This is a genomic window from Paludibacterium purpuratum, from assembly GCF_004363805.1.
Classification (GTDB): domain Bacteria; phylum Pseudomonadota; class Gammaproteobacteria; order Burkholderiales; family Chromobacteriaceae; genus Paludibacterium; species Paludibacterium purpuratum.
Window position 1 is genome coordinate 56,082 of the sequence record NZ_SNZP01000012.1, and the last position, 98,277, is coordinate 154,358.

At 60.5% G+C, this 98,277-nt stretch carries 85 protein-coding genes (1 of these 85 cut by a window edge); 46 read left to right on the top strand and 39 right to left on the bottom strand.

Annotation, left to right across the window (positions count from 1 at the left end; genetic code table 11):
* The 4 genes in view from DFP86_RS14500 to DFP86_RS14515 are tightly spaced (at most 4 nt apart) and all read right to left on the bottom strand, a layout consistent with a single transcriptional unit that may run on beyond the window.
* Positions 1-814 carry the 5' portion of a DUF2827 family protein gene (locus tag DFP86_RS14500; RefSeq protein ID WP_133682485.1) on the bottom strand. The gene continues 341 nt to the left of window position 1, outside the view, so the window shows 814 of its 1,155 coding nt (coding positions 1-814); it begins with the start codon at positions 812-814; its stop codon lies off the left edge, out of view.
* A 3-nt stretch (positions 815-817) separates the two neighbouring features.
* Positions 818-1,081 (bottom strand): hypothetical protein, encoded by a 264-nt coding sequence (locus tag DFP86_RS14505; RefSeq protein ID WP_133682487.1) that lies wholly within the window; start codon positions 1,079-1,081, stop codon positions 818-820.
* A 2-nt stretch (positions 1,082-1,083) separates the two neighbouring features.
* Complete coding sequence (locus tag DFP86_RS14510) at positions 1,084-1,473, bottom strand: phage holin family protein (RefSeq protein WP_133682489.1); 390 nt, start codon at positions 1,471-1,473, stop codon at positions 1,084-1,086.
* Between the two features lie 4 nt (positions 1,474-1,477).
* The gene (locus tag DFP86_RS14515) at positions 1,478-1,792 is read right to left on the bottom strand and encodes an ElaB/YgaM/YqjD family protein (RefSeq protein ID WP_133682492.1); all 315 of its coding nucleotides are present in this window, start codon (positions 1,790-1,792) and stop codon (positions 1,478-1,480) included.
* 300 nt (positions 1,793-2,092) lie between these two features.
* Between DFP86_RS14515 and cysK the strand changes: the two genes are divergently transcribed.
* On the top strand, positions 2,093-3,079 hold the full coding sequence (gene cysK, locus DFP86_RS14520) for a cysteine synthase A (RefSeq protein WP_133682494.1): 987 nt from the start codon (positions 2,093-2,095) through the stop codon (positions 3,077-3,079).
* Between the two features lie 74 nt (positions 3,080-3,153).
* Here the strand turns inward: cysK and DFP86_RS14525 are convergent, their stop codons facing one another.
* Positions 3,154-3,603 (bottom strand): universal stress protein, encoded by a 450-nt coding sequence (locus DFP86_RS14525; RefSeq protein WP_133682496.1) that lies wholly within the window; start codon positions 3,601-3,603, stop codon positions 3,154-3,156.
* 89 nt (positions 3,604-3,692) lie between these two features.
* Positions 3,693-4,037 (bottom strand): ArsR/SmtB family transcription factor, encoded by a 345-nt coding sequence (locus tag DFP86_RS14530; RefSeq protein WP_133682498.1) that lies wholly within the window; start codon positions 4,035-4,037, stop codon positions 3,693-3,695.
* Between the two features lie 155 nt (positions 4,038-4,192).
* Here DFP86_RS14530 and DFP86_RS14535 point away from each other — a divergent pair, with 155 nt between their 5' ends.
* The gene (locus DFP86_RS14535) at positions 4,193-4,987 is read left to right on the top strand and encodes a GGDEF domain-containing protein (RefSeq protein ID WP_133682500.1); all 795 of its coding nucleotides are present in this window, start codon (positions 4,193-4,195) and stop codon (positions 4,985-4,987) included.
* Here DFP86_RS14535 and moaA read toward each other — a convergent pair.
* Positions 4,984-5,958 (bottom strand): GTP 3',8-cyclase MoaA, encoded by a 975-nt coding sequence (gene moaA, locus DFP86_RS14540; protein WP_133682502.1) that lies wholly within the window; start codon positions 5,956-5,958, stop codon positions 4,984-4,986. The two genes, DFP86_RS14535 and moaA, sit on opposite strands and share 4 nt — an antisense overlap.
* Positions 5,959-6,062: 104 nt before the next feature.
* Between moaA and mscL the strand changes: the two genes are divergently transcribed.
* Both mscL and DFP86_RS14550 read left to right on the top strand, forming a co-directional pair.
* Entirely contained in the window at positions 6,063-6,524 is a 462-nt protein-coding gene (mscL, locus tag DFP86_RS14545; protein ID WP_133682505.1) for a large-conductance mechanosensitive channel protein MscL, read from the top strand.
* A gap of 36 nt (positions 6,525-6,560) precedes the next feature.
* Entirely contained in the window at positions 6,561-8,000 is a 1,440-nt protein-coding gene (locus tag DFP86_RS14550; RefSeq protein WP_133682507.1) for a CoA transferase, read from the top strand.
* Here the strand turns inward: DFP86_RS14550 and DFP86_RS14555 are convergent.
* On the bottom strand, positions 7,949-8,848 hold the full coding sequence (locus DFP86_RS14555; protein WP_133682509.1) for a LysR family transcriptional regulator: 900 nt from the start codon (positions 8,846-8,848) through the stop codon (positions 7,949-7,951). The genes DFP86_RS14550 and DFP86_RS14555 overlap by 52 nt on opposite strands.
* A 139-nt stretch (positions 8,849-8,987) precedes the next feature.
* Between DFP86_RS14555 and DFP86_RS14560 the strand changes: the two genes are divergently transcribed.
* Positions 8,988-9,590: a TMEM175 family protein gene (locus DFP86_RS14560; protein ID WP_133682511.1), complete on the top strand. Its 603-nt coding sequence runs from the start codon at positions 8,988-8,990 to the stop codon at positions 9,588-9,590.
* On the opposite strand, the gene DFP86_RS14565 is transcribed toward DFP86_RS14560, so the two are convergent.
* Complete coding sequence (locus tag DFP86_RS14565; protein WP_133682513.1) at positions 9,591-10,109, bottom strand: cysteine hydrolase family protein; 519 nt, start codon at positions 10,107-10,109, stop codon at positions 9,591-9,593.
* 118 nt (positions 10,110-10,227) lie between these two features.
* Here DFP86_RS14565 and DFP86_RS14570 point away from each other — a divergent pair, with 118 nt between their 5' ends.
* The 3 genes from DFP86_RS14570 to DFP86_RS14580 are packed head-to-tail and all read left to right on the top strand — an operon-like array spanning position 10,228 to position 11,897.
* Positions 10,228-11,223, top strand: coding sequence for a helix-turn-helix domain-containing protein (locus tag DFP86_RS14570; RefSeq protein ID WP_133682515.1), 996 nt, complete (start codon positions 10,228-10,230; stop codon positions 11,221-11,223).
* A 33-nt stretch (positions 11,224-11,256) separates the two neighbouring features.
* The gene (locus DFP86_RS14575) at positions 11,257-11,580 is read left to right on the top strand and encodes a DUF190 domain-containing protein (RefSeq protein WP_133682517.1); all 324 of its coding nucleotides are present in this window, start codon (positions 11,257-11,259) and stop codon (positions 11,578-11,580) included.
* The gene (locus tag DFP86_RS14580) at positions 11,550-11,897 is read left to right on the top strand and encodes a hypothetical protein (protein ID WP_208108350.1); all 348 of its coding nucleotides are present in this window, start codon (positions 11,550-11,552) and stop codon (positions 11,895-11,897) included. The genes DFP86_RS14575 and DFP86_RS14580 overlap by 31 nt, the downstream gene beginning before the upstream one ends.
* A 22-nt stretch (positions 11,898-11,919) precedes the next feature.
* On the opposite strand, the gene nrdG is transcribed toward DFP86_RS14580, so the two are convergent.
* Both nrdG and nrdD read right to left on the bottom strand, forming a co-directional pair.
* On the bottom strand, positions 11,920-12,381 hold the full coding sequence (gene nrdG / locus DFP86_RS14585; RefSeq protein ID WP_133682519.1) for an anaerobic ribonucleoside-triphosphate reductase activating protein: 462 nt from the start codon (positions 12,379-12,381) through the stop codon (positions 11,920-11,922).
* Entirely contained in the window at positions 12,378-14,516 is a 2,139-nt protein-coding gene (gene nrdD, locus DFP86_RS14590) for an anaerobic ribonucleoside-triphosphate reductase (RefSeq protein ID WP_133682521.1), read from the bottom strand. The genes nrdG and nrdD overlap by 4 nt, the downstream gene beginning before the upstream one ends.
* Before the next feature lie 274 nt (positions 14,517-14,790).
* Between nrdD and DFP86_RS14595 the strand changes: the two genes are divergently transcribed.
* From DFP86_RS14595 to DFP86_RS14625, 7 genes are all read left to right on the top strand, one after another.
* Positions 14,791-15,405: a riboflavin synthase subunit alpha gene (locus DFP86_RS14595; RefSeq protein WP_133682523.1), complete on the top strand. Its 615-nt coding sequence runs from the start codon at positions 14,791-14,793 to the stop codon at positions 15,403-15,405.
* Between the two features lie 24 nt (positions 15,406-15,429).
* Entirely contained in the window at positions 15,430-16,539 is a 1,110-nt protein-coding gene (gene ribBA, locus DFP86_RS14600) for a bifunctional 3,4-dihydroxy-2-butanone-4-phosphate synthase/GTP cyclohydrolase II (protein ID WP_133682524.1), read from the top strand.
* Between the two features lie 36 nt (positions 16,540-16,575).
* A complete protein-coding gene (gene ribH / locus DFP86_RS14605; RefSeq protein ID WP_133682526.1) occupies positions 16,576-17,040 on the top strand; it encodes a 6,7-dimethyl-8-ribityllumazine synthase in 465 nt (154 codons plus the stop codon).
* 70 nt (positions 17,041-17,110) lie between these two features.
* Positions 17,111-17,545, top strand: coding sequence for a transcription antitermination factor NusB (gene nusB, locus DFP86_RS14610; protein ID WP_133682528.1), 435 nt, complete (start codon positions 17,111-17,113; stop codon positions 17,543-17,545).
* A gap of 62 nt (positions 17,546-17,607) precedes the next feature.
* Positions 17,608-18,570, top strand: coding sequence for a thiamine-phosphate kinase (thiL, locus tag DFP86_RS14615; RefSeq protein WP_133682530.1), 963 nt, complete (start codon positions 17,608-17,610; stop codon positions 18,568-18,570).
* A complete protein-coding gene (locus tag DFP86_RS14620; RefSeq protein ID WP_133682532.1) occupies positions 18,545-19,045 on the top strand; it encodes a phosphatidylglycerophosphatase A family protein in 501 nt (166 codons plus the stop codon). Before thiL ends, DFP86_RS14620 begins: the two co-directional genes overlap by 26 nt.
* A gap of 114 nt (positions 19,046-19,159) precedes the next feature.
* The gene (locus tag DFP86_RS14625; RefSeq protein ID WP_166642282.1) at positions 19,160-20,929 is read left to right on the top strand and encodes a diguanylate cyclase domain-containing protein; all 1,770 of its coding nucleotides are present in this window, start codon (positions 19,160-19,162) and stop codon (positions 20,927-20,929) included.
* Here the strand turns inward: DFP86_RS14625 and DFP86_RS14630 are convergent.
* Both DFP86_RS14630 and DFP86_RS14635 read right to left on the bottom strand, forming a co-directional pair.
* Entirely contained in the window at positions 20,926-22,164 is a 1,239-nt protein-coding gene (locus DFP86_RS14630) for a hypothetical protein (protein ID WP_133682536.1), read from the bottom strand. The two genes, DFP86_RS14625 and DFP86_RS14630, sit on opposite strands and share 4 nt — an antisense overlap.
* Before the next feature lie 108 nt (positions 22,165-22,272).
* The gene (locus DFP86_RS14635) at positions 22,273-23,517 is read right to left on the bottom strand and encodes a DUF1615 domain-containing protein (RefSeq protein WP_133682538.1); all 1,245 of its coding nucleotides are present in this window, start codon (positions 23,515-23,517) and stop codon (positions 22,273-22,275) included.
* Between the two features lie 231 nt (positions 23,518-23,748).
* On the opposite strand from DFP86_RS14635, the gene DFP86_RS14640 reads away from it, so the two are divergent.
* The 8 genes from DFP86_RS14640 to DFP86_RS14675 all read left to right on the top strand — a co-directional run bounded on the left by DFP86_RS14640 (position 23,749) and on the right by DFP86_RS14675 (position 31,784).
* Positions 23,749-24,681 carry an alpha/beta hydrolase gene (locus DFP86_RS14640; protein ID WP_133682540.1) on the top strand — a complete coding sequence of 311 codons (933 nt, stop codon included), beginning with the start codon at positions 23,749-23,751 and terminating at the stop codon, positions 24,679-24,681.
* 139 nt (positions 24,682-24,820) lie between these two features.
* Positions 24,821-25,750, top strand: coding sequence for a protoglobin domain-containing protein (locus DFP86_RS14645; protein ID WP_133682542.1), 930 nt, complete (start codon positions 24,821-24,823; stop codon positions 25,748-25,750).
* Between the two features lie 9 nt (positions 25,751-25,759).
* A complete protein-coding gene (locus tag DFP86_RS14650; protein WP_133682544.1) occupies positions 25,760-26,131 on the top strand; it encodes an STAS domain-containing protein in 372 nt (123 codons plus the stop codon).
* The gene (locus DFP86_RS14655; protein ID WP_243729410.1) at positions 26,118-26,531 is read left to right on the top strand and encodes an anti-sigma regulatory factor; all 414 of its coding nucleotides are present in this window, start codon (positions 26,118-26,120) and stop codon (positions 26,529-26,531) included. Before DFP86_RS14650 ends, DFP86_RS14655 begins: the two co-directional genes overlap by 14 nt.
* Positions 26,528-27,139, top strand: a complete 612-nt coding sequence (locus tag DFP86_RS14660) for a SpoIIE family protein phosphatase (RefSeq protein WP_133682546.1) — start codon at positions 26,528-26,530, stop codon at positions 27,137-27,139. The genes DFP86_RS14655 and DFP86_RS14660 overlap by 4 nt, the downstream gene beginning before the upstream one ends.
* Positions 27,136-29,754: a hybrid sensor histidine kinase/response regulator gene (locus tag DFP86_RS14665; protein WP_133682548.1), complete on the top strand. Its 2,619-nt coding sequence runs from the start codon at positions 27,136-27,138 to the stop codon at positions 29,752-29,754. The genes DFP86_RS14660 and DFP86_RS14665 overlap by 4 nt, the downstream gene beginning before the upstream one ends.
* Entirely contained in the window at positions 29,726-30,703 is a 978-nt protein-coding gene (locus DFP86_RS14670) for an HD domain-containing phosphohydrolase (RefSeq protein WP_133682550.1), read from the top strand. Before DFP86_RS14665 ends, DFP86_RS14670 begins: the two co-directional genes overlap by 29 nt.
* A 130-nt stretch (positions 30,704-30,833) precedes the next feature.
* Positions 30,834-31,784, top strand: coding sequence for an alpha/beta hydrolase (locus DFP86_RS14675; protein ID WP_166642283.1), 951 nt, complete (start codon positions 30,834-30,836; stop codon positions 31,782-31,784).
* Between the two features lie 12 nt (positions 31,785-31,796).
* Here the strand turns inward: DFP86_RS14675 and DFP86_RS14680 are convergent, their stop codons facing one another.
* Positions 31,797-34,103 (bottom strand): FdhF/YdeP family oxidoreductase, encoded by a 2,307-nt coding sequence (locus tag DFP86_RS14680; RefSeq protein WP_133682554.1) that lies wholly within the window; start codon positions 34,101-34,103, stop codon positions 31,797-31,799.
* Between the two features lie 139 nt (positions 34,104-34,242).
* Between DFP86_RS14680 and DFP86_RS14685 the strand changes: the two genes are divergently transcribed.
* Both DFP86_RS14685 and DFP86_RS14690 read left to right on the top strand, forming a co-directional pair.
* Positions 34,243-34,455 (top strand): FitA-like ribbon-helix-helix domain-containing protein, encoded by a 213-nt coding sequence (locus tag DFP86_RS14685; RefSeq protein ID WP_133682556.1) that lies wholly within the window; start codon positions 34,243-34,245, stop codon positions 34,453-34,455.
* Positions 34,456-34,466: 11 nt separating this feature from the next.
* Positions 34,467-34,868 (top strand): type II toxin-antitoxin system VapC family toxin, encoded by a 402-nt coding sequence (locus DFP86_RS14690; RefSeq protein WP_243729415.1) that lies wholly within the window; start codon positions 34,467-34,469, stop codon positions 34,866-34,868.
* Here the strand turns inward: DFP86_RS14690 and DFP86_RS19480 are convergent.
* The gene (locus DFP86_RS19480; RefSeq protein ID WP_133682560.1) at positions 34,845-35,060 is read right to left on the bottom strand and encodes a DUF7230 family protein; all 216 of its coding nucleotides are present in this window, start codon (positions 35,058-35,060) and stop codon (positions 34,845-34,847) included. The two genes, DFP86_RS14690 and DFP86_RS19480, sit on opposite strands and share 24 nt — an antisense overlap.
* 291 nt (positions 35,061-35,351) lie before the next feature.
* On the opposite strand from DFP86_RS19480, the gene DFP86_RS14700 reads away from it, so the two are divergent.
* Positions 35,352-36,797: an FAD/NAD(P)-binding protein gene (locus DFP86_RS14700; RefSeq protein ID WP_133682562.1), complete on the top strand. Its 1,446-nt coding sequence runs from the start codon at positions 35,352-35,354 to the stop codon at positions 36,795-36,797.
* A gap of 1 nt (position 36,798) precedes the next feature.
* Entirely contained in the window at positions 36,799-37,677 is an 879-nt protein-coding gene (locus DFP86_RS14705) for an AEC family transporter (RefSeq protein ID WP_133682564.1), read from the top strand.
* Positions 37,678-37,764: 87 nt separating this feature from the next.
* On the opposite strand, the gene DFP86_RS14710 is transcribed toward DFP86_RS14705, so the two are convergent.
* Genes DFP86_RS14710 through DFP86_RS14740 form a run of 7 tightly spaced genes read right to left on the bottom strand, consistent with a single transcriptional unit; the run spans position 37,765 to position 43,734 of the window.
* Positions 37,765-38,832 (bottom strand): glycosyltransferase family 4 protein, encoded by a 1,068-nt coding sequence (locus tag DFP86_RS14710; RefSeq protein ID WP_133682566.1) that lies wholly within the window; start codon positions 38,830-38,832, stop codon positions 37,765-37,767.
* Entirely contained in the window at positions 38,829-39,770 is a 942-nt protein-coding gene (locus DFP86_RS14715) for a capsular polysaccharide export protein, LipB/KpsS family (RefSeq protein WP_133682569.1), read from the bottom strand. The genes DFP86_RS14710 and DFP86_RS14715 overlap by 4 nt, the downstream gene beginning before the upstream one ends.
* The gene (locus tag DFP86_RS14720) at positions 39,757-40,521 is read right to left on the bottom strand and encodes a glycosyltransferase family A protein (protein ID WP_166642284.1); all 765 of its coding nucleotides are present in this window, start codon (positions 40,519-40,521) and stop codon (positions 39,757-39,759) included. The genes DFP86_RS14715 and DFP86_RS14720 overlap by 14 nt, the downstream gene beginning before the upstream one ends.
* Complete coding sequence (locus DFP86_RS14725) at positions 40,488-41,147, bottom strand: HAD family hydrolase (RefSeq protein ID WP_133682572.1); 660 nt, start codon at positions 41,145-41,147, stop codon at positions 40,488-40,490. Before DFP86_RS14725 ends, DFP86_RS14720 begins: the two co-directional genes overlap by 34 nt.
* Before the next feature lie 3 nt (positions 41,148-41,150).
* The gene (locus DFP86_RS14730; RefSeq protein ID WP_133682574.1) at positions 41,151-41,930 is read right to left on the bottom strand and encodes a PIG-L deacetylase family protein; all 780 of its coding nucleotides are present in this window, start codon (positions 41,928-41,930) and stop codon (positions 41,151-41,153) included.
* Positions 41,927-42,865, bottom strand: coding sequence for a glycosyltransferase family 4 protein (locus DFP86_RS14735; RefSeq protein ID WP_166642285.1), 939 nt, complete (start codon positions 42,863-42,865; stop codon positions 41,927-41,929). Before DFP86_RS14735 ends, DFP86_RS14730 begins: the two co-directional genes overlap by 4 nt.
* Positions 42,859-43,734 (bottom strand): glucosamine inositolphosphorylceramide transferase family protein, encoded by an 876-nt coding sequence (locus DFP86_RS14740; RefSeq protein ID WP_133682578.1) that lies wholly within the window; start codon positions 43,732-43,734, stop codon positions 42,859-42,861. The genes DFP86_RS14735 and DFP86_RS14740 overlap by 7 nt, the downstream gene beginning before the upstream one ends.
* Before the next feature lie 301 nt (positions 43,735-44,035).
* Here DFP86_RS14740 and DFP86_RS14745 point away from each other — a divergent pair, with 301 nt between their 5' ends.
* Positions 44,036-44,857 (top strand): substrate-binding periplasmic protein, encoded by an 822-nt coding sequence (locus DFP86_RS14745; RefSeq protein WP_133682580.1) that lies wholly within the window; start codon positions 44,036-44,038, stop codon positions 44,855-44,857.
* Positions 44,858-44,925: 68 nt separating this feature from the next.
* Here DFP86_RS14745 and DFP86_RS14750 read toward each other — a convergent pair whose 3' ends face one another.
* From DFP86_RS14750 to DFP86_RS14790, 9 genes are all read right to left on the bottom strand, one after another.
* Complete coding sequence (locus DFP86_RS14750) at positions 44,926-45,801, bottom strand: hypothetical protein (RefSeq protein WP_133682582.1); 876 nt, start codon at positions 45,799-45,801, stop codon at positions 44,926-44,928.
* Between the two features lie 83 nt (positions 45,802-45,884).
* Positions 45,885-48,029, bottom strand: a complete 2,145-nt coding sequence (locus tag DFP86_RS14755; protein WP_133682584.1) for a hypothetical protein — start codon at positions 48,027-48,029, stop codon at positions 45,885-45,887.
* An 88-nt stretch (positions 48,030-48,117) separates the two neighbouring features.
* The gene (locus tag DFP86_RS14760; protein WP_133682587.1) at positions 48,118-49,203 is read right to left on the bottom strand and encodes a hypothetical protein; all 1,086 of its coding nucleotides are present in this window, start codon (positions 49,201-49,203) and stop codon (positions 48,118-48,120) included.
* Positions 49,204-49,279: 76 nt separating this feature from the next.
* On the bottom strand, positions 49,280-50,356 hold the full coding sequence (locus DFP86_RS14765) for a hypothetical protein (protein WP_133682589.1): 1,077 nt from the start codon (positions 50,354-50,356) through the stop codon (positions 49,280-49,282).
* Positions 50,357-50,442: 86 nt separating this feature from the next.
* A complete protein-coding gene (locus DFP86_RS14770) occupies positions 50,443-52,599 on the bottom strand; it encodes an NHL repeat-containing protein (RefSeq protein WP_133682591.1) in 2,157 nt (718 codons plus the stop codon).
* Between the two features lie 73 nt (positions 52,600-52,672).
* The gene (locus tag DFP86_RS14775) at positions 52,673-55,285 is read right to left on the bottom strand and encodes an autotransporter outer membrane beta-barrel domain-containing protein (RefSeq protein WP_133682593.1); all 2,613 of its coding nucleotides are present in this window, start codon (positions 55,283-55,285) and stop codon (positions 52,673-52,675) included.
* A gap of 106 nt (positions 55,286-55,391) precedes the next feature.
* The gene (locus tag DFP86_RS14780) at positions 55,392-58,070 is read right to left on the bottom strand and encodes a hypothetical protein (protein ID WP_133682595.1); all 2,679 of its coding nucleotides are present in this window, start codon (positions 58,068-58,070) and stop codon (positions 55,392-55,394) included.
* A gap of 103 nt (positions 58,071-58,173) precedes the next feature.
* Entirely contained in the window at positions 58,174-60,837 is a 2,664-nt protein-coding gene (locus DFP86_RS14785; RefSeq protein WP_133682597.1) for a single stranded DNA-binding domain-containing protein, read from the bottom strand.
* A gap of 90 nt (positions 60,838-60,927) precedes the next feature.
* The gene (locus DFP86_RS14790) at positions 60,928-61,545 is read right to left on the bottom strand and encodes a hypothetical protein (RefSeq protein ID WP_133682599.1); all 618 of its coding nucleotides are present in this window, start codon (positions 61,543-61,545) and stop codon (positions 60,928-60,930) included.
* Between the two features lie 527 nt (positions 61,546-62,072).
* Between DFP86_RS14790 and DFP86_RS14795 the strand changes: the two genes are divergently transcribed.
* The 6 genes from DFP86_RS14795 to murJ all read left to right on the top strand — a co-directional run bounded on the left by DFP86_RS14795 (position 62,073) and on the right by murJ (position 72,683).
* Positions 62,073-63,557: an efflux transporter outer membrane subunit gene (locus DFP86_RS14795; protein WP_166642286.1), complete on the top strand. Its 1,485-nt coding sequence runs from the start codon at positions 62,073-62,075 to the stop codon at positions 63,555-63,557.
* Positions 63,554-64,648, top strand: coding sequence for an efflux RND transporter periplasmic adaptor subunit (locus tag DFP86_RS14800; protein WP_133682603.1), 1,095 nt, complete (start codon positions 63,554-63,556; stop codon positions 64,646-64,648). Before DFP86_RS14795 ends, DFP86_RS14800 begins: the two co-directional genes overlap by 4 nt.
* Before the next feature lie 27 nt (positions 64,649-64,675).
* Positions 64,676-67,807 carry an efflux RND transporter permease subunit gene (locus DFP86_RS14805; protein WP_133682604.1) on the top strand — a complete coding sequence of 1,044 codons (3,132 nt, stop codon included), beginning with the start codon at positions 64,676-64,678 and terminating at the stop codon, positions 67,805-67,807.
* Positions 67,808-67,830: 23 nt separating this feature from the next.
* A complete protein-coding gene (locus DFP86_RS14810) occupies positions 67,831-68,967 on the top strand; it encodes a YncE family protein (RefSeq protein ID WP_133682606.1) in 1,137 nt (378 codons plus the stop codon).
* Positions 68,968-69,130: 163 nt separating this feature from the next.
* Positions 69,131-71,023, top strand: coding sequence for a collagenase (locus DFP86_RS14815; protein ID WP_243729411.1), 1,893 nt, complete (start codon positions 69,131-69,133; stop codon positions 71,021-71,023).
* Between the two features lie 82 nt (positions 71,024-71,105).
* Entirely contained in the window at positions 71,106-72,683 is a 1,578-nt protein-coding gene (gene murJ / locus DFP86_RS14820) for a murein biosynthesis integral membrane protein MurJ (protein ID WP_166642287.1), read from the top strand.
* 19 nt (positions 72,684-72,702) lie between these two features.
* On the opposite strand, the gene DFP86_RS14825 is transcribed toward murJ, so the two are convergent.
* Positions 72,703-73,683 carry a hypothetical protein gene (locus tag DFP86_RS14825; protein WP_133682608.1) on the bottom strand — a complete coding sequence of 327 codons (981 nt, stop codon included), beginning with the start codon at positions 73,681-73,683 and terminating at the stop codon, positions 72,703-72,705.
* 212 nt (positions 73,684-73,895) lie between these two features.
* Between DFP86_RS14825 and DFP86_RS14830 the strand changes: the two genes are divergently transcribed.
* From DFP86_RS14830 to DFP86_RS14840, 3 genes are all read left to right on the top strand, one after another.
* Positions 73,896-74,144: a helix-turn-helix domain-containing protein gene (locus DFP86_RS14830; protein ID WP_133682610.1), complete on the top strand. Its 249-nt coding sequence runs from the start codon at positions 73,896-73,898 to the stop codon at positions 74,142-74,144.
* 37 nt (positions 74,145-74,181) lie between these two features.
* Entirely contained in the window at positions 74,182-75,477 is a 1,296-nt protein-coding gene (locus tag DFP86_RS14835; RefSeq protein ID WP_208108351.1) for a HipA domain-containing protein, read from the top strand.
* Between the two features lie 141 nt (positions 75,478-75,618).
* On the top strand, positions 75,619-78,090 hold the full coding sequence (locus tag DFP86_RS14840) for an EAL domain-containing protein (protein ID WP_133682614.1): 2,472 nt from the start codon (positions 75,619-75,621) through the stop codon (positions 78,088-78,090).
* Here the strand turns inward: DFP86_RS14840 and DFP86_RS14845 are convergent, their stop codons facing one another.
* Positions 78,091-78,816 carry a pyridoxine 5'-phosphate synthase gene (locus DFP86_RS14845; protein ID WP_133682616.1) on the bottom strand — a complete coding sequence of 242 codons (726 nt, stop codon included), beginning with the start codon at positions 78,814-78,816 and terminating at the stop codon, positions 78,091-78,093.
* 94 nt (positions 78,817-78,910) lie between these two features.
* Positions 78,911-79,420 carry a hypothetical protein gene (locus DFP86_RS14850; protein WP_166642288.1) on the bottom strand — a complete coding sequence of 170 codons (510 nt, stop codon included), beginning with the start codon at positions 79,418-79,420 and terminating at the stop codon, positions 78,911-78,913.
* A 174-nt stretch (positions 79,421-79,594) separates the two neighbouring features.
* Here DFP86_RS14850 and DFP86_RS14855 point away from each other — a divergent pair, with 174 nt between their 5' ends.
* Both DFP86_RS14855 and DFP86_RS14860 read left to right on the top strand, forming a co-directional pair.
* Positions 79,595-80,305, top strand: coding sequence for a response regulator (locus tag DFP86_RS14855; RefSeq protein ID WP_133682620.1), 711 nt, complete (start codon positions 79,595-79,597; stop codon positions 80,303-80,305).
* A complete protein-coding gene (locus DFP86_RS14860; RefSeq protein ID WP_133682622.1) occupies positions 80,302-81,657 on the top strand; it encodes an ATP-binding protein in 1,356 nt (451 codons plus the stop codon). Before DFP86_RS14855 ends, DFP86_RS14860 begins: the two co-directional genes overlap by 4 nt.
* A 12-nt stretch (positions 81,658-81,669) precedes the next feature.
* Here DFP86_RS14860 and DFP86_RS14865 read toward each other — a convergent pair whose 3' ends face one another.
* Genes DFP86_RS14865 through DFP86_RS14875 form a run of 3 tightly spaced genes read right to left on the bottom strand, consistent with a single transcriptional unit; the run spans position 81,670 to position 85,747 of the window.
* Positions 81,670-83,025 carry a DNA recombination protein RmuC gene (locus tag DFP86_RS14865; protein WP_133682624.1) on the bottom strand — a complete coding sequence of 452 codons (1,356 nt, stop codon included), beginning with the start codon at positions 83,023-83,025 and terminating at the stop codon, positions 81,670-81,672.
* Positions 83,026-84,735 (bottom strand): single-stranded-DNA-specific exonuclease RecJ, encoded by a 1,710-nt coding sequence (gene recJ / locus DFP86_RS14870; protein WP_133682626.1) that lies wholly within the window; start codon positions 84,733-84,735, stop codon positions 83,026-83,028.
* Positions 84,728-85,747 carry a hypothetical protein gene (locus tag DFP86_RS14875; protein WP_133682628.1) on the bottom strand — a complete coding sequence of 340 codons (1,020 nt, stop codon included), beginning with the start codon at positions 85,745-85,747 and terminating at the stop codon, positions 84,728-84,730. The genes recJ and DFP86_RS14875 overlap by 8 nt, the downstream gene beginning before the upstream one ends.
* Positions 85,748-85,906: 159 nt before the next feature.
* Between DFP86_RS14875 and DFP86_RS14880 the strand changes: the two genes are divergently transcribed.
* The 5 genes from DFP86_RS14880 (at position 85,907) to hemH (ending at position 93,286) form a co-directional block, all read left to right on the top strand.
* Positions 85,907-87,007: an anhydro-N-acetylmuramic acid kinase gene (locus tag DFP86_RS14880; protein WP_133682630.1), complete on the top strand. Its 1,101-nt coding sequence runs from the start codon at positions 85,907-85,909 to the stop codon at positions 87,005-87,007.
* Between the two features lie 447 nt (positions 87,008-87,454).
* Positions 87,455-88,531 carry a porin gene (locus tag DFP86_RS14885; protein WP_133682632.1) on the top strand — a complete coding sequence of 359 codons (1,077 nt, stop codon included), beginning with the start codon at positions 87,455-87,457 and terminating at the stop codon, positions 88,529-88,531.
* A gap of 313 nt (positions 88,532-88,844) precedes the next feature.
* Positions 88,845-89,723, top strand: a complete 879-nt coding sequence (locus DFP86_RS14890) for a bifunctional methylenetetrahydrofolate dehydrogenase/methenyltetrahydrofolate cyclohydrolase (protein WP_133682634.1) — start codon at positions 88,845-88,847, stop codon at positions 89,721-89,723.
* Between the two features lie 169 nt (positions 89,724-89,892).
* Positions 89,893-92,190: a DNA translocase FtsK gene (locus DFP86_RS14895; protein WP_133682636.1), complete on the top strand. Its 2,298-nt coding sequence runs from the start codon at positions 89,893-89,895 to the stop codon at positions 92,188-92,190.
* Positions 92,191-92,212: 22 nt separating this feature from the next.
* Positions 92,213-93,286, top strand: a complete 1,074-nt coding sequence (gene hemH / locus DFP86_RS14900) for a ferrochelatase (RefSeq protein WP_133682638.1) — start codon at positions 92,213-92,215, stop codon at positions 93,284-93,286.
* 6 nt (positions 93,287-93,292) lie between these two features.
* Here hemH and DFP86_RS14905 read toward each other — a convergent pair whose 3' ends face one another.
* Positions 93,293-94,150 (bottom strand): phytanoyl-CoA dioxygenase family protein, encoded by an 858-nt coding sequence (locus DFP86_RS14905; RefSeq protein WP_133682640.1) that lies wholly within the window; start codon positions 94,148-94,150, stop codon positions 93,293-93,295.
* Between the two features lie 152 nt (positions 94,151-94,302).
* Entirely contained in the window at positions 94,303-95,064 is a 762-nt protein-coding gene (gene ddaH, locus DFP86_RS14910; protein WP_133682642.1) for a dimethylargininase, read from the bottom strand.
* Between the two features lie 221 nt (positions 95,065-95,285).
* On the opposite strand from ddaH, the gene DFP86_RS14915 reads away from it, so the two are divergent.
* Together DFP86_RS14915 and DFP86_RS14920 are read left to right on the top strand one after the other, a co-directional pair.
* Entirely contained in the window at positions 95,286-96,656 is a 1,371-nt protein-coding gene (locus DFP86_RS14915; protein ID WP_243729412.1) for a sigma-54 interaction domain-containing protein, read from the top strand.
* Positions 96,657-96,932: 276 nt separating this feature from the next.
* Positions 96,933-98,144: a branched-chain amino acid ABC transporter substrate-binding protein gene (locus DFP86_RS14920; RefSeq protein WP_133682643.1), complete on the top strand. Its 1,212-nt coding sequence runs from the start codon at positions 96,933-96,935 to the stop codon at positions 98,142-98,144.
* Positions 98,145-98,277 lie beyond the last annotated feature (133 nt).

Genomic DNA, 98,277 nt, shown 5'->3' on the forward strand with positions numbered 1-98,277 from the left:
GTATGCGGTAACGCGCTTCGAACGACACTACATTGTCGCGATAGAGGTCGGTGGCTTCGGTGAATTCTCGGAAACTGGGGTGGGCGGTCAACCCGCTGGTATTGGTGATATAGACTTCTTTCAGAGCGCCACGGTCCTGCCGATAGGCGTCTTCGCAAATCAATAGCGGCGTCAGGAAGGTCTTGACCACATTGAGGTTGGGCTCGAATACGCCGATCCGCTTGGGGCCGGGGCCGGGGCGGTAGCCGAAGGTCAAGTCGGGTTCCGTGCGCGCCAGATTGGCCAACTCCTGCTGAATGAAGCGCGGGCTCCAGATATGCGGCATGACCCGCACCTGGGCGCGCAGCGCCAGCTCCCAGAAACTGCGGCACATCTTCTCGTGCTGCGGCTGCGTCCAGATTTCGTCGAAAACCGTGCCGTTGAAAGCCGAACCGGCAGGCAGATCGAAGCAGATACGCTCGGCATCCATAATGTAGTCGTTGCCGCAACGATAGGCGAGTACGACGCCGTGCCGGCGGTGGACGGCTTCGGCCTGTTCCGGCAGAACCTGCGCGCCGCCCTCGATCAGCACGTCCAGTCGATCGGCCACCTCGGAGAAACGCACCAGTGGCACATCCGGCTCCGCCAGGCGTAGCGCCGGCGGCAGCGTATCGGCATCGCCGCCGTTGATCAGCCAGATTTCGCCGGCACCGGCCGACTTCAACAAGTGGTAGAGCAGCAGCACATTCTGCTGCGTGCCGTTGGACCAGATCGAACAGCCTGGTTGGTGGGTGGCGTACCAAGTGATGCCGATGTTCGGCCGGATCTTCGTCATGAGTCAGTCGCGCTTGAACCAGGTCGATAGGGCACGCCACACGCCTAGACTGCCCAAAGCGAACCGCAACAGGCGCCACAGCCCGCGCGGACGGCGCCCTGTCGCGCCGAACAGGCCCGCGACAGCCTGCGGCAGCACCCGGCCCAATAGGCCCGAGAGCGACAGCGTGTCGCGCAACATGTCGATTTCCAACCCAAGTTGCAGCCGTAGGGCGTCGCCTTTGATCAGTAGCAACGTTTTCCGCAGTTCGCGTTCCTTAGCGGTCATCTTCAACCCCGCTGATTGAAAACCGACTGGCAATCCTTGCGGATCTCAGTTAGCGTCGTGGCAAAGGCGGGCGGTTGACGTTGCAGGCGCACGGCAAGTCGCCAGAGCAACAACAGGCAGCCGAGCAGACCGGACAGCGCCAGCCCGCCCAGTACCCAGGGGCGCGCCGACGCCGGCGTCACCGCGACGACGAATAGCAGTCCGGCCATCATGGCGAACAGCAGCGCACAAAAAGCCAGGAAGCCCAGCATCAGTTGCCCGAGCAAGGCTTCCTTCTGTTCTTGCGCCTCGATGGAAAACAATTCGGCGCGCACCAGCGCCAACGAAACGAAACGGCCCAGCAACGAACGAATCGTCCCGGGCCGGGGAGGGGTGGATGCTTGTTCCGTCATGAGTTCAGCGGCGCGAAATCAACATGCCGAGCAACAAGCCGACGCCGGCGGCAATGCCGATCGATTTCCACGGGTTTTCATGCACATATTGGTCGGTTGCCTTGGCGGCAGCTTTCGCCTTGCCAGCGATCGCATGCTCGGCCTCGATCAGGCGGGTCTTGGCTTGCGCGAGGTTGGCGCCGATGCGTTGGCGTAATTCGCGAACCTTCTCGCCGCCCTCGTCTCCGGCTGCGTGCAGCAAATCCTCCGTGTTGGACAGCACTTGCCGGACATCGTCGAGCAATTGTGCGTTTTCCGGAGCCATGCTTTGGTGTGACATCGCTATCTCCTTATATCGGACGAAAAAAGGCGCGTCGTCGCCATATCGCTACGCCCACCTTATCAGGCAGGTCGGCGTAGCGTCAAACCTGTGCCAAGCGGGCGGACGACACCGTGTGTTATGCGAAGTGAGTTTAATATAGTACGCCAGCCAGGCGCCGGATGTGATTGGAGTCAAACCGGTTGACGATTCTCTCTTATGCTCCACTTCTAAAAGAATAGTATTTTTTATTCTTTTGTAGAATAAGAATAAGCGACTAAAGTAGAGTCCCTGATGCCCTTTCCAACAGGAGAAACCGACATGGCCAAGTGGTTCGCAGACAATTCCCAATCGATCGGCAACACCCCGCTCGTTCGGCTCAATCGCATTACCGATGGCGCACCGGCAACCATCCTGGCGAAAATCGAAGGGCGCAACCCCGCCTACTCGGTCAAGTGCCGCATTGGCGCGGCGATGATCTGGGATGCCGAGAAGCGTGGCCTGTTAGGCCCGGGCAAGGAACTGATCGAGCCGACCAGCGGCAACACCGGCATTGCCTTGGCCTTCGTGGCCGCGGCGCGCGGCATTCCGTTGACCTTGACCATGCCGGAAACCATGAGCATCGAGCGGCGCAAACTACTCCTGTCGCTCGGTGCCAAATTGATCCTGACCGAAGGCGCCCGCGGCATGAGCGGTGCGATCGCCCGAGCGGAGGAAATTGTCGCCGCAGAGCCCGAACGCTACGTTTTGCTGCAGCAGTTCAAAAATCCCGCCAACCCGGCGATTCACGAAGCGACCACAGGCCCGGAGATTTGGGATGCCACCGGCGGCGAGGTGGACGTGTTCGTTTCCGGCGTGGGTACCGGCGGAACCATTACCGGCGTCTCGCGCTACCTGAAGCATACCCGCGGCAAAGCGATCCGCTCGGTGGCCGTGGAGCCGGAAGCCAGCCCGGTGTTGACCCAGGCGCGCGCCGGCGAGCCGATCAAGCCCGGCCCTCACAAGATTCAGGGCATCGGTGCGGGCTTTGTGCCGGACGTGCTGGATCTATCGTTGGTCGACGAGATTCAGCAGGTCAGTAACGACGAGGCGATTGCCTATGCCCGCCGTCTGGCGCGCGAAGAGGGGGTGTTATCCGGGATTTCCAGTGGTGCGGCGGTGGCGGTGGCCGTTCGTCTGGCCCAAAAGCCGGAAAACGCAGGCAAGACGATCGTGGTGGTATTGCCCGATTCGGGAGAACGCTACTTGAGTTCGGTGCTGTTCGAAGGTGTGTTCGATGCAGCAGGCATGCCGATCGAAACGATCTGACTGTGGCGCGGCAAATACCCTCGAAAGGGACGCCTGGGCGTCCCTTTGTTCATTGAGACAATGACCAAACGTGCTCAGCGATCGTCGGTAGCGCGGATCAGCAGCGTCGGGATGGTGACGGCGCGCAGCAGCCCTTCGGCCACACTGCCCAGCAATAGGCGTTTCAAACCGCTCCAGCCGTGCGTATTCATCACAATCAGATCCGCCTGCCATGCCTTGGCGTCTTCGGCCAAGGCGAGGGGGATCTTGTCGACCCAGTTCTTGATGACCTTGCATTCCGACTCGACGTCGAAGGACTGCGCCAGTTGCTTGGCCTGTAGCAGTATTTCGCTTTGCTCGTCGGCGACCTGCTGCATGTCCGTGTCGGGCACGAAGTCGGTATTACCCCAGCCGGGTTGATTCATATTGGCGACGTGCACGATACGCAACTGGCCGCCGCTTACCTTGGCCAGCTTGCAGGCCTCGGTCAGAGCGAGAAACGAGGCTTCGCTATTGTCTACAGGAACAAAAATGCGTTGATACATTTGTCTCTCCCGAGAAAAGCGCATTCCGACGCGCTTTGGACGCCGGATGCCGTACGACTACCATATCACTGCGCGCAGTCCGGGACAAATCACGGCTCGTTCGCCTGGCGAATCAACTCGGCGAATTGGCTTTGTTTGTCTAGCTGTCGCAGGATGTTGCCGCAAACCAGATCGCACAGCGCGTAGATGTTCGGGTCGCTGATGCGATAGTAGACGCTGGTGCCGCGCGCCTCGCGCATCACCAACCCGTGCTTGGCGAGCACGGACAAATGTTTAGAAACATTGGCCAAGGTGCAGGCGCAGGCTTGCGCCAACTCACCGACATTACGTTCCCCCGCACGCAGCTCGTTGAGGATTTTCAGTCTGGTGGGCTCGGCCAGTGCTTGAAAATACTGAGCAACCTGTTCTAGCGCTTGGTCGGGTAATTGGGCCATCGGGCGATTCCTTGCATGCCGGTGTCGGCGTAAAGCTTCGTTGATCAAGTTATTGGTTAAATAATAAATCATGGCAAGCCGCCTCACAATCTACTGGCGTGCCACGGCATGGCAGGGCATTGCATGCATTTTTGTACAAATTGGCATACAAAGAAATGAATCAGGGCCGCCGCATCGGCGGCCTCGGCGTTGAGGTGCTCATGCGCTACCCGTTACCGCTGGCCATGCTGTATGCCGTCATGACGACGCTACTTGTCCTGAGCCTCGGCCTGGACTGGGGTGCGCACACCCGCCCCGGCGTGTTGATGCTGGGCGGCGGCTATGTGGTTTTGTCGACAGGCTTATGGTGGTGGCTATTGCAAAGCGAGTACCGCCGATTCGAGCAACGCCAGGCGCAACTGATCAACGACGCCGTTCACGACGCGCTGACCCAACTGACAAACCGTCGTGCATTTCTCGACAATTTGGACACCGCGATCTATCGCTCGCGCCGCAATAACACCCGCTTGGGACTGGCCTTCATCGATCTGGACGGTTTCAAGATGGTTAACGACATCTACGGTCACGGCGCTGGCGATTTGTTGTTGATTGCCGTGGCACAACGCCTAACCGAAACGGTGCGCAAAGGCGACATGGTGGCACGTGTCGGGGGCGACGAGTTTGTCGTGCTGGTGGAACCGGACAAAGGGGAAAGTTGCGAGATTCTGGCCCAGCGCCTGATCCAAGCCTTTCAGGCGCCTTTCGATTTGGATGGCCATAAGGTGAATATCTCGCTCAGTATCGGGGTGGCATTCTGCCCGGAGCATGCCGACGAAGCCGGGCAACTACTGACCGCGGCCGATCTCGCCATGTATCGGGTCAAGAAGAACGGACGCAACGGCTACGCCGTTGCCAACAAAGAAGAATCTCACCGGTCGACCGGCGCCATGCCATTGCAGGCCGCGCGTTAGCCGCCGGTTTTGGCCATGATGCGCACGATTTTTTGCGGCGACTCGACGAACTCGTGCTTTTCCGGTTTTAACTCAATGGCCGTTCGGATCGCCTGTTCAAGTTCGTCATCGCTCACTCCCGCGCGCAACAACGGGCGCAATTCGAAGCGCGCCTCCTGTCCCAGGCAAAGATACAACGTACCATCCACCGATAGCCGTACGCGATTGCAAGTGGCGCAGAAGTGCTGCGATAGCGGAGTGATCAGTCCGAGGGTAAAACGGCCATCCGCGGAGCGCCAATAGCGCGCCGGCCCGGCACCGAGCGTGATGGCCGAGGGCGTTAGATCGAAGCGTTGACCAAGTCGTGCCAGAATCGGTGCCAAATCCGGCGAGCGGGTCGCCTGGCCGGTATTGCCCATCGGCATCGCCTCGATCAAGCGCAGTACAAATCCCTGTTCGATACAGAATGCCACCATGGCTTCGATGTCGCCGTCATTGACGCCGGCGATCGGCACCATATTGATCTTGATGTCGGCAAAACCCGCCGCCTTGGCGGCGGCCAGTCCGTCCAGTACCGCCGTCATGCTGTCCGCACCGCTGATTTCACGCGCGCAGTCCGCGCGCAGCGAGTCGAGGCTGACGTTCAAGCGCCGTACCCCTGCCTGGCGCAATGCGGCGGCTTGGTGACGTAGTTGCGTACCGTTGGTACTGAGCGACAGATCCTCCAATCCGGGCAAGGCCGCGAGACGTGCCGCCAATTCCGGCAGATTGCGCCGCAACAACGGTTCGCCGCCCGTCAGACGCATATGACGTGTTCCCAGGCGGGCGAATAGGGCGGCGACCCGTGTCAATTCATCGAACGTCAACCAATGCTCGGGGGTCTCGAAATCTTTAAAGCCTTTCGGGATGCAATATTGGCAGCGCAGATCGCAGCGATCGGTCACCGAAATGCGCAAATAATCGATACTGCGGCCGAAACGATCGCTAAGCATGGTAGGCGCTTCAGTAGTGTGCATTGTCATATTTTAGATGATTGGCATTTTCAGTTGTACACCGCTGCGGCACAATGACGAATAATTAAACCAAAGGTCCGTCGATGAAACTATTAGAAGAATTCAAGGCTTTCGCTATCAGAGGTAATGTAATCGATCTGGCGGTCGGCGTGGTGATCGGCGGCGCATTCGGCACCATCGTCAAGTCGCTGGTCGACGATGTGATCATGCCACCCATCGGCCTATTGATCGGCAATGTCGACTTCACCAATCTGTTTTTCGTGCTCAAGCCGGGTATCAAGCAGGCCGGCCCTTACGTTTCGCTGGCGGCGGCCAAACAGGCCGGCGCCGTGACCCTCAATATCGGCTTGTTCGTCAATGCCATGGTGAGCTTCACCATCGTGGCTTTTTCCATCTTCATGCTGCTCAAGCTGGTCAACCGAATGCAACGCGAGCAGACGACCGAACAGCCTGCAACGCAGACAACCAAAATCTGCACGCATTGCAAGTCGGAAGTGCACATCGAGGCCACCCGCTGCGCCCACTGCACCTCGGCATTGGATTAATTCAGTCGACCAGAGAGTCGATCAAGGAGATCTAGTATGAATGCTTCGCTTTTTCCCCGTTCGGAATGGTTTTTGCGCCAACTCTGGTCCGCGGCACAGGGCGCGCCCGATTGTTGCGATGCCGTCGACTTTTCCGGTTCGGGAGACCTGCCGTCGGTGTACGCGGTCAGCGACCTCGCTGCCGGTAGCGTTGCCGCCGCCATGCTGGCTTTGTCCGAATGGCGCGCGCCGTCTCATGGCAGCCTGGGTCGGGTCGAAGTCGATCGTCGCTTGGCGTCGATGTGGTTCGCCAGCTCGTTGCGCCCAATGGGCTGGGCGCTGCCGCCTGTTTGGGATGCCATCGCCGGCGATTATCGCGCCAGCGACGGCTGGATCCGCCTGCATACCAACGCCCCGCATCACCGCCAGGCGGCCCTGGCGGTGCTTGGCGTGCCGGCGGAGCGCGATGCGGTGGCAAACGCCGTGGCCACTTGGTCGGCCGAGGCGCTCGAGCGGGCGGTGGTGGCGGCCAATGGCTGTGCCGCCGTCATGCGCAGCCACCAGGCCTGGCACGAACACCCGCACGGCCACACCCTTGACCAGGCGCCGCTGTTGGCGTGCCGGCAATTTGCCAACTCGCTGTCGAGTCGGGCTCAGTGCGACGACAAGCGTCCGCTAACAGGCATCCGCGTACTCGACCTGACGCGCATCATCGCCGGGCCGGTGGCGACCCGCTTCCTGGCGGCGGCCGGCGCCGACGTGCTGCGTATCGACCCGCCTAACTGGCACGAGCCGGGCGCAGAAGAAGAGCTGACATGGGGTAAACGCACTGCGCGGTTGGATTTGAAAACACCGGCGGGTCTGGCGACGTTGACCGATTTGATGGCCGAGGCCGATGTCCTGGTGCACGGCTATCGCAGCGATGCACTTGACGGACTCGGCCTGGGCGAAGCCCGGCGCCGCGCAGTCAATCCCGGGTTAGTCGAAGTGGCGCTCGATGCCTACGGCTGGGACGGCCCCTGGGCCACGCGACGCGGCTTCGACAGCCTGGTGCAGATGAGTTGCGGCATCGCCGAGGCCGGCATGCGTTTGATGGAACGCGAGCGTCCCACCCCCTTGCCGGTGCAGGCATTGGATCATGCCGCCGGTTATCTGCTGGCCTGCGCCGCGCTACGCGGCTTGAGCGAACGTAGGCAAAGCGGGCAGGGCTGGCAGGCGCGCACCTCGCTCGCCAGCGTGGCCGAGCTGTTAAAAGCCGCCGGACCCTGCGATCCGACCCTACCTGGCTTCGGCGCCGAGACCGAGGTGGACTTGGCCGAGGGTATCGAACACACGGGGTGGGGTCCGGCACGTCGCTTGCGGCCACCCGCGGCGCTGACGGGGGTGGATTGGTACGGAGCGCTTCCGGCTCGGCCGCTGGGGAGCGACCAGCCCTATTGGCTTTCTCAAACAACCGCGCCGGCAAGCAATGTCTGCAGCCAGTCGATAAATAACTGAACCCGGCGCGGCACATGGCGCCGGTGCGGGTAGACCGCCCACACCGGCATCGGTGCGGCTCGCCACTCGGGCATGACTTCCACCAGGCGACCGCCGGCGATCAGGTCTGCGACATCGTGTTGCGGCACCTGGATCAGACCCATGCCCGCCAAGGCGCAGGCGACATAAGTCTCGGCGTTGTCGACCGTCACGCGGCCGCGCACCGCGAGGCCTTGTTCGTGGCCATCCTGCAGCCAGCTCCATGCGGCGACTTGGCCCGCCGCCGAGACGGCATAGTTGACGGCCCAATGGTCGACCAGGTCGTCCGGATGCGTCGGTATGCCGTGCCGGGCCAGATAATCGGGGCTGGCGCAGTTGATCAGCGGCATCTCGCCAAGCGGACGCGCCACCAGCGAACTATCGCTGAGCGACCCGACACGCAACACGCAGTCCACGCCTTCTCGCACCAGATCCACTTGCCGGTCGCTACTGCCTAGCTCCAGCGTCAATCCGGGATGTAACGCCAGAAAATGCGGCAGCGACGGCGCCAACACTCGGCGCGCAAAGCGGCTAGGCATGTCCACCTTCAGGCGCCCGGCCAACGGTGCGGCACCCCCGGCGAAATACCCTTGCAACTCATCGAGTTCGAATAGCAATTGACGGCAGCGCTCCAGCGCGGCCTCGCCATCGCGCGATAACTGCACCCTGCGCGTGGTGCGATGAAATAGCCGGGTCGTCCACTCGGCTTCCAATTGCTGAATGGCCGCGGAGACCGTGGCTCGAGGCAGCGTCAGCCCCTCGGCCGCGCGCGTAAAGTTGCCGGTTTCCGCTACGCGCACGAAAACGCGCATGGCATCGAGACGATCCATTGTGATCCACCCTTTATGCAGACTGCCTGTTTCGTAGTTTGAGATTATTTATGTACATTATGAATAGCTCAAAAGAGTATTGTTCCCGCCCGTCGTCAATATTCGGCGTGAACCGACTCATTACACGGGGAGATAGGGTATGGGACGCGGCCGTCTCGAGGCATTCAGCGATGGCGTGTTGGCCATCATTATTACGATCATGGTGCTGGAGTTGAAGACGCCCGCCCAACATAGCCTGGCGGCGCTGCATGCCTTGTGGCCGACCTTCGTCGGCTATGCGTTGAGCTTTGTTTACGTCGGTATTTACTGGAACAACCATCATCATCTGGTTCATGCTTTGCGCCGGATAAACGGCCAAATCATGTGGGCCAATCTGCACTTGTTGTTCTGGCTTTCGCTGTTTCCCTTCATGACCGCCTGGGCCGGGCAAAGCGGCTTCGCCGCCGGGCCGATGGCGCTGTATGGCGCGGTGCTGTTTTTGGCCGGCATGGCGTACCAGCTGCTGCAGCGCTGCATTCTCGCCAGCGAGGGCTGCGATTCGGTGCTGGCGCGCGCGGTCGGCCGCGACGGCAAGGGCGTCGTTTCGCAAATACTCTACCTGCTGGGTATCTGTCTCGCCTGGTACTGGCCCTGGGCCAGCGGCCTGCTATACAGCGTGGTGGCGCTGATCTGGCTGGTGCCGGATCGGCGCATCGCACGGGCACTGGCCAGGGCGGATCTCTCCGATCAGGCCGGCAAGTAATCAAGCCAACGCTTCTGCCGCGGTGGCTAGCCGGACGCGGTGTTCGACCGCTCGCAATGCGATGATGTGCAGCATTTGGCTGACCGTGGTGCAGCAGTCAGGCAGGATCGAAATCCGGTAGGGCGTCGCTTCGGTCGAGATCGCCGTATGCGTCACGCAGTTTTGCGTCATCATGCCGCAGACCAGCAGCTCTTCGATGCCCTGTTGTTGCAATACTTCGGCCAGCTCGGTTCTCAGGAAACTATCGGCGTGATGCTTGACGATCACCGGCGCATCCGGCACCGCCGCCAGTACGCGCGGGTGGATGGCCACGCCTTCGCTATCCGCATTGAAGAATGACGAGGGACCTTCCGCCACGTGCTGAACCAGAATGATCGGCATGCCTTGCCGTTTGGCTTGTTCCATCGCCTGCAGCACGCGATCGAGGGTTGCGTCGGCATCGTGCAGCGGGAAAGCGCCGCCGGGGAAGTAGTCGTTTTGCAAGTCGATGACCAGTAAGGCGCTGTGACGATGATTCATGATTGTTGCCTCGTTGTTTGCGTTGAAGATGGCTCATTATCGCTAGCGGTCATTTGGCTCGATAGTGGCTCGAATGACAATTAACGATACAATCGGGCCATTCATTCAGGAGACGGCCATGACGCTTCGTGTCGCGGTATTGGCATTCGATCGCATCAGCCCCTTCCATTTATCGGTGCCATGCGTGGTATTCGGCGAAGCTCGGCCGGAGCTGGCCGATATCGTGTTCCACGTCTGTGCCGAGCACCCCGGCATGCTGACAAGCTCGGTCGGCGTCGGCCTATCGGTGGCGCATGGCCTTGATGTGCTCAGTGCCGCCGATATGGTGATCGTGCCAAGCTGGGCGGATCTCGACAATCCGCCATCACCCGCGTTGAGCCAGGCTTTGCGGGCGGCGCATGCGCGCGGCGCCCGTCTAGTCGGATTGTGTCTCGGCGCCTATGCGCTGGCCTGGACGGGGCTGCTCGATGGTCGACGTGCCACCACCCACTGGGCCTATGCCGACGACTTCGCCACGCGCTTCCCGCGGGTCGGGTTATCGCCCGATGTGTTGTACCTCGATGAAGGCGATATCGTCACTTCGGCGGGCACCGCGGCTGGACTGGATTGCTGCCTGCACCTGCTGCGCCAACACATCGGTATGGCGCGCGCCAATCAAGTGGCGCGCCGGTTGGTGGTGGCGCCGCAACGGCAGGGCGGGCAGGCGCAATTCATCGAACAACCGCTGCCGCAGCCGGGCGGCGATGCGCGGCTGGGCGGTTTGATCGATTGGGTGCGTGCCCACCTCGATCAACCGCACTCGCTCGACAGTCTGGCCGAACGCGCGTTGATGGGGCGACGTACCTTGACGCGCCGATTTCATCGGTTAACCGGCATGACGGTGGGCGAGTGGCTGCTCTCGGAACGCCTGTCGCAAGCGCAACATCTGCTAGAGTCCAGCGATCGCACCGTCGAGGCGGTTGCGGCATTGGTCGGTTTCGCGACGGGGGCTTCTTTACGGCAGCACTTCCGTCAACGCTTCGGCGTATCGCCGCAGCAGTGGCGCCAGACCTTTCGCGTCTGCGACGACTCGGGCGCGGCTCAGCAGCCGCCGCAACGGCTTGTTTGGGACTAGAATGGCAATATATTTCGTCGAGAGTGAGCGAACATGCAGGGCTTTCAACTGACTTTTTTTAGTCCGGACGACCGCTTGGTGCACGGCCAGCCGCTGGCGCAGTGGCTGCTGGAGCAGGTGCGCCGTATCGGAATACGCGGCGCGACGCTGATTGCGGCCGAAGAAGGTTTCGGCCGCAACGGACGCATCCATGCCAGCCATTTTTTCGAGCTATCCGGTCGGCCGCAGGAAGTGACCATGGCGCTGTCGCAACAAGAAGTCGACAAGGTCTTCGCCACTTTGGCGGAGCACGGCATCGATGTGTTCTATGTGCTGACGCCGATAGAATGCGGCATGTCGTCGCAGCGCACGGCGTGACCGACATGCACTTGGCCCATTACGTGAAAGCGATTGTCGAGGATGGCATCGAACACAGCTGGCAGCAGGTCGAACGTTGGCAAGATCAGGGGTTCGAGGTCGAGCGCGCGGTCGCCGAATATCGCTTTGCCGATGGCGCGACCATTCGTCGTACGGTAGAACGCGATCAGTTTCCCAGTGAATTGGCCTGCGCCGAGTGTTGGATCAGTTACGAGGTGCTGACGCACGGCGCCGCTCAAGTGGCGCCGGCGCACAAAACCTTCGGCAATACCTGTCGCGAAGCGTTTTGGCTGCGTTACCACTTGGCCGACGGCTAATGCGTCGAATCCGAATCTTCAACTATCTTGCGGCGCACTCATGTCGCAGGCGTATCAACCGCTGATTCGCCGATCCGCGCCAGGGCAGCGTGGTCGGCAGGTCTTGGCGGTAGCGTCCATCGATCAACACATCCACCCACGCCAATAGCGGCAGGTCGCGCACTTCGGCATGTTCATAGCCGGTCCACAGCCAAATATCCTTGTCCGGATAGCGTGCTTTGAAGCGCTGGCATAAATCGAGGATGGCGGGGCGGTTGTGCGGGTGCAGCGGGTCGCCGCCACTCAGGCTCAGGCCGTCGTGGCGGGCGCACAGATCGAGAACCCGGTCGCGTACCGTCTCGCTGAATGGTTGACCTGCCTTGCGATCCCAGGTCGAGCGGTTATAGCACCCGGGGCAGGCATGCTGGCAGCCGGTCACGAATAACGTGAGCCGGATGCCTTCACCGTTGACTAGGTCATCGGTGTAGTAGCGGTCATAGTTCATGCCTCTTGCTGTGCCAGGTGTTTGACGCGGCGCATGACCTCTTTCTGTTTGCCGGCATTGAACGGACGGGCATTCGGGCTCCCCAGGTAACCGCACACGCGCCGGGTGACCGACAGCGAAGCGCTATCGCGATTGCCGCATTGCGGGCAAGTAAAGCCCTCGGCCGTCGCCTGCGCCTCGCCCATGAAACCGCAGGCCCCGCAAGAGTCGACCGGCGTGTTGGTGCCGAAATAGGGCACATGCTCGATGGCCTGATCCCAGATTCGCTCCAATGCCTTGAGGTTGTGCTGCATATTCGGCAGTTCGACATAGCTGATGTGGCCGCCGCTCGCGAGCTCGGCGTAGCCGCTTTCGAAGGCGATCTTCTCGAATGGATTGACCTTGCGCTGCACATCCAGATGGAAGGAGTTGGTGTAATAGCCCTTGTCGGTAATTTCCGGCAGGGTGCCGAAGCGCGCCTGATCGAGCTTGCAGAAGCGGTGGCACAGCGATTCGCTCGGCGTCGAATAGAGCGAGAAGCCGAAACCGGTCTGTTCGCGCCAGTTCTTGGTCGCTTGGCTCATGTGCCGCACGATGCCATGCAGAAAATCCTGCGCCTCCGAGTTGTCGGCGGGATGTCCGCCAAATAGCAGCACGCCGACCTCATGCAGCCCGATATAACCGAGCGAAATCGAAGCGCGACCGTTACGGAACAGGCTCATGATCTCCTCGTCCGGCGCGAGGCGAATACCGAAGGCGCCCTCGGTATACAGAATGGGGGCGATGTTGGCTTTGACGCCCTCCAGCCGGGTGATGCGCGTCATGAGTGCGCGCAGGCACAGCGCCAAACGTTCGTCGAGCAGGCTCATGAAGCGCGCTCGGTCGCCCTGGGCCTCCAGAGCGATGCGCGGCAGGTTAAGGCTGACCACCCCCAGATTGTTGCGACCATCCAATACTTCCCGCCCTTGCTCGTCGTGCCAGACCGACAGGAAGCTACGGCAGCCCATTGGCGACACGGGGATGCTCGAGCCGGTGATTTGGCGGTTGAGTTTAGCCGAAATGATATCCGGGTACATGCGTTTGGACGCGCATTCGAGCGCCAACTGCTTCAGGTCGTAATTCGGATCTTGCGGACGCAGGTTGATGCCTTCGTCCAGGAACATGACAAGCTTCGGGAAGACCGGCGTGACGCCTTCTTTGCCCAGCCCACGAATACGAACCTTGAGAATGGCCGACTGGATGGCGCGGGCCTGCCAACCGGTGCCCATGCCAAACGAGAAGGTGACGAACGGTTGCTGGCCGTTGGAGCTAAACAGCGTGTTGATCTCGTACTCGCAAGCCTGGATACCGTCATAGGTTTCCTTTTCCGTGCGCTCGCGGGCATAACGTTCCGGTTCCGGAATGCGGTATTGTCGGGCGATCTCCAGGTTCTTCTCGTAGCTCTTCTCGACGTAAGGCTCCAGCGTTTGATCGATATTCGGAATCGTCGTGCCGCCGTATTGGTGGCTGGCGACTTGGGCGATGATCTGTGCCGTCACGGCGCAGGCCACGCCGATCGATTTCGGACTTTCGATTTTGGCATTGCCCAGGCGGAAGCCGTTTTGCAGCATGCCTTGCAGGTCGACCAGGCAGCAGTTGGTAAACGGCAGGAACGGCGAATAGTCCAGGTCGTGGTAGTGGATATCGCCTTGCTGGTGTGCGGTGAGAATGTCCTTGGGCAGGAAGGTGCTGGCGAATTGACGCGAGACGATGCCGGCCATCAGATCGCGCATCACCGGGAAGACATTGGCGTCCTTGTTGGCATTTTCGGTGGTGGCGTCGAGGTCGGTCTTGTGTACCAGCCCCATCAACTTGGCATGCAGCGCCGAACCCTGGGCGCGTATCGTATCGCGCTCATGACGATATTCGATATAGACCCGGGCGACATCGGGATAGTGATGCATCAGCGCATCTTCGACGCTTTGTTGCAGGGTCGGGATGTCGATCAGGTGGCCCGGCTCGGCGCGGCAGGCCTGCTCGATCTCGTCGGCAATGCGGCCAGCTAGCTCGCGCGGCGCAGGGTAGCCCGCCGCCTTGGCTGCGCGCAGGCAGGCATCGGCAATTTTACTGGCATCGTAGGGAACAATCGCGCCATCGCGCTTTTTGACCTGAAGCATGGACAGATTCTCTCGTTCACTGAAGTCTTGTGGGGGTTAACCCCGGGGTGCAGGCGGTACTGTAGGACAAATCCATTCTCGACGGGTGACAAAATTTGCAAAATGTAGAGTCCCCATTTGAGTTCCATCAAGATATTGTGTTTTTTTGCCCTGCGATCCCCCTGGCTCGTTTAATGAAAAGGAAGATGTGCCGCCGGTCGGCGTGCGTTTTCGGTATGATGTCAGCCTAGATTGCCCGTCCAGTTTGACGGCGCGTAGCGATAGGAAAAGACAAATGTTCACCGGGATTGTGCAGGGCATGGGCGAACTGGTTGCCCTGGAAGAAAAACAGGATTTTCGCCGTCATGTGATCCGCATGCCGGCAGACATGTTGAACGACTTGGCACTGGGCGCCTCGGTGGCGCATAACGGTTGCTGCCTGACCGTCTCGGCGATCGATGCCAACCAGGTTGCTTTCGATTTGATGCAGGAAACATTGCGAGTCACCAATCTGGGCGCCTTGCGCCTTGGCGACCGCATCAACCTCGAACGCGCGGCGCGCTTTGGCGACGAGATCGGCGGACACGCCATGTCCGGCCACATCTACTGCCAAGCGACCGTCACCGAAGTCATTCGCACGCCGGATAACCGCACCTTGTGGTTCGAGCTGCCGGCCAACGCCATGAAATATGTGCTGACCAAGGGCTATATCGGCGTGGACGGCGCCAGCCTGACCATCGGCGCCGTGCGCGAACGACAGTTCTGCGTTCATTTGATTCCGGAAACCCTGCAGCGCACCACGTTGGGCGCGCGCACAGTCGGAGAGCGCGTGAATATCGAAATCGACCCCCAGACCCAGGCGATCGTCGACACGGTCGAGCGGGTGCTCGCGGCTCAGCAATCAGCCTAAGATACCAAATAAAAGGATACAAACATGGCAATCTCTCGGGTAGAGGATATCGTGGCCGACATCAAGGCCGGCAAGATGGTGATTCTGGTCGATGCCGAAGATCGCGAGAACGAGGGCGACCTGGTGATGGCGGCCGAATTCGCCACGCCGGAGGCCATCAATTTCATGGCCAAATTCGGTCGCGGCCTGATTTGTCTGACACTCAGCGCAGAACGCTGTCACCAGTTGAACCTGCCGCTGATGGTCAGCCGTAACGGCACACCGCACGGCACTAACTTCACAGTATCCATCGAAGCGGCCAGCGGCGTGACCACCGGCATTTCCGCCGCCGATCGCGCCCGTACCGTGCTGGCGGCCGTGGCGCCGAACGCGCGACCCGAGGATCTGGTTCAGCCTGGACACATCTTCCCGCTGATGGCGCAGCCGGGCGGCGTATTGGTGCGCGCCGGGCACACCGAGGCAGGCTGCGACCTGGCGCAACTTGCCGGGCTGACGCCGGCATCGGTGATCTGCGAAATCATGAACGACGACGGCACCATGGCGCGCCTGCCCGAACTCATGACCTTTGCCGCAGAGCACGACATCCGCATCGGCACCATCGCCGACCTGATTCACTACCGCAGCCGCACCGAGAGCGTGGTCGAGCGCGTCGGCCAACGTTCGATCGATACCCCGTTCGGCAGCTTCGATCTGCATGTCTTCCGCGACGTCCTGACGCGCGCCACTCACCTGGCATTGGTCAAGGGTACGCCGGTCTGCGCCCACGAAACGCCGGTGCGCGTCCACGAGCCGTTGTCGGTGATGGATATGCTCGACCCGATTGCCCGGCCGCACTCCTGGACCGTGCCCAATGCCCTGGAGTACATCGAAGAGCAGGGTTGCGGCGTGGTGATTCTGTTGCATCGCGCCGAAAGCGGAGAGGATCTGCTGGCGCGCGCGTTGCCGCCGTCCGAGCCCGTGCCGCAGACATGGGATAATAAGACCTTCGGCATCGGCGCACAGATTCTCAAGACGATCGGCGTCGGCAAGATGCGCCTGATGTCCTCTCCGCGCGATTTGCCCAGCATGGCCGGCTTCGACCTGGAAGTCACCGGGTTCTGCCAGCCGCAACACGGCATCGCCGAAATGGATTAAAATGAACAGTTCTGCGCACAAAACAAGAGGTTGAACATGCTGGAAAGCATCCATCGCATCGCCCCGGATTTGACCGGCAAAGGCCTGAAGATCGGCATTGCCATGAGCCGTTTTAACGAAAACGTCTGCTGCGGGCTGCGCGATGCCTGTCTGCACGAACTGGCTCGCCTGGGCGTCGTCGCCTCGGATATCACGCTCGCCACCGTGCCGGGCGCGCTGGAAATTCCATTGACGCTGCAGACCATGGCCAAAAGCGGCCGTTTCGACGCACTCGTGGCACTCGGCGCCGTGATTCGCGGCGAGACCTACCATTTCGAGTTGGTGTCCAACGAGTCCGGTAGCGGTCTGACCCGCATCGGTTTGGATGGCGACATCCCGGTGGCCAATGCGGTGCTGACGACCGAGAACGACGAGCAGGCCGAAGTCCGCATGGAAGAAAAGGGCCGCGACGCCGCGCGCGTGGCGGTTGAAATGGCTCGGCTACAGCAGGCGCTGCGCTGAGTTCGAAGCGAATAAACAGGCCGCCGGCGCGTCACGCTGGCGGCTTCGTTCTTTACAAGGAATTGCATCGATGAAAACTGCCCGCCGCCGTGCGCGCGAATTTGTGGTTCAGGGTCTGTATGAATGGACGATGAACCCCGACCGTTCCGCCACCACAATTGAAAAGCATCTGCGCGAAAACGAGTACTTCGCAAAGGCGGACGAGACGCTGTTCCGCACCTTGCTGTACGGTGTACTGAAGGACGCCGCGCAATTGTCGGCCATGGTGGCCCGCTACTACGAGCGCTCGCCCGACGACGTCAACCCGATCGAACGCGCCGTTCTGCTGATGGCGGCGCTGGAGCTGACCCAGCACTTGGAAACGCCGTATCCGGTGATCATCAACGAGGCCATCGAAATCACTAAAACCTTCGGCGGCACCGACGGACACAAATTCGTCAACGGTGTACTGGACAAGCTGGCTGCCCAAGTCCGCGAAGAGGAAGTGGCGCGCCGCCCGCAGTAATCCCGGTTCGTTACCCACTGCACCCGTCCGTTTTTCGGGCGGGTGTTTTTACATCTGGCATCATGAACGAATTCGAATTGATCCGACGCTACTTCGCCGAGGCGGAAGCCGCCGAGCAGACGGTGCTCGGCATCGGCGATGACGCGGCCATCGTGCGGCCGAGCCCTGGCTGCGACTTGCATGTTTCAGTGGATACGCTGGTCAGCGGACGGCACTTCTTCGCCGACGTCGATCCAGCGGCGCTTGGCCACAAAACGCTGGCCGTCAATCTGTCAGACATGGCCGCCATGGGCGCCCGACCGCGCTGGGCATTGCTGGCGCTGACGCTGCCGCATGTCGATGCCGACTGGCTAAAGGCCTTCGCCGACGGCTTATTTGCCCTGGCGCGCACTCATGGCGTGGCATTGATCGGCGGCGATACCACCCGCGGTCCGCTGACGCTCTCGATCACCGTCATGGGCGAGACGGCGCGCGGCGCGGCACTATGCCGTCACACGGCACGCCCCGGCGACGACGTCTGGGTCAGCGGCCAACTGGGCTTGGCGGCATTGGCGCTGCGACATCTCCAGCCCGACTCGCCGGCCCTGCCAACCGATGTTTTGACGCAATGCCGGCAACAGTTGGAAAGACCTCAGCCGCGTGTGGCATTGGGGCAGGCTCTGCTGCCACTGGCACACGCATGCATCGACGTTTCGGATGGTTTGCTGGCCGACCTCGGCCATATCCTGCAGCGTTCGCAACTTGGCGCCGAGCTCTGGCTCGATGCGCTGCCGACACACCCATGGCTGGCCGAACGCCGGGCGCAGATGGTCGAGCTATTGGTGGCGGGTGGCGACGACTACGAGCTGTGCTTCACCGCGCCGGTGGCGGCGCGGGACGCCATTACGGCGCTATCGAACATCTGCCCGGTGACGCGCATCGGCCGCACAACGAACGAGGCGGGGCCAGCCGATCTGCTGGATGCCGCCGGCAATAAAATCCAAGTAGGGAGAAGCGGATTTGACCACTTTCAAAATCAAGCCTGACCTGAAGTTCATCACCAGTCATCCTGCGTACTTCATTGCCTTCGGCTTCGGCAGCGGATTGGCCCCCTGGGCCCCCGGCACCTTCGGCACGCTGGCGGCCTTTCCTTGCTATTGGCTGTTGCGCCTCGCGGGCATCGACGGATTAAAGCTGGCATTGCTGTGTCTGCCGCTTTTTCTGCTTGGCGTTTACGTCAGCGAGAAAGCCGATCAAGCCCTGGGGGTGCACGATCACGGCGGCGCCAATTTCGACGAAGTGGTGGCGATGCTACTGATCCTGGCGGTGACGCCATCGAGCTGGCTGGCCTGGGGGGTCGCTTTCGCGCTGTTCCGCCTATTCGACATTCTCAAGCCCTGGCCGATCCGTTGGTTCGACGAACACGTGCACGGCGGTTTTGGCGTGATGCTGGATGATGTGGTTGCTGCCGTGCCCTGTATGTTATTGATTATCCTACTGCAGCATTTTCACCTGCTTTAAAATATGGAAAGTGACAAAAAAATCGGCTTGAATTAAAACGGATAGATGCAACGCGTCCCGCTCGGCATGGCAGGCGGGAATCGACCCCGACACGGAAGCTCCCAAGAGGCTGTCGTGAAAAAAACAGACTACAGCAGCATTCCAGATTGGACGCTTCACTTTGGCAACGCCGGCGATGCCTGGGTAACGGTATCGAACGACGGGCAGGTACAGCAGCTCAACGAGCAAGTGGCCGAGGTGCTGGGCATGTCGCCGGCCGAGCTGACCGGCAAGCGTCTCTCCGCCATCCTCAAGCGCGCCGACGCGATGGTGCCGCGCGGCAACGCGATTGTCCGCGGCACCTTGTTCGCGCTACACAACGGTCGGCGAGCCGACGCGCTGATCGCAGTGGAAGAAGTGCCATGCCCTTTGCCTGATTGGCAAGGCCGACTGCTGCGGCTGACCGATGTCACCGAGCTCATCGAAGCCGAGAACAACCGTATCCGCAAGCTGGACCGCCTGACTGCGCTGGCGGACATCATGACCCTGGCCGAGTCGGATCGACAGCGCTGGCTGGACGAGGCGATGGAGCTGGGCGCCCGTACGCTCGGGTTGGAACTGGGGCTGACCAGCCACATCCACGACGGTGTTTTTGTCCTGCTGGCGCACAACGCCCCCGGCATCTTGGAGTACGGCCAGACTTGGCCGCTCGACGAGACTTACTGCAGCATCACGGTCGAATCCAGCGACGTGCTGGCCTTGTCGCCATTCTTGTCGTCCGAGTGGGCCAAGCACCCCTGTTACAGCCACTTCGGTTATCAGTCCTATATCGGCGCACCGTTGTGGGTGCACGGCAAGCTATACGGCACCGTCTCGTTCTGTTCGAAGGTGTTGCGGCCGGACAGCTTCGACCACCACGACAAAGTATTCGTCAAACTCTTGGCACGCTGGGTCGGCGGTGTGATCGAGCGCATGAATGTCGAGGGGCGGCTGCGCGAATCGCACGACGAATTGGAAGAGCAGGTCGAACTGTTGGCCATGGCCGAAAAAGTGGCTCGTCTCGGCCATTGGCGCCTGGACATGCAGCTGCGAACGGTACTGCTATCCGATGAGGCTCAAAGTTTCCTGGGCTTGCCGTCGCGCTCCGACTGGGGGTTGGGCGAATTCGAGGCACTGATTGCCGCCGACGACCGCGACGCATGGCGCGATCAACTCAATGCCTGCGTGCACGACGGGAGTCAGATCGGGCTCGAACTGCGCATGATCACCGCGGATGGCTACACCCGCTGGCTATCGCTGCGCGGGATGCGACTTGAACAGCACGAGCAGCACCAATTGTTCGGCGTCATGCTCGATATTACCGACAGCAAGCAGGCACAGGAGACCATCCTCTTCCAGGCAAGTCACGATTCGCTGACCGGCCTGATCAACCGTGTGCTGCTGTTCGACCGTCTTGGACATGAAATTCGCCGCTGCCAGCGCATCGACGGTCAATTTGCCGTGCTGTTCATCGATCTCGACTATTTCAAACAGATCAACGACCGCTATGGGCATGAGGCCGGCGATCGGGTGCTGGTCCAGGTCGGCAAGCGCTTGGCATCGGCGCTGCGCAAATCGGACACGGTCGGCCGCTTCGGCGGCGACGAGTTCATCGCCATCATTCCGGGCCTCAATAACCGCGATACCGCGGCCTCGCTATTGCGAAAAATCCTGCGCCGTCTGGAAGCGCCGATTCTCTTTGGCCGAGACGAGCTGTTCATCTCCGCCAGCATCGGCATCAGCTTCTATCCAAGTGATGCCACCTTGCCGCAAGACCTGGTGCGGAAAGCCGACAATGACATGTACCAGGTCAAGGAGGCACGCCGCAGTCTGCCCAATCCGCTACGCGACGCCAACCGACGCTAAGCCGAACCCAGGTAGCGCTGAATCAGCGCATCCACCGCCGGCCCTGCCATCTCTCGCCACTGCCGGCGCAACGCCATAGGTAGCGGCGAGGCCTCGGCGGTCGCCGTGCCGAGCAAAGCGGGCAAATCCTGATCGAGGCCATACCTGCCCGAGGACGCCAGTCGTAACAGCGCATCGAGCTGATGCCAGAACGTGGCGCCTTGTGTGTGGAACTGTGGGTAGGCTGCGGCGTCTCCCGCTTCGTAGCGCCGTTGCCAATCGAGCAGGCCAGCCTCCAGCGGTCGGGCGGCATCGATAAACCGGCGATGCAAGGCTTGCACCTCGCGCGGGTGGCTCCCCAGTCGCATCATTGCTCGCAGGGCATAGAACTGGGCCAAGCTTTCGCCATACCAAGCGGGATGCGAGGCCTGATAATCCAGCGCCGCCAATTGGTGGAACTGTTCGTGGGCCAGCATCATCAGGCTGACAGTGCTGCCGCGGGCATCGCCGGGCCGATAGCAAGAAATGAAGCTGCGATCGCCCGACGCGTCGGATATCTTGCCAACCGTTCGATCCATGCCCAGCCAGACGACTAGCAAGCGCTCCTGGCTCTTGACCCGCATGACCTCGGCCAGCCAGGCGATCGCCCGGCGTTGCAGGGCGATCAACCCCATGCGCCACACCGTTGCAGGACTATCCGCGACATGCGTCACTCGTACTCGTTGTACGCCCACCGTCGTACCCGCGGCATTGCCGATGGCGAAAAAGGCCGGCGCCGCGCCGCTATCCGGTAGGGGCCATGCACCCTCCACCGGCTCGCCGCCCCCAAGAACCGATGCATTCACCGCCAGGTGTGCCTGACCGTCGTCAGGAGGGCGCAGCAGCGACGTCGCCGCCGACAGGAGCCACCACGACCGATCCGGGAAATACAGGCTACGATGTCGTGCGGGGTCTTCGCGGCCGAACTGCGCCACATCGAAACGAATCTGCCAGTCGACACGCCGGCAACCGGCCGGCTTCAACCATCTCGCCTCTTGCTCAAGCAGCGCGTGTTCGTCGCAATGCGGCCGGACAATCTGAGGTGCCAGCCCCTGCGCGGCGCCTTGTGCGTGCAACCACATTTCACCGTCCCGACCTTGCGGCAAAATCAGGCTCGCCTCGGCCAGTTGAGGCGTGTCCGGTTTAATTTCCAATCGGTAGAGCGAAGAGCAGGGGGCGGTTGCAGACGGGGCGCACAGGGCAATGGCGGGGCGCATAAGGCAGGCTTTCTAAAAAGGGTATTGGACAACGCCAGCTCCGATGCGGTTGCCTGTCGTCGCATCGGAGCTCTCCGAAAACCCCTTGTGCCACCTCAAGAAGAGGGCTTACTCCGCCTTAAACCCACCTCGAGCCATACATTGACGATAACGGCCGTTTACGCGTGTAGCAAACCATTCGGTAGTCAGTTTGTGGGTGAATTTGGGGCTGATCAGCACAATCTGCGGCATCGTCTCTCGCGCCACTCGACGGCCTGCCTGACGGTCGGCTGCGGCGAATACGCGCTGATACAGCGTCGTCTGTTCGAAGCTGGACAGCTTTTCCTGCTTCAAATCCCGCAGAATGTCGGCGCTACTCATTTGCAGGCGCCCGCTTTGCGTCATCAGTGCTTGCTGCGTCTCGCTGGCCTGGCCGGAGAACACCCGGTTCATCTTGTTGCTGTAGAGCATCAAATCGCCGTCGAGCGATAGTTTGCGGCCAGTCAGCCGGGCTACCGCGGCCTGAAAGGCGGCGTTGCGGCTACTGTAGCGCCCGGCGTTGTAATCGGCGAAACGATAAATCATCTGATCATAGGGCGCGGCGTACTGGAGCAAGATGGCGGTGCCGAAATAGACGCTGCCGCGCAGGCTAAACACCTCGTCGCGCAGATTGGTGTAACTGTACGGATAAGGCCATGCCTTGATTTGCGTTTGAGCGAACGCCACGCTGACTTGCATCGGCCCGCCGTCGCGGATCGGATTCTTGGACAGCATCAGATCCTGACCGTAGGGCAACTCACGCACCATATCCTCGTAAAGCTGATTCATCTGGCGTTTGGTGCGCAGCGCGTTAACCCGTTCCTTGTAGCTGCGCCCATCCGGCGACTTTTTGAGCATGGCCGCGTCGATGACGAACTGCGGAATCATGTATTTCTTGCGATGTTCGTCAATCTGCTGCCAGACAATCGCCGAAAGATTCGGCACCTCCGGATCGGGATTGAAGCCGGACTCTTGTTCCGCCACCGCCAACACCGCACAGAAATACTGCGGTGCGTAGGGAATCTTCAACTGTGAAAACGAGGCGAGAATGTTGTCCGCCCAGGCCTTACGCGCCGAAATGCCGCGCGGCAGCAAAGTGTCGAGCAGAGCACGTCCGGCTTGCGGATTGCTGTAATTCGGTTGGCTCGGCACCGGAGTCGGCTTGACGGGCGAGGGCATAGGTGTCGGCGGCGCAGGGGGTTCGGGCGGGGTTTCCGGCGCAGGCTCCGCGACAGGCGCCGAGGCGGCGGGGACGATAGGTGCGGGTATCGGCGCTGTGGCGCAGGCGGCCAGCATCAAAGGAAGAACCAGGGGGGAAAGGCTTCGACGCGACATGATGATCCGGTTGGGCACAAAAGGCCATTTTACGTCGAAGCGCGTGGCAATGCAGCGCCAGAGCCAGCTGCAATTGAGAAAAAACAAGTGCCGCCCTGGTAATGACGGATGCATTAAGGCATCATTTAGCCGCGTTAATGTACTGTAAATTTGTGTAAAGAACCTATTGACGTGTGAAAATTTCCCACGTATAGTCTCGATAACATACACCAATTCTTGGTCAGAATTCAGATGAAGAGCGCAGAAGTTACTTCGGAAACCGTCGACAGCCTGTTGCAGGCCGAAGACCACATCCACTTGGAGGGCGGTCGCCACGCCGTGCTATTACTGCACGGGCTGTCCGGCTCCGCCACCGAAGTGATGTATGTTGCCAAGCAACTGAATCGCCGCGGTTTCACCGTGCGTATCCCGATTCTGCCTGGCCATCAGACTTCGGTGCACGACTTGGCCAATACCGCCTGGCACGACTGGTACGCAACGGCGGAAGCGCATTTCGAGCAGCTCTCGGCAAATTATGCACGCGTCTCGGTCTCCGGCCTGTGCATGGGCTCGGTACTCTCGCTGTATCTGGCCTCGCAGAAACGAGAACGCGTCACCTCGGTCATCGCCATGTCAACGACACTGGCCTACGACGGTTACTCGGTTCCTTGGTACAGTTTCTTATTGCCGCTAGTCCTGTACACCCCGCTCAAACACTTCTGGTCGTACAAGGAAGGCGGCAATTACGGTGTCAAGAACCCGGCCATTCGCAAGCGCGTAGCCAATTCCATGGGGAAAAAGTCGACGGCCTTCTACGACCGGACGCCCGCTACCAGCGTGTTGGAGATGCGCCGCCTGATCCGTGCCACCAAGAAACAGTTGGCGCAGGTCGTCGCACCGGCATTGATCCTGCACGCGCAGGAAGATGAAGTGGCCAGCGTGAGTAACGCCGACTACCTGGAGCGGCATCTTGGCTCGCTCTATACCCGCAAGATCATCCTCGACGACTGTTATCACTTGATTACCGTCGACAACCAGCGTGCCCAGGTCGCCGACGAAGCCGTCAAATTCCTGTCCCAGCAAGACGAACGCGCCCGCTGCGAATCGCTGATCTCGCGCGCGCGCGACGCCATTACGCTCGACACTCAACTCGCGACCCGCCGCGGCTACACTCTGGCCGCCTAAGCCTCACACCCATAGCCGGACCGCCTCTCAGGCGTCCGGCCCCCACTGCCACAAAGTCATTCCCTGACCTTTGGTACAGGATAGCGCCATCGCCGTTTAACCTATTTTTACAGCCACAACCTAAGCTGGGAGCCCATCGATGGCAACGCCCCCGATCGCCCTACAATTAAGCGTGCAGGAGATTGAGCAACGCAAGCGGCTGGTCGGATGGGATGCCGACGACGTGCAGCACATAGCACGCATCAATGCGCTATTTATCCAGAATGTCGCCGACTTCAGCGCGGCTTTTTTTGATTTTTTGCGCTCAATCGACGAACACTGCCCGTTATTTCGCCAACCCGCCTTATTGCAAGAAGCGATCCGCATGAAGGAGGCGCATTTGTTGGCGATGGCGGGCGGGGACTATGGGCAACGTTATGTCGAAGAGCGCGTGGCGCTCGGCTTACTGTATAGCCAGGTGGGCATCGACGTTCGGGTATTCATGGGCGCATTCCACCACCTACAGCGGACGATCGGCAGCGCCATCATGGCGCATTTCCCGGATGACCCCCAGGGCGCATTTCTCTGCGTCAATGCGCTGCAGAAAATTGGCGACTTCGACCTTGGGCTAATCGTGGATGTATTGATCGGCGAACGCGAGCGCACGATCAGCAAGCAGCAGGAGGCGATTCGCGAGCTGTCGACACCGGTCTTGCAAGTGCGGGATCGCCTGCTGATTCTGCCGATAATCGGCGTGATCGACACCTTGCGCGCCAAGCAACTGACCGATGGCTTGCTGCTGGCCATCCGCGCCAACCGGGCCAAAATCGTGGTCATGGATGTCACCGGCGTCGCGGCGGTGGACTCGAAGGTCGCCAATCATTTGTTGCAAACGGTGGCGGCGGCAAGATTGATGGGCGCACGCGTGATTGTCACCGGGTTGAGTTCCGATGTCGCACAAGCCATGGTCGCCCTCGGCGTCGACCTGGGATCGCTCACCACGCTAGGTGACTTGCAAGGCGGCGTCGAAGCCGCCGAGCGGCTGCTCGGGTTTCAGCTCGTGCCGCTCAAAGATGTACCACCAATCTAGGAACGCCAGGTGCAAATCCCGATCTTGAAGCAAGGCCACGTACTGGTGGTCTGCATACATGCTGCCCTGACAGACCGCGATCTTCTGCAGTTACGCGATGAACTGGCACTGGAAATCGGGCAACGCCGCTCTCACGGGGTGGTGATCGACGTTTCCGCGCTCGATGTGCTCGACTCCTTTGCCAGCAGAACGCTACGGGGCATCGCGCAGACCACTTGGCTGCGCGGCGCGAAAACGATTGTGGTCGGCATTCAAGCTGAAGTGGCATTTGCCATGGTTCAGTTGGGCTTGGTCATGGAAGGCGTCGAGACCGCGCTCGATCTGGAGGAAGGCCTGGCGCTGCTCGCAACCAGCGAGGGGGCGAGCGGTGGGCGCGATTGATGCCGAGGAAAGTATCGCCATTCAGCATGACGTGGATGTGGTGACGGCTCGCCAACGCGGGCGCGAAATCGCCGCGCGGATTGGCTTTTCCGGCAGCGACCTGACTTTGATCGCCACCGCCGTTTCCGAGATCGCACGCAATATCGTGGTCTATGCGCAGGTTGGCGAATTGTTGTTTAGCGCGGTAGAGGAAGCCGGGCGACAAGGGATCGTCATCGTCGCGCGCGACCAAGGCCCGGGCATTGCCGACGTGTCGCTCGCCATGCAAGACGGATATTCGACCGGTAAAAGCCTTGGCCTCGGGTTGCCGGGGGCGCGGCGCATGATGGACGACTTCGAAATCGATTCCACCCCGGGCGTGGGCACCATCGTCACCATGCGCAAATGGGTTCGGCAATGAGTGCGCCGGCAAGCCTGGAGGTGCTCGACTGTGGCGTGGCGTTCAGCGCTTTGGATGGCGCGGCGGATTGTGGCGATCACTACCTCCTAGCGCCTTTTACGCAAGGCATGCTCATCGCCGCCGTGGATGGGTTGGGACACGGGCCGGAGGCCAGCCTGGCCGCCCAGATCGCGGTCGCCACCTTGGCGCGACACGCCGGCTCCCCCTTGGCGGCGCAAATCGCCTATTGCCACGAGGCATTGAGAAAAACCCGCGGCGTCGCCATGAGCGCCGCCAATCTGGATACCCAGGCAGGCCTGTTGGAATGGATCGGCGTAGGCAATGTCGACGGCGTAGTGCTACGCGCCAGGAAGGAAACCGGTAGTGCTTCCTTGCTGCCGCGCGGGGGTGTCGTCGGCTATCGCCTGCCGCCGCTGCGAGTCTGCCGGCTTGAAGTATTTCCCGGCGACGTGCTGATTTTCACCACCGACGGCGTGGCCAGCAGCTTTCAGCAAGACCTGAGCCGCGACGAAGCGGCGCAAACCCTGGCCGATCGCATTCTAGCCCGACACGGCAAGCAAACCGACGATGCGCTGGTGCTGGTCACACGCTACAGGGGGGCGCCATGAGCGAAGTCTTCCTGGAGGTTTCGCGCCGCTATATTGCCGCGATGGCGCAGCACGCGGAGTCGCCAAGCGAAGCCACGCTAGCCGAAGCCTATGAAATCGGCCGCCTGGCCCTGGGCGCGGAAGTCAATGTGCTCGACATGGCGATCATGCACCATCAAGCCTTGTGCAGCGCACTGTCCCAGGAGCGAGCGACCGGCATTCCCGCCCAGGTGGCCCGCAGCGCCGGCGAGTTTTTCGTCGAAAGCCTGTCCGCCTTTGAAATCATGGTGCGAGGCTATCGCGAGAGCAATCGCCACCTCATTGCAGCCAACCAAGCACTGCATCTCAGCGAAGAACGGCTCTCGGCGGAAAAACTCCAATTGGCGGCAGCGCGCGATCAGGCGGAGTCCGCCACCCGCAGCAAGAGCCAATTTCTGGCCAATATGAGCCATGAAGTACGCACACCGATGAATGCCATTCTAGGGTTTGCCTATCTGCTCGAGCAGAACGCCTTGGATGCGGACTCCGCGGAATGGGTAAAAAAAATCCGTACCGCCGGCCAGGCGCTACAAATCATCATCAACGACATCCTCGATCTATCCAAAATCGAGGCCGGGCAACTGGAGATCGAGTCGGCGCCGTTTCGCCTGGCCGATGTGCTCGACAACCTGGCAAGCATCATGGGCGGCTATGCGGGCGACAAAGATATCGAAATGGTGGTCACCCCGCCGCCTGCCGGCCTCGACAACCTGCAAGGCGATGCCCTGCGCATTCAGCAGGTCCTGATCAATCTGACCGGAAATGCGATCAAATTCACCGAGCATGGCTTAGTGGCGATCTCCGTGTCGGTGCTGGCGCAAGATGCGCATCACGTCACCTTGCGCTTCTCGGTGAAAGATACCGGCATGGGCATTCCCATCGAGAAACAGGCGCAAATATTTTCCGCTTTTACCCAAGCGGACGCCTCGACGACGCGCCGTTTCGGCGGAACGGGCCTTGGGTTGACCATCAGCCGGCATCTAGTCACCAAAATGGGCGGGGAAATCGGCGTAAACAGCACGCCAGGGGAGGGGAGCGAGTTCTGGTTCACGATACCACTGGCATGGCAGCCGATTGAGCATTTGGCTGCGCCGCAAATGGCGCGTCTCGACATTTTGGTGGTCGACGATAGCGAAATCGCACGCGAAAGCTTGCTGGCAACGGCCAAGTCGTTGGGCTGGCAAGCCACTGCGGTCGCGTCCGGCGAAATGGCCATCGAACACCTGCTGTCAAAGCATGAAGCCCATGACGTATTGCTCATCGACTGGAAAATGCCGGACATGGATGGGTTGGCCACCGTGCAATATCTTCGGCAAGCCATGGGCGGGCGAGCACCGCCGATTGTCATGATGGCGACCGCCTATTCCCGCCAAGCCCTGCTTCAACACCCGGAAGCCCAGTTGGCCGATGCGGTGCTGAGCAAACCGGTGACCGGTTCTTGCCTTTATAACGCAGTGGCCAAGGCCCAGGGCAATCGTCGCCGCGACAGCGGCACGCCGCTCGCGAAGAGGCATTTCGGCCGACGCTGCCCAGGCGTACGCATCCTGGTGGTCGACGATAGCGACATCAATCGCGAGGTGGCTCAACGGATATTGGCCGCCGAAGGCGCCGAGGTGAGTTTGGCCATCAACGGGCAAGAGGCAATCGACTGGCTTTGCACCCAGCCGAACACGGTGGACATCGTGCTGATGGATGTGCAGATGCCCAAGATGGACGGCTATGAAGCCACTAAACGTATTCGACTGATGCCGGAGCTGGCGCTTTTGCCGGTGGTGGCATTGACCGCCGGCGCCTTCAAGAGTCAGCAAGATGCCGCCGCCAAGGCGGGAATGAATGCCTTCGTCGCCAAACCCTTCGATGTCGATGAGCTGGTCGAGGCCATTCAAACGCTGACCGGTTGCCAACCCGAATCGATCGAGTCGGCGACCGCGGCCGCGGCCGCCGACACTCGGGTCGAGGCGCCGCTCAACCCGCTGGCACAAAAGTGGCCGGGCATCGATCTAGAAAAAGGCCTGGGTATTTGGCGCGATATCGCGGTTTTTCACCACTTCCTGCTTAAATTCGCCACGGACTATGCCAACAGTCCCCAGCAATTAGCCCTTCATTATAAAAATAAGGATCTCGCCGCCGCCCAGGCATTGATCCACAAAATGAAAGGCGCCGCCGGCAACTTGGCTTTAACCGGCATCGCGCGCATTGCCGGCGAACTAGAAATAGCCATGACGCGTTATCCCGAAAAAAAACCCAACTTCACACCGCTGCAGCGCGCGTTCGATGTGGCGTTGGCGAGTATTGCGCTGCTGGCATCGAAGCTCCCCATCCCCGACCTGCAACAATCCGCGCCGCCGGATCGCGAAAGCGTCATGCCGCAGCTGACGCAATTACTGGCGTATTGTGCCGCGGACGATTACGACGCTGCGCGCACGACCTTATCCGCCCTCGTTGGGCTGTTGCCGGAAAGCCGCTACGCGGAAATTCAATCGAGTATCGACGAGTTCGATTTCCGCACGGCAACGACGCGAGTACAACGCTTGGTAGAGGAATTCGATGTCCTCAAGGATGGAAATCATGAGCACCGGCCCGATTCTGTTGGTTGACGATGAGCCCAGCAATTTGGCGGCATTGCATCAAGTACTGAGTCCGACATACCGATTGGTCTATGCGCGCACCGCGGCGGAGGCGCTGGCGCAGGCAATCCAACATCAACCGCTACTGATCCTGCTGGATATCCGCTTACCCGATATGGACGGGTATACCGTTTGCCGTCAGCTCAAAGCCAACCCCTCGACCGAGGCGATTCCAGTGATTTTCGTCACCGCCTTGGCCGACATCGGCGATGAGGCCGCCGGCTTCGATGCCGGTGCGGTCGATTACATCATCAAACCGATCATGCCGGCGATTGTGCAAGCACGCGTGCGCACCCATCTCTCTTTGGTGCGCGCCACGACCTTGGAGCGCAGTTATCGCGACGCCATCAGCATGCTGGGCGAGGCGGGGCATTATAACGATACCGATACCGGCGATCATATTTGGCGCATGGCCGCCTATGCGCGCGCCTTGGCCGAAGCCTGCGGCTGGGACGCGGCAGCGTGTGGGTTGATCGAGCTTGCCTCGCCGATGCACGACATGGGCAAGATCGGCATTCCCAACGCGATTTTGCGTAAGCCCGGGCCGCTGACCCCTGAGGAATGGGAGGTCATGAAAACCCATGCCCAAATGGGCCACGACATCCTGATCCGCAGCCCGGCGCCGGTCTTTCAGATGGCGGCCGAAATCGCGCTTTGTCACCATGAACGCTGGGATGGTGGCGGCTATCCCGGGGGCTTGGTCGGCGAGGCCATCCCGACATCGGCACGCATTGTGGCCTTGGCCGATGTATTCGATGCGCTGAGCATGAAGCGGCCCTATAAAGCAGCTTGGCCGCTGGAGCAGACCATGCAGATGATTCAGCAGGGCGATCCCGGACATTTCGACCCGAACATGGTCGCCACCTTTGTGTCGATATTGCCGAAAATACTGGAAATCAAAGCCATGTGGCAGTCATGAACCGGAATAGTCGTTCGACATACATCCATTGATGTAAGTCAAACTTGATGCACCGTCGATGCCGTCTCGATTGACGTGTGAAATTTTCCCACGTACCATCGCGCCATCATCTTCCAAAGATACGCGCGCCATGGACACTCGCCAGCCTCTGCATATCGATACCGAGCAACTGGGCACAACCGTCGATTTTATTCAGTTGGATGGCGGGCCGCATGCCGTACTACTGCTGCACGGCCTGGCCGGATCGGCCTTCGAGGTCATGCACGTCGCCAAATCGCTGAACCAGCAAGGTTACACCGTGCGCATTCCGATTCTGCCCGGCCATCGGCGCACCGTGGCGGACTTGGCCGCGACAACCTGGCATGACTGGTACGCCGCAGCGGAAAAGCATTTTGAGACGCTAAGCGCCAGCCATCAGCGGGTTTCCGTATCCGGACTCTGCATGGGCTCGCTGCTGTCCTTGCAACTCGCGGCACGCAAGCGGCATCGCGTGGCTTCGGTTGTGGCCATGTCGACCACGTTGGCGTATGACGGCTCGTCGATTCCCTGGTATAGCTTTTTGCTGCCGCTGGTGCTTTACACGCCGCTGAAGCACCTCTGGTCCTACAAGGAAGGCGGCAATTTCGGCATCAAGCACAAGGGCATGCGCAAGCGCATGTCTGCCAAGATGGGCGAAAAATCGCGCGTAGCCTACAACCGGACGCCGGCCGACAGTATTCGCGAAATGCGTGGTTTGATGCGCTCGACGCGGAATTGTCTTGGTCAGATCACCGCGCCGACCTTGATCCTGCATGCCCGCGAAGACAATGTCGCCAGCCCCCGCAACGCCGACTATCTGGAAAGACATCTCGGTTCGACTCATATCGAGAAAATCATCCTCGACGATTGCTATCATGTCATTACGGTCGACAAGCAGAAAAGCTTGGTCGCCTGCGAAGCGGGGCGGTTTATCGCCGAGCGTGCTCAAGCCGCGACAAGCCCATCCATCGAGGTCGCTCTGCCTATCGGCGTTCCCAAACCTGCCGAACACAGCATTCCCGGTTTCTTTCCCGCTGTCGCGCCGCGCATGCGCATGGCCTGAAGGGGCAGGTCGCTAGTCGAGATGCGGCAACATGCGCACCGGAATCGACTTGGCCGTGGGCGTATTACTTTCGTCGCCGACGCTATCGAGCGGCACCAACGGGTTAGCCTCGGGAAAGTAGGCGGCCAGGCAGCCAAGCGGTATATCGTACTCGACCAACAATAGACCGTTGAGACGACGTTCGATGCCGTCATCCCATATCGTGGATAAATCGACTCGATCTCCCGGACGGCATCCCAGCCGATCGATATCCCGCCGATTGGCGAACACAACGTCACGCTGGCCATATACCCCGCGGTAGCGATCGTCTAGCGCATAGATCGTCGTGTTGTACTGATCGTGCGAGCGAGTGGTCATCAGCACCATCGCCTGGTCGCCATATTGCCGGCGTGCACGGTGAATCGGCGTATCCAAGTCGAGTGGATGAACCACAAACTGCGCCTTACCCGAGGCGGTCTTCCAAACCCGATCGCGCGAAGCCACCCCCAAATGAAAACCGCCCGGCGCCGCCACACGCCGGTTGTAGTCGGTAAACGCTTCGAAGACCTGAGCGATGTGATTGCGAATCAAACTGTTATCGGTAGCGAGCGCGCGCCAATCGACTAGGCGGTTCCCCACGACAGCCTCGGCCAGCCGCGCGATGATCGCCACCTCCGACAGCAACTGGTCGGAGGCGGGCGGCTTGAAGCCGCGCGACAAGTGCACCATGCTCATCGAATCCTCCACCGTGACGCTCTGCTCGATGCCTTCTTGCAGGTCGATCTCGCTACGGCCGAGCGTCGGCAACAGCAGTGCCTGTTGTCCGTGCACCAAGTGGCTGCGGTTGAGCTTGGTCGCGACCTGCACCGTCAATGCGCAACGACGCATGGCCTCGAAAGTGCGTGGGGTATCCGGCGCGGCCATGACAAAGTTACCGCCCAACCCGAAGAACACCTTGACGCTACCCGCCAGCATCGCCTGAATGGTGGCGACCACATCCAAGCCGTGCTCGCGCGGCGGCTCGAACCCGTACACCGCGGCGAGACGATCCAGAAAAGCCGCCGTCGGGCGCTCCTCGATCCCGACGGTGCGATTTCCCTGCACATTGGAGTGGCCGCGCACCGGACACAGCCCGGCGCCTGGCCGGCCGATCTGGCCGCGCAGCATCATCAGGTTCGACAGCAGCTGAATGGTCGGTACCGAGCGCCGATGCTGAGTGATGCCCATACCCCATGTGGCAATGACCGAGCGGGCCCGCACGAACAGCTGCGTCAACCGTTCGATCTCCTCGCGCGGCACGCCGGACTCCTCGATCAACAGCGACCAACTTTCTTGGCGCAGATCGGCCAGGAATTCATCGATGCCGACGGTGTGCGTCTCGATAAACGCCACATCCAATACCCGTTCGCCGCCGGTGGCACACGCGGCGTCATCCAGCTCCACCACGCGTTTGGCCATGGCTTTGATCAAGGCGAAGTCGCCACCCAGACTCGGACGAATAAAGAGAGAACACAGCTCGGTACTACCACCGGCCAGCACCTCGGCGGCATGCTGCGGGCTGGAAAAGCGCTCCAGCCCCCGTTCGCGCAAGGGATTGATCGAAACGATCGTGGCGCCGCGCCGAGCGGCGTCGCGCAATTCGCCCAGCATACGCGGGTGATTAGTGCCGGGATTTTGACCGAAGATCAGAATGGCATCGGCAAGTTCGAAATCCTCCAGCGTTACCGTACCCTTGCCAATGCCAACCGTTCCGGGAAGCCCGCGGCTAGTGGCTTCGTGGCACATATTCGAGCAATCGGGAAAGTTGTTGGTGCCGTAAAGGCGCGCGAACAGTTGAAACAGATAGGCCGCCTCGTTGCTGGTACGGCCGGAAGCATAAAAAGAGGCTTGATTAGGACTGTCCAGCGCATGCAGTTGCTCGGCGATCAAGGCGAATGCTTGGTCCCACTCGATGGGACGATAGGTGTCGCTGGTCGGATCGTAGCGTAGGGGGACGGCGAGGCGGCCATGTTGCTCCAGCTCGAGATCGGACTGCCGCATCAATTCGGTCACGGTATGGCGGGCGAAGAAATTAGCCGTAACCAATTTGCTGGTGATCTCCGCCGCCACCGCCTTGACGCCGTTCTCGCAGAATTCTAGCCGATTGGTGTGTCGACGTTCAGGCCAGGCGCAGCCAGGGCAATCGAATCCATGGGGTTGATTTTGCTTGAGAAATGCCTTGAGGTTGCCGAGCACAACTTTTTCTTGGCGCAAGCTGGCGGCAGAAAATTTGATCGCATCCCAGCCGCCGGCGGGGCGAGGATAGGGCGCAATACGCCCTGGTTTATCGTGTTCGCTCACGCAGCGGCTCCATCATGCTTATTAGATATTGATATAGGGAATATATCGTCGAAACAGCCGTCTGCCTAGTTGAAAAAGATTCTCAACACCATCCAAAGGGGGGATGGACCCTTGATGCTTGCATTGAAGGATAGGCAATATGGCAACTAACTTGGTGGTTAGGAATGTGGATGAAGAGGTGGCTGCCGCCTTAAAGTTACAGGCCGCTGAGCATGGACGCAGTATGGAGGCAGAGCATCGTGCCATCTTGAAGGAAGTGCTGGCACGGCCAAAGCGAAGATCCTTTTCGGAGGTTTTGGCACAGATGCCCAATGTTGGCGAAGACGCCGATTTTGAACGAAGCCGGAGTTGACCTTGTATCTCGTGGACACAAATGTCATCAGCGAAGCGCGCAAAGGGGTGAAAGCTAATTTCGGCGTACGGAAATTCTGGCAGACCGCCCGCGAGGAAGACATCTATTTGTCGGCCATCTCGATTGGCGAACTGCGAAGAGGAATCGAAAATCTGAAATATCGCGGCGATTTACTTCAGGCCACAAAACTCGAAGCCTGGCTCTTGATAGTATGTGGAGAGTACGCGAAACGCATTCTGGATTTTGACGCGGATTGCGCTCAAGTGTGGGGAAAACTGATGTCGCCGCACAATCATAACGCGGTAGATAAGCAAATCGCGGCGACTGCGCTTATTCACGATCTTACCGTAGTGACGCGCAATATTGACGACTTTCAAGGAACAGGCGTTCTACTGACCAACCCCTTTGAGTAAGCTGCCGCAAGTCTGTGCTCGGAGGACTCTAACCGTGGACAAAATAAAAGGCGGAAGTATAAAAACTTCCGCCTTCTTGTGCTTGCTGTAGCCTTGCCGCTGTCGTTTCTTTCGATCGGCGAAGGCACTGCAGCGCTGGAACTGCTGGGCAAACTTGGCAACCGGGTTGGTGCGTTGCTGTTTTTTACTCATGGCACATCCTGTGGGTGGAAAACGATCCGCATCCTATGTCAGTTGATCGATCCTGTCCAGAGCAGCCCAAAGGATGGCGGGACGGCAGAAGCCATCGGAAGCACCGAGATGGAGGCGCATACCGTATTTGACATAATATGCATTATACGAACCAAATAACCATCGCTGCCGGCCACGACTTCTTGTCATATTCACCCGCTATCCTGCCTGTACTAAAGGCACGCTGTCATTATTGACAACGTCATTTTGTGAAAATATAATTCACCGCCATTTAATGCCAAAGGGGTAAAATTGTTTGACCTTGCCATTGTCGGGTTTGGGGCGACTGGAGTCAGCCTGCTCAAACAAATTCAGGATGAAGTTTACGCATCGGGAGCAAAAACCCCGCGGATTGCTCTGTTTAGTCCCTGTGCAGACTTTGCCCGTGGGCAAGCGTTCGGCGATGCCGACGCCGTCCACAAAGTCAATACGCCTCCCAGCATGCTCTCCATTTCCAACAGCGAGCCAGCCGGCTTCGCACACTGGATGAATGCCAAGGGCAATGCCAACGAGCTCTACCCCAACCGATTGATGTATTCCGATTTTTTGCAAGAGACTTATCGGGACATCATCAGCTCGGGATGGTTGGAAATCGAAGAGTTTCGCGAAACCGTTCAAGCCGTCAAGGCTGATACGCTGGGCTACCAAGTACACTGCGAGAGCGGCCAAACCGTTAGCGCGCACAAGGTCATGCTCTGTCTAGGATCTCTGCACGGCACCCCCTTCAAGCAACTGTCGGCGTTGCCGGGCTTCATCGATCACCACAGCGAATTTGCCAAGGCCAAGGGTGAACCGGTTTTGGTGGCAGGCTCGGGGCTGACGGCTGTCGATGCATTCCGCTCCTTGAATCATGAAAAGAACAACGAGATCCATCTTTTCTCGAGACAAGGTTTTGCCCCCACCTGTTTGACCAAGGAAAACCGTTACACACCGAAAGTTTTGAACTGGGGCACATTACTGAAAGAACAGCATGGCTCCGTGCGATTGCAGCACTTTTTGGAAACGCTCAAACAAGAGTGCGAGCTATTGTCGGACGGTGGGGAGCGAGTACCGGCAATGCAGATTTTGCGAGGGCTCGGCCCAGCACGATACTTCGAATACCTGATGGAGAGATCCCAGGCAGCGGATCTGCCTTATCAAGATATTCTGGTCTCCACCAGACCGTACATGCATAAACTCTGGCGCTCGATGCCGATTGCAGACCGCATTTCCTTCAATATCAATTATGGCGCTGGTTGGGCGGCTTGGCGGCATCCCATTCCTTACGAGGTCATCGCAGAATTGGCCGAAGCTGCCAGAGAGCAGCGTCTGCACATCCATCGTGGTCACAAACCGCCGTATTGGGAAAATGGGCAGTTCGTCTTGGAGAGCACTTCCGGAAAAACTATCCGTGCCCGGTATTTGGTCGATGGCACAGGGGGCAGTAATCGGCTGGATGCGATCGACTCGCCTTTATTGCGCAATCTAAATGCACAAAAGCTCATTGAAGCCCACCCCTGCGGAGGCATCGATATTCATCCGCTGACCTTCCAATGCCAGGTGGATGGCAAGCCTGTGCCAGGACTATATAGTTTGGGGCCTTTGAACAAGGGTAGTTTATTCTCGACAAATGCATTTTGGTTCAATGCACGCTGCGCAGGACACTGGGCAAGGCAATGGGCCATTGAAATGACCAAAAAAAACTCCGTAGGTATTTAACATGTCCGTTTCACTTTTTACTCCCCTTTTATACCTCTTGGTTGGGCTTGGGCTGGGCCGAGCGCCTTTTGAGATCAAGGGTCGCGCTTCGGCTCTGTTGACAAAATGGGTCATTCCGTCGGTCATTATCTACAACATTGCCACGCACCGATCCGGCGTCTTTGCCATCATGCTCGGCATGATGGTCATGATGGGGCTGATGTTACTTCTGAGCCGGATATTTACGCGTGACCCCGTGCAAAATCTGTGCTTCTGCTACCTGAACATCGGCTGGCTCGGCCTCCCCATCGCCAGCACCTTGTTTGGCGATGGCGCAGCGATGGTCATCATCGCCGCTTATGTAGGCAGCTCTCTATTCGGCAACTCGGTGGGCGTCGGCCTCATGGCCCATGGCCAAGATCTGAGGACCCGACTGCGCCAAACCATCCAAGCGCCACCGGTATGGGCGTTGTTGCTAGGCCTCGCCTGCATCCCCTTCGGCACGGAGATCGAGCACTACGCGAAGCCGGCATACGACTTCCTGAAGTTCCTGATGGGCTTTCTCGGCATGGCGATACTCGGCATCTGGTTATCCGCGACACCGCTGCAATCGTCCGATTTCAAAAAAGCATTGCGGCCATTTGCGGCACGGCTATTGACCGTGTCCTTACTGACCAGTTTGTTCATCTGGATCTGTCAGCGCACAGGCATCACGCTGGTCACCGAAAACAAACCGGCACTCTATCTGATCGGTCTTTTGCCCCCGGCCGCCAATATCATCGTACTTGAGACGCATTACTTGAAGAGCGGCCGCTCCGCCAGCATGATCGCCTGCGGCACATGCCTCAGCATTATGGCGATTGGGGTTTACGTAGGGGTGGTGTTGTGGCTGCATAGCTGAGTCTGCCGCACTAAGAAGGGCTTCAAGGACTTATCGGCAAGCTGTTTCTGTCAACATGTCCTCGCGTCGCCACTGCTGGCCGTCAGCTCAAGCGGCCAGCGTTCTACGATAAAGATCGAGCATGCCGGGAACCACCGACGCTGCCGTGCATTGCTCGGCCACGACAGCGCGCCGCGCCGCGGCATGGTTCGCCAGCGAGGCGAAGCTGTCGTAAAGCCCTCGCACGGCGTCGACCAATTGGCGCTGGTCGCCGGGATCGACGAAACGGCACAGCAGCCCCTCGGCCACCAAGTCCGGCGCGCCGCTGACCCGTGTCACGATAGCCGGCATGCCGCACCAGAGCGCCTCAAGGAACGCATACGGCAGTCCTTCGAAAAAGCTGGGCGTCAAGGCGATGTCGTAATTGTGCTGATCCAAGCAGAAGGGATTGGGATAGGCACCCATGAGGCGGACATGCTCGCGCTCGCCGCAACTGACCACCAGATCGCGCAATACCGGCATCAACGGGCCGTCTCCCCACAAATCGAGCGTCAGCGGACCGCATTCCCGGCGTATCGCAGCGAGCGATTCGATCAGGAAGGTCCAGCCCTTCTCGGTCGACAGCCGCCCCCAACCCACCAGTCTGCGGGCTGGTTCGCGCCGCTGCCACAAAGGCGTTTCAACCGGGAAAGCACATAAAGGCGGCAGTTGCTTGGATTGCCCGTCAAAGCCGAACCAGCGTCGCAGGTTTTCCGCCGCGCGCGAACTGAAGCAGTGAATCCCAGCAAAATGCGGCAACGCTGCCGCCATCGCCGGGCCATAAACCGATGTCCAATGGCAGCGATCGCTACCGTCGCTAGGCTCGGTGCCGATCAACGGCGGCCGGTCGGTCAACGCCGCGAAACGGAACGCGGTCTGTTCCAACGGGATGGCGTGCACCAGGTCGGGTTTCAGATGGCGGATATGCACCCGCAGGGCATCGAGCGTATCCGCGCCCTCTTCCGCCGCCACGCAGCGCTCGCCCAGTGCCTCACGCCAGCGCGCGTGCACCGGCGGCGCGACGACAAACACCGAGGCATCGATGCCCGCCTCGACCAATCCTTGGCACACGGCGGCGATGAAGGTCTCGCAACCGCCCACGTGATGCAGCCACTCGGCCAATAGCAATACTTTCATGAATAACGCTGCCTCAGATCGCGCAAAACCGGGTTGAATGGCCGATGATCCGGCATGTCCGCGCTGAGCGGGATTTGACGCCGGGCCAGCTCCCACAGAAAGGCATCCAGCCGTTCTCTGTCGGGGCGAAAATCCAGGCAGGTGTGCAAGTGGGCCAGATCGCCGTCCCATTCCCAGCAAACCCCCTTGTTGGAAAACACGCCCCGCCCCAATGCCGCCGCCGGCACGCCGAGCGCCATGGCCTCCAGTAATGTCGTGGAATTGCACGCCAACACCAGACGCGCCTGAACGATCCATTCCGCCACGGTGCCGTCGCGCCGCAGATCGGCCCGGCGTGTGCGATATGCGCTCGGGTCGCCCGGATGAGGTCGAACCACGATCGCCAGTTCGGGAAAGGCGCTTTCGACCACGTCGATCAACGCCTGCATGTCCTGAAAGGGCGAGGCACGGACAATGACGGTATCGCGGGGCATCTGCAGGCAAAGCAGCAAAAAACCGCCGCGCCGGGGTACGGCGCCGGCCGGCAATGCCCGATGGCGGTAGGCCGCCAAGGTGTCGTCCAGGCGACGACGGTCGGTCGGCGGCAGTTGCGCCGCCGTGATCCGCGCCACGCTGCTTTGGTCCGCCACCCCCTGCGCATCGAGATACAGGTAATCTTTTTGCGGCAGCCAGGCATTTTCGGCGAACCAGGTCGGCGCCAGGCGCGGCGCCACCCGGTAGCGTTCATTGAGCGTCGCCATGGGTTCGTCGGTGGTCTCCGAGCCATACTGCAGCACGATATCTGGTGCGAAAGCCATCAGGTTTTCGTGGTAATCATCCGCGCGCAGGTCGAACGTCCGCATTAGGCTGAAGTCCAACGTGTCCGCCAGCGCCTGCTCCAGGCGCGCAGCCTGAAAATCGTAACCGACGCATGCCACCCGGCACTCAGTTCTGCGCACCGGAATAGCCCCCGAGGAAATAATTCAAGGTGACGCGCTCGGAGCACTCGAAGCGGATGCCCATTTCCCAGGCTTCCCGGCAAAACAAATAGTCTTCCGAGAATTGGTAGATCATCTCGCGCGGCGTGACCTGCTCGCGAAAGCGCACCCGATCGAACACGCTGCGCCGCATCAGCCATTCGCTCGAATCGATGTGGCACAGATCGCCATGTGCATCGGGAATCCGGTCGCGGATCACCGCGCTGCCGTCGGTGAAAAAGCCCTCCTCGGCCAACATGAGAAAGACTTCTCGCGCAATTTCAGGGCGATGATTGAGCACCCACGGATAGCTGCTGAGCGGCGCTTCGCGCCCATCCTGGTGGCGCATGCGCCGCCAGCAGTAGGCGATATCGGATTCGGGGTGCGCCTGAAGCAGCGCGGTCAGCGTGCTCACATGTTCGGGCTCGAAGGTATTGTCATCGTCCAAATGCGCCACCAACGGGGCTTGACTGAGTTCGATACCCAAATTGCGCAGGCGGCCGGTGCGCACCGGCTGGTACCGGGTCTGGATCGGGCGATTGTCGTTGACGAATCGCGCACCGAACTGACGGCAAATTTCGTCGGTCGACGCGGCAATGGCCGGCGGCAAATGGTCGCCGACCACCACATGCTCGATTTCTCCCTGATATTGCTGCGCCGACACCGAAGCCAGGCAGCGTTGAAGTAATGGCAGTCGACCTACGGTCGGTGTGATGACAGCGACAGATTCCACGTTCCCTCCAGTGATGTCTCAAGCAGCGATTCGAAATTGGTCAAAACACGGGCCGCCAGCGGCACCAGTGCCGTGTTGCGCGGATTGTGCATCAAGGCGAAGCGCGCTCCGATGCTGGCGGCCGCCTCGGCGTCGCCTTGCTGATCGCCCAAAAACCAGCAGCAGGCCTTGGCAAAGCTGCCGCGATACGGTGCCAAGGCCGCCACCTTGTCCAGGTTGCTCGCCGCCGGCGCACCCATGACATGCTCAAAATAACGATCGAGGCCATGCCACTTCAAACCGGCCCGCACGGCCGACTCGGGCGAAGCGGAAACCACCCATTTGCGCAGATGGGGCGTCGAGGCCAGCCAGCGCTCGGCACCGGCCATGGGTTGCGACCGGGCATACCGGCTTTGCGCATGCAACTTGCGGAAGAAAGCCGTCGCGTGAGCCAACTGATCGGCCGGCATCCCGTGATGGCGCAACCGTGTTTCCGTAGGTTGCCCCATCAAGGACTCGACCTCATGCGACGCCGCGGACAAGCCCCAGTGGGACAAGGTCTCCAGGGTCATGCCGACTAAATCGCCCATCGAATCCATCAGTGTGCCGTCAAAGTCCAGCAAAGCAATGGCGTGATTGAAGTTCATGTTTCATCCTGGGAAATCGAGCATGGCCAGCGCGCTGTCCGTGCCCCACAACACCTCCACGGCGGAGGGATAAGCGTCGCCGACATCCGGTTGCCGGCGCCACGCGTGCATCGCTGCGGGACGCCGAGAGCGAGAGTAGGCGGTGACTTTCGCTAGATCGTTTTCGACCACCTGCGAGGCATAGCCCAGCAAACCGGTCGCTTTGGCGTCCAGCGCCGACGCGACATCGATGCATCGGCACCGGGCATTCGGCAAACGACTCGCGGCGAAGCGATCCAATGCCTGGTTGGAGAAATCCCCCGCATAGGGCAGGTCTTCGTAATACAAGGCGTTCGGGCAGGCACGCCGACACGCCTCGCGGACCATGACATGCTCGATATGCCCGCCGATGCCCATTGGCGCCAGCACCAGGTCGAAGCCCGCCGCAGCTTGCGCGACCGCCACGCAGGCCAATTCGAACAAGGCATCCTCCTCGGGCTCGCGTAGAACGAAGATCGACGCGATGGAGGGATAGCCCCGCAGCAAGGTCTCGGCGAAATCGAGCCGCCGCAACGCGATGTCATGGCGTGCACAGAACACCTCGTCCTCCCGACAGCGCGCGGCGGTAATGGCATCGGCGCCGTGTAACTCGGGGGCGTAAGGCGCATGACAACTGCGCACAAACAACGTTAATTGGTGCTTTTGCCAGCCGCGTAAGGTCGATCCCTTAGCCAGCAAACCGCCTAGAGAGAAGGCGGTATCATCGGAATGCGGCGACAAAATCAAGACACGCCGCGTCGTCATTGCGCGCCCTCGGGCAGCGCAACGGCCAGTTGAAGCAAACTGCCGACCCATTCTTCCAACACCCAGGGACTCACCAGTTCGGCCATGGCCTGGCGCCGGGCGAACAAATCGTCGCGCCGGCGCCGCACCGCCGCCAACGCGGCCACCATCTCGCCCTCGCCTTCCGCAATCCGGACAAAATCCGGCGCGGTGTCGGCAAGCGCCGGCGCCCAGCCCACCGCGGAGGAAATCACCGGTACCCCGGATGCCAACGCTTCGAACAGCACCATGGGCTGCCCTTCGGAAGCGCTGGTCACCAGTAGCACATCCATCTGCCGATACAGTGCCGGGCAGGCTTCGATCGGAACCGCGCGGCGATCGTGATGCCGCACCGCGAACCCCAACGCCGCCACTTGCTCCGCAATCGGTGCCAGATCCTCCCCCACCAGGCTCACCTCGAACTCGGACCGGTCCGGCGCCGCTTGCGCCAAGACCGCCAGTAGGATCGGCAACCGTTTGATCGGGTCATTTCGACCGATCCAGCCGACCGTGAAGCGTGGCGGCAACGTCTGGCGCGGGCTGAACGCTTTCAGCGCGCCGATCGGGCTCGCCAACAAACGGCATCGGCCGAGATCGACGTCATCGCGCATCAGCAAGGCACCAATCGCCGGATGACACAGCCACAAGGCACCGGCCTCGCGAACCCCGCGACGCCCCCCTGCCCGGCTATACAAACCGGGGTCGTCGAAAAAGTCGTGGATACAAACCACCGTCCGCGCCGGATCGGGCGTGTGGTGGGCTTCTGCGGTGCGCAGGGCGATCCAACGGTCGGCGGCTATCTGCGGCGAGGAGGAAATCGTGACACGCACCGTATCGCTACTGGCGGCGGCAAAATGGCGTTTGAGGTCCTCGAACAGCCAGCCATAGTCTTCGGCATAGACGTTGATGTTCAGCATTCGCAGCCATCCGGCTGAGCCTCGACATAAAAACCATCGACGGCGGCCCCCCATCCCGCGCGATCGTCGTCGGGCAAACGATGCGCGTCGATGTGATGCATGCCGCCGTGGCGCCAACTGTCCCCGCCTGCGACCAACACCGGGCTCTCCGGCAGCTCCCGCTCGCGGTATCGCTCTGGGTTCAGTTCGAGAATCTCGAAGGCCCGCACCGCCGTGCCGTATTGCGGATAGCAGTCCTGCGCCCAGCGCAGCAGTCGCCCCTCATCGTTAAGCAACCGCCCGGCCGGTCGAGAACCCCTGACATCCGCCGTGCGGAGCAGTCCGGCTGGGTGGGGCCGCCAACCGCCGTCGAGTTGCGCGGAGGTAAACAGCGTCAAGTCATCGTGTTTCTCGAAGCTCGGGCAGGCAAACAAATACCAGTTACCCTGCCAGAAAAGCGGGGAAGGATCCGCCAATGCGCCAGGCACCAGCACCCCCTCGTCATGCCAACGATGCGGAAAGGACGCTGCCCGGTAGAGGTGAACGCCGCCCGCATCGGTGGACTCCGGTGTCATCCATATCTCGCCGCCGTGCTCGAAAACGTGGGGGTACGAGAGATGCCAAGGCTCGCGCAACACAATGCCGTCGTATGTCCAGTGCCGAAGGTCCGCGCTTTGCGCATGGCCGATCTCGCCTTTGTCGGCGTTCCGGTTCCAAATCTCGAAAAACAGGTGCCAACTCTGGTTAAGACGAATCAGGAAAGGGTCGGCGACGAAATCCGCCGCCACATCGGTGATATCGGCTTTGGTCAAGATAGGCGAGTCGGGCACCCGTAGCGCCAAGGGCGAGGCGCCAAAAGCCAAACCGATGGACCAGATCTGCCCACTCATCGGGGCGATGCATCCGCCAGAGACCGTCGGCCGGCAGTGGGACAGCGGCCGTCCATACGCATCAAGCATTCCATGGGCACAGTCCTTTCGCGCAACACCTTCAAAACAAATGACTGCCGATTATTTTCTAATATGCTAATTGCATGCTAGCACGCAATAAATGTTATTGGAATAACGTATTTGCTTTGATTGATTACACTGAATAACAGTGCCGAGAACCTGGCGGGAGCGCGCTTTGACTTCGTTTCAACATCAATCTATATCTTCGATCACCAACAGGGCCATCGGGGGGCTCAAGACCATGGGGCAATTCCGGCTTGGCGTCGTGGTCACGGCGAGCGCGCTGGCATCGGTTTTCGGCACCACGGCGGCTTTGGCGCAAACCACGGTCACCATTTTGACCGACGATGCCTACCCGCCGTATTCCTACATGGATAAGCAACAGGCCATAGGCATCTATCCCGATATTCTTCGAGCGGCCGCGAAGCACATCGCCGGTTACCGGATCGAGCTCAAGCCGACCCCTTGGCGCCGGGCGATGGCACAACTCCAGGCCGGCACCGAATTGGCTGCCGCACCGCCCTACTATCGCCCCTTGGAACGCCCTTACATCGGCTCCTACTCGGCACCGATGCTCGATGAACACGTCGTGGTGTTTTGCGGCAAACAGATCTTCTCCGATACGCCACGTCAGCGCTGGCCGGACGACTTCCTTGGGCTATTGTTCGGCAATAATTTCGGTTTCCTGCTGGGGGGCGACAACTTCTGGCGCGCGGCACGGAGCGGAAAGATCCATATCGAAGAGGCGCCGGGCAGTCGCGCGAATCTATTGAAGCTGGTCGACAAACGCATCGATTGTTATCTGAACGACCAATTGGCGGTGCGGATCGAGCTGGGCCGCATGCAGAGCCTGGGACTATTAAGCGCAGCACAACGCCAACAAATCCAGGAAGGGCCGACCGTCTCCACGGAGCAAAGTTATGTCGGCTTTACCAATCGAGACAACGGCAAGTTTCCATTCAAGGACGATTTCATCAAAAAGCTCAATGCTGCCCTGACGACGCTGCATCAATCCGGCGAAATCACCCGCATTGTCGGGCGCTACCTCAACGGTAAAAATTAAAGCCGCGCTTGCCATGCAACAAGCGCGGCCCTGCCAAGCATCGAATCGCGCCAGGTCAGACGAACGGACTACCCAGGGCATTGCCCGCTTGGGTATTGCTGATCGGACGGGTTATAGGAAAAGGTGAAACTCGAGCGGACATCCAGCCGAATGACCGGCAGAAAGATTCCCGCCACTTGGCAAAGATCCATCTGATCGTACTTGGCGTTTGCCAAGCCTGGATTGGTGCGTTCGGAATCGTAAAAAAAGGCTTCCAGGGGCAGGCGGCTCGGCTGCCCCTGCGGCCATGACGCCGCAATCAATTCATCCCATTTTGACCAATGCCCAATAGACCCAGAATCCACGGTCGCTTTCAAAGACTGTAAAAATAGATTGGGATTAATCACGGAAAAAGTGCAATTCCGACTCGTACTACTTTGATAGGCGGCAACCCATTGTGCCGAAGTGCTGATGCCCGCATTTGGACAGGAGGCATAATCCGGCCCTGGGACCCCCGACGAGCCCCCGCAACGGTAATTTGCCGTAGAGCCAGAGGTGCCCGCATCTCGCGGATAAATGCAGTTATAGCGAATGTCGTAAAAATTATCGACAACAAAGCTTGTTGGCTTAAAGATAAATCCATTCGCATGATACAACGTATTACTCCCCTGCCATCGTTCCGGATGCATGTCGGCGCGCCAATAGGAGAACGACACGGCATTGTTGCTAGGCGGAGGATCCCATGCGTGATAGTTGCCATGTTCGGTGGTGCGCATGATGATCCCCGAGCAGTAGTGCGCCGGCACTCGGACGCCGTCACTATCGGTGCAATCGTCCACGATGGTGTTGAACCGGGTGTTGAGCTGGGCAGCCACTTCGCTGCCCGTGGGCCCAGCCCAAGCCGCCATGCTGCCACCGACCAACCATTGCGCCAGGCAAAACACCAACAGAAATAGAGTTCTCATCGCTTACTCCTTGGTGAAGCGGCCTCCAAAGTGCGATACGAATGCCAAATGGCACGTCCGCATCGCACCTTGGATCGCCAAGCCTATTTCTTCTTCGACACCAGTTGGAACACGTGGGCATCGGATAGCTGCGAACCGCGTACCGTGGCGGTTACCCTGAAATTGCCAACATTGGCGCCGACAAAGATACCCGGACATGGCGCAAGGCCGTCGGCACCAACGTTCGCCTCGGCTTCCATATCGCTCGTGCCGGCTATGCCGTGCAAAAAACGGGTGCCGGTTGCCGTTGCATTCGAGTCAATATCGCCATCTGCGTCGACTTTGTCGTTGATCCGGAAATTCACCGTGCCATGTTCTACCGGATTGCCCGAGATATCCGTCACCCTGACTCGTGTCCAGCCATCATCGAACGTCTCGCCCAACACACCTTCCAAATTGGGGAAAGGCCTGCGGAATTCGACATGGGCAGGCTGGGATGCCTCGTGAACGCTGATGTTTTTGCGCGTTGAGCAAGACGGCAAGCCCGTATTGGAGATGTTAAGTCGGAATAATCCGGGGACATCGTTGATGTTCATATCTGGAACAACGGCCTTACCCTCGTCATCGGTGGAGATAAGTATGCTTGGGCCCATATTTTGCACGAAGCGTCCGCCCGCACCGTTCGAAGTAATAATGTGGAACTGCACGTGCGCATTGGGCATGAGCGCCCCGCGCTCGTCCTTGGCCACCACCCACCAGCGATTGCGAACGGTTTCAGCGCGCGAGGCGCTCACCTGCTCGTTGATCGGCTCGAACGAGTTGATCACCTTGACTGTCAGATCCAGCGTCGCACGCACTGTGGGGAAATCGTCCCACGTGGCCACCAATTGATATTCGCCGCCGGTTTGGCCGGCATACAGCTCCGGCGTACTGGTCATGCCATCCCGGTCGGTGGGCGGGCACTGCACGATCTGTAGCGAACCGCTAAAATACGGCACAGGGGCTTCGCTGTCCTCCGGATCGACATCGGACCCGTCTCGGTTTTTGATTGCCACCGTGACGGTGGCACCGATGACGGGATCGCCTATACCGGTATACAGCAGGAATTCCACCGGGCCGCACGCGTCGTCGACAGTGGCTGTGATCGGATCGGTTTCCGGATCCAATGTCGAGCCCTGGGGCGGGCGCCCTTCCTTGATGTGGACAGATAGCGGCTGACTCAAACCCTCGTCGCCATCGCAGGTCAATCCAATGGCGATATTACCGACGCGCGGACCGGCAATGATCGTCCCTGCGGGCAAGGTCACGATGCCGTCGCGATCGCACTGCGCAGAGAAACTGGGCTCTCCCGTGTTGAAGTGGGTGCCGGTGGTATCCGCCGGATCGAGCGTAAACACCGCCAAGGCGTTAGGCAGCACCGGCGTTCCCGGGCCATCTTCCCGCAATTGGAAACGCAGGGCGGGGAAAGGCCTGTTAGTCGCCACATCGGCCACCGGACCATCCATCAGCGTCGCCGTAAAACCATATCGGTACTGTAGGGAGATACCGGTCACCACACAGGCACAGCCATTGCAAATTTTGTCGGCGCCGCCGTTGGGCCAGGCCGCCGACGGGCCAAAAGTCAGGTTGTAGGTTCCCGGGTTGACATGTCCTTGTTGAGCGCCATCTTGTCCAATCGCAAAGGGGTGTTGAATCCATTGCACATTGGGGGCGCTACTGCTGGTCACGTCCAGGAAATCCTGGGAGTAAGTATTCGAGCCGTTGCCAAATGTCACACGGTACTGGTGCGTGTTATTGGCTCCCGGGCTACTCAGGCAGTTGTAGCCGCTATTGAAGGGGTTACGAATGCTGTAGAAGGAAAGCACCATCTGCCCACCCCGTTGCACGACGATATCGCGCTGCATCATACTGCCGAGCGCGGTGTTTGCCGCTGTATTGGCCATGCCGGGCTGGGTTCCGGCCAAGACAACCATACCGTAGGTCTGGCCGGTGATCGCGGCGGGCAACTGCGACTGGTACTGCGTCATTAAGGCGTAGTCGCGGTCTTCGATGCGCAAGTAACCGCTAACCAGCTCCCACTCGGTCGGCATGAACCGACTGGGACTGGTAATGGAGCTGCACTGATTGTGGTCCGGCGCCCCAATTTCATCATGCACTAGCAAGCCATTGCGCAGTAAATTCCTTGGCTGTAGTGTGCCTCGCTCGGTAGAATCGGCATATCCGATGACCTCATTGTCCAAGTCCAACATACTGTTTCTCCTCTTCGCTCAACCCACACCAGCAGGATTGCTGGTGGAACCACAGAACGGCGCGCATTCCCCTACCCCGCTTGCTTCTTCATCGATGGGGAAGCCACGTAAGTGCATAGGCTTTGGCTATTTCGGGATGGCCTTCCATCATCAGCCTCAACGAGCCGGTATCGGGAACGACCACATTCGTATCGACCGCGTACAAGGGCACCGAGTAGGGAAAGAGAGGGGTGTCTGCAGGATGTAAAATTATCGACCGGCTCTGATTGGCCGCATCCTGCAGATAGAAAGTATCCGGGAAGCCTTCATCCACCACCGCCCTGACGGGAATATAGGGCCAAGCGCTATCGCCGCTCCCGATCAAACGAATCGTGTCCGTAAGGCACGTGCCGCGGGTGATGGTGAACGGCGGTTTGTTCTCAAACGCGAACGTGTCCGCAGCGGGCGCCAGGGCCAGATCGAGGCGAGCCGGCGAACATTGCGAATTAGTCGTGCGGCAGGTCGCCACGATGGCAAACATGCCGGGGCGTTTACCCGGCACCAGCCGGGCCGCAGGCGTAATGCCGTCGGTGTAAGTGGTCAATGTCACCCGCGCCGAGGCGTTGGACTCGAAAGTGGTATCGGTGTCGCCTTGAATTTCCAGGTCGATCAGCGCTTGGTCGATGGCGGTGCCAGACGCATTCGATGCCTTGATGCGCACGGCTTTAGGGAAAAACTCGTCATCGACAAAGCCGGTTTGTTGGTCGCCTTCGATCACCGTCAGGTGATCGACATTCGGTAAGGGGTTTCCTTGCACGACGAGCGGCGCACTCGGCGTATTTTCCGCAGCGCTATTTCTCGCCAGAACGGAAAAATTGCCTGCAATGGGGCCCGCCCGCACCTGCACGGCCGCCAGACCGCCGTTGTCGGTCACGACCGAAACGGAGCGCCGCCATGTTTGGCTGCCGGTTGCATCCTGCGGGTTGCGTACCTGGGGCGCATTGGGATTGTCCGAATCCACGACAAAGGAAATGGTCTGCCCATCGACGCCTGGGTATGGCGTGACGGCCTCGACCAGCCGGGCGGTCAGTAGGTGCGAAAACGTCTCGCCGGGCGCCGCGGTCATCGGCCAAGGCAATGTATTGCGCACAAACGACAAGCTATAAAGCGTACTGCGTGGCTTTGCATTAGACATCGTCATTCCCTCGGGTAGGATTGATCAGAGCGGCGAATTCAGATGGATACGGATAGGCGCCGCCAGGTCTACAGGATCAATGTCGCGACGTGACGAATTGCAGCCGATAGCTTTTCCAAGCGTCCACATGCCCGTGGATGGAAAGCCTCAGCGCCCCGTCGGGCGACTCGGGAGCAAGTTGATCCACCGCCGTCACCGGGATCCGGTATTGCCCCGGGGACGCTTCCTCGGGGTAGACCAATATACTGGGGTGCTTATCGGTCGGCGTGCCGAAAAAGAACGTACTGGGATAACCTGTTTCGATCACGGCATCCACGGGAATGTAGGGCCAGGAACCCCCATTGTTGTCCTGTAAGCAGAACGGTTCCGACCATATGCTGCCATGGGGGATAGGCACGGGTTCGCTAACCGCGCAAAAGTGGAAATCCCCCACTGGCGGCGCCAGGGCCAGGTCGAACTGAACGGGTGGGCATTGCGGGCTATCCGGGCAGCTCGCGCTGATGGAAAGCCGGCCGGGACGGCTGCCTGGAATCAGCGGCAGCGCGATGGTTCGGCCATTGACGGTCGTCAGGACGCGGATCTCCGCCGTGTCGCTATCTTCGAATTTCGTGCCGGTGTTGCCGCCGATGGTGAAGAGAACCGATGCATTCTCCACACCTTGTCCGGCCCAGTTTTTCGCTTGCACCTGCACAGCCGCCGAGAAGCTCTGATCGTCCTTGAACCCCGTCTGCCGGTCGCCTTGCGTGATGGTCAAGGTGGAAACCTGGGGCGGAGGCGTGACCGCCCCCGAGACACGTAGCGCTTGGTAGACCGGCGTGTTATACGCCAGGGCATGCTGCACCTTGAGCTGAAAAGCCCCGACATCGCTGCCCGCGCGCGCATCCACCGAGGCATTGCCCCTAGCGTCCGTCGTGACGGCGGCGAACACGTCCCATGCCTCCTCCCCGCCATGTCGCCGGATCTTCGGCCGATCAAGGCTACCCGAGGACATGACGACGAAGGTAATGGATTCGCCTTCGACCGGAGCGCTGTTATTCCTATACATCAGGTGCGCTTCGACAGGCCTGGCAAAGAGCGCCAGGGGCTCGGCATCCATCGGCTCGCCGCCGACGACGGAGATCGAATAGGGCTGGTCGCCTTGTTGCGGTTTCATGGTGTCTGCTCCCGTGTAGCCCCCCACCGCCCGCAAGCGGCGGGGGGGGCTACTGTGAGGACTTCAGTGGCGGTGGCCGACCGGACTCAACGCGTTACCCCTGGCAGGACCCTCACCGTGCCGGACAGAGGCGTACCGTTGACGATAAAGGACACATTTTGTTCCGCCGCGCGTTGACTGAGCTGGTAGATGCAGTACTTCGCTTTCGCCTGATCGTTCAGCAGCACCGCTTCCCCCTCCCCGTTGGTGACCAACGTAATGCTGTACTGGTTATCCTTGTCTTCACCGCTGGGAGGTACAGTCACAAACGCGAAATTGCCATTATCGTCATCCATGAAGCATTGCACCGCGACGCCTTCGCAAACCTCGTCGCCAGCTCCCGTTACCTTGATGGCGAACGAGTCGGAGTTGAAGTCGTTACCACTGGGCATCTGCCAATGATCCGGGTCGGCCAACGCGTGGGCGGGCGTCGGAGTTACAGTCAAGGTGAATGAAACCGGTCCGGCGCTCGGGTTTGTTTCCAATGCCGCCGTCAGTGTGACGGCTGCGCCGGGCGCAGCCGTGCGGGAGGCATACACATCCACCTGCGCCGTGGCATCGGGGGCGCTCACACCCTCCGTCAAGGTTTGTTGCGTACCGTCATCGTGGAAGCCCGCCGGTCCGGTGAGGGTGAATTGGATTTTGTCCGGGTAGCTCGGATCCGGATTGCCGTCCTTCATCAGTCGGATGGTCGGGGTGCCGATGCCAAACTGCTTGCCGGCCCACGCGAAGAACTTGTTGTTGCCCTTGTAGATCTCTATGATCGGGAGCAGGCTATCCGGGTCGCCGATGGTACCCTGGTACACCGCGCTGTCGACGACTCTGCCGGCGTAGAGCAACTGAATTTGGAAGCGGTCGTAGTCCATGCCATTGCTGCCTGCCTGCAGGGTCGACACAGTAAACTGGCCTTGGGCATCGGTGACTGCCGCCAAGTGGGTTTGCCCTATGCCATCGCCATCGGTAAATAGCGCGACGCCCTGTTTGCCATTAGGGACAATGATGTTGAGATCGAAGGTCTTGCCCTCATCGGCCTGGCTACTATCACCCTTCAGGACAGATACGGTAAATTCGGGGAACATACTCCCAGGCAGTTGTACCCCGCTCGGCGGCTCGGCGCTGGCTGTATAGCCGCTGACATCCGGATCCACCGGGCTGCTGCTTGGCTGGGCCTGAAGCAGCTTTTTTGACCCGGACTTCTGGTCGACGACAATGACTTGATCCAGGTTGCCCCCCGACACATAGCCCATCAAGTAAAGATCCGCATCTTGTGCTGCGCTCGTTTCGGTGATGCCCTGGCCGTTCGGCGGCAGGCGGTAGAGCCTGCCGGTCCTTCTGCCTGCGACGGACAGCCAGATATAATCTGCCCGGTCGCGCTGCATGCCGTAGATCCCTATATCGTCCGAATCGGGTAGACGCTGCACGGACTCAATTTGGCGGGGCGACTTGCCCAGGTCGATAGAAAAAAGCGTCCCGGTTTGAGTTGAACCGACAAACAAAATATCCTGTGCGTTATTGAAAAGCGCCGAACGAAACCCCTGGTGACCAATGATATTCGGGGCGAGGGGAATAGTGGTGAGTTGCCCAATGTTTGGATTCTCGGTCTTGACCTGATACACGCAATTGTTACCTGGCGAAGGAATCCACAACGTTTTGTCCGACGCTCGACGCACCAGCGCAACCGAGCCCGCGCTATCGGGCAAATCCGCAAGCTTGGTGGCGGCGTTGCCGTCCGCTTTGACAGAACTGACTTTGCCCGCGGAACCGGATTGCGAAAGGAACCAGATGCATTGCGCGTCCGAATCCCAAAGCATACTGAGCGGGAACGAGAAGAGGTCTGGCCCCAGAACACTGCCCACATTGTCGCCGTCGGGATCGCACCAATACAGACGACTGCTGCCTTTGGGGTTCTGGCCATTGTCGGCCAGCCAGATTTTCTCGACCTCAGATTTATCATCCAGTTGCAGCTCGATGTACCTCAGCCGCGCCTCACTATTCGTGCCTCCCCAGGGCGGCAGGGTGATGTCAATCGTTTCGATATCGGTGGCGGCGCCCCCCGCCGGCAACTTGTATACCTTGGCTTTGAAAGCGTTGGTACCAGTGTCCTTGACGGGGCCCTCGTCGACGACATAGATGTCACCATTCGGTGCGGCAACGATACCCCCGGGGGAAGCCCCTGTGGGGAGTGCGAGCGGTACGATGTCCATTGCGGTATTCCTTTGTCGAATTGGAATGCCGGCTGCACGAACATGTCGCGCAGCCGTTGCCTAGAGCCTCCCGTTACCACAGATAGCGAACGCCGAAATCGATGCCGAACGGCTGTTCGATGCGCGGACCTTTGGCATACTCGGCGGCGAGATGCCATTGGGTCCGTTCGTTGAGTTGTGCGTTGAAGCCGGCGCCGATGATGGCCCGGCTACCATTCAAGTTGGTAGAGAACGAAGTGCTGTTGGTCTGCGTTTCGCTGCCCGCCCCCATTTCGGTGGCGATGGCGAGCTTGACATAAGGCGAGATCGTGCCCTTGGCGCGGCTCAGGTCGTAGGTCGAGCCCAACGTCACACCCAGTTGCGTTTGCACCGACTTGGTGCTGTCTTGCAGCACCGTCATGCCGTTGCTGAGCGAGTAATCGCTCGCCTTGCCGTGGAACACCGCCAGCTGGGCGAAGGGTTGCAGATACGCGGCGCCGGACAGCGAGAGCTTGTGGCCGACTTCGGCCGTGGCGCCAAGGCCGTAATTGGTATGCGAGCCATCGGCCGTGCCGCCGCCGTTCATCGACACGTGCACATCGTTCGAGAAGCGGTTGGCGCGCAGGGTCAAATCCAGGTAACTGCCATTATCGGTCAGCAAGGTGGCATAGCCGCCGAGCGTCAGACTGTCCACGGCACCGGATGAGCCGGCACCGAACGACAGGGAGGAGTGGCCATACCCCGCCAAGGCCCCGACGAACCAAACGCCCGCCTGGGTATCGATGCGCCGGTCCGCCCCGATCATCAAACCGCTCTGATTCTGGCTGTAGGAGGCGCCGGCCGAGGGGTCGATGTTATAGCGGCGGCCGTAGGTCTGTACCCAGGCGCCATCCATCCGGCTCGGATCGTTTTTCAGATCGCCCATGCGCTGGGCCAGGGTCGCGGCTTCGCCGTACCAGACCGTGGGTGCGACGTGGGCGAACGCCAAGGCATCCTTGGTCGAGTTCGACAGGTCGCCGTCGTCCTTCGGATCGTGCACCAGCTCCCAGTCGCTGCCGTTTTGCACCATATGATAGGTATACGTGCCGACGTCCACCTTATCGTTCTCGAGCGTAAACGCCCCGGTCGCCCCGCCCGGCCCTTGCACGACCACGATGTGATCCACACCGTTGGCCGGGTCGCGGCCGTCGCCGGGTACGCTCAGGGTGTAATTGCCGGAGAGAGAGCCGGTGACGACCAGCTTGTCGCTATTGCCGGTCTGAAAATCGACGTTCTCTGTGAATTGGCCGGAACCGGAAAGATTGGCGACCGTCAGGGTATGGTTCTGACCTGCCGACTGGCTGAGTGCGACCACGCCGCCCGCCATGTCCAAGTTGCCGATGCCGGACGAGCCCGTCATGGTGAACGCGCCGCCGTTGTCGACCGTGAGCGTGGAAACATTGGTTGCCACGCCGGTGATCGAACCGCCGGCATTCAGCGTGACGTTCATCTGGCCGCCGGCGCTGTTGTCGAGATTACCGGTCAGGCTGGACCCAGCGACCGTCATGGTGGTGTTCGCGCCACCCAGCGCTTGCAGGATGTCGCCGTTGCCGCCCTGGAGCTGCGTGCCGTTCGAAATGTCGATTGTCAGGGTTTGGCCGCTGCCGTCGCTGTCGGCGACGATTGCCGCGCCCGTTCCTCCGACTACCCGCGCCCCGTCGAGGGTGACCGTCCCGATATTGCCGTTGCTCGTGTTGTTACCATAAGCGTAGATACCGTTCTGCGTGCCTTGCAGCAGACTGTTGCCGGACACGGTCAAACTGGCCGCGCCATGCCCGTTTGGGGCCGTACCATCGAGATAGACCGCGATGCCGTTGTTGCCCTGACCGACGATAGTCGCGTTCTGATCGACCTGCAGGCTCGCGCCGGCTGCGCCGTACAGACCGAAACTACCGATGTCGATCGACCCGGGATGAGCCGTTGCGTGTGCACCGCCGCCCACCACCTGCCCGCCATGAATCGCGATCGTCGCGCCGTTCTGTCCCTGCACGCCGGACTGATCGCCGATAATGTTGGCGCCGGTGGCAGTAAACGTGCCCGCGTCGACCGACGCCGCGGCACCAGCGGCGTGCAACGTCGAGCCCGTCAAGGTCACCGTGCTGGTGCCGAATAGGCGAATCCCATTGCTGTTCGAATTAATGACTGTCTTGTTCGTGCCGACGAGAGTCGATGCATTTTGCAACAACACGGCGGCAACCACGCTGCTATCGGTGTTATCGATCTCGACATTGTCGAGATTGATGTCCGCGCCCCCCGTCGTGACGATATACCCTGTGACGTGAGCCGCGGTGGCCCCGCCGACGCCTGCATTGAGCGTACCGTTATTCACCTTTACCTGACCCAGCACGGTACCGCCGCCTTTGACGGTCAAAGTGCCCGCGGCGACAACGCCCGCAGCGCTGTTCGAGGTCGAGGTCGAGTTGCCGACGGTGCCGCCGTTTTCGACCGTCAAAGTGCCACTGGCGCCCACGTTGAATCCCGACGTATTGGCGCCCGTCACCGACTGATCGTCGGTGACGTCGGCCGATCCGTTCGAAGGCACGGTGATGGTCGACGCCCAAACACCGGTGGCGCTCAAGGCCAGCGCAATGCTGACGCTCATCGGCGCAAGGCGCGTACGTAGCGCACTCGGAAAACGGGTACACGATTTGATGTTTTTTTGGCTCACGGCGACTGACTCCTACACAAAAAAACGTTGATTTTATTGATAAAATTATCAAACCGAATATCAGACAAATCCTACAACCCACCGCTCGCGCGGCGGCTTGTACCGGTTACTCCAATTGATAGCGCTGCTCGGCGGTCACGCTGGCGCCGACCATGGACACCCCGATCTTGAACGTCCCGAGACGCTGGCTGCCCAGCCGGATCGCCGGCACGGGCACATAGCCGTCATAACCGATGCTGCCGATGGGGCTCTGCTCGACGAAGTGCGTGCCGGTTTGGTCGGTGTCGTCGAGGGTAAAGCTGACCAGGCCGCTCAACATCGGGAAACCATCGTCCGCCATGGCGCGCACTCGCCCTGCTCCACCGGCCACCACGACATCGCCCATCGAGCAGGCAGGCCACCCGCGGGGCGCGTCCACGCATGCCAGGCCGCGCGCGGTTTGTCGCGGGCGCACCTCGATGACCAACCGGGCCGCGGCGCGCAGGCCGCGCGTGAAACTGTCGACATTAATATTGAAGCTGCGCGGACCGCCGTTGACATGTAACGCCGGCACCCACACGCGCCCGGTGTCCGCATCGGAGAGCGCAAAACCAAAGCTTGAGCCGTCATCGAAATGCGCCTCGGGATCGTCGATGGTGAAGTCGACTCGCTGCTGCCCTGCCGGCCGGCCTTCGCTATCCAGGGCGAGGAAAAACCACCAGTCGTGCGCGTAGGTCGCAGCGACGACGGATTCGTTGCGCGTGACGGGGTCGAGATGATGGACCGCCGTGACGATCAACGGCAGTGTGCGCGGCGCGGCGCCGTCGCTTTCGAACAAGATCCGGTACTCCCCGGATTGATTGCCGGCCTGGATGTTCAAGGGGTGGCCGATACCGTTGCTGCCGGTCGTGATCAACTGCAGCGATGTCAAGGTGCCGTTGTTGCTGAAGCGGGGAACGCTGCTATCGTTGCCGGCGACTGTCTGCCCGTTCTTCTGAATACGGGCGGTCAGGGGAACCGCGGGTAGCGGACGGTGCGTGGCATCGCCCAGTACCGAAACGCTGATCTGCTCGCCGGGAAAGAGGTAGAGGTCGGGCATCGAGATCGATTCGGGGTTGATGCGTATCGTCCGTTGGTCGAAAGCCGCCGCCTGGACGGTCAACTGCCATGAACCGGCTTCATGACTATCGACGATGGCCTTGAGCTGTGCGCCGCCCATTTGCCGACCGGCGTGCAGCCGCCCTGACGGCAGAGCGATTTGGCCCTGGTCGCCCGCGACGGTTTCCGGGTACTGATGACTACCGTCCGAAAACAGGACGTCGGCATCTTGGCTGACCGTGGCGAAAGTCACGGTCTCGCCGCGCGGTAGCACCACGTCATTGCGCTTGGCGACAAACGTCATAGCCGGGAAATCGCCCTCGACCGGGGCTGTGAGTTGCGCTTCGGGCGGAGATTGCAAGGTCACCTGATAGCGATCTACCGCTTGGACAGTTAGATGCCATGTACCTGCCTCATTGCCGGCAATGCTGGCTTTGAGCTGTGCGCCGCCCGCTTGTCGACCGGCCTGCAACCGACCTTGCGGCAGATTGGCATGGCCTTGGTCGTCCGCGACGGTTTCCGTGTACTGATGGCTACCGTCCGAAAACAGGACGTCGGCCCCTTGGTTGACCGTGGAGAAGCTGACATTCGCGCCGCGCGGCAGCACCACGTCGTTCTGCTTGGCGACAAAGCTCATCGCCGGGAAAGCGCCATCGACTGGGGCGCTGAGTTGCGCCTCGGGCGGAGATTGCAATGTCACCTGATACCGATCTGGCGGGCTCGGCCGTTTAACCGCCATGGGCCAGGTGCCGTTGTGAACGGTGACCCACGAGCCGCCCACCACGTATTGCAAGCTCAGCCCTTGCATGCCGGTGCGATCGCGGGTCACAAGCATGCCATCCGGAAGTGACACATGACCGTTTGGCCCCATCTGCATGGCATAACTCTCCGCGGGACGGGTTCCTCCCGGCCTATCTACCCTGAAATAGGCTAAGCCCGCGATCGGAACGGCAAGGCGGACGGGATAGCCTTGCGGCAGCGGGGAGCCATTCGCGTACGTGACGGTGAACTGCATGCGCGGAAAGCTCGAGTTGATATCCGCCACCAATTGTTGCGGGGAGTCGAGGTGCCCGTAGACCTCCTCACTCGGTGAGGCGTCGCGCCACGCCAGTGTCGGCATGACAATGCAGGTATTCGGTAAGCTGACGTTATCCCGACTGTTACGAAACACGACGACATAGCGACCGGTCTGAGAGACGCTGAATTGGAGTTCATGCGCCTGCCAGCGCTGTTCGGTATCGGCAAACATCTGCTGGGCGACAGGGATATGGCCGTTGAAATCTTGATGGGGCTCAACGCCAGGACCGTAGACACTGACGGTCATCTTCCCTCCGATAACCACACCTGACGGTTTTGCCCCGTAGTAGCTCAACGTCAGCGTGCCGGTGCGCTGAAGCTCGAAACCGAGGCCAAATTCGGCAGCCTCATTGATCGGCCCTCCGTTCCACTGTCCCAGAACACCCCAGGCGCCGAGAAAATTAGGCATATTCCCGTTAATGGGCACAATCTCGGTATTGCCGATGCCCCAGCCGGCCAGCGAGCGGTCAAACGAAGTCAAACTCCACAGGCCTCGGCGATAGGTCCCGCTCGCTGGAATATTGGCGAGCGAGGTACCCGGGCCGATTTGGAGATTGTTCGCCAAACCCGTTTCTAGCAGCAGGTGATCGTTCGAGATGAGATTGATCCCATTCTCAGCGCGTTCGAGCATTTCGAGCCTCCCTCAAGGCATCTGCGACGCCATCCGAATCGGTGCGGACGACAATGTTTCTTGGCAGAGCAACCCGCCACTTGCGCGCGGCGGGTTGCTCCGCTTACCCCAATTGATAGCGCTGCTCGGCGGTCACCCCGGCGCCACCCATGGACGCCAGGATCTTGAAGCTTCCGCGCCCCTGATTGCCCAGCCGGATCGCCGGTATGGGCACCTTGCCGTCATAGCCGATGCTGGCGGTGGGGTTCGACTCGACGAATTGCGTGCCGGTGTGGTCGGTGTCCTCGAGGGTAAAGCTGACCTGGCCGCTCAACATCGGGAAATCATCAGCGGCCATGGCGCGCACTCGCCCCGCCCCGCCGGCCTCGATGACCTCGCCCATCCTGTCGACCGGCCAGTGGTCGGGCGCCTCCAGGAAGGCCAGGCTGTGCGCGGTTTGTCGTGGGCGCACCTCGATGGTCAACCGGGCCGCGGCGCGCAGGCCGCGCGAGTAGGAGTCGACCGTGATGTTGAAGCTGCGCGGCCCGCCGTTGACATGTAACGTCGGCACCCACACGCGCCCGGTGTCCGCGGCGGAGTACGCAGAGGCAAAGGACGAGCCGTCCTCGAATTGCGCCGAGGGATCGTCGATGGTGAAGTCGACCTGCTGCTGCCCGGCCGGCCGGCCTTGGCTATCCAGGGCGGTGAAATACCACCACTGATTCGCGACGGTCTCGGCGACGGCGGATTCGTTGCGCGTGGTGGGCTCGAGATGATCGACCGCCGTGACGATCAGCGGCAGGGAACGCTCGGTTGCGTTATCGCTTTCGAACAAAATACTGTATTCCCCGGATTGGTTGCCGGCCTGGATGTTCAAGGTATGGCCGATACCGGTGACGGCGTCGGCGGTAATAAACTGCGTCACGGTGAACGTACCGTTGTTGTTGAAGCGGGGAACGCTGCCATCGCTGGCTGAAACCGTCGTTCCGTTTTTCTGGATATGGGCGGTTAGGATGGCCCCTTGTATCGGACGATGCATCTCTGCATCCAGTACCGAGAGACTGATCTCCTGGCCGTGGAACAGATGCAGGTCGGGCATCGAGATCGATTCGGGGTTGATGCGTATCGTTCGTTGGCCTGAAGTCGCCGCCCGGACGGTCAACTGCCATGCGCCGGCATCATGGTTGTCGATAATGGCCTTGAGCCGTGCGCCGCCCACTTGCCCGCCGGCGTGTAGCCGCCCTGGCGGCAGATTGACATGGCCCTGGTCGTCCGCGACGGTTTCCGCGTACTCGTGGCTACCGTCCGAAAACTGGACGTCGGCGTCTTGGCTGACCGTGGCGAAAGTCACGGTCTCGCCGCGCGGTAGCGCCACGTCGTTGCGCTTGGCGATAAACGTCATGGCCGGGAAATCGCCCGCGACTTGGGCGTTGAGTTGCGCCTCGGGCGGAGATTGCAAGGTCACCTGATAGCGATCCGCCGCCTGGGCTTGAACGGTCAGATGCCATGAGCCGGCCTCTTGGCCACCGATGTTGGCTTTGAGCTCGGCTCCACCCGCTTGCCGACCGGCGTGCAGCCGGCCTAGCGGCAGATTGACATGGCCTTGATTGTCCGCGACGGGTTCCGTGGACTCGTGGTTACCGTTCGAAAACAGGACATCGGCGCCTTGGTTTACCGTAGTGAATGTCACGGCAGTACCGCTCGGCAGCGCCGCATTGTTGTTCGTGGCGACAAAGGTCATCGCCGGGAAATCGCGGTCGACCAGAGCACTAAGTTGTGTCTCGGACGGGGACTGCAATGCCACCTGATAGCGTGGCTGCCGGACCTCGAAGGGCCAGGGGCTACCATTGACCTCTAACCACACATCGCTGGCCGGGTTTCGGTATCGCATGATCAACGAGTCCGTGCCGCCGAGGTTGCCGGCGCGCAGTTTGCCCTGGTCGAGAACCACATGGCCGGCCGTGTCCTGCACACTCGTGTCGTAATCTCCTATGCCATTGTCGAAAGTGGCTAAGCCATGCGACCGAATGGCAAAGTGAATGGGAGCGCCTTGCTGCAGCGGCACTCCCCCTGCACGCGTAAGCGTGAACTGTATGCGAGGAAAGCCGGTGTTCGCATCCGCCACCAACTGTTGCGGAGAGTCAAGGTGGCCGGAGACGTCGTCACTTGGCTGAACATCGGGCCACGACAGCGTCGGCATGACAATGCAGACATTCGGTACGTCAACGTTTTGCCGGTCGTTGACAAATACGATGGCATAGCGACCCGGTTGAGAGACGTAGAACTCGAACGCATGCTCCGTCCATCGCTGCGCGCTATCGACAAACTCTGGCCGGGCGATGGGGGTATGGCCGGTAAAATCTTGATGAGGATCAACGCCCGGACCGTAGACACTAACGATCATTCGCCCGCCGCTCGCGACCCCACTCGGTTTTGCTCCGTAGTAGCTAAACGTCAGCCTGCCGGTGTACTGGAGTTCGAATCCGACGCCAAATTCGGCCGCCTGGTTGATTGCTGTGCCGTTCCATGTCCCCAGAACGCCCCATGCGGCGAGAAAATTAGGCATAGCCCCGTGCGTGGGCACGCCCTCGACATTGTCGATGCCCCAGCCGGCCAGCGATCGATCCAAAGAAGCCAAACTCCACAGGCCTCTGCGATAGGTCCAACTCACGGGAATATTGGCTGGTGGACTGCCCGGGCCGATTTGGAGATTGCTCGCCAAACCCGATGGTAGCAACAGGCGATCGTTCGGGATGATATTGATCCCTTTTACAGCGCGTTCGACCATTTTGACTCTCCCTCAGGGCATCCGCGACGCCGTCCGAACCTGTGCGGACGATGTACTCAGCCCGCGAACGTTCAAAACCTCAGCACTCGATTAGGGGGAACTCCACGCCAGAGTAGGCATGACAATGCAGGTGTTCGGTACGGGGACGTTATCCCGACTGTTGAGAAACACGAGGACATAGCGGCCCGGCTGAGAGACGTTAAATTCGAACGTGTGCTCCAGCCAGCGCTGCTCGCGATCGGCGAACGTCCGCTGAGCAATGGGGGTGTGGCCGTTGAAATCTTGATAGGGATCAACACCCGGGCCATAGGCACTAACGGTCATCTGCCCGCCGCTCGCGACCCCGCCCGGTTTTGCCCCGTAGAAGCTCAGCGTCAGCTTGCCGGTGTACTGAGGTACGAACCCGACGCCAAATTCGGCCGCCTGGTTGATCGGTCCACCATTCCATGCCCCCAGAACACCCCAGGCGGCGAGAAAATTAGGCATATTCCCGTAAGTGGGCACGCTCTCGGCATTGTCGATGCCCCAGCCGGACAACGATCGGTCGAAAGAGGCCACACTCCACAAGCCTCTGCGATAGGTCCAGCTCATGGGGATATTGGCGGGCGGGCTACCCGGGCCGATTTGGAGATTGTCCGCCAAACCCATTTCTAGCAGCAGGTGATTGTTCGGGATGAGATTGATCCCTTTTTCACTGTGTTCGTGCATGTTGACTCTCCCTAAGGGTGCCTGTGTCGCCGTCCGAATCGGTGCGGGCACGGCTAGCAATCAGTCTCACCCCAACCAAATACTTAGAAGTAAAAATATGCCAAATGGATATAATTAGGCGATTTTATGCCGCACAAACATTGATGGCAGCACGACTATTGCCCATCCGCATTTGTGACAACTTGTTGTTTTTTATGAAGAACGGATTGATAAGCAGATAAAAATCAAGCTATGACATGAATAATCGTTTGTCAAACCGATATTTTATATACATATATTATGATGGTGACGTCGGCGCCACGTGACATACCGCGAGCCGGCGGAGGACGGCGCCAGTAGGTGTGCACGCATGCTAACTACGTACGAACACCTATCCCTCTCCGCCAGAAGTATGTCCTATGATTTTCTCATCTGTATGGTATAGATTTATCGCATGGCATAACCCAAACGCCTTGAGGGTCGATATGAAAAATAGATCCGAACCTCCATCTTTACCGCGCAGCACGCCGTGTGTTCTACCATGCGTCTTGGCTGCGGCACTGGGCCTTTCCGCCTGTGCTGTCGGCCCGGATTATCAACGCCCCGCCGTTAGGCTGGAGAACCAGTGGCAGCACGGCAACGCACCCGGCGATGAGCGACAATTGTCCGATTGGTGGCAACAATTCGACGATCCACGTCTGACACAACTATTGCAGCAAGGGCGCGACAACAACCCGACGCTCGCCAGCGCGGCGGTACGCATTGCCCAGGCACAGGCCCAGCTCGGCATTGCCAAGAGCGGAGAATTGCCGGCCGTACAACTTTCCTTGAGCCGCAACTACAGCAAACCCGATTTGGCCAATCAGCTGCAAGGCAAAACCGGTGGCGGCAGCACACAGCAGATCAGCCTACAGGCCGCGTGGGAACCGGACTTGTGGGGCGCGGTGCGCCGAGGTGGCGAAAGCGCACAAGCCAGTTGGCTCTCGACCATCGCGGCTTATCAGGCGGCCATGGCGGCACTCGAAGCCAACATCGCCACGCTGTACTTCAATGTGCGCACATTGGAACAGCGACTCTTGGTCGCCAGCAATAATCTCAAGCAACAAGCGGAAAACCTGCGCATCGCCAACGCCCGTTTCCGCGCCGGCGCGTCCAGCGAGCAAGACCTGCGCCAGGCTCAAGTACTCTTCGAGCAAACCAACGCCAACATTCCGACGCTGCGCGCCGCGCTACAGCAGAGTCAACATGCCCTCTCGGTGCTGTTAGGACAGCCGCCCGACTATTACCGGCTGCAGTACGCCGATGCCGTGCCCATGCCCTCCGTGCCGGCCAGCGTACCCGCCGGCATCCCGCGCGATCTTCTGCAACGCCGGCCTGACGTGCTGCAGGCCGAATACGCCGCCATCGCACAGTCGGCGCGCATCGGCCAGGCCAAGGCGGCGTTGTTTCCTAGCTTTTCGCTCGGCGGCAGCTTCGGCTATCAATCCTCCGACAGCGGCGGCAATCACCTGAGCGATCTATTCAAGTGGCACAACCCGGTAACCAGTGCCAGCGCCGGCTTTCTGCTGCCGATCTTCAACCATGGCCTGCTGGTCAATCAGGTGCGGGTCGAGGATGCCGCCTTCCAACAGGCGGTCCTCAATTACCAGAACCAAGTACTGACAGCCCAACAACAAGTTGAAGATGCCCTGTCGGCAATCGACGGTCATCGCGCCGCTCGGCTGAACCTGACAACGGCGAGCAATGCCGCCAGGCGCAGCACCCTATTGGCGCTGGAACGCTATAAGGCTGGCGAAACGGACTTCACCACCGTGACATCGGCTTATCAGTCGCAACTACAGGTAGAGGACGGCTTAGCCCAAGCAGAGGGCAACCTGCTGCAATCGTTCGTCGAGGCCTACCGGGCGCTCGGCGGCGGTTGGGACGGCAAGCTGACCGCCGAGCTCTCCGAGGACATCACGCGACAAATGCGCGCGCGCACCGACTGGGGTGATGCGCTTGAACTGCCGCACAGCCAGGGATCCGCACCATGACACTCACACTTCGCGCCTTTCCCCTGATGATTTTGAGCACCCTGCTCGCCCTGGGATGCACGGGTAAGCCGCCCGCATCGACGCCGCCGTTGCCGCAAGTCGCCGTCGCACAGCCGCTGGCGCGCGACGTCGTCGACACCGTCGAATTGGACGGCACAGTGGCGCCGTCCGCCTCGGTCAATCTGGTGGCACGGGTCAGCGGTTATCTGCAATCGGCGCCGTTTGCCGAGGGCCAGGTGGTCAAACAGGGCCAATTACTCTTCGTGATCGAGCCAGAGCCTTATCTGCAAGCGGTCAAGCTCAACCAGGCCAAGCTTGAGCAGGCCCGCGCCGAGTACCAACGCCAGCAGACGCTGATCAAGGAAAATGCCACCGCGCAGTCGAGCGTAGAGTCGGCGTTATCCAACCAGCAGCAGGCCGAGGCCAACTTACGCCTCGCGCAGATCAACCTGGACTACACCTCGGTGCGTGCGCCGTTCGACGGCGTGATCGGCAAGCGCACTATCGACATCGGCAACTACGTCGGCGCGAGCCCGGGCGGCACGACGCTTGCGACGCTGCAACGCCTGCGGCCGGTCTACGTCAACTTCGCCATCAACGAACGCGACCTATTGCAACTGCGTACGGCACAGGGCAGCCAATCCAAGGCCGGTGTCGGCAGCCTCAAAGTGCGCGTGGCGCTGCAAGGCGAAGCCGAGCCGTCGGCACAAGGGGTGCTGGATTTCATCGACAATAATCTGAGCGCCGCGACCGGCACATTGTCATTGCGCGCCACATTCGAAAATCGGGATCTGCATCTGATTCCCGGGCTGTACAGCAAGGTGTTGATCGACGTCGGCAAACCCCACCCCGGGCTACTGTTGCCGATCAACGCCGTGTTGTCCGACCAACTGGGCAGCTACGTCTACATCGTGGACAACGACACGAAGGTGGCGCGCCGCGACGTCAAGCTCGGCGTCCAAGTCGGACAACAGCGGGAAATCGCGCAAGGGCTGATGGCGAGCGACCGTGTCATCACGGAAGGGCTTAGTAGCGTCGGGCCCGGACAAAAGGTCAACGTCAAAACCGGCAACTTGCCTCCTGCGTCTTGAACGCACCTCGACGGAAAGCACAACAAGATGATCGCCAAGTTCTTTATCGATCGGCCGGTGCTGGCCAACGTCATCGCCTGGATTATCGTATTGATCGGCGCCGTGGCGGTGTTCGGACTGCCCGTATCGCAATATCCGCAACTGACGCCGCCGACAGTCCAGGTCACCACTCGTTTCCCCGGTGCCAGCGCCTTGACCGTGCAACAACAGGTCGCGCAGACCATCGAGCAGCAGGTCAACGGCGTGGAAAACATGCTCTATATGCAGTCGACCTCGTCAAACGACGGTCGCTACACCCTGACAGTCAGCTTCGCCGTCGGCACTGATGCCGATCAGGCTCAGGTGGCGGTACAAAACCGGGTCGCCGCCGCCGTGCCACTATTGCCCAACGCCGTACAGCAGCAAGGCGTGGTCACCAAGAAAAAATCCACCAACATCTTGCAGATCGTGACGCTGTCGTCCGAGCGCCCGGAAATGGACGCGTTGTTGCTCAGTAACTTTGCCAGTTTGAAACTCAAAGATCGCCTGGTTCGTTTGCCGGGTGTGGCCGACGTGTCGGTATTCGGCGTCGGTCAGTACAGCATGCGCGTCTGGCTCGACCCACAGCAGATGAAGCAGCGCGGCCTGACGCCGGCGAATGTCATCGCCCAGCTCAATAAGCAAAGTCAGCCGATCAGCGTCGGCCAGATCGGCGCGCCGCCGGCACCCGCGGGCCAGGCGCAGCAGTTGACGGTCAATCTCAGCGGCGCCCCCAACACCGCCGAAGAGTTTGGGTCGATCATTCTCAAAACCGACAGCAGCGGCGCCGTCACCCGGCTGCGCGACGTGGCGCGCATTGAGCTTGGCAGCCAGACCTATGGCCAAACCTTCAGTCTGGACGGCAGACCGGCCGCCGGCGTGGCGATCTATCAGTTGCCGGACGCCAATGCCCTGGCGACCTCGCTGGCGGTCAAAACCGAGACGGCACGCTTGGCTCGCGACTTCCCGCCCGGGCTGCACTACGATGTGCCGTTCGACACGACAGTGTTCGTCAAAACATCGATCGACGAGGTGTACCAAACCCTGTACGAGGCGGGGATCTTGGTACTCTTGGTGATCATCGTCTTTCTGCAGGACTGGCGTGCCACGCTGGTGCCGGCCACCACGGTGCCGATCACCGTCATCGGCGCCTTCGCCGCCATGGCTGCCTTGGGGTTCTCGATCAACCTGCTGACGCTATTCGCCCTGGTGCTGTGCATCGGCATCGTGGTCGACGATGCCATCGTGGTGGTGGAAGGCGTCGCCAAGTACGTCGAGGCGGGCAAGACGCCGCGCGAGGCCGCGATCACCGCCATGCAGGAACTGCTGGGGCCGATCATCGGCATCACCCTGGTGCTGATGTCGGTATTTTTGCCCGCCGCTTTCATCCCCGGCATTACTGGCCAGATGTACCGGCAGTTCGCGCTGGTCATCGCCGCCACCGCGCTGATCAGTGGCATCAACGCCATCACGCTCAAACCGACCCAGTCGGTCAAATATGTGCGCCCGCATGACCCTGCCAAGCAAAAAAACGCCTTCTACCGCGCCTTCGATCGGCTCTACTTTCCGCTGGAGGCGCGCTACGCGCGTCTGATCGAACGCCTGATGGCCGCACGCAAGATCAGCGCACTGGTCGCATTGGCCTTGATCGTCTTGGCGATCGTCGGTCTGGCTCTGCTTCCGACCGGCTTCATCCCCACCGAGGATCAAGGCTATCTGCTGGTGGCGGTGCAGTTGCCGGATGCGGCGTCGATTCAACGCACCGAAAAGGCGTTGGGAGAAGTCGATCGCATCGCCCGCGCGCTGCCCGGCGTCGAACATGTCATCACCATCGGCGGCATCTCGCCGCTGGACGGCAATGCCTCGCTGGCCAATGCCGGCCTGGTGTACTTGACACTCAAGGATTGGGACGAACGCGCCAAGCAAAAAGGCCAGGATCTGCGCTCGCTATATGCCGAACTCAACCGTCGGCTCGCCACCGTGCCGGAGATCCAGCCACTGGTATTGGTGCCGCCACCGATTCCCGGGCTTGGCATGTCGGGCGGCTTCCAGATGCAGTTGGAGCTGACCGATGGCAGCGGCGACTTGAATAAGCTCGCCGCCGCCGCACAGCGCTTGATCGTCACCGCCAAGATGCGCCCGGAAATCCAAGCCGTGTTCACACCGCTGCGCACCCAGGTACCGCAATTGCAGTTGACCTTGAATCGGGCGCGCGCCGAAATGCTCGGCGTGGCGGTCAACGACGTCTACGATGTGCTACAGAGCTATTTGGGCTCGGCCTATGTCGGGCAATTCTCCAAGTTCGGCCAAAACTACACCATCTACGTTCAAGCCGATCAGTCCTTCCGCTCGCGCGCCGATCAGATCGCGGCGCTAACCGTGCGCAACAAGAACGGGGATATGGTGCCGGTGGGGTCGTTTCTGACGGCGCAGCCGGTGACTGGTCCGGCACTGGTTTCGCAATACCAGATGTACCCGACCGCCACGCTCAACGGTATGGCCGCGCCGGGATACAGTTCAGGCCAAGCGCTCGCCGCCATGGAGGAGGCCGCGGCGGAAGTGCTGCCGCAAGGCATCGGCTACGAATGGACCGCGCTGTCCTACCAGGAAAAACTGGTCGGCAGCTCGGTGACGCTAGTGTTCGGCTTAGCGATTTTGCTGGTTTACCTGGTTCTTGCCGGGCAATACGAAAACTGGTGGTTACCCATACCGGTCATCCTGGCGGTGCCGATGTCGTTGGTGGGCACGGTCAGCGTATTGTGGGCGGTTGGGCTAGCCAACAACATCTACGTACAAATCGGTTTGGTGCTGTTGATCGCCCTGTCGGCCAAAAATGCCATTCTGATCGTCGAGGTGGCGCAAGAGATACGCCATGAAGGGCACGACATCGTGCATGCCGCGCTAGAGGGATCGCGCCGACGTTTCCGCCCGATTCTGATGACTTCGTTCGCCTTCATCCTCGGCGTGGTGCCGCTGGTGCTGGCCAAAGGCGCCGGCGCCGCCGCACGCGTCTCGATCGGTCTGACAGTGTTTAGCGGCATGCTGGCTTCGACCTTGCTGGCCGTCGCTTTCGTGCCGGTGTTGTACGTGGTGATCATGTCGTGGCGCGAGCGGCGTACCGCCGGCAAGCATGAAACCTAGTCATTACCGGGCATGGAGGCAAAATGTCGACACCATTTAACACCAAAGGCGGCAGCCAAGGCGATGCCTGGAAAATCGTTGCGCTAGGCGGCGGCACAGGAGCGAGCGAGATCGTTTACAACCAAGCCACGCAGAAATTAATTCTGAGTTGCTTGGGGAAAAGCCATGTCACGATGGTGAGAGTCGCCCCTCCGGGCCCAGGCAGTCAAGACCCGCAATATAACGTTTTAGGGCACTTTCAGTTCAGCTCCAGCTTTCATGGCAATTTGCTGAACCCTCATCCTATCGCACCGTATACCTCTACAAGATCTATTGCCACAGTGATCCACGACAGTACACACAATGGCGATACCGCTTTAGTTGCGATAGGACTGTTTCAATATCTTGAAGGCACCGATTGGCGGTATTTATTTGTTTTTGACTGTAGCAATCAAAACCAGAGGTATTTATTCCCGGTCGATAAAAACTTAGGACCGGAAATCGATGTCGGCATCGCCATGATTTATGACTCTGCCGTGGAAACGTATAACGAATTGTTGCTCGCCAATTTTTCCAAAGTTCAATGCTACGAAATGTCCAATGGCGCAAGCTTTAGCGCAAACAACGAACCGGGCGATTACTTGGCCGCACCCGTTTTTTCTTTGGATGCCACCTCGGGCGCCGCAACGGATAAAGTCATCGTTTATGCCGCTCGCCATAAAGCGGGCGAAGACTGGGACAACGAACACGACACGGTTTTCGCTTATAGCTACAACGAAGAGGAAAGGCTTCACTACATTGGAACCGTTACTGGCATCGACACTACCGCCGAGATCGACGATATCGTCTTCAACCCCGAAGGCAGTAGAGCCTACCTATTTGGTCGCAATAAAATTCAGGTAGTGGATGTTAATACTCACCACTTTATCAGCAATATTGCGGAAAACATTGACGGTGAGATTAGGGCGGGATGCGTTAGCAAAACCAAAGATTTGTTATACGTTGTTGTGGCTGGCGGCACAAAAATTGCGGTTTTCGACACCAACACCGAACAACAGGTTGCAGAATTTAAAATGCCCGAAGGAATGGATACCGAATCCGTCACCGTTGACGAACGCGAGTTGGTTTATGCGCCGTATGACGACTGGTTGATTATTTTCGACAACCGCGACCATCGCTAATATCAGACTTCAAATGGCGCACGCCATCCGCGACTGGATGGCATAGCGCCCCGGACAGACGCCACCCGACCAAAAGCCAGGCGGCGTCTGTCATTTGGGGCGGCATCGTCGCGCGCGATTATTCCTAGACTGTGTAGCTCACTCCTCACACAAAGGACATATCGTGCCCCTATTGCGCCTAATCGGCATTACCCTTCTGACCGCGCTATGGCTACCTACCGCCCTGGCTGGCGCGCCTGAGCCAGGCAGCACGCCAATCCGGCATGGCGACGGCAAACAACTTGCGCCGCCACGGCTTTGGCATACGCGGCCGCCGACCGCCGACCAAGCAAAATACTGGCTCCCCGACAGCAAGAGCATTGTCGGCCGTCCGAATCGCGCACGCATTCCGCGCGCGGCCACGCCCGAATGCAAGGACGTCAACCTGCTGGCCGGCTACCGCGGCGCCGCACTGGCCAATTATTTGATGTCCTTGCCGGATGCCGAATGCGTATACGGTCTGTTCTCGTTATCGCCCACGCAAGCAAGCACCATCTATCAACCGACAAACCTGAATGCCGTGGCACGGCAGTTCTCTATCGAGGCGCAGCGTTACAATGCCAGCAGCTCGTCGCTGGTACTGCTAACACTCTATCTGCGCGCCGGTTACTACCTGGCCGGACAAAACACCCTGCCCGCCCTTCCAACCGCGCCACAGCAAACGCTGCGACCCAGTCTACATAAGCTGATGCAGGGCTCGGCGCTGTTCGAGCCCAACGCACAAAACCCCACCACGGCAGCGGAGGCGGTTTTGCTGATTTCCAATATGCACGACGAGCTGAACTTTCTCGACGACATGCGTCAGCTGGTACGTCGCTACACCGCCACGCCGGGAAATCCCGACGCCGTGCGTGCGGTACGCGAATCGAGCGTGGCCCGCGCCATGACCTCGGTGCAAACGGTGTTCTACATGGCGCATTACCGCGGCGCCTCGCCCCTGTCCAGCGATCCGAGCTATGCCGCCGCGCTGTATCAGTTCGTCATTAACAATCGGGCGGGGTTACTCGGCACCGAGAGTGCGTTCCTGCTAGGCGACGCCGCGCGCGAAAGCATGCGCTTTCTGCAATACCCTGCATTGAAGACGGTACTGGCGGACGAGGCGCGCGGTCTACTGGCGGCCAGCAGCATGACCGGCCCGGACAACGAGATTTGGCTCGCCGCGGCCCAAGCGATCAAGTATTACGATAACGCGCACTGCGCCGATTATGGCACTTGCAATTTCGAGAGCCGCATGGCCGATGCCGTACTCGGTAAGCGCTACACTTGCAGCCCAACGATCAAGATGCGCGCGCAAGAACTGACCGTGCCGCAGTTCTGGAGCGCCTGCCAACTGATGGAACAAGAGGAGCGCTATTTCCATCAACGGTTGAAGACCGGCAACAAGCCCGTCGCAGACGATCGCAACACAACACTCGAAGTCGTGGTGTTCGACGACTACGACAACTATGCCAAGTACGCCTCGGTCTTTTATGGCATCGACACCAACAACGGCGGCATGTATGAGGAAGGCAATCCGACCGATCCGGCCAATCAGGCGCGCTTCATCGCCTATGAGGCATCTTGGCTGCGCCCGAACTTCGTGGTCTGGAACCTGCAGCACGAGTATGTGCATTACCTGGACGGGCGTTTCGACATGTACGGCGACTTCGCCCAGAGTACGCGCGTACCCACCGTCTGGTGGATCGAGGGCTTGGCGGAGTACCTCTCCAAGCGCAACGACAATCCCAAGGCCATCGCCGCCGGCAAAACCGGACAATATGCCTTGAGTCAGATATTCGGCAACACCTACGCCATGCCGGACTACGTCAACCGCGCCTACAACTGGGGCTACTTGGCGACCCGTTATATGTTCGAGAAGCATCCGGACACCGTCGACCGAATCGTCAACCTGTTCCGCAACGGGCAATATGACGACTACCAGGCACTGATGCGTTCCATGGGATCCGCTGACGATGCCGCTTTCGCCCAGTGGGTGGCGACGCTCGACACCAAACGGACATCTGCCGCACATCATTAGCAACGGTTTGCATGGGGGAGGATGTTCCGGTCACCCTCCCCGTTCTGCTACACTCTCGCGTTCTATTTTCGGAACTGTGAGCATGGCAAGGGACAACACCGGCCGTCACGCCTTTTTGGTGGGCATAGGCATTCTGTTGAGTCGCATCATGGGGTTGGTGCGCCAGAGGGTGTTCTCCCACTACTTCGGCCTGTCGGATACCGCCGATGCATTCAGTTCCGCGCTACGCGTGCCGAACTTCCTTCAGAATCTGTTTGGCGAAGGAGTATTGTCGGCCTCGTTCATTCCGGTGTACGCCCGGCTGCTGGCCGAAGGCAAGGATGAGGAGGCCGACCATGTCGCCGGCGCCGTGGGCGCCCTACTCGCGCTGACCATCTCGGTCATCGTGCTGATCGGCATCCTGGCCACCCCCTGGCTGCTATGGGTGATCGCCCCGGGCTACGGCGGCGCCAAGCGCGAATTGACGATTTTGCTCGTTCGCATCCTGTTCCCCGGCACCGGCCTTCTGGTCTGCTCGGCTTGGTGCCTGGGCATTCTCAATAGTCATCGCAAATTCTTTCTGTCCTATTCGGCGCCGGTAGTATGGAACGCGGCGATGATCGCCAGCTTGCTGATCTTCCGTCATGCCGGTCAGGAACAGTTGGCTGTCTACCTGGCGTGGGGGACGGTCGCCGGTTGCGCGCTGCAGTTCCTGATCCAACTGCCGCCGGTGCTACGTTACACCACGCATTTGCGCTTGAATTTCGACACCGGCTCGCGCCATGTGCGTGAAGTGGTGCGTAATTTTGGCTCGGTGGCCATCAGCCGCGGCGTGGTGCAGATCAGCGCTTATGTCGATCAGGCACTGTCGTCGCTGTTGGGCCAAGGCGCGATGGCCGCCATGACCACGGCAGCCTCGATCAATATGCTGCCGGTCAGCCTATTCGGTATGGCGGTTTCCGCCGCCGAACTACCCGCCATGTCGAGCGCGGTCGGCGCAACGCACGACCGCGACACCTATGCCGCGCTGGCCACACGGCTGAATGCCGGCCTGCGCCGCATTGCTTTCTTCATCGTACCGTCCGCCGTGGCTTTTTTCGCGCTGGGCGACGTCATCACCGCCGCCTTATACCAGACCGGTAAATTCACCCACGCTCATACACTCTACGTTTGGGGCATCATCGCCGGCTCCGGCGTCGGCCTGCTGGCCACCACCCTGGGCCGGCTGTATGCCTCCACCTACTACGCACTGCGCGACACCCGCTCGCCCTTGCGTTTCGCGCTGATCCGGCTACTGCTGACCACGGTATTGGGCGTGGGCTGCGTTTTATTGGTCACCCCGGTACTCGGCCTCGCGCCGCGCTGGGGCGCGGCAGGCTTGACCGCCTCGGCCGGCATGGCCGGCTGGGTCGAATTTATGCTTTTGCGCCGAAAACTGAATGCGCGCATCGGTCATACCGGGCTACCCGCCGGCCTGATGATCAATCTTTGGGGGCTGGCATTGGCCAGCGCCGCCTTTGCCTGGGTACTCAAGCTACAGTTCGGCGGTGGGCATCCAATTTTGCTGGCAATGCTGGTACTCGGCACCTATGGCGGGCTGTATTTCTTGTTGACCTGGCTATTCGGCATCGACGAGTGCCGGGCGCTGCTTGCCCGCGTATTACGCCGTTTCGCCCGTTGATCCGGTCGCCGCGCCCCTGCTAACAGCGCACATCCGGCAGCCGTCGACCCAACAAGGTGATGGCAGCGAACGGCTCTGCGCCGTTCGCTGCGTCGATGGCGATTTCGGTCGCGTCGGGTGGCGTGCGAAAATCCCCCCATGCGTTGAGGCGCCAGAGATTGGGCGCCGTCTCGCCGCCGAAACGCTTATCCCAACAGTACGGCGCGGTATCGCCATGAACCAGTAGCACTGGCCGCCCGAACTCGCCGGCACGCGCGACAAGCTGCGTGCGAAACGCGGCGAATGGATCGCAACCCTCGTCATGCCCCTTGGCGCAGTGCGGCTTTCCCGTCTCGGCCGTGCTGTCGGCCTGCGTGAGTACCACCAGTGCGCCGGCCCGCGTCCACTTGGCCGACTGAAACGCCGCGTCGAGCCAAACGCGATTCGCCTGTTCGCGCGCTTCGACCAAGGCCATGGCCAAATCGCCATCGTCGCGAAGCACCTGTTTGCGGCCGTTCCCGGTGCCGATCCAGTGGAGCGTCACGAACAGCACATTGTTTTGTCGCCAGCGGGCGTTTTCCGGGAAAAGATCCTGGCGCTGGTAAGCCCATGCCGCCGGCAAATCCATTGGACGTTCATCGAAGAAAATCCGGCGCAGATAGGCGAACCGGGATAACTCCGACATGGGGTTATCCAACACCGAGCGATCGCAATCGGCCCATTCGTTGTCGCCCGGCGTGTAGAACACGCGCCCGGGCAACAAGCCATAAATCTGATCCCGCCGCTCCGTCAGCAACCCATCGGTACAACTTGTCTGACCGTTTTTGAAGTCGCCGATATGCACCACGAAAGCGGGCCGCGTCGTGACGATGGTCTGGCGTATCGGCCCCGCCAATGCCCGTTCCTCCGTGCTGGAGTAAGGCATATCGCCCAGCACGACCACCCGCAACGACTCGGTCTGGGCGCCTGTCGCCGCGAGAGACAGGCCGAGAGCCAGAAGGCCCATCCGGCGCAAGTGCATGACCATATCCACGTCCTTTCTTACCCGAAATAGCCTAGGCATCGGTGTCGAAAGGTCGTTCCTGCTCAGCACGAATTCGGACGCGACTGACATGGACTTGTATTGAGGCGCATGGAGCCTCACCCCCTGACTGCACGAAAGGGCAAGAATTTCTTCTTGTTTTATCCCTTAAAAATACTAAACATAATTTATCTGCTTAAAGGGATTAGATCATGTCTCAGTCCATCTCCTCGTCGCAAAACTTGGGCGCCGAATTGCGCAATTGGCGTCGCGCTCGCGCTCTGACTCAGGCCATGGCGGCCCATCGCATCGGCATCGCACAAAAAGCGATTTCCGCGTTGGAAAACCATACCGGCCAGTCGAGTGTCGAGCGTCTGCTGCAAGTGCTATCCGCGCTGGATTTGGAGTTGATGCTGCGCGACAAGCGTGGCGGTGCTTTGCACGACTTGCGAGATTGGTGACATGGCGCGCCGAGGTCAAAATCGACTGCATGTCTGGATGAATCGCGAACTGGTCGGGTACTGGCATTTCACCGAAGCCGCCGGCCATCGTTTCCAGTACGACGCGCACTGGCTCGAATCGCCCTTCTGCCGACCCTTGTCGCTGTCGCTACCGCTACGATCGGCCCACGATCCATGGCACGGCGCGCCGGTCAGCCGTTTTTTCGACAATCTGTTGCCGGAACAGCCACTACAACGCCAGCGACTTCGGCTACATTTCGGTGCGCCGAGCGCCTCCTCGTTCGATTTGTTAGCGCACATCGGGCTCGACTGCCCCGGTGCCATTCAGATCACCCGCGACGATCAACCTCCCCCGCTCGCACCGCCGGAAGCCGCGCCGCTCTTGGATGCGCGCGATGTGGAGTCGTTGCTGGCGGCGCTACGCGCAAGCCCGGCGCAAGCCGGCGATACCGGGCCGCTCGCCGCCGTGGCGCTATCCGGCGCGCAGGATAAAACAGCTCTGGTCTGGCACCAGGGAAAGTGGCGAATGCCGGGCCATGGCGCATTAAGCACGCATCTACTCAAACTGCCGACCGAACGACATGCCGACAGTGGCTTCGCATTGAACGGCTCACTGGAAAATGCCTGGCTGTGCCAGCGCATCGCCAAGGCATTCGATGTTCCGCTACCAGGGTGCGAACTGATCCACTTGGGGGCGCAACGCGCATTGCTGGTCGAACGCGCCGACCGTCGTTGGCAGGCCGAGCAAGGCTACTGGATGGGCCTGCCGCGCGAAGATATTTGCCAGGCATTCGGCCTGGCACCCGAGATGAAGTATCAGATTCACGGCGGCAAGAGTGCGGGCGCCATCGCCCGCTTCATGCTGGGAAGCAGCGACGCCGGCGCAGATCGCCTGGCGCTGCTGCGGGCAATGCTGATTTTTTGGCTGTTGTGCGCCTTCGACGCCCATGCACGTCGTTTTGCGGTACGCCTACTGCCCGGCGGCCGCTTTCGGCTCGATGTGCCACTGGGCGTCCTTTCGGCCTATCCTCTGCTGGGCAGCGGCCCGGGCAAGCTCGCTCCCGAACTGATCCGGCCGGCGCTGGGTTTATCCGATACGCCGTTACCGCCGTGTTGGCGAGTGCTCGACGGTGCACAGTGGTTGGCGCACGCCCGAGCCTGCGCCTTGCCTCGCGAAGACATCGAGCGCCTGATTCTCGATATCGCGGCACAAGCCGTGCCGGTATCTGCGCGCCTACGCAAGCAGTTGCCCGCCGGCTTTCCCGTCGCCATTGCCGAACCTATTCTGCAAGGGGTGGTGCATGCCGCGCGCCGCCTGCGCGAATCGCTCTAAGCCGCGATGCCATTCCAATGGGTTAAATTGCTTAATCTAAGTGATTGGCATAATCATTTTTCATGTTCTATTTTTAAATTCTCCTGATCCGGTTTATGGCGGCACACCCTCGCGACCGGGCCTTCCATTACGGGGAAACCAATGAGTGCGTACCAAAACCGCACCATCCGCATTCTGCTGCTCGAGGATGATGCCGACGACGCTGAAGAAATTTGCCGGGTATTGCGTGCGGCGGGCCTGTCGATCGAGGTACATCTGGTTAGCGACGAGCCGGGTTTTCGCGAGCAATTGGCACATGCGGGCGTCTTGGATATCATTCTGTCGGATTTTTCTCTGCCGACTTACGACGGCCTGTCGGCGCTGATTCTGCGTGCCATGTTGGCACCGGAGTTGCCTTTTATTTTCGTGACCGGCTCGCTCGGCGAAGAGCGCGCAGTGGAGATGCTGCACATTGGCGCCTCGGATTATGTTCTAAAGGGCAATCTGCAACGTCTGCCGATTGCCGTGCTGCGCGCGCTGGCCGAAGCCGACGATGCACGCATCCGCGCCTCGATGCAGCAGCAGCTCAATACCGAACGCCAATTGCTCAGCGCGGTTTTGGACACCGCCGGCGCCCTGATCGTACTGGTGGATCGGTCGGGGCGTATCGTCCGTATGAATCCGGCCGCCACCTTGCCGTTACCTCAGGCTCACCACCAGGCGGACGGCCTGCCTTTTGTCGAGGTGTTCGCGACCCATGACGAGCGCACTGCGGTGACCGGGCAATTGGCGCGCATGCGCCAAGCGGAGCACCCGGGACCGGTGTCCTGGCGTTCCACAGTCAACGGCCGGGTGATACTGTGGTCGGCGACTCACCTGACCAGCCAGGAAGAGTCCGCGGGATTCGCGGTGATCTCCGGCCTGGACATCACCGCACAGGAAGAAGCGGAACAGCAAGCGTACTATTTACGTCATTTCGATAGCGCCAGCGGCTTGCCGAACCGCTCGCTGCTACTGCTGCGCATGCAACGACTGGTTCAGACGGCCGTGGGCCGGCCGACGTTGGTCATGGTCGGGTTGTCGCGGTTGCAGGATATCCGCGACAGCCTGGGCGACGAGGCGGCCAACCGCCTGTTGCGCGAGGTGTCGCGCCGACTGCTATCTTGCCAAGTAGCCGGCGACTGCCTGGCCCGGATCGGCGACGACAGCTTCGCCTTACTGTGCATGCCGCAGCCGGACGACGCGCTGGACGCCTCGCTGCAGGATATGCTGACCCAATTGCACCAACCCTACGCGTTCGACAGCCGCAGTTTTTTCCTCAGCGCCCACCTCGGCGTCGCCTTCTGCGAACAATCGGCATCGCCCGAAGAGGTGCTGCAAGCCGCTACGATGGCCTTGCATCGCGCCATTCAGCAGCAGAGCGAAGGCTATCACTTCTACCAGCCGCTGCTATCGGACGAAGCGCGTGCACGCCTGGAATTGGAAGGCGAACTGCATTTGGCGCTGGCCGCCAACGATCAACTCTATCTCGACTATCAGCCGCAAGCCGACATTCGCAGCGGCCGTATCGTCGGGCTGGAGGCCTTGATGCGTTGGCGCCATCCGCGCCTGGGACTGGTCGGCCCGATGCGATTTATCCCGCTGGCCGAGTCCTGCGGCCTGATCGCGGCGCTAGGCGACAAAGCGCTCGACCTGGCCTGCCGGCAGGCGGTGCACTGGCAAAACAGCGGATTGCCGCCCGTGCCGGTGGCGGTCAATCTATCGGCCGTGCAGTGGTCGCAGCCCGGACTGGCCGACACCATTCGCCAGGCGTTGACGCAAAGCGGACTGGCCCCGCAATGGCTGGAGCTGGAATTAACCGAGTCCGCCTCGATGCATAATCCGATGGCCACCCTAGCCACGATGAAGGCATTGCGCGAGATGGGGGTCATGATGTCGATCGACGACTTCGGCACCGGTTTTTGCAACTTGAGCTATTTGAAACGATTCCCGGTCGACAAATTGAAGATCGACCAGAGTTTCGTGCGCGAGATTACGTCGTTACCCGACGACCTGGTGATTTCGCAACTGGTGGTGGCCATGGGCCATCTACTGCATTTGTCGGTGGTCGCCGAGGGGGTGGAGACGGAAGGCCAACTGACCCTGTTGGCCGAGGCCGGCTGCGACATCATTCAGGGCTATTACTTCAGTCGCCCGGTGAGCGCCGAAGCCTGCGGCGAGCTGATGGCCGGCGGCAAGCGCCTCCCTCCCACCAAGCGACGCTACGACCCGCATTACCTGCTGTGGCTCGATCCGTCCGGCGACAGTCTGGCCCAGGCGCGTTCCTGGTTGGCGGCGACCGATTATAAGGTACTGGAGGCGCACGCGATCCAGGAAGCATTCGAGTTGATGGCGACCCACGAGATCGGCGTCGTGGTGGCAGGCAAGGCGCAGGCGGAAATGAGTGGCGCTACTTTTCTGAGTCGCATCGCTAGCATGTACCCCTCATCGACCGGCATTTTGCTCGGCGATGAGTCGCTGGGGGCAAGCACTGGCGCGACGCAAATCACGCTGGGCCGCCCCATCGACCGGGCATTGTTACTCAATGCGCTAGAACAAGGCTATGCACGCCATGCCGGCGTGCAACGCGGATGATTAGCGCGGGCCAAGAATGGCGACATAACGGCGAATCGTGGCGTCAAAGCCGAATTCCAGCGCTTCGACCGTCAATGCGTGACCGATCGACACTTCGACCACCTGCGGCACGCCGGCGACGAATTCGGCCAGGTTGTCGAGATTCAGGTCATGACCGGCATTGACGGCCAGCCCGAGTTCGACCGCCTTGCGAGCCGCGACGGCATAGGGGGCCAGCGTATCGGCACTCGGCGAATGTGCATAGGCCTCGGTATACAACTCGATACGATCGGCGCCGGTTGCGGGCGCCAACGCGATCTGCGCCAAATCCGGATCCATGAAGATGCTGGTGCGAATACCGGCCGAGCGCAGGCGGGCGACCACGGTGCGCACCTGCTCCAGGTGTCGGGTGAGATCCCAGCCATGATCGGAGGTCAACTGGCCCGGTTCGTCCGGCACCAGCGTGCACTGATCCGGCTTGGCGGCGAGAACTTGCGACAGGAAGGTTTCGTCGGGATAGCCCTCGACGTTCAGCTCGGTACCGGGAAAAGCGCGCGTCACCTCGCGTAGCGCGGCAATGTCGTCATAGCGGGCATGACGCTGATCGGGGCGCGGGTGGATGGTAACGCCATGAGCGCCGGCGGCGAGCGCCTTCCTCGCAAAGGACTCGACCGACGGATAATCCCGACCGCGGGCGTTGCGGATCAGGGCGATCTTATTCAGGTTGACGCTCAGTTTGCAGGTCATGGCAGGGCTTTCGGAAATTTTCCGATATTCTACCCCGCCGTGGGCGGCCGGCACAGCCCGACATCAAGCGAGGGCCGGCCACGGTAGTGGACGCTTAACGCGGCGGCATGTCCGGCATGTCGGGCATCGGCCCCTTGCCGCCCATCATGCCATGGTGGCGCATGCCCTCGTGCACCGTGCGTTCGAAGGTCTGCCGTTGATCGGCGGACAGCCCCTGCCACAGATCGGCCAGCGCCTTACTCGACGCCATGAGACGCTCGGCCATCAGCTTGGCGTGATTGGCGCGAGCCTGCGCCATGTCGACCGGCGTCGCATCCGGTTTCGGACACGGCATGGGTACCGGCAGCGCCATCTCGGCCGTGGCGTAGGCCGCCCAGGCCGCCTGTTGTGCCGACTGCAGCTTAAGCGCTTGCGCCTGGCGGTCGAGTGCTTGTTTATGTTGCTGCTGCATGTGCAGCAGCATATCGCCGGAACGGGTCTGGCAGCTGGCGGGGTCGCGCGGCGGTTGTTCGGCCGCGTTGGCGGCCAAGCCGGCGGTCAAGAGTGCGGTTAAGCCGGCAACTTGCAGGGAGCGCTTCAGGGAAAGGATCGGCGTTTTCATCATCGACTTCCTCGTTAGGATGGAGCCGTCATTAGAAACCCAATATGTAAATGTAGTTTTTAATTTCAACGAAGTAATGTAAATGGTTTGTAATGTTCTGTCGCCAGCCATTAAAAGCGAACACAAGCATGATCAATCGCTTTAACCTAATAAACTATGACAACAGGGGAAAACCACATGCCTCGGCGTATTCTGCTGGTCGATGACGACCCCGAACTGACTCGACTGCTGAGCAATTACCTGCATCAACAGGGCTATCAGATCGAGGTGGCGGAAGATGGCGAAGCCATGCGCGCCCACTATGAAGCACAACGGCCGGACATGATCATTCTCGATCTGATGCTGCCGGGCGAGGATGGCCTGTCGCTGTGCCGGACACTGCGCGGCACCGACGCGGCCATCCCGATTTTGATGCTCACCGCACGCGGCGACGACATCGACCGTATCATCGGCCTGGAGATGGGTGCCGACGACTACCTGCCCAAACCCTTCAACCCACGCGAGTTGCTGGCCAGGATCAAAAGCATCCTGCGCCGCAGCCAGAACGACGCGGCCAGCAGCAAAGCACGTCAATTGGCGTTCGCCGGCTGGATTCTGGATCTGGGCGCACGCCACCTGATCGGTGCCGATGGCGTGGTGGTACCGCTGACCGGCGCCGAATTCACGCTGCTGAGCCTGCTGGCCGAGTACCCCAATCAGGTGCTATCGCGCGACCAACTGCTCGATGGCCTGGCTGGACGCGAAGCCTCCCCCTTCGATCGAACCGTCGACGTCCTGATTTCCCGCATCCGCCGTCGATTGGGCGATGACGCGCGCGACCCGCAGTGGATCAAAACCGTACGCAACGGCGGCTACATACTGGTCGCGCCCGTGGAGCGCATTGCGTGAAGATTCTGCCGCGCACACTGACCGGGCAATTGCTGTTGGCAGTGGTTCTCAGCCTCATACTGGCGCTGATCGTCGGCGCCTGGCTACTATTGGCCGATCGGGAGCATTTCAGCGACCGGATGCGCGACCAGAACGCCGCCGAGCGCCTTGGCGGCATCGTCAGCATGCTGGAGAGATCGCCTGCCGACGACCGGCAACGGCTATTGCGGGTATTGAACGAACCGGGCAACTTCTTCAGTTTTGCCGAGCCGTGGCACCCTCCGGCGCACCAAGCGCTCGACGACCAGGCCTTTGCCGACGCCTTGCGCGACGCACTCGGCGCCAGCCGAAGTGTCCAGGTGCGGCCACCCGAGCTACGGCCGAGAATGCCGCCGGGCACTCCGCAGGCACAGGGGACGGAGCACGGCTCCATGGCCATGCCATTCCTGGTGGTACAAGTGCGGATGTCCGATGGCACGGTGCTGACTTGGCGCCATGCCGTCCCGCCCGCACCGCGCAACTGGCCGGCGAACACATTGTTGTTGCTGGGGGTGCTGGCGTTGACAGTGGCCCTCATGGCGAGTTGGTTGGTGCGACGGCTGACTCAGCCCTTGGCCGCGTTGGCGGATGCCGCCACCGGCCTGGTCGGCAACCTCGACCAGCCGCCGCTACCGGAAAGCGGTCCACATGAAGTCGCGCGCGCCGCCATGGCCTTCAATCGCATGCAGCGCGACCTACGGAGCTATCTGGAGACCCGCTCGCAGGCATTGGCGGGCGTTTCGCACGACTTGCGGTTGCCGATCACCCGTTTGCGCCTGCGCCTGGAGCAGATTGCGGACACGGCCTTGCGCGAACGCTTCGAGACCGACTTATCCGAAATGGATGCCATGATCGGTCATACGCTGGCATTTCTGCGCGCCGGGCAAATCAGCGAATCGCAAGTCAAGCTCAATCTGGACGCGCTGCTCGACGGTCTGGTGGAGGATTTTACGGCACTCGGCATGAACGTTTCGCTGACCGGCTCGGCCGGCCGCCCCGTTCTGGCGCGACCGCAGGCCTTGCGTCGTTGTTTGGGCAATCTAATGGAAAACGCCAGGCGCTATGCCGGCGACGCAGCCGAGCTACGGGTCGAGGCAAATACCGAACGGGTGACGATTTGGGTGGAAGATCGCGGCCCGGGGATTCCGGCCGAGGCGCGCGACCGGGTGTTCGAACCCTACTTTCGCCTAGAGTCCTCCCGTGCCCGCGCCACCGGCGGCACCGGACTTGGCCTGGCGATCGCTCGCGCCACCGCGCGCGCCATGGGCGGCGACCTGACACTCGACGACCGCAAGGGCGGCGGCTTATCGGTGCGTTTGACGTTCCCGGGTTGAAGCCGCGCCTACCTAGTCTTCCGCCTCGTCGCTGGCCAATAAATGAGATGCCAATTGTTTGTTGCTCTTGATGCCTAGCTTGCGCAGCTTTTCCGCGCTGGTGACCAGATTGCCGCGGCCGTCGCGCAATTTCTTCATGGCATCCAGCCAAGTATCGCGCGAGCCGTCCAGCTGCTTGCCGAGCTTCTCCAGGCTGTCGACGAAACCGACGAATTTGTCGTACATCGCCCCGCTCTGGCGCGCGATTTCCTGCGCATTCTGATTCTGGTACTCGTAGCGCCAAATACTTGCCACCGTGCGCAATGTCGCCAGCAGCGTACTGGGCCCGACAATCATGATGCGTTTTTCGAACGCTTCGTTGAACAGGTTCATATCGTGCTGTACGGCCAGCAGATAGGCCGGCTCGACCGGCACGAACATAAAGACGAAATCGAGCGTATTCAGGCTGTACAGATCCTGGTAACGCTTCTCCGACAATGTCTTGATATGGCCGCGCAATGCCAGGATGTGCGCCTTGAGCTCTGTCTCGCGCGTCGCCTCGTCCTCAGCCTTGACGTAGCGGGTATAGGCGTTGAGCGAAACTTTGGAATCGACCACCAGTTGCTTGCCTTCCGGCAGGTCGATGACCACGTCCGGCTGGTAGCGGAACGTGCCTTCGTCGCGGACCTGGGTATCGGAAACCTGCACTCGGTACTCGCGCCCCTTCTGCAAGCCGGAGGTCTCCAGTACGCGTTCGAGCACCATTTCGCCCCATGAGCCCTGAGCCTTGTTGTTGGCGCCGGTCAAGGCATTGGTCAGCGCCACCGCATCCTGGTTGAGGCGAGTGTTCAGCGCCTGCAAGTTTTTCAGTTCGACTTCCAGCGTCAGCCGTTCTTTCGAATCCTTGTCGTAAGTGTCCTGCACTTGCTTGCTGAAGGCTTGGATGCGCTCGGACAGCGGTGCGAGCAAGACCCCCAGATTGGTCTGGTTCTGCTCGGTAAAGCGCTTGCTCTTCTCCTCCAGGATGTCGTTGGCCAGCGTCTTGAACTGCAGCGTCAGCGCCTCGCGCGCCTCGGCCAACAGCGCAAGCTTCTCCTCGTGCTGACGACGCTCTTGTTGCAAGGTGGCTTGCAATGCGGCCAGTTCCTGTTCGCGCAGCCCCACGTGTTCCCGCAACTTGGTCAACAGCTCGTCGCAGGTGGCGAGCCGCTCCTTGAGGTCGAGCTCGCGCGCCGCAAGCGCGAGTTTCTCGCCTTGCAGCGCCGTCAGCGCCACGGCGGATTCGCCGCGGCCGCGCTGAAATTCGGCATCGCCCCTGGCGCGCAACACCAGTGCGCAAACACCGCCGCCCAGCAGCAGACCGGCCAACAAACTCAGGATCAGTGCCATTCAGCCCTCCAGCATTTCATCTGCCGCGGCGCGCCAGTGTTCAACGTAAATTTGCAGCTCCTTGCGCCCTTGCCATTCGTTGGCCACCAGCTGATAGACCGCTTCGATTTCGTCGGGCAGCCAGTCGGCGTAATTGAACAGCATGGCGTCGAATTCGCGCCCGCGGCTAGCCAGGCGCAACTTCAGGTGTTTCTCGCCGACCACCCGCTGTTTGAGCACCTGAAATCGGTTATAAAACGTCGGCGACGGAAATCCCTGGCCCCAAACGCAGGCGGCAAGCGATTCGGCCAATTCAAGCGAAATGTCCTGTGGCGGCAGTGCGCCGTCGGTTTCGATGGTGCGCGTGAGCTGTTTTTCGTCCAGGAGCTCGCGTGCCACACTTTCGAACGCTTCGCGGAACGTTCCCAACGCGGCTTGTCGGATCGTCAGGCCGGCGGCCATGGCGTGGCCGCCAAACTTGACGATGAGCTCCGGCTGGCGCTTGTAAACCAGATCGAGCGCGTCGCGCAGATGGAAGCCGGCAATCGAGCGTCCCGAGCCGCGCACTTCCTCACCGTCGCCTGGGGCGAACACAATGGCCGGCCGGTGGAACCGTTCCTTCAAGCGGGCGGCCACGATGCCGACCACCCCTTGATGCCAATCCTCCCGGAACAATGTCAGCGTATAGCGCGACTGCGGATCGATGTCCGACAGGTCGGCCAGCGCCTCTTCGCGCATACCCGCCTCGATATGGCGCCGTTCGCGATTGAGTTCGTCCAATTGCCGCGCGAGCCCCATAGCGCTTTCGCTGCTTGAGGCAAGCAGACAGGCGATCCCCAGACTCATATCGTCCAACCGGCCGGCCGCATTCAAACGCGGGCCAAGGGTAAAGCCCAGATCGAAGGTATTGGCCTTGTGCGCGGCACGCCCGGCAACCTGGAACAAGGCCGCCACGCCGGCGCTCATCCGCCCGGCGCGCATGCGCTTGAGGCCATTGCCGACCAGAATGCGATTGTTTTGATCCAGACGCACCACGTCGGCAACCGTACCGAGCGCCACCAGGTCGAGCAACTCGCCCAAATTGGGCTCGGCGCCATCGGCGAAGTGCTGGCGTTCGCGCAATTCGGCGCGCAGCGCCATCAGCACGTAGAACATCACGCCGACGCCGGCCAGATGCCTTGAGGCGAAATCGCAGCCCGGCTGATTAGGATTGACGATCAAGGCATCCGGCAATTGGCTGCCCGGCAGATGGTGATCGGTGATCAACGTCTCGATGCCGAGCCTTTTCGCCGCGTCCACGCCGTCGACACTGGCGATGCCGTTGTCGACAGTCAGGATGATATCCGGACGGCGGGTGGCGGCCAGTTCGACGATCTGCGGCGTCAACCCATAGCCGTACTCGAAGCGGTTGGGCACCAGAAAGTCGACGGTAGCCCCCATGGCCGACAACCCTTTGATGGCGACACTGCAGGCGGTGGCGCCGTCCGCATCGTAGTCGGCCACCACCAGGATGCGTTCTTGGCGGGCGATGGCGTCGGCCAATCTGGCGGCCATCGGCCGAATATTTTTCAGCGTCTGCCAGGGCAGCAAGGCGCCAAGACCGTCGGCGAGTTCTTCGGGTTGGGCAATGCCGCGCGCGGCGTACAAGCGCGCCAACAGAGGGGAATAGCCGCCGCGCACCAAGGTGGCGCAGGCGTCGGGCGGTACGGCTCGGGTCTGGATGTTATGCATGAGTTTCAAACAGTGAGGACAGCGTCCGCGGACGCCGCCAGAATTTCCATAGGTCGCCACGCCCGACATGGGCTTCGATCGCCAGTTCGCCATGAGACAACAGGGTCACTCCGCGCAACGAACCCTGGCGCAAGGCCTGCAACAACGGGGCAAACCAATCCTGCTCCAGCACGAGCAGCGCTTCGCGCCAGCCCCAACTGTCGCGGTATTGGGCCGCGCCCAGCAGCCGATCCAGTTCCACCCAGGCCGATGCCGGCCATGGCGTCTCCGCTTCGAGCGCCGCGAACGACCACGGCACGGCCCGAGCCTCGCCACCGTCAAGCTGGGCCAGCACTGCTTGCAGCGGTTGGTCGCTATAGAGCGCGGCCGACCGCATCAGCGGCGGCAATTCGCCAGCCCCCCACAGCCATAGGCTGTTGATGCGAGGTTCGCCGCGCGCCTCGCGCGCCTCGTTGACCGGATGAGTGAACAGCAGCATCTGAGCTTCGTTGAGCATGCGGCTAAGCATCAGGCCATCCGGCCCGTGCGGCAGAAAATCGTCGACATTTTCGCCGACCACGTCCGGCAGACTATGGAAGCCGGCGTCGGGCGCGGCGGATAGCGACACATACCATCGGGCCGGCGCCGGCGCGTGAAACAGCAGTCCATCGTCAGCGAAATGGCGATTGAGCGCCTCGATCAGCGCGTCGGCCTCCTGGCGGTCGATCCGCATCACCCCGGCATCGGCCAACAAGGCACGGTCGCGGTCGATACGCCAAGTGACCGGGTCAGCCAATAGCCAATAGCGTCCATGCGTGGACAGTCCATCAAGATCGGCCGCCGCTTGCGCCATGGGCAACTGAGCCAAACCAAACGGCGCACCCAGCCGGACGGACCGCCGGCATGGCGCAATCGTCAGCCGGCCGCGCCCCAGCAAGGTCGCCAGCGCGGGCAACGATAAATCGGCGGCGACCGCCGCCGCGTCGTGGGCATCCAGCCAGCTCAGACCGGGAATGGACAGGGTTAAGTGCATGCGGGCTTCTCGTTTGCTTCATACTTGAACGTCAAGCTGGACGGACAAGGGCTTGCCCCTTGCCGCGAGCTTGCGTATTTTACCCTTCTTTCGCATGCCGTGCCGTTTTGCCATAGCGAGCATGCGATCGTCACAGATTCATGCGCAGCGGGAGCGGATATGGGGGAGTTATTTGTCGGCATGATGTCCGGCACGAGCCTGGACGGTGTGGATGCCGTGCTGGCGGCATTTAACGCGGACGGTGGCTTGATGGTGCGCGCCGAGCACGCCTTGCCTTATCCGGACGAAGTGCGCGCCGAAGTGCTGGCCCTACAGCTGACGGATGGCGACGAATTGCGTCGCGCCGCACTGCTGGCAAACCGACTGGCCGATCTGTACGCCCGCACCGTCAACGAGTTGCTGGCCGCAACCGGTGTCGAGCCCTCTCAAGTACGTGCCATCGGCTGTCACGGACAAACGATCCGCCATGCGCCGCAAGACGGCTACACACTGCAAATCGGCAATATGGCGCGACTGGCCGAACTGACCGGTATCGACGTGGTCGGCGATTTCCGCAGCCGGGACGTGGCGGCTGGCGGTCACGGCGCGCCACTGGTGCCGGCCTTCCACCGCGCGGTGTTCGCCCACCCCGAGCGCGCCCGGGTGATCGTCAACATCGGCGGCATCAGCAATCTAACGCTACTGATGCCGGGCGAGCCGGTCTCCGGCTTCGATTGCGGCCCGGGCAATATGTTGATGGATGCCTGGTGCCAGCGCCACCTCGGCCTGCCCTTCGACCGCGACGGCGACTGGGCGGCTGGCGGCCGTGCCGACCCGATGTTGTTGCGCGCACTTCTGTCAGAGCCCTTCTTCGCCGCGCCGCCTCCCAAGAGCACCGGCCGCGACCTGTTCGATTTGCCCTGGCTCGAGCGCACGCTGGCGAACTTCCCCCATTTATCGGCGCAGGACGTGCAAGCGACCTTGCTCGAATTGAGTGCGGCCGGCATCGCAGACGCCATCGCACGCTATGCCGACGCGGCCGAGGAAGTGTTCCTGTGTGGTGGAGGCGCCTTCAATCGCACGCTCACGGCGGCGCTACGCGCGCGCATGCCGCGGCGCCACCTGGATCACACCGCGGAGATCGGCCTGCCGCCGCAGCAAGTCGAGGCGGCCGCCTTCGCCTGGCTGGCGTACCGCACACTGGCGCGCGAGCCTGGCAATCTGCCGGAAGCGACCGGCGCACGCGGCTTGCGCATTCTGGGCGCGATCTATCCACGTTAAGAATCGTCGGCTCATCTAGTGCGGAGCGCCTCTTCCCGTCGATAACGTTGTTATAAAACTACAACAAACCCACAATATGACATCGAATTGATCAGGGTCAATTCGGACAAGTCGCGCCGGACTGTGAACATAGCGCAACAATTCTTGACTACAAAACATGCTTATTAGCGCCGTTATTTTGTTACTTTGCGCAAAAGCGATCGTTTTGTGTTGTTTTTTTGTTACAAAAAATAAAACACATATTCATTAAATATCAGCAATTTAAGTATTGCCACGTAGTAATTCCGCACTAAAACGTCGACCCGTTTGCCACAATATTTTGTGTAGTTTTACAACAACATTGCCTACCCCACTTAACATCCGCTCAACCACCACAGGGAGGTGGTTATGGCGGCCGCGCATGGCCCACTCCACGCGCGGCTCGCATAACTAATAAGGGGTAAGAAAATGCAACTCAAGCAAATCACACTCGCAGTCCTGGCAACCGTTGCCGTTGGCGCTTCCTCCGTCGCCATGGCCGATGACGGCGGCGTTACCATTTACGGCTTCATGCGCGCCGGCGTCGTGAACTTCAACGGCAATGCCAATAACACCTGGGGCTACACCACCAAGTCCAACACATCCACCACCAATATTGCCGGCCGTTCCGAAATAAACTTCAAGGGCAGCGAAAACCTGGGCAACGGGCTGCACACGGTGTGGCAAGTGTCGAACCGTTTCGCCACGACCGGCAACAACGTCGACGATCAGGGCGGCAATTTCAGCGGCAAGGGTCTGGCGACCAACGACACCTTCGTCGGCCTGCAGAGCGAAACCCTGGGTACGTTGGTGATGGGTACCAACTACGGCATTTACGAAGACGGCAAGTACGACCACACCTTCGTGGTCGGCCCGGACCAAATTCAAGGCTGGTACGGCAACACCGAAGGCCACAACATGGTGCGTTATGACTTGCCGGCGTTCGGCAACCTGCACGCCGCCCTGCAGTACGGCACCAGCGAGGACGCCACCACGACGTCGTCCGCCCACCACAACGCCACCCTCAATGTCAGCTACGACAATGGCTTCTGGGGCTTGTCCGGTGCATACACTTCGTCCAACGACCTGACCAACGCGGGCGTAGGCAAACTGGCTTGGGGCACCAACACGACCGACAGCGGCACGCTGGGCCAGGCACACCTGACCGCCACGATCCGTCCGACGGACGCGCTGCAATTCGCCGTCGAATGGCAACAAGACAAGCTCAACGGCAATACGACCAACAGCACCGCCTTGTACGCCTATTACACGGTCGGCGCCGCCGAGTTCGGCATGCAGGGTGGCGTGCAGTCCTATAGCGGTCACAAGCCAGGCGATCTGAAGAGCGGCAAGTTCTACGACGCCTTCGTTCATTACAGCTTCAGCAAGTCCACCACCGCCTTTGTCGAAGTCATGGATAGCAAGGACGGCGTCCTGGCCTATAACGCAGGTCAATCGACCGGCAACCGTGTCATGACCGACATCGGCCTGACCAAGAGTTTTTAAGTAACTGTTTTTGCCGTAAACCACGAAGCCCCCGCGCGCCGAACCGCTCCCTCGGTGCGCGCGGGGTGCAAGTGGCTCGCCACGCCATACGCGTGGCCACCGTGTTGGAGCCATTCCTTTCTTTTGATGCAGGTAGTCCCTGAGCCCCTGCCGCTTGTCGTGTGCGAGCGGCAGTTTTTTTGCGTGCGGATGGCCGCGTTTTAGGCGCGATCTATCCACGTCAAGAATCTTCATTTAAGCCAGCCACCCCACGGAGCTTGGGGCTATTGCTATAATCCGTCCGGTTTTTCTGAGCGCTAAATTGGAGAGTGGCATGCACGACTTTAATCCGGAGGGCATGGCGGCGATGTACCGCGCCATGATTCGGGAAGAAATCGAATCCCTAAAGGCCCCGGTCAACGTGGTCGGCTTCCTGGTCTCCGACGATCCCGCGTCGGCCACCTACGCTCGCTACACCGAGGACGGCTGCAAGGATGTCGGCATCCATTTCGCCTTGGCACACAAGGCCCGCGAGGAGATCGCCGACGCGATCCGCGCCGCCAATGCCGATCCGGCGGTTCACGGCATCTTCGTCTACTACCCGATCTTCGGCGACGAACGCGATGCGGAGATCAAAGACCTGGTCGATCCCAAAAAAGACGTCGAGGGATTGACTACTTATTGGATGGACAAGCTCTACCGCAACGAGCGCTTCGACGACAACGACCGGCGGCACCGCGCCATCCTGCCCTGCACCCCGCTGGCGATCATCAAGGTTCTGGAAGCCACCGACGCCTATAGCCCCGGCGGGCTGCCGTTTCGCGACCAGGTCATTACGGTGTTCAACCGTTCGGACGTGGTGGGCCGACCGCTGGCCTACATGCTTGCCAACGATGGCGGCACGGTCAATTCGTTCGACGTGCACGGCGGCGTGGTCATCGGCGCCGGCAAGTCGGCCGATACGCCGATCGACCGCGCCACGGCCCTGTCCCGCTCGGACATCGTCATCACCGGTGTGCCGTCGCGCCAGTTCGAGAAAATCCGCGCCGAGGAGCTCAAGCCGGGCGCCATTTGCCTGAATTTCTCCTTCGTAAAGAATTTCGAGGATGCCGCCCGCGATGCGGCTCGGATCTACGTGCCGCGCGTCGGCCCGCTGACGGTGGCCATGTGCTTGCGTAACGCCAGCCGCCTCTACCGCAATTACCACTGCTAAACACTGTCGGCGTTAGGGGCTCTCGACAGCCCCTTCGCCGCAATCTCAATGTTTCATGCCCAAGAATTAACCTTTTAGAGTTATTCTTGTTAAGTGCATATCTATCAATGCTTCGCGATTGCACGCGTCCGCTATATAATCCCTCGCTGTTATCGACCATATAGAGCCTATGCGACTTTTCAAGCGAAAAGCGGTTGTCCGCAATCGCCAAACCCAACTGCCTCCCCGCTTGGGCGCACTGATGCGCGAAGCCTGGTGGCTTTTGATGGCGGTTGCCGCGGTCTATCTGGTTCTGATCCTGGCGAGCCATTCGGCGCAGGACCCCTCCTGGTCGCACAGTTCGTCCGATCCCACCGTGCGCAATTACGGCGGCGCGTTCGGCGCTTGGCTATCGGACATGCTGTTATTCATTTTCGGCGCGTCAAGCTGGTGGCTAGTGGTGTTTTGTCTGGCGGCCATCGTTTGGGGCTATCGGCGCATGGATCAGGAAGGACTGGCACCGAGCGCCTTCAACGTCGTGTCGTTGTGCGGCTTCTGGTTGCTGTTGCTGGCAAGTGCCAGCCTCGAATTCATTGTGCTGGGCGAGCATATCGCCGGGCAACTCCCTTCCGGCGGCGTGATCGGCCATTTCCTCGGCCGGGCCGCGCGCCATGCGCTGGGCTTGTCCGGCGCCAGCTTGTTGCTATCGACTCTGGTGGCGATCGGTTTTTCGTTGTTCGCCGCCATTTCCTGGCTCGACATCATGGAACGCATCGGCACCTGGGTCGAACAGGGGGTGCTATTCGTCTACCAGACCTGGCAGGCGCGCCGCGATCGGGAAATCGGCCGCAAACAAGCGCAGCGGCGCGAGGAAAAAGTCAGTAGCGAGAAGAAACGGCACGAGGACTACCAGCCGGTGCGCATCGAAACGCCGCCGGTCGAACCGGTCGCTGCGCCGAAACCGCAAAAACCGGTACAACAGTCGCTATTCGCCGACCCGGCCGACAATGCCCTGCCTGGCTTGAGCCTGCTCGAACCGGCGCGCGACACTCCCGAATCGGTCTCGGCCGAAACCGTGGAATACACCTCGCGTCTGATCGAGCGCAAGCTCGCCGACTTCGGCGTCGAAGTCAAAGTCGTGGCCGCCTACCCCGGGCCGGTCATCACACGCTACGAAATCGAGCCGGCCGTGGGCGTCAAAGGCTCGCAAATCGTCAACCTGATGAAGGATCTGGCCCGCGCACTCAGCCTGGTATCGATCCGCGTGGTGGAAACCATCCCCGGCAAGACCTACATGGGGCTTGAGCTCCCCAACCCGAAGCGACAAATCGTGCGCCTATCGGAAATCATCGGCTCGGATGGCTACCAGAACCATACATCCCGCCTGACCATGGCACTGGGCAAGGACATCGCCGGCCAGCCAGTCTCGGCCGACTTGGCCAAGATGCCGCACGTCCTGGTGGCCGGCACCACCGGCTCGGGCAAATCGGTGGCGATCAACGCCATGATTCTGTCGTTGCTCTACAAATCGACGCCCAAGGAAGTCCGGTTGATCATGGTCGACCCCAAGATGCTGGAGTTGTCGATCTACGAGGGCATTCCGCACCTGCTGGCGCCGGTCGTGACCGATATGAGGCACGCCGCCAACGCGCTGGACTGGTGCGTGGCCGAGATGGAACGACGATACCGGCTGATGTCGAAGCTCGGCGTGCGCAACCTGGCGGGCTACAACCAGAAGATCCGCGATGCCGAAAAGGCGGGCGAGCATGTACCCAACCCCTTCTCGCTGACACCGGAAACGCCCGAGCCGCTGGAAACGCTCTCGTTGATCGTGGTGGTGATCGACGAACTGGCCGACTTGATGATGGTCGCCGGCAAGAAGATCGAAGAGTTGATCGCCCGCCTGGCGCAGAAGGCCCGGGCGGCAGGCATTCACCTCATCCTGGCCACCCAGCGACCGTCGGTGGATGTGATCACGGGCCTGATCAAGGCCAACATTCCAACCCGTATCGCTTTCCAAGTGTCCAGCAAGATCGACAGCCGTACCATTCTCGATCAGATGGGCGCGGAAACCCTGCTCGGCCAGGGCGATATGCTGTACCTTCCGCCCGGCACCGGCTATCCGCTACGCGTGCACGGCGCCTTTGTCGCCGACGACGAGGTGCATCATGTGGTCGAATACCTGAAAACCACCGGCGAACCGGACTATATCGAAGGTATTTTGAGCGGCACCGCCGACAGTGGCGCCGAGGATGATGGCGGCGCACCGTTCGCCACCGACGACGCCGAGGCCGACCCCCTCTACGACGAAGCAGTGGCCGTGGTCCTGAAAACCCGGCGCGCGTCGATCTCCTCGGTGCAGCGCCACTTGCGCATCGGTTACAACCGCGCAGCACGACTCATCGAGCAAATGGAAGCCGCGGGCCTGGTCTCGTCGATGGAAACCAATGGCAACCGCACGGTGCTGGCCCCCTCGCGCGAAGAATAGTCCCATGCCCCAGGATGCCGCCATGTCCAATCCCAACCAGTCCTCCGGCTACCGGTCAGATGCACACGCCCGTATCGGCATATTGCTGCTGAATCTGGGCACGCCGGACGCCCCGACGCCCGCCGCCTTGCGCCGCTATCTCAAAGAATTCCTCTCCGACCGGCGTGTTATCGAGATACCGCGCGGGCTCTGGTGGCCGCTGTTACACGGCGTGATCCTCAACCTGAGGCCGCGACAGTCGGCTCGCAAGTACGCAAGTATTTGGAGCAAACAAGGCTCGCCGCTTTTGGTGGAAACGCTGGCGCAGCGCGATGCCTTGGCTGAGGCGTTGGCAAACCGCGGCCATACCGACGTGACCGTGGCCTGCGCCATGCGTTACGGCAAGCCGTCGATTGCCATGGCCCTCAACGAATTGCGGGCGCAGCACGTCGACCGCTTGCTGGTGGTGCCGTTATACCCGCAATATTCGGCGGCCTCGACCGCCTCGGCGCTGGACGGCGTTTTCGCCCAACTGATGCGCGAGCGCAACATGCCCGCGCTATGCACCGTGCGCGATTTTCACGATCACCCGGCCTATATCGCCGCTCTGGCACGCCAAATCAGCACCGATTGGGAAGTCAACGGCCGGCCCGACGTGCTGGTCATGAGTTTTCACGGCATGCCGCGCTTCACCTTGGAACGCGGCGATCCTTACTTCCACCAATGTCAGAAAACGGCGCACTTGCTAGCCGAGGCGCTGCAGCTGGCTCCCGAGGCATGGCGCATCAGTTTCCAGAGCCGTTTCGGCCGCGCCGAATGGCTTAAGCCCTATACCGTTGAAGTGGTGCGCGAGCTGGCGCAAGGCGGCACGCGACGCATCGACGTGGCATGCCCCGGCTTCGTGGCCGATTGTCTGGAAACCTTGGAAGAAATTGCGATCGAGGTGCGGGAGGAGTTCGAGCGCCATGGCGGCGTCTATCGCTATCTGCCTTGCCTAAACCACAGCAGCGACTGGATCGAAGCACTGGTGGAAATCGTCGCGCCGCATTTGGCCGGCTGGACAAAGGCGGACGTACACACCATCAAGGCCCCCAGCCCGCCCCCCACGACAGACTGAATGCCATCACTCCGGCACGGCGATGTCGCCGAGAAACTCGTCGAACCGCCCCGGCGCAACCGCCCCGGCCCCTGCCGTCAGCCAGCCGATCGGATCCTGGCCGTCGACACACCCCAGATTTGGCGTATGGACGAAGTAGCCGAGTAGGCGCTGCAGTCGCTCGGGCAAGGTGCGCGCCAGTGCGGGCGGCACAGCCAGGTACTGGTTCTCCGCTTGGCGCAGCCACCCCAGGCAATAACTCAGCACCACCCCGGTACGCGTGCTATCGCTGCAGTTCGCCCCACCGCCATGCACCACCGACCCGAGATAGATCAATACAGAGCCGGCGGGCATGGCGGCGCTCACCGCCTCGTCCGCCTGCGGCAGACGTTCGTCGGGCCAGCGGTGGCTGCCCGGCACCACACACGTGGCGCCATTGTCGGCAGTGAACGCATCGACCGCGAACATGCAATTGAGCATGGTTTCGCCTTCAGGCAAACGTGTACGGAACATCAGGCCATCGCGATGCAGGAACTGGGCCTTTTCTCCTGGGCCGATGCGGATGGCCTGGGTAAGATTGAGCTGATAGGCCTCGCAATTGGGCAACAGAAACGCATCGATGATCCGTAATAGCAGCGGGTCGATCGCCAGTTCGCGGCATACCGGCACGCGTTCGATCAGACCGCTCATGCGCCGCGTCGCACGGCCGAAAAACGGCCCACTACAGTCGGGAATATCGCGCAGGGTAGGCAAGAGCGAAGCGCGGAGCCGGTCGAGCACCTCTGGCGCCATGAAATGCTCGACGACAATCCCGCCATCGCGGTCGAGGGCGCCGATCATGTCGACCACATCATCAGTGGGAGAAAAATGCTGCAGGGTCGCCATGGCATGCTCCGGACAAATGAATGGGAATGTTATTCAAACACCCCCACCGGTGCAATGGCACTGAACCTTCTACCAGGTATCGCGGCGTCATGGGACGAACCGCGGTGCACGGATGAAAACCGGCCGGGCTTCCCGGCCGGGGGGGGCATCCGTCAGAAGCGTAGCGACATGCAGCTCACGCCGCCGTCGATCTTACGGAATTCGGACGTGTCGACCTCGATCACCTCATAGCCGAGCGCCTTCACCTTCGCCAGCGCAGTCGGATAGCCTGACGGCATAATCACGCGGTCGTTCACCCAAATACTGTTGGCGGCATACGCCTCCTCTTGCGGGATCTCGATGATGTTGAATTTCTGGAACTCGGGCTTGGTGACGAATTCGCCGGCAGCAAGCAAATTGTTGTGCTCCAGATAAGACAGACCGGTCTTCAGGTGCAGAACCTTTTCCAGCCGAACGATCGAGCCGCTCATGCCATGTTTTTCCAGGATGGCGATCATCTGGCGGGCGCCTTCCGGATTCGTGCGGGCGGAATGGCCAATATAGAAATGCGTGCCAACCATCATGATGTCGCCGGCCTCGACCGTACCCGGCGCCTCGATGCTTTCCACTTTGTCGTAGAAACGGCGAATGGTGTCGGCGATCAGTGCGGTTTCTCCACGGCGCGATTCGGCACCGGTGCGGTTGAGAATTGCGCAATGCGGCGTGCACAACACCGGATCCTCGACGAAGACCGAATCGGGATAATCTTCGGTCGGCGGCAAAATAGTCACGTCGACATCGCACTGCCGCAAGGCCTGGATGTAGCTGTCGTGCTGCTCGAGCGCTTTTTCGTAAACCGGTTTGCCAAGGTGGGCGGAAGTCAGGCCATCAATCAATGCGTGGCAAGGTGTACGGACAATAATATGGTTAAACATGACATTTCCTTACGCGGATAAACGACATGGTGGAGAAAAGCCAGCCCCGACGTCATCGCAACTTCCATGCCAGAAAATAGCGGCCGATCACCAGTCAAATGGCTGGAAATCAGCCATTTTTATACGTTTCAGGCTTGACCCGTTTATCATTTCGCCTTTAGATGGTCGAAAAACCGACACCCGTCGAAATTTCGACGGCACACCATTTGGAATTTTTGGTCATGATCGACGAAAAATCGACACTTACGACAACCGACGACCTCGCCTGGCTCGTTCGCTGCCTGAGAGACGGACTGGACGACCTGGATCGCGCGGTGACCGTCATCGATCGCGAAGGTCGTTTCGTCTACTACAACCGTGCCAGTGCGCGCATGGACGGCGTGGATCCGACACAGATAATCGGCCGGCCGATATTGGAGGCCACGCCCTGGCTCGATGCCGATCAAAGCACACTGCTGCGCTGTCTACGGGATCGGAGCGGCGTACGCGACAACTATCAGGCCTACCACGGCCCCGGCGGTCACAAGATGCATTACTTGCACAGTGCCCAGCCGATTTTCGACCGCGATGGCAATCTACTTGGCGCCATCGAGATCGGTCGCATCGTGCGCGACATGCCGCGCGATGTGGCGGCGAACAAAGCGCTGCCACCGGAAATCCTGACCGAAGACGCGCATATGGCCGAGCGGATCGCCCGCGTCGACGCCTACGCCGGAACCGACCTGCCGATTCTGATCTACGGGGAAACCGGCACCGGCAAAGAGCTGTTTGCCCGCCGAGCGCATGCGATGAGCGGTCGCGCAGACCGGCCCATGCTCTGCCTCAACTGCGCAGCGATCCCCGATACGCTACTCGAAAGCACCCTGTTCGGTACCACGCGCGGCGCCTTCACCGGTGCGGAAAACCGCAAGGGCCTGTTCGCGCTCGCCGATGGCGGCACACTGTTTCTCGATGAAATCAACTCGATGCCCGTGTCGCTGCAGAGCAAGTTGCTACGGGTACTACAAGATGGCAGCTTCACGCCGCTCGGCAGCCAGCAGAGCCTGCAATCCGATGTGCGGCTTATCGCCGCGCTCAATCAGCCGCCGCGCGAAGCGCTACGACAGGGGCGACTGCGCGAGGATCTGTACTACCGGCTCAACGTCGGCTATATCGCCATCCCGCCGTTACGCGAGCGGGCGGGCGATCTGCAGCTACTCGCCCGGCACTTCATCGCCGTCCACGCCACCCGGCTCGGCTCCGTGGCCACCATGCTCGGCGAGGCGGCGGCCGGCCAGCTCGCACGGCATACCTGGCCCGGCAATGTACGTGAATTGGAAAATGTCATGCAGCGCAGTGTCTTACTGCACCGAGAGAATGCCGCAACGCTTGCGCGGGTGGTCATGGAAGATGTCGATGCGGTGCCGACGCAGCCCGAAGTGTTAGGACATTCGCTCGACACCGCCCTGCGCCGCCAGGAAGCGATCTGGATCCGCCAAGCGCTCGACGCGCACGAAGGCAACGTTAGTCAGGCAGCGCTGACGCTCGGCCTGGCTCGTACCACGCTGATTTCGCGCATGCGCCGCTTGAACCTTGCCGCCGCAGGCATCTGAACTGGAAGTGTATTTATTCCGACAAACGACCACATGCCGTTTGGGTGCCATGACACCCTAAATCGCATAAGTCACTCTTGAACGGCTAAGCCGCTTAGAGCCAGGCACGCAACAACCTGACAGGGCTTTGCCAACTGTTTGTTTCCTGAATTTTGTATTCGTTGACACCATAAACAACTGATTAGCATAATCGACTCAGTTGGTGGGACGCATGATCTGCGTCAGTAAACCAGCGACAAAGGATCACCAAATCTACAAAGAAATAAGGGAAACAGAATGAAAAACACTGCTCGTCTGACATTGATGGCAGCCGCGGTTTTGGCTCTGGCAGCCTGCGGCAAACAGGGTGGGGGCTCCTCCGACGCATCGGGCGCCGCCTCCAGCGCTCCGGCCGCATCGGCGCCTGCCGCCGATAACGGCAATGTAGTCAAGATCGGCCAGGTTTCGCCGATGTCGGGCCCGATTTCCCATCTGGGCAAGGACAACGAATTCGGCGCCAAGCTCGCCATTGCCGACCTGAACGCCGAAGGCGTAACTATCGGCGGCAAGAAGGTGACCTTCCAGTTGGTATCCGAAGACGACCAGGGTGATCCGAAGATCGCAACCCAGGTTGCCCAGCGCCTAGTGGACAACGGCGTCGTCGGCGTGGTCGGCCACTTGAACTCCGGCACCACCATCCCGGCCTCCAAGATCTACTCCGATGCCGGCATTCCGCAGATTTCCCCGTCCGCCACCAACCCGGACTACACCAAGCAAGGTTACAAGACCACCTTCCGCGTGATCGCCAACGACGTGCAGCAAGGCGGGGCGCTGGGCGCCTATGCGGTCGATGTCGCCAAGGCCAAGAGCATTGCCGTCATCGACGACCGTACTGCCTACGGCCAAGGCCTGGCCGATCAATTCGTCAACGCCGTCAAGGCCAAGAACGGCAAGATCGTCGATCGCGAATTCACCACCAACTCCGCGACCGATTTCTCCGCCATTCTGACCGCTATCAAGGCCAAGAAGCCTGACATGGTGTTCTACGGCGGCATGGATGCCCAGGCCGGCCCGATGGCCAAGCAAATGAAGCAACTTGGCATCAAGGCGCGACTGATCGCCGGCGACGGCGTGCAGACACCGGAGTTCATTAAGCTGGCCGGCGATGCCGCCGAGGGACAGTTTGCCTCGATGGCCGGTGTGCCGCGCGACAAGATGCCGGGCTTCAACGCCTTCAACGACAAGTTCAAGAAGGCATTCAACACCGAGATCCAGATCTACGCGCCCTACGAATATGACGCAGTACGCGTCTTGGTCGATGCGATGAAACGCGCAAACTCCACCGACCCGAAGGCCTACCTGCCTGAATTGGGCAAGACCGCCTACGATGGCGTAACCGGTCATGTCGAGTTCGACGACAAGGGCGACGTGAAGAACGCCAGCGTCACCGTATACCAAGTCAAGAACGGCAAGTGGGAAGTGGTTTCCGTCGTCGGCGGCCCCAAATAAGCCCAATCGCCCGACTCAGCAAAAACGGCACGCTTTGCTGAACTGCACCCCAAGAGTTGGACACCGTTCCAACCTTTGGGGTGTTTTTCATGGCAAAACATAATGAAGATTTCAAACGTACCGTCGTTCAGGA

Excerpts from the sequence above, each read along its gene's own strand:
- DFP86_RS14505 (WP_133682487.1), bottom strand. The coding sequence starts at position 1,081 with ATGACCGCTAAGGAACGCGAACTGCGGAAAACGTTGCTACTGATCAAA.
- DFP86_RS14630 (WP_133682536.1), bottom strand. The coding sequence starts at position 22,164 with ATGCGCCCCGCCATTGCCCTGTGCGCCCCGTCTGCAACCGCCCCCTGC.
- ribH (WP_133682526.1), top strand. The coding sequence starts at position 16,576 with ATGCTGGAAAGCATCCATCGCATCGCCCCGGATTTGACCGGCAAAGGC.
- murJ (WP_166642287.1), top strand. The coding sequence starts at position 71,106 with ATGGCAAGGGACAACACCGGCCGTCACGCCTTTTTGGTGGGCATAGGC.
- DFP86_RS14575 (WP_133682517.1), top strand. The coding sequence starts at position 11,257 with ATGCAGGGCTTTCAACTGACTTTTTTTAGTCCGGACGACCGCTTGGTG.
- DFP86_RS14915 (WP_243729412.1), top strand. The coding sequence starts at position 95,286 with ATGATCGACGAAAAATCGACACTTACGACAACCGACGACCTCGCCTGG.
- DFP86_RS14595 (WP_133682523.1), top strand. The coding sequence starts at position 14,791 with ATGTTCACCGGGATTGTGCAGGGCATGGGCGAACTGGTTGCCCTGGAA.
- DFP86_RS14805 (WP_133682604.1), top strand. The coding sequence starts at position 64,676 with ATGATCGCCAAGTTCTTTATCGATCGGCCGGTGCTGGCCAACGTCATC.
- DFP86_RS14810 (WP_133682606.1), top strand. The coding sequence starts at position 67,831 with ATGTCGACACCATTTAACACCAAAGGCGGCAGCCAAGGCGATGCCTGG.
- DFP86_RS14645 (WP_133682542.1), top strand. The coding sequence starts at position 24,821 with ATGGCAACGCCCCCGATCGCCCTACAATTAAGCGTGCAGGAGATTGAG.
- nrdD (WP_133682521.1), bottom strand. The coding sequence starts at position 14,516 with ATGCTTCAGGTCAAAAAGCGCGATGGCGCGATTGTTCCCTACGATGCC.
- DFP86_RS14525 (WP_133682496.1), bottom strand. The coding sequence starts at position 3,603 with ATGTATCAACGCATTTTTGTTCCTGTAGACAATAGCGAAGCCTCGTTT.
- DFP86_RS14905 (WP_133682640.1), bottom strand. The coding sequence starts at position 94,150 with ATGGCGACCCTGCAGCATTTTTCTCCCACTGATGATGTGGTCGACATG.
- DFP86_RS14730 (WP_133682574.1), bottom strand. The coding sequence starts at position 41,930 with ATGACGACGCGGCGTGTCTTGATTTTGTCGCCGCATTCCGATGATACC.
- DFP86_RS14770 (WP_133682591.1), bottom strand. The coding sequence starts at position 52,599 with ATGGACATCGTACCGCTCGCACTCCCCACAGGGGCTTCCCCCGGGGGT.
- DFP86_RS14560 (WP_133682511.1), top strand. The coding sequence starts at position 8,988 with ATGGGACGCGGCCGTCTCGAGGCATTCAGCGATGGCGTGTTGGCCATC.
- DFP86_RS14515 (WP_133682492.1), bottom strand. The coding sequence starts at position 1,792 with ATGTCACACCAAAGCATGGCTCCGGAAAACGCACAATTGCTCGACGAT.
- DFP86_RS14845 (WP_133682616.1), bottom strand. The coding sequence starts at position 78,816 with ATGACCTGCAAACTGAGCGTCAACCTGAATAAGATCGCCCTGATCCGC.
- DFP86_RS14755 (WP_133682584.1), bottom strand. The coding sequence starts at position 48,029 with ATGTTGGACTTGGACAATGAGGTCATCGGATATGCCGATTCTACCGAG.
- DFP86_RS14835 (WP_208108351.1), top strand. The coding sequence starts at position 74,182 with ATGAATCGCGAACTGGTCGGGTACTGGCATTTCACCGAAGCCGCCGGC.
- DFP86_RS14745 (WP_133682580.1), top strand. The coding sequence starts at position 44,036 with ATGGGGCAATTCCGGCTTGGCGTCGTGGTCACGGCGAGCGCGCTGGCA.
- DFP86_RS14640 (WP_133682540.1), top strand. The coding sequence starts at position 23,749 with ATGAAGAGCGCAGAAGTTACTTCGGAAACCGTCGACAGCCTGTTGCAG.
- mscL (WP_133682505.1), top strand. The coding sequence starts at position 6,063 with ATGAAACTATTAGAAGAATTCAAGGCTTTCGCTATCAGAGGTAATGTA.
- hemH (WP_133682638.1), top strand. The coding sequence starts at position 92,213 with ATGTCCAATCCCAACCAGTCCTCCGGCTACCGGTCAGATGCACACGCC.
- ddaH (WP_133682642.1), bottom strand. The coding sequence starts at position 95,064 with ATGTTTAACCATATTATTGTCCGTACACCTTGCCACGCATTGATTGAT.
- DFP86_RS14660 (WP_133682546.1), top strand. The coding sequence starts at position 26,528 with ATGAGTGCGCCGGCAAGCCTGGAGGTGCTCGACTGTGGCGTGGCGTTC.
- DFP86_RS14740 (WP_133682578.1), bottom strand. The coding sequence starts at position 43,734 with ATGAGTGGGCAGATCTGGTCCATCGGTTTGGCTTTTGGCGCCTCGCCC.
- DFP86_RS14750 (WP_133682582.1), bottom strand. The coding sequence starts at position 45,801 with ATGAGAACTCTATTTCTGTTGGTGTTTTGCCTGGCGCAATGGTTGGTC.
- DFP86_RS14580 (WP_208108350.1), top strand. The coding sequence starts at position 11,550 with ATGCGGCATGTCGTCGCAGCGCACGGCGTGACCGACATGCACTTGGCC.
- DFP86_RS14785 (WP_133682597.1), bottom strand. The coding sequence starts at position 60,837 with ATGGTCGAACGCGCTGTAAAAGGGATCAATATCATCCCGAACGATCGC.
- DFP86_RS14890 (WP_133682634.1), top strand. The coding sequence starts at position 88,845 with ATGCACGACTTTAATCCGGAGGGCATGGCGGCGATGTACCGCGCCATG.
- DFP86_RS14895 (WP_133682636.1), top strand. The coding sequence starts at position 89,893 with ATGCGACTTTTCAAGCGAAAAGCGGTTGTCCGCAATCGCCAAACCCAA.
- DFP86_RS14825 (WP_133682608.1), bottom strand. The coding sequence starts at position 73,683 with ATGCACTTGCGCCGGATGGGCCTTCTGGCTCTCGGCCTGTCTCTCGCG.
- DFP86_RS14530 (WP_133682498.1), bottom strand. The coding sequence starts at position 4,037 with ATGGCCCAATTACCCGACCAAGCGCTAGAACAGGTTGCTCAGTATTTT.
- DFP86_RS14735 (WP_166642285.1), bottom strand. The coding sequence starts at position 42,865 with ATGCTGAACATCAACGTCTATGCCGAAGACTATGGCTGGCTGTTCGAG.
- nrdG (WP_133682519.1), bottom strand. The coding sequence starts at position 12,381 with ATGAACTATGACCGCTACTACACCGATGACCTAGTCAACGGTGAAGGC.
- DFP86_RS14885 (WP_133682632.1), top strand. The coding sequence starts at position 87,455 with ATGCAACTCAAGCAAATCACACTCGCAGTCCTGGCAACCGTTGCCGTT.
- DFP86_RS14670 (WP_133682550.1), top strand. The coding sequence starts at position 29,726 with ATGAGCACCGGCCCGATTCTGTTGGTTGACGATGAGCCCAGCAATTTG.
- DFP86_RS14840 (WP_133682614.1), top strand. The coding sequence starts at position 75,619 with ATGAGTGCGTACCAAAACCGCACCATCCGCATTCTGCTGCTCGAGGAT.
- cysK (WP_133682494.1), top strand. The coding sequence starts at position 2,093 with ATGGCCAAGTGGTTCGCAGACAATTCCCAATCGATCGGCAACACCCCG.
- DFP86_RS19480 (WP_133682560.1), bottom strand. The coding sequence starts at position 35,060 with ATGAGTAAAAAACAGCAACGCACCAACCCGGTTGCCAAGTTTGCCCAG.
- recJ (WP_133682626.1), bottom strand. The coding sequence starts at position 84,735 with ATGCATAACATCCAGACCCGAGCCGTACCGCCCGACGCCTGCGCCACC.
- DFP86_RS14800 (WP_133682603.1), top strand. The coding sequence starts at position 63,554 with ATGACACTCACACTTCGCGCCTTTCCCCTGATGATTTTGAGCACCCTG.
- thiL (WP_133682530.1), top strand. The coding sequence starts at position 17,608 with ATGAACGAATTCGAATTGATCCGACGCTACTTCGCCGAGGCGGAAGCC.
- DFP86_RS14850 (WP_166642288.1), bottom strand. The coding sequence starts at position 79,420 with ATGATGAAAACGCCGATCCTTTCCCTGAAGCGCTCCCTGCAAGTTGCC.
- DFP86_RS14570 (WP_133682515.1), top strand. The coding sequence starts at position 10,228 with ATGACGCTTCGTGTCGCGGTATTGGCATTCGATCGCATCAGCCCCTTC.
- DFP86_RS14705 (WP_133682564.1), top strand. The coding sequence starts at position 36,799 with ATGTCCGTTTCACTTTTTACTCCCCTTTTATACCTCTTGGTTGGGCTT.
- DFP86_RS14875 (WP_133682628.1), bottom strand. The coding sequence starts at position 85,747 with ATGCACTTAACCCTGTCCATTCCCGGTCTGAGCTGGCTGGATGCCCAC.
- DFP86_RS14550 (WP_133682507.1), top strand. The coding sequence starts at position 6,561 with ATGAATGCTTCGCTTTTTCCCCGTTCGGAATGGTTTTTGCGCCAACTC.
- DFP86_RS14830 (WP_133682610.1), top strand. The coding sequence starts at position 73,896 with ATGTCTCAGTCCATCTCCTCGTCGCAAAACTTGGGCGCCGAATTGCGC.
- DFP86_RS14665 (WP_133682548.1), top strand. The coding sequence starts at position 27,136 with ATGAGCGAAGTCTTCCTGGAGGTTTCGCGCCGCTATATTGCCGCGATG.
- nusB (WP_133682528.1), top strand. The coding sequence starts at position 17,111 with ATGAAAACTGCCCGCCGCCGTGCGCGCGAATTTGTGGTTCAGGGTCTG.
- DFP86_RS14565 (WP_133682513.1), bottom strand. The coding sequence starts at position 10,109 with ATGAATCATCGTCACAGCGCCTTACTGGTCATCGACTTGCAAAACGAC.
- DFP86_RS14920 (WP_133682643.1), top strand. The coding sequence starts at position 96,933 with ATGAAAAACACTGCTCGTCTGACATTGATGGCAGCCGCGGTTTTGGCT.
- DFP86_RS14685 (WP_133682556.1), top strand. The coding sequence starts at position 34,243 with ATGGCAACTAACTTGGTGGTTAGGAATGTGGATGAAGAGGTGGCTGCC.
- moaA (WP_133682502.1), bottom strand. The coding sequence starts at position 5,958 with ATGCTTAGCGATCGTTTCGGCCGCAGTATCGATTATTTGCGCATTTCG.
- DFP86_RS14510 (WP_133682489.1), bottom strand. The coding sequence starts at position 1,473 with ATGACGGAACAAGCATCCACCCCTCCCCGGCCCGGGACGATTCGTTCG.
- DFP86_RS14880 (WP_133682630.1), top strand. The coding sequence starts at position 85,907 with ATGGGGGAGTTATTTGTCGGCATGATGTCCGGCACGAGCCTGGACGGT.
- DFP86_RS14555 (WP_133682509.1), bottom strand. The coding sequence starts at position 8,848 with ATGGATCGTCTCGATGCCATGCGCGTTTTCGTGCGCGTAGCGGAAACC.
- DFP86_RS14765 (WP_133682589.1), bottom strand. The coding sequence starts at position 50,356 with ATGAAACCGCAACAAGGCGACCAGCCCTATTCGATCTCCGTCGTCGGC.
- ribBA (WP_133682524.1), top strand. The coding sequence starts at position 15,430 with ATGGCAATCTCTCGGGTAGAGGATATCGTGGCCGACATCAAGGCCGGC.
- DFP86_RS14760 (WP_133682587.1), bottom strand. The coding sequence starts at position 49,203 with ATGTCTAATGCAAAGCCACGCAGTACGCTTTATAGCTTGTCGTTTGTG.
- DFP86_RS14865 (WP_133682624.1), bottom strand. The coding sequence starts at position 83,025 with ATGGCACTGATCCTGAGTTTGTTGGCCGGTCTGCTGCTGGGCGGCGGT.
- DFP86_RS14780 (WP_133682595.1), bottom strand. The coding sequence starts at position 58,070 with ATGCTCGAACGCGCTGAGAATGGGATCAATCTCATCTCGAACGATCAC.
- DFP86_RS14675 (WP_166642283.1), top strand. The coding sequence starts at position 30,834 with ATGGACACTCGCCAGCCTCTGCATATCGATACCGAGCAACTGGGCACA.
- DFP86_RS14635 (WP_133682538.1), bottom strand. The coding sequence starts at position 23,517 with ATGTCGCGTCGAAGCCTTTCCCCCCTGGTTCTTCCTTTGATGCTGGCC.
- DFP86_RS14710 (WP_133682566.1), bottom strand. The coding sequence starts at position 38,832 with ATGAAAGTATTGCTATTGGCCGAGTGGCTGCATCACGTGGGCGGTTGC.
- DFP86_RS14855 (WP_133682620.1), top strand. The coding sequence starts at position 79,595 with ATGCCTCGGCGTATTCTGCTGGTCGATGACGACCCCGAACTGACTCGA.
- DFP86_RS14535 (WP_133682500.1), top strand. The coding sequence starts at position 4,193 with ATGAATCAGGGCCGCCGCATCGGCGGCCTCGGCGTTGAGGTGCTCATG.
- DFP86_RS14725 (WP_133682572.1), bottom strand. The coding sequence starts at position 41,147 with ATGAACTTCAATCACGCCATTGCTTTGCTGGACTTTGACGGCACACTG.
- DFP86_RS14790 (WP_133682599.1), bottom strand. The coding sequence starts at position 61,545 with ATGCACGAACACAGTGAAAAAGGGATCAATCTCATCCCGAACAATCAC.